We start from the raw sequence: 115,343 nt of genomic DNA, 5'->3' as shown, positions 1-115,343 counted from the left end.
CCGTTTTCTGATTGCCACTGCGCAGACGTGATATGTTCATTGCTGTTGGCTGGCCAACCGCGATCATGCCTGCACAGGCTTTTGTTCACGATCTGCCTGGAAGTGGAAACACAGGATGCTTCACGCGCCTTATCTGAATAAGTAACCGTCAAGCGGTAACCGTCGCTGCAATAAAGAGGATCGTAGTGCGGACGCGAACTTTGAAACCCGACGCCGCTACAGGTGGGAAACGACTTGCCTCTGGCCAGCCAACGCCATAGTTTTTGCACCGGCGGGCGACATTCTCCATATTGCATCGGCCCACCGGGATTGGATAAGCACAGGATAACCTGGCAGCCCCAGTCGTCAGCATGAGCATTTTGACCAAAACTGAGATATGATGAAACGAACCCGAAACTTGCCACTGCACTGCGAAAGAGAAAGCTGTTCATGCCTCCCATCCTCCGATTTATTGTTGGGCACGTTATCGGAAGTCGGTGTGCCTCAACGTCTTACTATGCAAATAATAGATAGTTAAAAGAATGGCAAGCAATTTAAGTGAACGATGGCAAAATCAGGCGCTCGCCCTTTTTGGCCTACGGGAAATCCTGGAAAAACCAATCGAGGATGAGACGCCGCAATCACGCATCAAGCAGATCGGGATGCTGAACGTGCTCTACATGATGCATCAGGCTCATGAGCCGCTAACGCTCGCATCCGTGATCAAAATCACGGGAATGACACGCGGCGGGGTAATTGAAACCATGGACCTGCTCGTTCAGCGCGGCATTCTCACGGAGACTTTGGGGAAAAACTCGATGGGACGCGGAACGGCGCGGCAGTTTGAATTCTCGCGGCACGTATTTGATCAGATCCGATCCACAGGCGAATAGCATTTAACTTATAAGATTTTCATAAGTTTATCGAAATCTCTAATCGCCTGGCAAGCATGAGTTCTCTCCTCACCGGAATTATTCCGGTGAGCTATTGGCCTGTCACATTCAACAGACTTGCATGATAACAGCCGAAAAAAGCGCTCCCGGCTTTTCATCCAGCCTAACAATCGTTAGGACTGGTCGCGTGTAAACATCACCGATAACGCGACTGGAGATGTCTGCATATCCCCGGCGGTCTGTGAAGAGCGTCGGGGATTACCTGCCAAGCAGTTCTTCGTGAGCAGCGGCCTGTTCGACGAACAGCTCACGCAGTTTTCGATAAAAGAGGACAACCGTATTTGCCTGCAAATCTAGCAAATCGGCCGCTGAACGAGCGGTCATTTCTAAAACGAAAAATTCCAGCAGTCGCAACTGGATTTTTAGGCTGAGTTTACAACGTTATAACCCCATAAAACCACCGTAGATAAGTTGCCTTATCTACGGCTGCCCCTATTTTTATTGCCTTACCCAAGTATTCCACTGTTGTAGTAAAGATGCCGAATTGTTATTTATCCAATCCGCATCTGGTATTACAATGTTTTCCTCAAGATCACTGGCGCTGGGCATCGTTTGCCGAACTTCATCAGACATTAGAGCAATCGCATCAGTACTTGGCGGTGTGCAGGATAGCTTTTCACAAGCCTGTGCTTGCGCTTGTGCCGAATTCAGCCAAAATTCGATCAGCTTTTCCGCGTTTTTACGATTGGGAGCTCCTTTCACAAGGGCTATGCGATCACCGACTAAAAAGGAGGCTTTGTAAGACCAACTGATCGGCAACCCTTCGTTTTTCATAGCTTTTGCCCGAGTAAGCCAAATCTGGCCCAGTGCATAATCTTCATTTCTAAAACCTTGCACACTTTGATCCCCCGTCTTCCACCAGAGCGTTACATCAGATCGTATTTCGTCGAGTTTACGAAAGGCTCGATCAACGTCCAGAGGGAAAAGCTCATCTTTTGTGACACCATCTGCAAGCAAAGCTGCTGCTAACACGCGCCAGGGATCGTCGAAGTTCGGAAAAGAACGTCCACCTGGAAATTTTTCAACATCCCACATATCTGCCCAAGTTTGTGGTTGCGGCCCCTCAGTTAATCGATATGCCAGAAGCGTTGCAGTTGACTGAAGTAAAGCGCCTCCTCTTTCACAAGCGTTCTCAACGAGACCAGCTTTGCCCTTGAATTGCTCGCAAAAGCCGGACAAGTCTTCAGTGGATGCTTGATGGGCTTCAGAAGCTGCTTGTATTTCGCCGTCAAGGTAAAGATCCCAAGATACATTACCCGTTTTTACCATAGCAGAAGCTTTGGCCCGCATTTCGGCATTAGTGGCAACCACTGTCACGACTTCAATCCCAGTTTCTTTCGTGAATGGATCGAACCAAGCCTCTTTTAATGCCTTATCATAAGCCCCACCTGTGGAAGCGATTACCACACGCTCGGTGGCGGCCGCATTGTCAGTTGCTATTCCAACAGCCAAGCCAATGATTACACCTCCGCACGCTGCGGACAAATATCTATCAATCATCATTGTAAGTATTCCCCTATGACAGAAAGTCTATTTTGAACGAATGCTGTGCGTCATAAAATGAGCAATGCTCATAAGAACGAGTGCGATCACAATCATGAACGTAGAGGCTGCAGCAATCACGGGCGTCAGGTTAAAATCAATGTCTTCAAACATCTTTCGTCCGATAGATTTTCCACCGGTCTCTGAAATGAAGAAAGCAACTGTCGCTTCATCAAAAGAAGCAAGAAAGGCGAACACCCCGCCAGATGCGATACCAGGCATAATATTTGGCAGAACAATTCTGAAAAATGTTTGAAAGCGATTGGCACCACAATTAAGCGCCGCAAGTTCAAGCTCTGGATCAAAGCGCTGCAACGAGGCCATAACTGTAATTAACACATAGGGAACAGCGAGGACCGTGTGAGCAATGAGGAACCCCGTGAAACTGCCAGTCAGTTGCAAAGGCGCAAACACCAGAAACAAAGCAACTCCCAACACAACATGAGGTACAATCAACGGACCTATCGAAAGCGCTTGGATGCCATTTTTCCACGGCAAATTACCTCTCACAATAGCAAGCGCTGCCATTGTCCCGATGATTGTCGCAGTGATCGTTGTCATAAGGGCAATGCGAAAGCTAAACCAGGTGGCAGACATCCAATCTGGGTCAGTAAAATAGGCGTAGTACCATCGTAACGTGAATCCGTCAGGAGGAAATTTAATGTAATCCGTCTGACTAAGAGACATTGGGACAACCAATATCGTCGGAAGGATCAGAAAAAATAGGATGGCCGCAATTACACATCCTCCTAAAACTTTCGCGAACAACACCAAAGCCCGGCTATATGCGGTACTTATCGAGCTTTTACCGATGACATGAAGAGAGCGAATGGAGGGTTGATCAATGGACATTGCTAAACCCCTTTTGAAAGGACAATGCTTTTCGGAGTAGGGCTATGAAGACCAATGTCATGACCAGAAGGACGGTTGAGAGTGCGGCTGCAAAAGGCCAGTCGACAACCACGGTCGTTTGCTGTCCGATTAACGTTGGCATCAACATCGAGCCCGGGCCACCGACAAGAGCAGGCGTGATATAGAACCCCAAGGCCAACACGAAACAGATCGTTGCTCCGGCGAACACGCCCGGAAGGCTGAGCGGAAAAGTAATTCGCAGAAATGTTACCACCGCACCTGCCCCAAGGTTCCTTGCTGCTCGGATATAGTCTTTAGGCAAGGTGCGAAGGACCGAGAAAATCGGCAGGATGACGAAGGGAAGCAAGACATGCGTCATAGCAAGGATTACTGCGCCTTGCGTATAGAGCATCTTAACCGGCTGCTCAGTCACTCCCGTTGTTTCAAGTAAAGAGTTGACCAAACCGTTACGTTGTAAAAGAACAATCCAGGCATACGAACGGATTAATATTGACGTCCACAAAGGTATAAAAACGCAAGCTGTTACCACAAATGCCCATCGTTTGTTCAGACGCGCCATGGCAAATGCAATAGGATATCCGAGCAGAACCCCTGCAACAGTTACGATCAACGCAACTGTAACCGTTGAGAATAAAACACTCAGATATAATGGTTCCGCAAAGATGCGCCCGTAGGTGGCAAGGAAACCTTCCGAAAAGCTCAATCTTATCAAACTGACTATTGGATATATGAATCCTACAGCTAGACAAACGATCAACGGCAGTGTTAGGAGCCAGGAAGAGGCACCTGAATAAGTTCGCGCTGAGGGCGATGTCAGCCAAGAGCCTTCGTTAAACAACGCTTCTTCTTGCAAATTAGATTGTACACCCGTCATGCTGCGTCCCTTTCGCGAGATGCGAACGCATGGACAGACTGGTTATTGAGTCGCAGTGAAACGCGGTCGCCGCGCTTGAACGCTGAAGCCGTATTGGCAGCACTTTGAACGCGTATTTGCGCGTCAGGACAATCATTAAGCTTCACGACGTATGTGTTCGTCGATCCCATGAAAATATCAGCTTCAATCTCTCCCTGGATCGCTGACGATGCCGCATTACCGCCTTGTTCCAACGAAACATGCTCGGGTCGAAATGCCAGAGTAAGCTTCCTATCGATGTCTTGATTTGAAAGAGAAGTATTGAGGCTGGTGATGGGGAGGTCGATTACCGTATGCTCTCCGATGCGGAGGACAGCCACGCCCACTTTTTCTCCGATCTTAACCGCAGGCAAGAAATTCATTGTACCAATGAAATCTGCGACAAAGCTGCTGACAGGATTTCGATAAAGTCCCTCTGGGGTATCTATTTGCTCCAGCTGACCATTTTGCATAACCGCTACACGATCAGACATTGTAAGTGCCTCTTCCTGATCATGCGTCACATAAATGACCGTTGCTCCCAGCCGCTCCTGAATACGTTTGATTTCAAGCTGCATGTTTTCCCGCAACTTCTTATCAAGCGCTCCCAGTGGCTCGTCCATCAAAATGACAGGCGGATTGAAAACAAGGGCGCGCGCCACCGCAACACGCTGTTGTTGACCACCAGACAACTGGCTGGGCAATCTCTCGCCAAAGTCACTCAGTTCCACCAAATCTAGCATCTCGCAGACCCGGCGCTCTCTTTCCAAGCGAGACATTTTAGTACGCATTTCCAAAGGAAATGAAACATTCTGGCGAACGGTTAAATGCGGAAATAGTGCGTATTTCTGAAACACCATGCCGATTTGCCGCTTATTGGGCGGAAGATGCGTCACTCTCTCGCCACCTATCAATATTTGCCCGGCACTCGGCATCTCAAATCCGGCAATCATGTTGAGCAATGAAGTCTTGCCCGAGCCGGAAGGTCCGACTATCGAGAGAAACTCTCCTTTTGATACTTCAAGGTCGAGACCTTGAACCGCCCATGCGGACCCATATTGTTTCTGAATTCCTGTGAGGCTCATTTGCTGGCCAATCAAGCTTGTGCCCTCCTCTGTTAGCACAGATACCAACGTTCTTATCGACCAAAATCGTGTGGCGTTTTATTCGCGACAAAGACGGTCGTTCATGCCGGCGTGACAGAAAGGCGGCACACTGGTAAAACTGTTTGATGTGACAAATGCTTTGTGAAAACTTCACAATAAGTTTTTGTTGCATCAAAATTGGCGGCTGTCAACACGCATGGATCAAAAATGACGTCAAACGAGATGGACGCGGGAGAAGGCGAAAAGCACATCCCAAACCTGGGCGATGCCGCCTATAAAGAAATGAAAGAACGGCTTATCCGCGGCGTATACCGACCCGGCTATAAAATGACTGTACGGGCTGTAGCCGAAGATCTGGATGTCAGCTCAACACCGGCACGCGATGCACTCAATCGACTGATCTCTGACGGGGCGCTGGTCTATGCTGGCCCGAAAACCGTGATTGTACCTATTCTAACCAACAATGATCTTAGAGAAATCACAGTCATCCGGATCGCGCTGGAGGGGTTGGCCGCAGAACTGGGTGCTCCAATTGCCACTCCCACCCTGATCCGCAATCTTATTGAAATACAGACACTTATAAACAATGCTCTTGAGGTAAACGATTATAGCGCTGCTCTTTGGCATAACAAGGAATTTCACTTTCTCGTCTATCGCCTGGCAGGCATGCCCCATCTTATTTCAATGATTGAGGGCCTGTGGCTTCGTATCGGACCATCGCTTTACAATCTTTATCCGGAGTTCGCAGAAGAAAAATCCGGCGTCCGAAATCATGAGATGGCGCTTGAAGCGTTAAATGATCGGGATGGCGCTGCGTTACGGGCGGCTTTTGAAAGCGATATTCGTGATGGTTATCGCCGTCTGCGTCGAGCGGCGGGTGAAATGGAAGCAAACCAAATACAATAATTTGTTGCATGGGCCTTGACTGCGGTTATTTTTGTTGCAACAAAATAGTGAAGCTGAGATAAATGTCCACGCTTCACACGCAGAAGAAAGCCGAACTCATGCAATTGCACACAACTCATGCGAATGGGTGTGAACCCGTTCGCGCGCGGTCTCGTCAACTATTTTCGCGCGCGCAAAACTTATTGCCAGCTGGCGTTAGCCGCTCCACGATTGAACGCGACCCTATCCCAGCATACGCGCTCAATGGGCGCGGCGCGTACCTAACTGACGCCGACGGCAATAAATATCTCGATCTAAACAACAACTTCACCACATTAATACACGGGCACTGCTTTGAACCTGTAACAGAGGCAGTCGCTCAGATTCTCCGATCCGGGACTTGTTTTGCCAATCCCACCGAACATGAACTGAATTTGGCGGAATTGTTGATTGACAGAATACCTGCTGTCGAGCGTATCCGGTTCGTTAACAGTGGCACCGAAGCCGTGATGTTTGCGATTAAAGCAGCGCGGGCATTCACCGGAAAGCCCGCTATTGCACGGTTTGAAGGTTCGTATCACGGTGCATATGATTGGGCGGAGGCTGGTCAATCGGGCACGGTCTCAGCGGATGGGACACTTCTCGCCAAACCTGCCTATTCCGGGTGTCCGACAAGTGTCTGCGAAAATATCGTCCTTCTGGAATTCAACAATATTCAATATCTGGAACGATCGCTCAATGCACACGCACATAAGTTGAGCGCGATACTGATCGATCCGATGCCAAGTCGTGCCGGCCTACTTAAGCCCGACTCCTCGTTCATCGAGGCACTGAATGTATACGCCAAGAAACATGGCATTCTGGTTATTGCAGACGAGGTACTTAACCTCCGCCAGGCCTATGACGGCGCTTCAGCACGATATGGACTGACGCCAGATCTCATCACGACTGGTAAAATCATAGGTGGCGGGTTCCCTATTGGCGCAATTGGGGGCCGGGTTGACGTTATGTCCGTATTCGATGATACGCGCAAAGCATCGCTCGTGGCTCAAGGCGGCACATTTTCTGCAAACCCCGTCTCCATGATTGCAGGCAAAATCGCAATGGAAGCGATGACCAGACAGCAATTTTCTTACCTGGATCGACTTGGTGAGCAACTCTGTGGCCACCTGCGCCAATGCGTTGAGAAATGGGATGCCCCTTTTTCGATAACAAATGCAGCATCACTTCTTCGAATTCACCCCAAGTCAACAGCTCCCTCCTCCTACAAAGATGCAATCATGGACGTCCGGGAAGCCGCTTTAATGAAAGCCATGTCGCGTTTTTTCTTCCAGCATGGAATTATTTTGCCGTTCGGAGCAGCAGCCTGTCTCTCAACACCCATGACCGATGACGACATCGGTAAAATCGCAAGCGTTTTCGACGATTTCCTTAAAACTCAAAGCCGTAAGAACTGAGGAGCTAACTTATGAAATCCGCTATACTGAGCGAAACCGTCGCCGAACGCATTGCGCGCGCTTTGATGCGCCACGGTGTCGAGAAAATATTTGCACAGAGCTTGCCATCTGCCGTTATTCTTGCCGCAGAAGCGATCGGAATTGAACAAGTTGCATACCGCCAGGAAAATATGGGCGGGGCTATGGCGGATGGATATGCGCGCATTTCAGGGAAAGTCGGGGTGGTTGCCGCTCAAAACGGCCCTGCAGCGACACTTCTCGTTCCTCCCTTTGCCGAAGCGCTGAAGGCGAGCATTCCGCTCGTGGCTTTGGTTCAGGACGTAGAACGAGATCAAACGGATCGGAACGCTTTCCAGGACTTCGACCAGATTGCTTTGTTTCAGTCGTGCACCAAATGGGTTCGACGACTAAGTGTTGCAGAACGTGTTGACGACTATTTGGACGCAGCCTTCACCGCAGCAACGTCGGGACGTCCTGGGCCAGTCGCTTTACTTTTGCCGGCCGATCTTTTGCGTTCACAAGCGCCAAGTATGCCAAATGCTCGATCATTCAATCTTGGCAATTGGCCACTAGATCGCACGCAACCCGAATATGAAGCGCTTGAATTGGCGGCACATCTGATCGCAACTGCTGCAAATCCGGTTGTGGTTGCTGGCGGCGGCGTGCACTGTGGCGATGGATCACAGGCGCTTGCGCGGCTCCAAGAAACAGCGTCTCTCCCTGTGTTCACAACGAATATGGGAAAGGGGGCCGTAGATGAGCATCATCCTCTCTCCGCAGGCGTTCTTGGCTCTCTCACCGGCCCTCGTTCACTGGGGCGCTACAGTCAACATTTAATGGATGATGCCGATCTTGTTCTTTTGGTCGGAACACGCACCAATCAGAATGGTACGAACAACTGGAAGCAACTTCCCCAGAATGCCAAGGTGATACATATCGATATTGATCCTGGCGAAATTGGCCGTAATTACGAATCTCTACGCCTTGTTGGTGACGCACGCGCAACTCTTGATGCGTTAAATACTGCACTGAACGCGCAAAACCTCACGTTGCGACGTACGAAGCGTCCAGACGTCGAAAAGCGCATCGCTACATTCTGGCAAGACTTTGAAGACGCGCGTGGAGTCTATGCAGAATCGGATCACTCCCCTATTCGACCGGAACGGGTGATGTCTGAACTCCAACCCCTTCTCGAAAAGACAGAGGCAATTGTTGTGGCCGACGCAAGCTATTCCTCTATGTGGGTACTCGGTCAATTGCGCTCTCAACATGTTGGGCAACGATTTATCACGCCACGCGGGTTGGCGGGTCTTGGATGGGGTTTCCCCCTGGCGTTAGGCGCAAAGGCAGCAGCACCGTGCACACCAATCGTCGCCGTTGTTGGCGATGGTGGTTTTGCGCATAGCTGGGCCGAACTCGAAACAATGATCCGTATGAAGCTTCCAGTCACCGTTATCGTCCTCAATAACGGTATTCTCGGCTTTCAACGTGACGCAGAGACTGTGAAATTTGGTTCTTATACATCGGCCTGCCACTTCAAATCTGTTGACCATGCTGCCATTGCCATCGCCTGTGGCTGCGCTGCCGTACGTATTAGCGATCCAGCTGAACTTCCCGTCGCCCTCAAAAGGGGCATTGAAGGCGGTGAGCCATTACTGATCGAGGTCATAACTGAACCTGAGGCTCATCCTCCTTTGTCGCTGTTTGCAGCGATGGACGACGCAGCATAATGCTTTCGCTCAACTCCAAGACTGCCGTCGTGAGCGGCGGCAGTTCGGGCATCGGATTTGCGAGTGTTCTACATCTTCTCGAGCTGGGGCATCGCGTAGCCTTCTTTGGACAAAGCTCTGAACATGTTGAAGCCGCATGTGAACAAATCTCTCAACGACATTCAGCCAAATTCTTCCTGGGTCGTACGGTCGACATGCTTGAAGAAGGGTCAATCCGACGTTTCTTTGATGAGGCGGTATGCTCTCTAGGAAACCCAGAGATACTTGTTTGTTCGGCAGGAATTTCGCCAAAAGGTCCGCAAGGTGCGGCCTTACCTTTAACCGAGCTCACTCTGCATGAATGGGATAGTGTCATCGCAGTGAACCTCACCGGAGCTATGCTCTGCTGTCAATTGACCCTCCCCTACATGCAGCAAGCTTGTTTCGGGCGTATAATTTTTATCGGATCAGTGGCTGGACGAACGATACCGATCATTGCTGGCGGCGCTTACGCTGCCTCAAAAGCTGGCCTCTCGGGCTTGGCTAGATCACTTATAGGCCAATATTCTCGTTTCGGAGTAACAATAAATGTTGTCGCCCCTGGCCGGATAGTAACCCAGATGGCTGGAGATATAGACAGTCCGCGCAATCAAGCCGCTCTCACACGTATTCCGGTTGGGCGCCTTGGAACTGTAAGCGATGTTGCCAACGCGGTCGGCTTTCTTGTTTCAGAACAATCCGGTTTTATCAATGGAGCAATTCTTGACGTGAATGGGGGAGAATTCGCGCCTGTTTAGGAGGAAACTGCATGAATTTGCGTGCCGCAGTTTATACCAATGATGCTCAACTCTACCTCTTGCTGCGCCACATACTGGGGCAAGAAGGCGTAATTGCACGCCTCACAACACAAAGCGGCGATCTGATTAAGCTCTGCCAAAGTGGGACAATTAAACTCATAATCATCGATAGTTCGTTGCCTTTATCCAATACGGCCCAGCTATGCCGGTCATGCAAAGACGTAACAGATGATATCGCCATTGTGTTGCTGTCCAGTGGCATTGAAGAAAACTCAACGCACTTCGAGGCACCCCAGATCGTAGACTTGAATATCGCTTCGCCCTTTGATCCGATTTCAATAATACAGCTGATACACAACATCCGCAGTGACATGCCGCTCAGTGTTGAGATGCCAACTGAACATAAATTGATGACATACGCAGATGTAGAGCTAGATGTTACAAGAATCAAAGTCAGAAGAAATGGCCACGATGTTTCATTGACTTCTCTGCAGTTCAGACTGCTTCAGTTTTTGATGATGCAACCTACCGTCATCCACACACGAGATGAACTGATTTCTGCAGGCTGGCCAAGCGAGTGTGAGGTGGAACCAAGAACGGTCGACATTCATATTGGACATTTACGTCGCTCACTCTCCTCTCACGGGCCAGATATCATCCGGACTGTGAGAGGTCGTGGTTATGCAATTGACATTGATGCCAACCATAATGGCTAATGCAGATAAGTATCTGTTTGCATTTCGTTGAATAAATCGGACCAGAACTGATATTCTGCCTGCTGGCACTCACACCAAGCTGCCAAAGCACAATATGCGACAGCAGTTACTGCATCCTGTCCATAAATCGCGACCGCATGCTGCCGCATTTTCAGCCTGGTTTCACCACCATAATCTTCACCGAATTTCAGCGAGTTATGGCGCAAATTTGAGACGACGTGTTGAGACAAGCGGAACCTCCTCCGCCCGGCACTCTACCTAAAATTTTTCGCCGGACGTTAAGGCCTCAAATGAGTCACGCAACTCTTGTTAAGAATCAAAAACGCGTGGCGCCCCTGGCAAATTTTCTAATGTTTCAACCTACCGATAAACTATCCCAACTTATGAAAATCGGCAATAGAAAGGATTTAATTTATTCGTATGTGGCAGTCTAAAAAGCTTATACCAAAACGGCATTATTTGCTTATGGAAATAATTAACTTTAGTGCCGCTCAAATATATCATTCAAAACGCATACATCTATTGAAAATTTTTCTCCGCCTCTATTATTACCCACCAGCCGTCGATGCACATAGCGCCTATGCGAATTAATGCAGCAGCTGCGAAGGCGAAATAACTAATCAACACAACCACAGAAATTCACTATAAAAGTGCATAATGTAACCACATGTGGTCACCAATTCACAAGGAAGGAGTGATCTCATGAGAAGTATGAATATCAGAGAAGAAAAAGCAGGGTTTTCTGCACTGGTGGATGCGGCCGAACATGGCGAGAACATAACTATCACTAAATACGGGAAACCTGCAGCAGTCATTATCCCACTTGATTTGGCAGCAAATATCGTTCCTCAAAAGCCAAATTTCGCAGAATTCCTGATGTCTGTTCCAACCGATTTCGACATTAATCACAATTAAATACCTGGACGTGAATTCGAGTTCTAGCATATGCAAAATAAGAAATAACGGGCTACCTTCTCGACGCGTCGATCATCTCAGCCTTCGCTCCAGATCGCCCTGCTCTTTCCTCAGAAATCGCAGATTTTTTCTTACAGAATACTGACAAGCTTTTTCTATCCGCTGTTACGGTGCAAGAGATCCAGAAAGGCGCCGTGAAACTTCGACTGGACAGCGGCAACAAAAGCAAAAAAGCGACCGCTTTGTCTAATTGGCTTGATAGCTTAATTGAAAAATTCGCTGACAAGATTTTGCCTGTAGATGCGGCCGTTGCTCGTGTTGCTGGCGTTGTCGAAGCCACTGCTACCGCTAAAGGAAGGAATCCCGGTTTTGCTGATGTCCTTATTGCATCTACCGCGAAAGCGTATGAGCTCGTTTTGCTAACGGCGAATATGAAGCATTTTGAGCCCTTGATATCGAACTGGGAAATCCGTTCGAATAATTATTCGGCGTTTAAGTGTGCATTTTATCTCACTCGCAGATATGCGAGATAAGAACGGTTGAAAATAAAAACGGAAAGATATCAATCAGCTGGAATTCTTATTAGAGTCGGGAGGCAAGGCGTATGAATACACCCAACAAAGTTGCGAATTAAAATGCTGGCTCCTGTTTCAACTTGAGGAGATGTAGCTGACAAATGGCCTCAATCTCGTCGATCAACTCTTGGGTGCGTCCAGATAGCCAATCCAAGGCTTCTTCACCAATTTCAAAATGCTTGGAATAACGCGCTTTGACATAGGCTTCATTCACCACGTTAAACCATGCGGAGTAACGCTGTTGATCACGGGGCCAAATATTCGCGAGACTAGGGGCCTGGCTCTCAGCTATGCTTCGCAGGAATTTCACATTATGTGACGCCGGCGTGTAGTTGGTCAACGTAAGGAGCAATCCCGAATAGGCTTGCTCGATCGATTGATGAAGCAAAAATGCTGCTTCTTTGAAGTCCCCTTCTGCAATATAGAACTTAGCTCCTTTAGAAAACTTCTGCGCATGTGGCACTCGATCTTCAAAATAGCCTTTTGCAATTTGATACGCTTCTCGGTCTGATATCGGTTGGGGCTCAGTTAGTGGCTCGTCGTCAAGTTCATAGAGAACTATGCCGTCACGCCTGATATCGACAAAGAAATACTGCCCCTGCTTAAGCGCGTTATTAACTTCCCGGCGTGAGTGAACGATGAACTTAACCGGCGTTTTCAGCTCAGGTGCGTGGATTAACCGGTCATCAGCCTTATTCCAGTAGGTTGCAAATTCCGTCAGCCGTCGATCATTGACAATGATCAAAAGATCATAATCAGATTGATATCCCTTGGATGTGTGCGGCTCATCAACCCAGTCGCCGCGCGCGTATGATCCGAAGAGAATAATTTTTAAAATACGTCCACGTTTCTTGAAGTCGGCCGAGCCAAGCTTTAACGCATCATCAAGCTCTTCCAACAGGATCTGAACTATCCGGCGAAGTTCATTCTGTTTGCCGAGCGGTAAATGATCGATGCTGGATTTCATAAGAGACGCGTAATTTTTCAAAGACATAAGCAAATCATAACCCCTATCACAGCTCCGATCTACATGTTTGGCTGATCGGCCATAACAAAATATTTGTTGCACCATTTTTCGTGAATAATTTCAGCATGATCCAGAATACTCTTATAAATTTATCCCTATAAAAAAGCCATTTTACAAAAGTTTTATATTGATTGAAAGCTTTTGTTGCGACAAAATTGCCAGCTAGAACCAAAATTTCTCGGAGAGTCGCAATGAACCCTACGGTGTTGTTCTGGTCACGCAATCCAGATCATTTTTTATGGTTTGACCATATCCTCGGACAAGAAGGCTTTAAAAGCAAACTCGTAGACGCCCAAAGCTTGTTGCCAACAATTAAAGAAACACACACGTTAAGTATCTTGTTCGATGCTGAAGAACAATCGACCGAGGTTTGCGATCTTTGTGAGGTGATTAAGAACGATAAAGCAAACGCTTATCTTCCCCTGATCGCCATGATCCCAGCGGGCAATGACGATAGCTGCCTTAACCTGCTAAAAGCTGGAATTGACGAATGTTTCGTACGTCCGCTATCGCCTGCACGTATTCTTAGCTACCTGCACACTCTTATCGACAACAAATGGCATATGGGCCAATCGCCAGAGGCTCAGTCTGAATACCGTGAATTCCGAGAAATAGCACTTGAAACAACCAGGCGGGAAGTCAAGTATCAGGATAAAACAGTGCAACTAGGTTCCATCGAGTTTAAACTCCTGTCACGCCTCCTAGACGTACCAGGCCGTGTTTTCTCTCGCAACGAACTTATTGGAGCCGCATGGCCGCCTAACCAATTCGTTCAATCACGAACTGTCGATGTTCATATGGGACGTTTGCGCCGGTTGCTTACAAAGCTCATCAATAAGTCGATCATCCGAACGGTTCGATCAGCGGGCTATGCAATCGAATGGGACTAGCTGGCCGCATTTTTTGCAAATGAGCCCGAATGCAAAACAACGTTACGTTATCTTCTCAAAAATTTCCACCCTGCTTCGTTGAATAACAAAGCCTTCCATCTTTAACTCGGCCATTGTTTTTTGTGGGAGTTGAAGATGGTTGAAGGAATATCTACGCCTAACCGGAGCAGTTCTGATCAAAAATTCCGCAACACGGCTTCATTGATTTCTTCGGCAGGTCCGAGTTTCGAGACTGCACATTTTGAAGGTATCATGGCTCTCTATGTTCAGCCTCACAGCGGCCGAACCGTCAAACTACCAAAGGACGAAACCACCATTGTTGATTTCGTTCGATGCTCTTACCTTGGTCTCGATAACCATCCCATGATAGTGGAAGGTGCGCTGCGTGGTATTAAAGATGCACAAACGCTGCATTGGTCATGTGCAAGAACCCGATTGAACTTCAGTGCGCTTGGCACGCTCGAAGACATGCTTTCGTGTTTGTTTCATGCAAGAGTCATTACATATACCACTGTTCTTGCTGCCAATATGAGTGCCCTGCCGTTACTGGCTTCGGGGCACCTCACAGACGGGATAAAACCTGTCGTCGTTTTTGATCGTCTCGCTCATGCAACATTGGCCTACCACAAAGCGACTGTTGCTGCAGAAACCCGCGTGGAAACAATTGCTCATAATGACATTCATCACCTGGAACAGATTTGTAAAGACAACCCGTGCGTTGCCTATGTTTGTGACGGAGTTTATTCGATGGGCGGCAATGCACCCATTCAAGAACTGTTACGATTACAGCAACAATACGGTCTGTTTCTTTACATTGATGATGCTCATGGCATTTCTCTTTTCGGCAAAAGTGGAGAAGGCTTCTCCAAATCCCAGATTCCTGATCTGGGTCCGCGTACCATCATAGCTGCTTCACTTGGCAAGGGATTTGGCGCATCAGGTGGCATGCTAATGCTTGGAACTGCCCTCCAAGAAGTCTTGTTCCGTCGGTTTGCAATCGCGCATGCCTTTTCCGCGTCGCTCAACACCGCATCAATAGGTGCCGCGATCGCTGCTGCTGAACTCCATCAGACACCGGAGTTAAGTGATCGCCAGAATATTCTCCAAAAGCGGATAGCATTTTTCGACCTTATGATGGACACACCTGAAGCCGACAGAATTAAGCTGCCCATTCGTACGATAGTATTGGGTGACGAGATAGCGGCTATCGCTGCTGCCCGTCAGCTTCTTCTGAAGGGATTCTACGCATCAGCAATTTTCTTTCCAACCGTTGCACGTGGACGGGCCGGCTTACGGGTATGCATGACAGCCTCCCATACAGAACAACAAATCCGTGGGCTTTGCGAAGCGATTGTCGCTGTCAGAGATAGCTTCCTTTAGCAAGCCCCTGATCTCCGTGCTGGTACCAGCAAATAGCACGCCCAACGTGTGGCTTACAAGAAACGGCTGATTTAGGGACTACCCACGTTATGCAGAGTTACAAATATGAATTCCATGCATTTATTCAACTAGTTGATCCTTACGAGGCAAGCAAAAAATTCTGCTCGTCTTACAGCGAACATATCATAGCCATAAATCGAGGAGTGCATAAAAAACGGCTCGAATTTGGCGACGGTCGCGCCACTCTCCGTTCCGCCGCAAATGGTTTACATCTTCATGTGGAAGCGCTTGATCTCACTACGTTACTTGGAATCAAATGCCTTCTACAAATAGGTCTGAAAATTAATTAAGATCAGTCACAACACTGCTTTAAATAGATCACGGCATCTCAGCGATTTGGATGATAAAGAAGAATTGAACCATCAGGGATTTCGCTCACATTCTTAGCTCGACTTGTTACACAATTATTATCGATTTCGCAGATGGTATTGAACGGATCGGTTATTAATTCACGGCAGACACTAGTCCTGGTTCATTCATCTGATCAGATTAAACGATGAATGACCAGAACGATTGAACTCGATAATCATACAGGCAATGTGCTTCTCATCGACGACTTAAATGGCTTGAACCTTTTCGTTTCGGTTTCACAGCCCCACCTCCCCTCATCTGCTCGTCCTTCTTTGGCGCACAACTATCGACAGGTCATCCGGAAGTGCGAAGAACGACAAAATCTGCCGGCATTTGCCCATACAGGATTGCTGGCATGCCTGCTTCATCGCCGTTAGTTCGGGAGAAGCGCTCAACAAGCTTCTTTGCGCTGACCTCTATCGCGCCGCGCAAGCCTGCGTGACCGATGCTGGAGATGCCCGTCCAAACCGATGGTTATCATACTCTCATACGCGGGTTTTCACCGCCTGACCATATTCGATGCGGGCTCGCCTCGCTCTAAGAACGGATATCTATCCCAACGTGTGTCCATGGTTTTCAACACAGATCCTGCCGTCAAAAATAAGGCCATTGCCATCATAGATGGTCAGGCCATGAGCCCGACTATCCGTACGATTTATGGTGCCGAGCAGAGCGCAGAACAAGCTAAAACTACCATACCAGATAACCAGTCAGAAAATCTATCCGGGATAAGTAACCGTGGAACCACTTCGTTCGCATGATGCACTTTTGATTGATACGCCACTACAGCAACTCGGCTTTTCCAGAAACTGAGTCATATGGCTCCGCCTCGTCGCGGATCATTCGTTAAGTATTCCACCGCTGCCGCCGAACAGAGCCAGTGTGTTATGTAGTTTATTGGTGACTTCCGGTTCACCTAGTTGCAACATTAGCTCGGAGTCAAACGGCTCAACCATTAGGCGCCCGCGCTTATGCAGCGCTTCACCCTCAGCTGTGAGAGCTGCTACCCGAACGCGTCGGTTTTCTTCATCCACAGTCGTATGGACTAGGGATCGCACAATCAAGGGACGGAGGTTTGCCGTTACTGTTGCCTGATCCTTTCCAATACTGTGGGCTATTGCGGTTAGGCGGATACTCTTTTCTTGCGCGATGACGCCCAGCACAATCATCTGCTGGCTGGTCAATTCTGGCGGACGCAAAACTTCATCAAGCCGTCGCGAGATTATGCGATTGATCCGTTGCACGGCGATGCAGAGTCTGTAGTACGACAAGGCGCTTGTATCCTGCTGCATGTTCTTCCTTGCTACGTTTGGTGATGTGAGCTTGTCGTTTTCTCAACAACAGCTCCTCTGTTGCTCGAAAGTCGGCGCTTAATGCGGCTTAAGCCCGGCAAACGCGCCTGATGAGTGGGTAATGCGGATCCTCTGTGGCGGCGTTATCCGGAACCACAACGCGTACAGCGCAGGAAGGAAGAGCAAGATCATCACCGTCCCCGCTGCCGTGCCGCCAATCAATGTGTATGCCATCGATCCCCAGAACACCGAATGAGTTAAAGGGATGAACGCCAGGATTGCAGCAAGTGCCGTCAGGATGACAGGTCGCGTCCGCTGCACGGTTGCTTCAATCACAGCGTGATAGTCGTCAAGTCCGGCCGCCTGGTTCTCTTTGATCTGTTCCGTAAGGATCAACGTGTTTCGCATCAGAATACCCGCCAGCCCGATCAAACCAAGGATCGCGTTGAAACCGAAAGGCTGATTGAACAGCAACAAGGTTGGCACCACACCGGCAAGACCAAGCGGCGCTGTCAGCATAACCATCGTCATCGTCGACAGGCTACGAACCTGAAGGATGATGACGATCAGCATGGCTGCTATCATCAGCGGGAAGACTTTAACAAGAGCAACATTGGCTTTGAGGGATTCCTCAATATTGCCGCCCATTTCGATACGATAGCCGACAGGAAGCGATGCGATCAGTGGCTGCAGTGCCTTCATGACCTGTTGCGACACTTCAGGGGGCTGCGTCGCCTCGTTGATATCCGACCGGACCGTGATAACCGGAGTGCGATCGCGACGTTTGAGGAGCGGTTCCTCGAAACGAATCTCGGAATGACCAATCTGATCAAGCGGAACCTGACGTCCGTTCCTGCTCATCAGCGAAAAGTCGGCGATGCGTGATGGATTAAGGCGGCTCTCGCCAGAACTTCGTGCAATGACCGGCACATTGCGGATATTGTCGCGCACCTGAGTAATGGGAATACCACTGAGCAGCATTTGCATTTGCTGCGCCGCCTCCGAAGGTGAAAGCCCGATAAGATTCAAACGCTCCTGATTGGGGATGAAGCGCAGCACGGGCGTGCGGTTGCCCCAATCACGATTGGCCTGACGGACATCGGGCACATTTTTCATGATCGCCAGAGCTTGCTCGGAAATCTTGTAAAGTTCATTCTCGTCAGGCCCCATGACACGGAATTCGACCGGGAACGGTGTATAGGGTCCGAAGACGAGCTGGGTCACACGCACGGAGGCTTCAGGAACGAGGCCGTCGGATATGGCAGTTCTAAGGCGATGCTTCAGTTCTTCACGTGCACGAGCATCAGGTGTCAGCACGACAACCTTGGCAAAGGCAGGGTCGGGCAATTCGGGTGCCATTGCAAAGAAAAACCGGGGCGCGCCCTGCCCAATATAGCTGGTAACAATATTTGCTTCCGGCTGGGTTTGTAGCCATTGTTCGACTTTCGTGACTGCCGCAGTTGTGGTCTCAATGCTGGTGCCTTCCGGCATCCTAACTTCGACGAGCACTTCCGGCCGGTCCGACGTGGGGAAAAACTGCTGCTTCACACCGCCCATCCCAATGACCGAAACAGCCATCATCACGCCGACAACAGCACACGTTGCAAACTTATGGCCAACCGAAAACTCGATAAGGCTGCGCAAACGACGGTAGTTCGGCGTATCATAGATGGTGTGATGTCCGCCCTCAACAGGCTTGATGTCAGGCAGCATCTTCACACCGAGATAGGGCGTGAAGGTGACAGCCACGATCCACGATACGATAAGCGCAAAACCCACCACCCAGAAGATGTTACCGGCATATTCGCCAGCCGTCGATTTTGCGAAGCCAACAGGCATTAGCCCGATAATTGTGACAAGTGTGCCCGACAGCATCGGTGCTGCTGTATGGCTCCAGGCATAGGCGGCCGCCTTTATGCGATCCATGCCCTCTTCCATCTTCACGACCATCACCTCAATAGCGATGATCGCATCGTCGACGAGAAGACCGAGCGCAAGGATCAACGCTCCAAGCGTGATGCGATCGAAGAACCGTCCGGTTTCCAGCATGATGAGGAAGACGACGGCCAATGTCAGGGGGACGGCAAGCGCGATAACAATGCCAACGCGCCAGCCGAGTGCGACAAGACTCACGAACAACACGACGCCAAGAGCCATGGCGAATTTGAGCATGAACTCGCCAACGGCCTCATCGATGTTGACGGCCTGATCGCTGACTTTTGTTAATGTCATGCCAAGCGGCAATGTCTGCGCGATCGCGGCGGCGCGTTCCTCAAGCGCCTTGCCAAGCTCAAGGCCATTCCAGCCCTGCTGCATGACGACGCCCAGCATCACAACCGGTTCACCATTGTGCCGGATGATGTAAGTGGCCGGGTCCTCATAGCCACGCCGTATATCCGCCAGATCGGAAAGTTTCAGCGTCCGTCCACCTGCCACGATCGGCGTGTCGGCAATCGCTTGTTCGCTGTTGTAGGCACCGTCAAAACGGAGGAACACCTGAGGGCCGCGCGTATCAATTGAACCTGCTGGCGTGACTGTATTTTGTCTTTGCAAAGCTACGGCGATATCCTGCGCCGAGATACCCATCGTTGCGAGCTTGGCAAAAGAAAATTCTACGAAAATCTGCTCAGGGCGCTCGCCGAGAATGTTGATCTTTTTAACACCCGCAACATGCAGCAGATCCTGGCGCAGAACCTCTGCTTGCCGCACGAGGTCGCGCATCGGCATACCCTTCGCCTTCAATGCATAAAGAGCAAAGCTAACATCGGAATACTCATCATTGACAAAGGGGCCCATGACGCCCGCAGGCAGATTGCGGGCTTCATCGCCAAGCTTCTTGCGTGCTTGATAAAATTCCTCTTCGACCGCTGACGCCGGCGTATTGTCCTTAAGCGTAACAGTGAGGAATGCGTAACCTGGCCGCGTCGTTGTTTCGACGCGGTCATACCAGGTGAGTTCCTGCATTCGCTTCTCAAGCGGCTCAGCAACAAGATCCTGCATTTCGCGCGCGGTGGCGCCCGGCCAGACAGACGTCACTGTCAGAGTTTTGATGGTGAATGAGGGGTCTTCGGCGCGTCCGAGCTGGAGGAAAGCATAGACCCCCGCCGCGGCCAAAAGAACAATGAAGAACAGCGTGACTGCGCGTTCACGCACCGCGATGGCGGAAAGATTGAGGCCCATCAGTTTGCAACCTTGTGCTCTGTGTCAGTGCGGACAGACGTGCCTTCTGCCAGCAGATGCGCACCAAGTGCAACAACCTGTTGACCAATCCGAATTCCAGTGACAGTGGCCGTTTCCTCACCAATACGCTGTACATTGACGGGGGCGAAGCTCACAGTGGAGTTGACCTCATTGATTACCCATACACCAGTTCTGCTGCCATCATCCAAGATCGCGCCCACAGGCAAGGCCACGTGCGCGCTCTTGTCAGCATCTCGAACTTTGATTGTCACGGTAGAACCAAGCGGCGCAGATGCAGCCGCAGCTTGAAGAACATAGCGTGCCTCGTAAGTGCGGGTTTGCGGATCAGCCGCGTCAGATATCTGCCTTAATGTGGCATTTCCAATAAGGTTGTCGCTGCCATAAACGCTGGCATCTGCCTCCGACCCTATCTCAGGGCGCATGGTTTCCGGCAACCACACAACGGCTTCGCGTGGTCCTGCCTCAGCAAGCTGCACAACAGTTTGGCCCGCTGATACGACCTGACCGGGTTCACCAAGCGCATCGACGACTGTTCCGTCGGCATCGGCAATCAGGACAGCATAGGTCGCTTCATTTTCTGCAACCTTGGCGTCGGCTTCGGCCGCAGCAAGCTGTGCAACAGCAGTATCAAGAGTGGTTTTCGCCTGTTCGTATCGCTGCGGCGTCGCCGCCAATCCATTCCTGACCAGTGCAGCATAACGCTTTTCATCCGCTTGTGCCTGCACTAGCACAGAACGTGCTGCATATACCGCGTTGCGTTTCGCTGTGAGCGCGAGTTGAAGGTTCGTTTCATCGATACGCATCAAGGGCTGATTTTTTTTAACCTGCTGCCCCGTGTCGACCATCCGTTCGACAATTTTTCCAGGAACCCGAAAGCCTAGATTACTCTGTACCCTTGATGCGACCGTGCCGGTGAACGCCCGTTCTGCGACATCCGTTTTTGTGATCTTAGCAACTCTCACCAGTGGCGTCGCGGTCCTTGGATCAGCCGCTGCGGCTTCCCGCTTTGGTACTTCCATAATTACAAAAACGGCCGCCGCGGTGGCGGTAACCACCGTCAGACCCGCAATGGCCCAAACTTGTTTGCGTTTCATTTGAATTCTCTCTTGACCGGCGATGCATAAGATTTAGATTGCGATCTAACTCTATTTTTATTATAGATGTCAAATGAAATCTATCAGGAGGTCCACATGAGAGTGAGCCGGGCACAGGCTGAAGAAAATCGCGAGACGGTCATCAACGTCGCAAGCCGTCTTTTTCGTGAAAACGGTTTCGACGGGATCGGTCTTAAGGACCTAATGAAGGGGGCGGGCCTCACCCAGGGAGGCTTCTACAAGCAATTCGCGTCAAAGGATGACCTCATAGCACTCGCGTCACGGCGCGCGCTTGAAAGCGCAACAAGACGATGGTCAGATGCCGCCGCAGACAGTTCCGATCCCTTGGAAGCCATCTTGGCCTTCTATCTTTCTCCGGATCACCGGAGAGAAAAGGCAGAAGGCTGTCCTTTGGTAGCACTGGGATCGGATGCGGCACGGCTAAGTGCTGAAGTGCGGCGTCCGTTTGAGGATGGTATCAATGCTCATTTTGAAGTGCTCGATGAATTGACGGACAATACCAAGGGGACTGCTCCCAGCAGCAAGGCTATGGCCATACTCTCGCTCATGGTGGGCGCGGTCACTTTATCCCGCATTATGGAGGACAAGACCTTGTCGCAGAGCATCCTAGACGCTGCAACTGATGAAGTCAGACGTATTGCGCACAGCGATAATGTTGCTTGAGCAGTTTTGCCGGTCGCAGTGCCTACATCAAGCTAACTATTTAAGCGAAGACAGGTGAAAAACATGCGTCGTGTTGTTGTCACAGGTATGGGAGCGGTCAGCCCCCTCGGAACGAATGTCGACATATCATGGTCACGACTGCTTGCGGGCCAAAGTGGTATTCGACGACTAGGTGACGATATCGTAGGGGATCTACCTGCGAAAGTGGGCGGTGTGGTCCCATCTATCGACGAAGACCCAATAGGAGGCTTCGATCCGAATAACATCTTAGCGCCAAAGGATCAGCGCAAGGTCGATCGATTCATCATTTTCGCACTGGCGGCTGCTGAAGAAGCTCTCGCTCAGGCAAACTGGCGGCCGACTTCAAATGAAGAAAGGCTTCGAACCGCAACTATCATCGCGTCTGGTATTGGTGGCTTTCCCGCAATTACCGAAGCGGTCCGCACTGTTGATCAACGCGGCGCCCGCCGTCTCTCACCCTTCACAATACCATCATTCCTCGTCAATCTCGCCGCAGGACAGGTCTCAATCCGCCACGGATTCAAAGGCCCGCTCGGTGCGCCGGTTACCGCATGCGCTGCCGGCGTTCAGGCCATCGGCGACGCTACACGGCTCATCCGGGCAAACGAAGCAGACATTGCGGTGTGCGGTGGAACTGAAGCCTGCATGAACAATGTGAGCCTGGGCGGCTTTGCTGCGGCGAGGTCGCTTTCGACCCGCTTTAACGAAACGCCGGACCAAGCATCGCGGCCCTTCGACGCCTCGCGTGACGGTTTCGTCATGGGAGAAGGAGCGGGCATACTGGTCATTGAATCGCTCAGCCATGCGCTTGCGCGCGGCGCCACGCCGCTTGCCGAAATCGTCGGATATGGCACGACAGCCGATGCGCATCATATCACCTCCGGCCCAGAGGACGGCAACGGCGCGCGCCGAGCCATGGAAATTGCCATCGCGCAAGCCGGAGTTTCTGCGCGTGAGATTGGTCATCTGAACGCTCATGCGACGTCCACGCCGGTCGGGGATTTAGGAGAGATTAGGGCCATCAAGAGTGTGTTTGGCTCCGAGCGTTCAGTTGCTGTCAGCGGCACTAAGTCGGCGACGGGACACTTGCTGGGTGCTGCAGGCGGACTGGAAGCCATCTTCACGATTTTGGCGCTTCAGAAACAGATCGCACCACCGACCTTGAACCTTAACGACCCCGATCATGAAGCCGACGGCATCGATTTTGTTGCGATGAATACGCGATCGCTGAACACTGAATTCGCCATATCAAACGGCTTTGGTTTTGGCGGCATCAATGCAAGCGCAATTTTTCGACGGTGGAACTAATAGGCTGTTGAGCACCGCGCGTCCGCACGATCTCACCCACTAATGAGACTCGACAAAGCGGTATAACCGAAGGTTGGAAGCTGGAAATGCCCTATTATGCGAAGGCGGTTTTATTTCAGCAATCAGCTCTTGGCTTAGATAGTGGGTGAGCTAAGGTCAGCGCTGTTAAATAAAGGGCAGCACTATCATCGGTGGGGAGACGCAAAGGGCACGGGCTGACAGCCTAAGATGAGGCGGCTTATAGAAAGTTGAAATGCCATTCGAATAGCCTGAATGAAAGGATAAAGCGGTTGTCGACCGATGTGATTGCCAGTCAGAAAATGCAACAGCATCGTTGATTCAGAGGTTGCTCGCCTGGAAAAGCTATATCGACGCCCCGTGTTTAAATGAACCGTGCGGCCACCATAGTCTTGTCCCATGATATGTTAGCTAACGTTATTTTCTTTTGAGACTAATACGACCGTAAATCCATTCCGGTCTCTCAACAGACGTCGAGCTATGGAGATCCGCCAATACACAATCTCTTACCTCTTGCGGCATGTGTGCAGCCCGTGGATGTTGTCCCTGTCGGCTTATGTGTATAAGGAGCTGTTCACAGAGCGCCATTGTCTCTCCATCTGCATTGAGCAATCTCATGAACACATGCATACATTTGTGATCAGCATCCAGAACAGTTAGTTCCACACTCAACGCTTCACCGACATGGCACTCTTTCAAGTACCCGATGCGGCTATCGAGTGTGTAAAGCGTGGCATTGTTCGCCTCGCGATAGGTGGCGGTGATCCCGATCCGCCCCATATACGCTGTTGCAGCGTCGGAGAAGACAATGCCATAGGCATAATCCCCCATGTGGCCATTATAGTCGATCCAGCTTGGTGAGACAGTTGTGTGATAGATAGACAAAGCCCCGCCCATTCTCATTTCCTCCGGTTAAACCATGCATAGAACTCGCCTACGATGCCTTTACGGAAGAGCAGAACGCAGGCCATGAAGATGACGCCGGTGACAATTGTCACGGGGAAGTCTGAGGTTGCAAGGTAGTTCTGCAGAGCCACCACAAAGGCTGCACCGACGATCGGGCCGATCAGTGTCCCGATGCCGCCGAGCAGAGTCATGAGGATCACTTCGCCCGACATCTGCCAGCCCACATCGGTCAGCGTCGCAAACTGGAAGACGAGCGCCTTCATACCGCCTGCAAGACCCGCAAGCGCTGCCGACATCACAAAAGCTGCGAGCTTGTAGTGATTGACGGAATAGCCCAATGATACTGCACGGCTTTCATTTTCACGCACGGATTTGAGGATCATGCCGAAGGGCGAGTTGATGATGCGCCAGATCGCAAAGACCCCGACTACAAACACTGCCAGCACAAAATAATACATATTCATCGGCTGGTTGAGATCGATGATGCCGAAGAGATAGCCGCGCGGCACGCCCTGCAATCCGTCCTCGCCATGGGTGAAGGCTGCTTGCAGGCAGAAGAAGAAGAACATCTGTGCCAGCGCCAGAGTGATCATCGTTGAATAAATGCCCTGACGACGAATGGCGAGATAGCCGATCACAAGACCGAGTGCTGCGGCGGTTAACATGCCAAGCAGGATGCCAATCTCAGGCGTCACGCCCCATACCTTGACGGCATGGGCCGTCACATAGGCCGCACCGCCAAAGAAGGCTGCATGGCCAAACGACAGAATGCCGGTATAGCCGAGCAGCAGGTTGAAGGCCGATGCAAACAGCGCAAAGCACAGCATCTTCATCAGGAAAATCGGGTAGACCATGAAGGGCGCTGCGATTAATCCGATAACGGCGATGACCAGGATGACAGCAGAAAGGCTGTTGAGAGCAGGTGCCTTAGCTTCGTGCGGCACTGTCGTTGCTTTAAGAGCGGTATCAGCCATATCAGGCCTCCTTCCCGAACAGTCCGGCGGGTCGCACCAGAAGGACGATAGCCATGATAACGAAGATGACGATGCTGGAAGCTTCCGGGTAGAAGACCTTGGTCAGACCTTCGGCCAGCCCCAGCACATAGCCGGTGATGATGGCGCCTAAGATTGACCCCATGCCGCCGACGACCACCACGGCAAAGACCACGATGATGATGTTGGACCCCATCAACGGGCTGACCTGATAGATGGGAGCTGCCAGAATGCCGGCAAAACCTGCAAGAGCTGCGCCCAGAGCATAGGTGAAGGTGAGGAGCAGCGGCACATTGATGCCGAAGGCTTTCACAAGGGTCGGGTTTTCAGTGGCAGCACGCAAGTAAGCGCCAAGCTTGGTCTTTTCGATCAGCAACCATGTGCCGATGCAGACGATGAGTGAGGCGACGACCACCCAGGCGCGATAGTTGGGCAGGAACATGAAACCGAGATTGCTGCCACCTGCAAGCGATGGCGGGACGGCATAAGGCTGACCGGCAGCGCCATAATAATAGCGGAACGTGCCTTCGATCACGAGTGCTAAGCCAAAGGTGAAGAGCAGGCCATAGAGCGGGTCGAGATTATAGAGCCTCGAAAGCGCTACGCGTTCGATGATCGCGCCGCCGAGGCCCACGATCAGCGGAGCGAGAATAAGGGCTGGCCAATAGCCGATGCCGAGCGTGCTCAACAACAGATAGCCGACAAAAGCGCCGAGCATATATTGTGCACCATGGGCAAAGTTGATGATGCGCAGAAGGCCGAAGATAATGGCAAGGCCAAGGCTCAACATGGCATAGAAAGAACCGTTGATCAGGCCGACGAGCAATTGCCCGAGAAGCGCCTGCAAAGGGATGCCGAAAATCATTGTCATTGTTTCAGACCCCCAATGCTTCATTCAGCTCTGCCATGCGGGCAGGCAGTTCAGTTGTTGGGAAGTTTTCCGTTACCACGCCATGATCCATCAGATAGAAGCGATCAGCGATCTTGGCGGCAAAGCGGAAATTCTGTTCGACAAGAAGCACGGTCATGCCGCGTTTTTTCAGCTCTACCAGCACATCACCGATACGCTGGATGACAACGGGCGCTAGGCCCTCCGTTGGCTCATCAAGCAACAGAACTTTAACGCCAGTACGCAAGATCCGCGCAATCGCCAGCATCTGCTGTTCGCCGCCCGACAGCTTGGTGCCGGGACTGTTGCGGCGCTCGTAGAGATTGGGGAAGAGTTCGTAAATCTCATCGAGCGACATTGCCCCGCCACCTTTGGCAACAACCGGTGGAAGCAGCAGATTTTCATGCACATTGAGCGTCGCGAAGATACCGCGCTCTTCTGGCACAAAGCCAAGCCCTGTCCGGGCAATGCGATGTAGCGGCACGCGCAAAAGGTCTTTACCATCAAGCGTGATCGTACCCGTTCGCTTGCGAATGATACCCATAATGGCGCGCAGAGTTGTGGTCTTGCCGACGCCATTGCGGCCAATCAGCGTGATTGTCTCGCCGGGCCAGATGTCGAGGTCGACGCCGTGCAGGGCATGGCTTTCGCCATACCAGGCATTGAGCCCGCGCACGGATAGCAAGGGTTGGCCTCTATTCATGTTCGGTTCCCATATAAGCGGTGCGCACGCGCTCGTCTTTGGAGACGATGGCATAATTGCCCGACGCGAGAATCTCGCCGCGTTGCAGCACCGTGACGTGATGGGCGATATCGGCCACCACTTTGAGATTGTGTTCGACCATCAGCACCGCACGATCCCTGGCCACATCGGTGATGAGGGCTGCAATGATGTGCACGTCTTCGTGCCCCATACCGGCCATCGGCTCATCAAGCAGCAGCACTTTTGGGTCGAGTGCCAGTGTGGTGGCAATTTCGAGCGCACGCTTGCGGCCATAAGACAGATCAGCCGCCAGAGCATGACGGGCATCAGCCAGACCGACGCGCTCCAGAAGCTCAATCGCTTTTGCGTCAAGCTGATCGAGTGCGGACAACGAACGCCAGAACTGCGTTGCAAGACCGCTGGGGCGTTGCAGGGCGACTTTCACATTTTCCAGCACCGTCAGATGGGGGAAGGTGGCCGAAATCTGAAATGAGCGCACCAGCCCCATGCGTGCAACCTTGGCCGGATCAGTTTTGGTGATGTTCTCACCAAGCAGTGTGATCTCGCCGCTTGTCGGCTGGAGAAATTTTGTAAGCAGGTTGAAGACGGTCGTCTTGCCTGCGCCATTGGGGCCAATCAGCGCATGAACCCGCGCATGATCCACATCAAGATCGACATTCTTTACTGCATGAAAGCCGCCAAATGATTTGCCGAGCCCACGTGCCGACAGAACCGTCTGCGTGCTTGTTTGCGCCACATCTGGCCCTGCTTCACGCAGGGCCGTAACGGTTTGAGTGTTATTCGCCATTAAATTACACCCTTACTGCGTGACCAGAGGGCAGCCGCCTTTATCAAGCGGACGGAACGCTTCATCGCCTGGAATCGTTTTGAGGACCTTGTAATAGTCCCATGGACCTGTGGACTCTTCGGGTGTCTTGACCTGCACCAGATACATGTCATGCACCATGCGACCATCTGCACGCAGTTTTGCATTGCGGGCGAAAAAATCATTGATGTCCATGTCGCGCATCTGATCGAGAACAGCTTTACCGCCCGTTGACTTCGCAGCCTCTGAAGCTTTGAGGAAGTTCATAACGGAAGAATAGACACCGGCATGAACCATGGTCGGCATCTTACCGCCCATACGCTCGCCAAAGCGCTTTGACCATTCGCGGGTCTGGTCATCATAATCCCAGTAAAATCCGGTCGTCAGTGTAAGCCCCTGAGCCGTTTCCAGACCGACACTGTGAATATCAGAAAGGAACAACAGCATACCCGCAATACGCTGGCCGCTTTGCGTAATGCCGTATTCATTGGCCTGCTTCAGTGCAGTCATTGTGTCGCCAGATGAGTTTGCGAGCGCAATTACGTCGGCACCCGATGCCTGTGCCTGCAACAGAAATGAAGAGAAATCGGTCGTTTCGCGCGGATGGCGTACAGAGCCTACAACTTCCCCGCCGCTTGCTTTGACAGCCTCAGCTGTGTCACGCTCAAGAGCATGGCCGAATGTGTAATCAACGGTAATAAAATACCATTTTTTTCCGCCCTCCTGCGTAACAGCCCGACCAGTACCATTTGCCAGTGCATAGGTGTCCCATGTCCACTGCGCGGTGGTTGGCGAACAGGCCTCACCCGTCAGGTCAGATGACCCGGCGGTGGAAGCAAGAAAGGCAATATCCTTGTCACGGGTGATTTCCTGCACGGCCATCGCCACGGAAGACGTCGGCACATCGATTATGGCCTTGACGTTCTGCTCATCAATCCAGCGACGAGCAAGCGTCGAACCAATATCTGGCTTATTCTGGTGATCGCCGACGATCACTTCAATCGTCTCACCATTCAGCTTACCGCCAAAATCTTCGACCGCCATTTTCGCGGCGACTACTGAACCCTCTCCTGCGAGATCAAAATTCATGCCCGACATATCTGTCAGAACGCCAAGCCGCACCGGCTCAGAAAACGCCGGACTTGCACTGATCATTGCCGCCAGAGCAGCTGTCGCTATGAATGCTTTCATTTGAGTGTCTCCTCCACACTTTTATCGATCAGCTTGCCTCGCTGACCGTCTCCCCAATTATTTTTGCCAACAAAAACTGATCCGCTTCATAGCCACTCGCCCAATTGGTGCGATATCTGGAATCGATTGCCTGCTTGGACATACGCAACGCCAATGGCGGGCACTCAAGGATCGTTGCAGCCAAAGTTTTCGCCGCAGACAATGCGGCTCCATCCGGTGCCATCTCATCGCACAAACCAAGGGACAACGCGTTTTCACCCGGAACGCGCTCGCCGGTAAACAGCAGTCGTTTGGTTTTTGAAGGCCCAACAAGTCCGCTCAGCAGTGGCAGGCCACCCCAACCCAGCGTCATGCCAAGACGCACTTCTGGGAACTGAAAAAAAGCACTTTCCGCCATAATACGAAAATCAGCAGCAAGCGCCAGAATGCCGCCACCGCCAACTGCCGGACCTTCCACCGCGGCAATAGTCACCTGTGGCAGACTGCGCCATCGCTCGCACATGCGCCCACCCTGAGCCATCGCATTATGACGGGTGACGACATCCGCCTCGCGACGCCAGAGCAAATCATCCTTCAGATCCACACCTCCGGAAAAACGCGACTGCGTTCCGCTGAGGATAACGACCTGAACCCCAACATCCGCTGAAAGTTCGTCTGCGGCCGCAATCAGCGCATTGATAGCTTCATCATTCAGCGCATTGGCCTTCGCCCCGCGATCATAAATAACGACAGCGAGGGGGCCTTCGCGCTGGATGTCCACAATGGCCATTTCCATCCTCCCAGATGTTTTCGCTTTGACATACTACCGAGTATGTTGCATATTCCAAATGGGTTTGCAACTGCCCTCTTTTGAAGGTCTAGTTGCTGCCGGGGTAGGAGGAATTCAGAATATGACGCCAGACCAGCGCGCGCTTAACCGTAACCATTCCGTATTACGGTATCTTCTCGATCAATATGCAGCGGAGCGTCCCACGGCACCCTTCGTGCATTTTTGGCCATCCACAGAATGGAACTACAAGACGACCCGAGACCGCGTTCGCCAGCGTGCGGCTACACTGCAATCCCATGGCGTGAGACGCGGCGATCATGTCCTTTGCTTTATGGGCAACGGCCCGGACCTGCTCACGACCTGGTTTGCTATCAACTATATTGGTGCAGTCTATGTGCCAATTAATACCGCCGCCCTCGGACGCCCGCTGGAACATATTCTGGACGACGCGGACGCGCCGCTCATGGTCGCACATGTCGACCTCGTGGAACGTTTGCGAGACATCGCTCCGGGCAAGCTGCGTAAAGTTCTGGTGGTCGAGGGCACAGTTGACTGCGCAGTCGCTGGCGTTGAAACCCTGCCTCTGATCGATGTTGAAACCGTCAGCGAGACCGAACTTGTTCTCGACACGCCGATTGAGCCGTGGGACACGCTCGCGATCATGTACACTTCTGGTACGACTGGCAATGCCAAGGGCGTCGTGACCTCTTATGTGCAGCTTTATACGATGGGTCCAGACGCCTTCGATTGCGTCGACGAAACGGATCGTTGCATGATCTGCGGGCCGATCTTCCATTGCGGCTCCACGCTCTATGTCTATGCGATGTTGGCACGCGGACTGTCGATTGGCATGATGCGCGAATTCAAAACGCAGCATTTCTGGCAAGCGGTGCAGGAAACGAACTCGACCTACTGCCTGTTGCTCGGCGTCATGGCGAGTTTCCTTCTGAAACAACCCGTTTCACCGGATGATCGCAACCACCCGCTGCGCCGCGCCTTCATTACCCCGTTCGGTGAGGATGGTCCGTTGTTCGCCGAAAGATTTGGTGTGGAGGCCTGGACCATCTACAACATGACCGAAATCGCCAGCCCGCTTGTTGCGGGACCCGGCATCACGCAAAAGGGAATCGCCGGAAAGCCGCGCCCTTGGTATCAGTTGCGTGTCGTTGACGAAAACGACATCGAAGTGCCGGATGGCATGGCAGGCGAACTGATCATTCGCTCTGACCGCCCCTGGGCTTTGATGAAAGGCTATTACAACAATCCGAAAGCCACCGCGGAAACCATGCGCAATGGCTGGTTTCACACCGGAGACAGTTTTCGCAAGGATGAAAACGGCGTTTATTTCTTCGTTGATCGTCTGAAAGACGTCATTCGGCGGCGCGGCGAAAATATCTCGTCCTTCGCCTTGGAAGCCGAAGTGCTTTTCCACGACACCGTCAAAGAATGCGCAGCTATCGCAGTACCAAGTGAATTGAGCGAGGATGAAGTCCTGATCGCCGTGACGCCCGTGGAAGGACAGGAAATTGTTGCCGAGGAACTACTGGATTTTCTCGCAGGTCGTCTGCCCCGCTTTATGGTGCCGCGCTATGTGCGGATTTTGGGATCTCTTCCAAAGACGTCCAGCGGTAAAATCCAGAAACATATTTTGCGCAGTGAAGGGGTTACCGGAAACACGATCGATCGCGAGCTGAAGGTGAAGCGCGCAAGTTGATTTGTAGAAGCTCGACACCGATAAATCGAAAGAACTGAACACATGGAAAATTTCGTTTTCAATACAACGCCATCCATCGTGCTACAGACCGGTGGTCTGGCGAAGATCGCCGATATTGCCGGGCACCTGTTGGGCAAGCGCGTTGTGATTGTGACCGACAAGGGATTGCGCAAGCTCGGACTTCTGGCCCCTGCAATAAATACGCTGGAACAAGCAGACATTGCCGTTTCGATCTTTGACGACGTGCAGGTTGACCCGCCAGAGGGCAATGTTCTCGCGCTGAAAGATCACATCCTGGCGCATGAAGCGACAGGTGTCCTCGCCATTGGCGGCGGCTCCTCGATGGATGTTGCAAAGGTTGCAGCCCTGATCGCAAAGAGCGGCGAAGCGCTCAACGACATTTACGGCGTCAACATTGCGCGTGGCCCGCGCCTGCCGCTCGTTCTGGTGCCGACAACAGCGGGAACAGGGTCGGAAGTCACACCGATATCGATTATCACCACGGGAGCATCGGAAAAGAAGGGCGTCGTTTCTCCGCTTCTGCTGCCGGACATGGCAGTGCTTGATGCGGATTTGACCGTAGGTCTGCCAGCAGCGGTAACCGCCGCGACCGGCATCGATGCGATGGTGCACGCCATTGAGGCCTATGCGTCAGCGTCTGCCAACAACAATCCCCTGTCGCGCTCATTGGCGCGCAACGCCCTGCAACTGCTCGGCTCCAATATCCGCACTGCAGTCTTTGAAGGCCAGAACCGTGATGCACGGGCTGCCATGCTGCTTGGCTCATTGCTTGCCGGTCAGGCTTTTGCCAATTCTCCGGTGGCTGCGGTTCATGCGCTCGCCTACCCGATTGGCGGGCATTTCCATGTGCCGCACGGCTTGTCCAATGCACTCGTGCTCACGCATGTGCTGCGCTTCAACCTGCCGGAAGCAAGCCATATCTACGCGGAAATCGCAGCGGATGTTTTCCCCGAACTTGCCGGCATATCGGCAGAAAAACGCGCTGAAGCCTTTGTCGAAAAACTGGCAGATCTCAGCCGCGAGCTTGGCGTGCCACAAACATTACGCGAGGTGAATATTGCGGAAGGCGATCTGCCTCTCCTTGCGCGCGACGCCATGAAACAGACCCGCCTTCTGGTCAACAATCCTCGCAAGGTAACCGAGGCGGATGCTCTGGCGATTTACAGCGCCGCATATTGATATCACCGCTGTTGGTGTCATAAAAAAGGCCGGTTAAACCGGCCTTTTTCGTGTCTATCAGCAAATCTCGAACAAGCCTGCCGCGCCCATGCCGCCGCCAACGCACATAGTCACCACCACATAACGTCCATTGCGCCGCTTGCCTTCGATGAGGGCGTGCCCGGTCATTCGCGCGCCCGACATTCCATAGGGATGGCCTATCGAAATAGCACCGCCATTGACATTGAGCTTGTCATTATCGATGCCGAGCTTGTCGCGGCAATAAAGCACCTGCGCTGCGAAGGCCTCATTCAACTCCCACAGATCGATATCATCGACCGTCAAGCCATGCTGTTTGAGCAGTTTTGGCACGGCATAAACCGGACCAATGCCCATCTCGTCAGGCTCACAACCGGCAACCGCCATCCCGCGATAAATACCGAGCGGAGAAAGGCCCCGCTTTTCCGCTTCCTTCGCTTCCATCAGCACGGAAGCGGAAGCCCCGTCCGACAACTGTGAGGCGTTACCAGCGGTAATAAAGCTACCCCGAGCTACAGTCTGGCCACCAGCAAAAACAGGCTTCAATCCGCGCAAGCCATCCAGTGTAGTTTCGGGACGATTGCCTTCATCCATGGCCAGCTCGACGCTTTTCGAAGATATCTCGCCTGTGACCTTGTCCTTGATCAGCATAGTGGATTGAAGCGGTACAATCTCGGCGTTCAACCGGCCCGCTGCCTGAGCGGCTGCCGTGCGCTGCTGCGATTGAAGCCCATATTCGTCCTGCGCCTCACGCGAGACGCCATAACGCGCCGAAACGATCTCGGCCGTCTCAATCATGCTCATATAGGTGGCGGGCAGATGCTCGTTTAGCCAGGGATCGCGCCAGCGATAGACATTCATATGATCGTTCTGCACCAGCGATATCTGCTCCACGCCACCGCCAATGGCAATCGTCATACCATCGCCGGTGATCTGTTTGGCGGCTGTTGCGATAGCCATCAGCCCCGATGCGCATTGACGATCCATCGACTGGCCCGGAACTGAAACTGGAAGGCCAGCCCGCAACAAGGACGTGCGGGCGATATTCATGTGGGTCGTGCCTTGCTGAAGCGCAGCACCGAGGACGACGTCCTCTACTTCCGCGCCATCGATGCCAGCCCGCTTGACCGCAGCGGCAATCGCGTGGCCCGCCAGCGCTGGCGCAGTCGTGTCGTTGAAGGCTCCGCGATAGGCTTTGCCAATCGGCGTGCGCGCAGTTGATACGATTACAGCTTCTCTCATCAGAGCTCCTCCACTGGCGCTGGAACGTAAAGCCTTTCGGCTAGTTCTCTCAGTTCCGGAGTAAGCGGAACAGGCCGTCGCGTGTCTCGGTCTACATAGACATGCACATATTCACTTATTGCAGCGGTCAGCTCTTCGCCATCCTTGAAGATACCAAACCCCCACAGCAGACTGGTATTGCCGACATGCTCGACACGAACCCCAACGACGACATTGTCAGGGTAGGAAATCTCGGAAAAATAATTCGTTGAATTGCGTGCAACGATACCAATGGGGGTGGAACCATTCAACTCCAGAGCGCCAGACGCAATAAGCGACCGGTTCAATGCTGCATCGCAATATTGCATATAGACGACATTGTTGACGTGGCCATAAATGTCCATATCGCTCCAGCGCGTCTGCATCTCGTAGAACTCCCGATAGGCTGACCGTGGTTCAGCCTTCGGGCGGGCTTTGGAGGCCGTCATTCGATAACCTCATTAGCGCGCGACGTTGCGATGATGCGATCCACATGCGCCAACCCGGCGTCGGTCTCGATGAAATTGCACATGTCATCGATCTTTGTGAAAGCAGCGGCAACGGCTTCAGGTGTTCGCTCGCCCTTCGGCAGATAAACGCCTTCGCTTTCCACAATCGCCATGCGAGCAACCGTACCTGCACCGGTCAAAAGAACAGTACGGCTTGGCGCTTGCTCGCTTACGAGGAAGAGTGCAGCAGGAACGACGTTTTCGGGTGCGAGGCGCACCAGCATTTCCTCGTCCAGAACATCACCGGTCATGCGTGTTGCCGCCGTCGGCGCTATCGCATTAACGTGAATGTCGTATTTGTCGCCCTCAAAATGCAGCACATTCATCAGGCCGACGAGTCCCGCCTTGGCGGCACCGTAGTTGGATTGACCGAAATTGCCGTAAACGCCCGACGTGGAAGTTGTCATCAAGATGCGGCCATAGTTCTGGCCTTTCATGACGTCCCACACAGCACGACTGGCATTGGCCGAGCCAATGAGATGGACGTCGACCACAGCGCGAAAATCGGCCATTTCCATCTTGGCGAAGCTCTTATCGCGCAAGATACCAGCATTGTTGATGAGAATATCGATGCGGCCGAATTCTTCAAATGTGCGCTTGGCCAGCGCCTGCATGTCGTCGAATTTCGTGACGTTACCCGCATCGGCGATAGCCACGCCGCCCTTGGCGCGAATTTCTGCGACCACCTTTTCCGCTGCTTCAGACGCGCCGCCTGCTCCATCCCGGCTGCCGCCGAAATCATTGACGACAACCTTCGCGCCGCGTGCTGCCAGTTCAAGCGCATAAGCGCGTCCAAGTCCCCCGCCTGCGCCTGTTACGATTGCAACGCGATTTTCAAAAGAAATGGTCATAATATGATCCTCAACCTACGGTCAGAATAAGCCAGTCAGCGGCGAGCGCAGGCTTGGTTTCGTCTTTGATTTCAATAGTCGCGGCAAGGGTCTGGAGCTGGCCGTTTCCCTTCGCCTGCACCGATTTCGAACGGAACGCACCGCGGATGGAAGAACCCACCTTCACCGGCGCGAGAAAACGGACCTTGTCGAAACCATAATTGATTTCGACCGCACCTGCGCCAGTTACCGGCAATACTTCGCGGCTGAGTTTGGTCAGCAAGCCAAGGACAAGAAAGCCATGTGCTATAGTACTGCCGAAGATACTTTCGCTTGCTGCTCGCGCCGGGTCCGTGTGAATGAACTGATGATCATCGATGACATCGGCGAACCGATCCACCAACTGTTGATCGATCTTAATCCAATCCGAATACAGCGCCTGGCTCTCCGTGCCAGCATGAGGTACATACGCAGCAGAATTAGGGTTTATTTCCAAAATTATATCCTCCAAGCGCCGAAAAATGGACAGCGGCCGCACTAATCAACAACATACTCAGTAGTATGCACTTGAACATGTCTTTGTCTAGTGGCATTCTACCATCGAAATTTGCTAGGATCGGTTGCCGCTTATCTATGCATAAATCGGAGTAGCAGATGGTTGAGAGCCGCCGAAATAACCGAACGGACAGTACTGGGAATGTCGTAATACTGGAAACAGCCGCTCAGTGCTTCATGGAGCAAGGCTTCTCCACAACAAGCATTGATGATGTGGCGCGCAGGATGGGTTCTACGAAAGGGCGCATTTATCACTACTACTCATCGAAGACGGATTTGTTCTTCGACGTGCATCGAGAAGGTATGGATCGACTGTTCAAGGCTGTCGAACCGGTCATGACCATGAACGGCTCAGGCCTGCACCGACTTGAAGAAATGCTCATGGCGCATGCGCTCGCCATGATGACCAACGTCGCTTTCGAAGCCGTGGTGGTACAGGGCGTCCATATGCACAAGCTGGCGGCAACCACGCCAGATCAGCGCCGCACACTCAACGACCTTATTTCCATCCGACGCCGGTTCGAAGATTTGTTTAAGCAGATTATTCGTGACGGGATCGATGACGGCAGCATTCGGGAGGTTGATGTGTCGATAGCTGCCAAAGCCGTACTCGGCGCAATCAACTGGTTGTCCATCTGGTATCAACCGAGAAGCGCTGAAACTGAGAGCGACAAAATTGCTTTAGCCAAAGAGATCGTGAATATCCAAATAAATGGACTTCGTCGATCCAACTAAGTATTGCGACAACGAAACAAGCAGGCCCCCCAAGCTTGATAAGTCAGAGCAGGCGCAGCGCTTTCAGTTCCGTAGATGAGCACGTGGGTAATCTTGATCGTAACAAGTGCGGATCGATCCATCTGAGTGCCAGTCAAGATTGTTGGTTCCGACCCAAAACCGGCGAACCACAGTGCCAAATGGGTAGAAAAAAATGAATTGCAAAAAATGAGCTTCGAGGTGACCTTGTCGAAGGAATGATGCACTTGAGGTAGCTTCTCCCATGCCAGCGTTTCGTTTCAACCCACGGCCAGATCGCCAATCTCTTTCTTCTCCATCGCAAAAATCTCACTGCCGCCGACCACCGTCAACTCCGCTCCCAAGCCGCCGCGATATGGCGTGATATCGCATTGTCCGGCACCGCCTGAAAATTCCGCCTAAGCGCACTCAATATGTCGAAGATCCGTTTAGACGACGCCACCCGCGGCGCGTCTAAATCTGATTGAACACACCTTCTGATAGTTTAACGGGAGACCTATAAGTTTCTGCTGCCAGCGAAGAAAACGACTCAAGAAGAATTTCCGCAGTTTGGTTTAGATGCTCCCGCATTCGTTGTTCGGCAACCAGTGTATCGCGAGCAATGATAGCCTTTGCGAGTTGTCGATGCTCTGAAAGGCCGTTTCCACGGCTCGGCTTTAATGGTGCGGAAAGCCGCCGATAACGCTCAGTTCGCTCATATAGCTGTGCTCTAATCTCAAGCATAACGGCATTGTCACACCCGCAGACAAGTGCGTGATGAAACCTTGCATGGGCTGACGCCCACTCTTCCGATAATGTGCTGTTGTCATCACGTTTGAATTCGGGCGTGCGCTCGAGAGCGTGCAAACAGGCGAGGATATTTGCTTCCCATTGTATGTTCCCTTCAACAATAGCACTTCTGATGCAAAAAGTTTCGATCTCAACACGGGACCTCGTCAGATCCAGCAACTCTTTGCTTGTGACAGGAGCTGCCCGAAATCCACGCTGAGGCTCAGAGATAACCCAGCCATCTGACGTCAGCTTGCTTAGAGCCTCCCGGACCGCACCAAGGCGAACATCAAGGAGTTCGACGTAATCGCTGATCTTGACGCGCGCACCAGGATATATGACCGCCCTTATCACATCGCTCCGGATTCGATCGTAAACGATCTGCGATTGGATCTTACCCTGAGGCTTCATTCGCAGGCTCTCTTCTCAAAAGTATGAACTGTTCGGAAGCAATGTCCCGTTCAGCAGATAGTTACCAAGATAACGCGCTTTATAGAACCTCGGATTGTGAGAAATGAGCGTCCGAATGTTGCGCCAATGCCGATCAAGTTGCGAACGAGCCGTTGCAGCAGTCGCGCCACCGACATCCAGCAATGCGGAGCTCGTCTGCTGCGCCACCGCGTCGATCACCACCTTTGACTGAAGAGCGGCCAGCGATGCCTGCATTGCGACGGCCTCGTCGATATCCACGCCACCACCTGAGTTCCAGGCACGATCGAGCACACGCGCCGCTTCCTTGACTGCTGCCGTCGCGACAAATGCGTTTGCGGCAAGCTCTCCGAAACTCTGCTGCACACCTGGATCGTCGCGCGGCAGGTCGGCCAGGCCGTGATAGTAGTTTCTCTTTCGCTGCCGCACGAAATCCGCCGTATCCTCTACCGCTGCCTGAAGAATACCAGCGACGACAGTCGTCAGCCAGAGCTGGTTGAAAGCGCTGCCATATGGCCGGGTCCGGATGGCTCTCGCAGCGCGATTCACTTCCCGGGGTTGGATGAACACGTCGGTATAGCGCGTCGTGCCGGATCCGCTCAGGCGCTGGCCGATGCCGTCCCAGTCATCGAGATGGCTGATGCCTTCCCGATCTGCCGGAATAGTCACGCTAACGGCTTGTCCTTCGTCGTCGGCGACAGAAACCACCAACCAGTCTGCAAACAAATTGCCGGTGCTATAGGCCTTGTCACCATTGAGAAGATATCCGCCCGGTACCGCCTTCAGCGAGGTCTTGAACGATGCTGTGCCCGCTGGCTGATCGCTGTTCTCATGGAACGAACCGCTGAACAGATTGCCGGACAGTACCAGTTCGAACCATTCCGCATTTCCGTCGATGAGATCCGGCTTGATGATTCCTTCGACCCAGCCGAAATGGTTGCGAAAGGCGTGTGCTACATTCGAATCGGCACGCGCAAGTTCATGCACGAGTTCGAAAAGTTCAGCGATCGAAATACCCCCGCCGCCACGGTTCTTCGGAAGACGAGCCGCTCCGAAACCGATTGCGGCAAGGGCCTTGAAAACAGGCTTCGGGTCGATCCGCTCAGCATCCCGTCTGGCGGATTGCGCCCTCAGATCAGCGACTATCGCTGCAAACTCGGGCGAAGCAGCATCGAAGACCGGCACGTGGGTCTTCGGTTTCACTGCCAAAAGCATTTCATTCATGCCGGCTCTCCAAGGATACCACTATTCCAGCCTTCTGCATCGGGAACGCCGAGTGCGATGAGACCGTTGACGATCACCGCCGTCTCCTCGGCGCCAAGTGTAAGGCGCGGCGCCCGCGGCCTGCCTGCCGGCAAGCCAAAGGCCGACAACGCAGCCTTGATCGGGATCACGGTGCCATAAGGGTGCAGCAATGCCTGCACGGCGACGATCGTCCTGAAAGCTTGCTTCACTTTGGCGAAATCGCCGGCCTGGCAGGCCGCAAAAAGGTGTCGATGCGTGTGAGGAAGCAGGTTGAGCAGCGGACCGTAAGTGCCGGTGGCGCCAAGCGCCAAAACCGAAAGAAGAGGGCCGGCGGTCGGCACTAGCACCGGCAGGTTGCCAGCCACATCCCGGTAAGCAATAAAAACGGATGGATCCGCAGTGCCGATCTCGATGGAGACAATATGTGGATTTTCTGCGATCAGCGCTTTTACTAAACCTGTGGAAGGCGTCGAGCGCAGCCCTTCTTTGCCGACAGCCAGCGTGACCGACACGTCAAGCGCCGAAAGCGTCTCGCGAAGGAAGCCCTCGGCCTCTGCGGCGGTCGGCATATGGCCATGCCCCAGATCCGGCACTGTCAATCGCACCGCGTCGAGGCCAAAATCGGCCACGCTCCGAACTGCCTGAATAAGCTCGCCGCTCGTGCGCGGCTCGAAAGCTGCATATCGCAGCGGTATTTCTGCGCCGAGCGCGTCCCGCGCGATCGCAAACACCTGCCGCCTCTCATCCGAGGAAAGCCCGTTCGCCTCTCCCGAGCCGCTGCCCGCAAGATAGGGAATGCAGCCTGCACCGGCGAGACGACGCAAATGGCCATGCAAGCCCTCTTCATCGATCCACCCACTTGCATCGAAAGGGGTGATGGATACCGCATAGAGTGGGAAACTGGATGATGTCATATCGACTGTCCCGCAACCGAAGCCAGGGGGCGGTTGACTTCCCTGGACCTGAACAAAGGCATGACATTCTCCCCGAACCAATAGCTTTCCTCGATTTTCGGATAGCCGGACAGGATGAAGTGGTCGATGCCGACGGACTGGTATTCCCGAATGCGTTCCGCGATCTGGGCATGGCTGCCGACAAGGGCCGTTGATCCGCCGCCACCACGCAGCAAACCCGTCCCCGCCCAGATATTCGGATGAAGCTGAAGCGAGCGCACATCGAAACGGCCGCTTTCCATCGCGTCGATATCGATCTTGAGATTCTTCTTGGCGTCGATGATGCGTTGCTGGCCGACGGCCTGAGATTTCTCGATACGACCCTGCTGCTTGCGGACGAAATCGAAGTCCATGTTGTAAAGCAACCGCTCTGCTTCGCGCCAGGCCGCATCTTCCGTATCGCGGGTTACGACGTGGATGCGGATGCCGAACTCGATCTCGCGACCCGCCGCACGGGCGCGCTCGCGCATCGCTCCGATCCGCTCACCCGCCATGGCAGGTGGTTCGCCGAACATCAGTTGCACGTCGACATGGCGAGCGGCGACGGCCTGCGCGGCGTGGGAGGCTCCGCCAAAGAATATCTTCGGTCTATGTTCGAGCGGCGTATCGTTTCCACCGTTCTCGAACTTGTAGAACGCGCCGTCGTAGGACTTACCTTTGCCGTCCCAACACAGTTTCAAAACCTGGAGAAACTCGTTGGTTCGCGCATAACGGCTGTCTTTGTCTAGGAAGTCGCCATAGGCACGCTGATCAGTGTCATTGCCGCCGGTGACAATATTGATCGCCAGCCGGTTGTTCGACAATTTCTGAAAGCTTGCTGCCATCTGCGCTGCAAGCGTCGGAAGCAAGTTGCCTGGCCGAAACGCGATCAGGAATTTTATGCGGTCGGTCAATGTTGTCAGCGCCGCCGTCACCAGCCAGGCATCCTCGCACTGATGACCGGTCGGCGCCAGGAGCGACTCGAACCCGTTTCGTTCAGCAGCACGCGCAACATCGGCGAGATAACCTATGTCCGGCGCGCGGTAATTGCTTCCCGACGGCATGACATCGCGGCTGTCGTAGGTCGTGGGCAGAAACCAGTGAAAATGGGGTTCAGACATTCCCGTATCCTTAGAATATGATGGGCATATGCAGTCCCGAACCGGCTGAAGCGTTTCCAGTAGCCGGTTCGCGAATTCTCAAAAAAGGAGAGATTATTTGGCCGCGGCGGTTTCACCCGCCTTGATCACGTCCGTGTAACGGGCGTCAACGAGCGGCGCATAATCGACTTCCCGCGAAAGAAACCCAGCCTTGTAGAGCCTGTCGATCAGCTCCGCCTCCACCTTTACAGCCTCGCCATCCGCAGAGAGCGGAAGGACGACGGTCGCGGCGCCTGCGGCAGCCTTCTTGGCCTGCTCGGGGTTCAGTTGCTGAGCCTTCACATAGGTCTGCGCAATGGCGTCCAGGTGATTGCGACGCCACAAAGAATAGGCAGTCGCACGCTTCAGGAAGTCCCGGATCGCAGCCCCCTTCTTGGCATCCTCGATCGACTTGGTACGTGCCGTGATCGACGTATAGCCAGGGAAGCCAACCTCATCTGCGGAGGCAAGCCATTTCACGGTACCCTTGTCGAGCGCCTCCTGGATCTGCCCCCATTGTACAGTTGCGACATCGACCGCACCGGAAATGACGGAGGCCGGGATAGAATCGGCCGGAATGCGGGTGATTTCAACATCCTTCGCGGTCAGCCCAACCTTCTGCAGGCCGAGAAGCGCGGTCGCAGCACTGTTCCCGCCTTCCTGATAAGCGAAGGTGTGGCCTTTGACCTCCTTGAGATCCTTGATCCCCGTCTTGGCATTGGCGACAATCACATGCGAGGGATAGGCGGCGTTGTCGAGCGGCTTCAACAGGGCGATGTGTTTCAATGGCGCGTTGGTACTCGTCCAGGGCACCTTGTCGAGCGCCGAGGCATTAGGTAGCGAGACATCGCTCAATCCCCAGCTGAGGTCGATCGCACCGGCGCCGAGCGCCTGCATCGTGCCACCCGCGCCGTTCAGGCGTACCCATTCGATCTTGTAAGGTGTGTTCTTGAAATCGTTGGTCAGATCTATCTGAAGGAACTGGACCTCCTGGAAGATGCCGACATTGAGCGTAACACCCGAGAGGTCCGGCTCCTGAGCCGAGGCGAACGAAGGCGCGGCACAGAATGCGGCGCCGGCAACCAGCAATGTTGCAAAATGGCGTCCGATCGAGACAAGCCGGTGCGAGAAATCAGGTTTCATGGTTTTTCCCTGTCAGCTAAATCAGAAAGATTGGTGGAGCGAAATGCGTTGACGCCCAGTTCCGCGAAAAGGCTCTGCCGTATCCCGGCGATGTCGGCCGAGAGCGGATTGCGGTTGCTTGGTAACTTGATATCGATCGAAAAACGGCCGTCCTTGAGTACGACGACCCTGTCGGCAAGACGCAGTGCCTCATCGACATCATGGGTCACGAGAAACACGCCCGGCCTGTGACGAACGAACAGGTCCCGAACGAGATCCTGCATCTTCAGGCGTGTGAGAGCATCAAGGGCGGCGAAGGGTTCGTCGAGCAGCAGCAGACGCGGTTCACGGATGAGGGCACGCGCCAAAGCCACGCGCTGTGCCTCACCTCCCGACAGCGTACCAGGCCAGGCCTCCGCATGGCTCTGAAGGCCGACTTCACGCAATGCGTCCAATGCGCGGGAATACGCCGTACGCGTCCTTGCCACACCGAGCAGCGTATTGCGCCAGACCCGCTGCGAGGGAACGAGCCGCGGCTCCTGAAAAACCACCGAACGCGGTTCGGCGACCCAGGCTTCGCCGTCATCGAACTGATCGAGACCAAGCAGAATGCGCAGAATTGTCGTCTTGCCGGAACCCGACTTTCCGAGAAGCGCCACGAGTTCTCCACGCCTGATCGTCAGGGAAATATCCTTCAGTACCGGTTTTTCACCAAAGGACTTCCACCCCCCGCGGATATCGACGGAAATGTCGTTCGCGGGAGCCGAGGTGACGGCTGTTTCCATTGCGGGCATGCTCACTCTGCGGCCCTTCCGACGATTGTCTTGTGCCAGGGCAGAGCGATCCTCTGGATAGTGCGGATCGTCACATCGACGAAGAGGCCGAAAAAGGCGTAAAGAACGATGATGGCGAGAACGATATCGGTGCGAAGCGCCGCCCGTGGATTGAGCGCCAGATAACCGATGCCAGATCGGGCATTGATCTGTTCGGCGGCAACGAGCGCCAAAAGCGACGACCCCATGGCCCACCGTATGCCGATCAAGATCGTCGGCATTGCCAACGGCAACACGATCTGGGTGGCGATCGCTATGCGGTTCAGACCGAAGACCCGCGCGGCCTCGACGACTTTTGCATCGATATTGCGAACGCCTGCGAAGGTATTCATGTAGACCGGGAACGTGCAAGCCACCGCGATCAACGTGATCTTCGGCTGCTCACCAACCCCGAACCAGACGATGAAGAGCGGTATGAGTGCCAGAAACGGCACCATGCGCAACATTTGCATCAACGCGTCGAATGCCTTTTCGCCGACATTCGAGAGGCCTGCCACAAGACCGAGAGCCAGGCCGGCGGAAGCACCGATCAGGAAACCGGAGGCCGAGCGTTGCGCTGACGCGATCAGGCTTTCCTGCAGGACCCCTGATTCCGTCAGCTCCCAAAGCGCGCGGACAACGGCGACGGGTGAATCCAGGATATCGCGATCGATCAACCCCGCCCCGACGGCGATCTGCCAGACGAGCAATAGAAGTATTGGAGAAAGGAGCCGGGTCGCATTGCCGCCGCCTATCAGAAATGTGCGGCCAACAGTTGCTTTCCGGCGGAGCGGCAAGCGCGTCATTCCGATATGGACCGACGGCTCAACGTTTTCAGCATGAGCCTCGATATCAAGCCTGACGGGGGCATCCGTCTCTCTTTCAAGCAATGCTTGCATGTGCCGCCTCTTGAGTGTGAGCATCGATGTGCGGAGAAAGGCTGAGGTTTTTAGCGCCTAGCCACCGCAGAAATAGTCTATAAAAAATATATATTTTGAAGGGAAATACGCGATGCTAACGTTTTATAATCGCGTGAATGAAGGAAAATTCTTACCAACATTGATCGCCAACCAGCAATGAATTGAGACCGATGCTCATATTCCCGGCACCAGCCCTTCAGCGCATTCTTGCTTGGATAGCCCAACTGGCGAATAGTGGCCTTCGCACGCTTGCCCAGCTTTATATACAGCGCAACTGCTCGCATCCGGTCTTCGTAGGAAGACATGAACTACCTCCTTGATAGTCCAAGTTTTCGTCCGCACCCCCAAGATAAAAATCCGCCGAAATCATCGGCGGATTTATCACTGATTTTAGTTTCTTGCTGCAACGACCACAACTTCAATCAACCGCTTCGGATCGCCAAGATCAGCCACTCCTATGGTAGCGCGGGAGGGTAGATCATCCCCGTCGAGCCATTCAAGCCAGGCTTCGTTCATTTCTTCCTTTTTTGCCATGTCACTCAGATAGATGCGAGCAGAAACAAGCTGCGTTTTATCGGAACCACACTCCGCCAGGACCCCGTCCAGCTTGGCGCATATCTGTTGTGTCTGTTCTTTCATACCGAGCGAAATGTCGGTTGCCGCATGACCGCCCACAAAGATCAAGCCGTTATGTTCAACTGCCGCATGCATGATGCGATGCTTCCGGTAACGAGTTACCATGACTATACCTCTCTTTTAGGTTCATTTATTGGATAGTGAGGATGTTACGCTGGCGCATAAACTCCAAAATCAATGCCAAGTGGTGCATCAGTCAGAAAATCCGCCAGCAACTTGCCCGCAAACGGTCCGATGGTGAGACCTGCGGCACCAAGTCCATTTCCCAGGGTCAGTCCGGCAATACCCGGAACGCGGCCCAGAATGGGCTTCGCGTTTCCGGATGCCGGACGGAAGCCGATCCGCGTCTCGATATGCGTTGCGTTAGCAAGTCCGGGCGCCACCGCGAGCCCGGCATTAAGCACTTCCGCTTCACCACCTGCCGTCACACGGTAGTCAAAACCAGCATTGTCCTCACGCGTTGCGCCAATAACCACGCGGGAATCGTCGAAAGCCAGCAAATAATGGCTCCCCATCGGCAGAAGCACCGGCCAGTTCGAAGTCTGAACACCTGGCAGACGGAGGTGAATGATCTGCCCTTTCTGAGGCTCGACTGGATGGCTAAGGCCAAGCGAGGCTAGAATCTGTGGCGCCCATGCCCCTGCCGTCACAACGATTTCATCGGCCTCACGCAAAGTGCCGTCGCTAGCAATACAGACCGGCTTTCCTTCCCTCAATGAAAGCGTAACGCGGTCCTGACCAACTTTAGCGCCAAGAGAGACGGCAGCGCGCAACATGGCTGCCGCCAACAACCGGGCATCCACACGCGCAGCACCAGGAATGAATATTGCTTCCATCCCCTGCCGCAAGGGTGGAAATTTCGCGCGGGCTGCTGCTGAGCTTAAATGCTCGACCACACCCGCTTCAGGAACATTTGCAACACGATGAGCAATGCGTTGAGCTGCAGCGTCATATTCCTGCCTGTCTTCCGCAACGACCAGTGCGCCAACCTTCCCGTAGCCCAGGTCAGTTTCGCCAAAGGATTTAAGCGCGTCCACCAATGTTGCATAATAGGCAGCACCGGCGGCATACATGTCGTAAAAAGGGCCGTCCTCGAGCTTGGTTGCCCATGGGCACACGATGCCTGCCCCTGCAAGCGTGGCTTTACCTTCATGCTTGGCATCAACAATTTCAACGTTGATACCCTTCCGGGCGAGATGGTAGGCAGTGCTGGCACCTAGTATACCTGCACCGATAATCAGAACTTTCATATTCGCTCCCGTGCAAATGCGCAATTTCAAGCGATTCCCGACAGAACTGTCCGGGAGCCGCCAAAATTTAAATCTAATCAACCGTCACGCCGGAAAACCGGCTCGTACCGAAGATGGCGGGCTCAAAGCCCTTCACATTCTTACTGACCGTTGTCAGCGTATCGGCTCCGCCGAGAATTACCGCAGGCGCTTCCTCATGGAAACGTTTCTGCGCCTTCTCGTAAAGTTCGATGCGTTTCTCCTTGTCGCTAACACGTCCGGCTTCATTCATTAGGCTGATAAATTCCTTGTCACACCAAGCACCCACATTGGATGGGCTTGGCTTGCCTTCGGAATCGCAGATGAAATAATTATTGGGAATCTGGCTTGGGTCCGGGAAGTCATAGATGCCGCCAAACATTGCAACCGGGGCTTCGCCTGCCCGGGCGCGCTGAACATACTCTCCCCATTCATAGGTCACGATTTCAGCCTTAACGCCAATCTTTGCCCAGTCTGCTTGGATCATTTCTGCGGCGCGACGGCCATTTGGCATGTAGGGTCGGTAAACAGGAACAGCCCATACCTGCGTCGAAAATCCATCTGAATAGCCTGCTTCCTTCAGAAGTTCCCTAGCCTTTTCTGGATTATATTCGTGTGGCGGCAAGTCCTTGGCGTGCCCCCACAAGACAGGAGGGATGAGCGCTCCTGTAGCTACACCCATGCCGCTATAGACTGCATCGACAAGCGCTGGCACGTTGATCGCTTCAGCGAGAGCTGTTCGCACGCGCTTATCCTGAAATTTTTCATCGCGAAAATTGAAATCAATGAACCCGGTCGACGCCACCGGGGTTTGTTTGAGATCAAGTGTGTCACTTTTCTCGATCATCTCGCGATCAGCGAGATTGGGGTAGAGTGCTATCTGACATTCACCCGCCAAAGCACGCTGCAGCCGAACTGATGCATCCGTACTGATTGCCATGTTAAGCGCATCGACCATTGGCGTGCGGCTCTTGTCACCGATAGCTGCACCCCATGTCTCTTTGAACGGTATAAGCCGTACGATAGCATCCTGCTGATAGGCTTGCAGGGCAAAAGGGCCGGTCCCAACGGGCTCCATATCAAACGCTTGAGGCGTTCCGGCTTTTAACAAAGTATCCGCGTATTCCGCTGAAGTGATAGCCAGTGATTGGTGCGCCATAATTCCGATGAAAGGGGCCAGCGGCTCCTTCAACGTAAAAGTGACGGTGTCATCATCAATCTTTTTCACCGATTGCAGAATATCGGCAAGCTTGGTGTTGAACGTGACATAGTTGCCGCCATTTATCTTCGCATAAGGATTGTCCGCCTTCATCATCCGATCAAATGTGAAGACCACATCATCAGCGTTGAAATCCCGGCTAGGCGTAAATCCGGCATTGGATTGCCACTTCACTCCTTTGCGAAGTTTAAATGTATAGGACCGTCCGTCATCCGAAACTGCCCAGCTTTCGGCCAGCGACGGCTCAATATCGGAGCTGGTCGCCTTCACGGATACCAGATTGTCGTAAATATTACCGAGAACATTGGACGTGGTGCCGTTGCTGCTCAGTTGTGGATTGAATATCTCTGGCGAACCTTCGACGCAGACCGACAAGATGCCAGCATGGGCTGTTGTCGAAAGCGTCAAAGCCACAAGGGCCGAACCCAGTGTGGCGGCCAAGGCCGAACTACGGATCAATGTCATGCTCATTCCCCTTTTTGGAACAAATCGCGTCAGCGATCAGTCCGTCTTGTTTTCAAGGAGAAAAGCGAGCCGGGACATAATTGTCAAATATCAAATTATCCTATCATTATAACCAAAACTCATATTGTCGATTCCTGATGAGAGTATCTATATGAACATCCGCCAGCTGGAAGCATTCCACAACACAATCGAAACCGGATCGGTGACACACGCTGCGGAACGTATGCGAATATCGCAGCCAGCCGTCAGCAAGCTGCTACGCAGTTTCTCTGATGCATGCGGCTTCCAGCTGTTTGTCCGAACAAACGGACGTCTTACACCGACACTTGAAGCACGTATGCTTGCCACTGAGGTCGCCAAGATGTTTTCAGGCACGGCGCGTGTTGCGCGACTGGCCGATGCTGTGCGCAATCAGGAGTGGGGTGAGATAACCCTTGTCGCTCCGCCTGCCTTGACCACCCGGTTTCTGGCCCAATCCCTGGCACCTTTGCTTGCCGATCAGCCCGATATCCATTTTACCATGCGCAGTCTGCCCTCCCCGCGCATTATCGATCTTGTCGCGGCACAGCAAGTCGATATCGGTCTGAGTGTACTGCCCTTCGAAAACCCCAATGTTGAAGCGGAGCGCCTCATACGTTTTGAAATGATTTGTATATTGCCTGCGGGTCATCCCCTGGCAGACAAAGCCGTGGTCGATCTTGAAGACTTGAGCAGCGACCCTTTCATCTCTCTGGCTCGCGACGACTGTTCCCTGATGACGATTGACCGCGCTTTCCAGATCAAAGGCGTTCAAAAGAAAAACCGCATCGAAGTCCCGCTTTCCGAAACTGCCTGCTGTTTTGTAGCCAGTGGTGTGGGTGTTTCAATCGTCCCCTCGTTTGTCGGTTTGGATTTCGCCCCCGATATGTTGATTAGACGACGTATCGTTCCAGAAACAACGATTGATCTCTGGCTTCTTACGCCCAAAAATCACCCAAGATCTCTGGCTGCAAGCAAACTCATCGACTTTCTTCGTCAGGTCATCGCACCGTTCGACGTGCGTCAATAATCGGATGTTGTGGCAGCTATTTCCACGTTATTGAGGCACAGCTCGGCTAGACGAACCAATCGGGCTCAAAACTGTTGTGATACTGCGCATGGCACGTTCAAAGGACGGGTTCACTTTGGTTCATAAAAAAGCGACAGTGCAACGGCAATTATGAGAATCTCTGGCACTGTAACTTTAACTCTAGGGCAAGGTTCAGCAGGTAACTGGGGCAACTTGATCGGTGTCTCTCCGATTTAGAGTTGAAGTCCAGTAGATGCGCCTGGGTGGTCAGCCCGTTGCACTGCAGCAGTGAGGCGGCAAGCAAGTTGTTTGCAGATTGCAGCCGAATTGAGTTGAATGATTATTCCATCTAGTATGCCACGCCTTAAAGGCTTTCGCTTCGCTCGTGAAATTATCGCATATGCGGTTTGGGCTTATCATTGATTTGCCTTGAGCACTGCAGATGTCGAAGATCTGCTCGCCGAACGTGGTGTCGTTGTCAGTCGAAAAACAAGCAGGCTTTGGGCCAACCGTTTCGGACGGCATTTTACAAATTGTGTCCGCCGGGATCGACCTGCTCCTTGTGACAAGTGGCAAGTCGTTGACGTCGGCATCTCAATCCGCGGGACAAAGCATTGGCTTTGGCGCGCGATTGATACGCATGGCAACGTGCTCGACATTCTGGTTCAGCCGCGTCGAAATGCTAAGGCAGCAAAGGGAGCTGGAACAAGAGCATTGCGAAATCGTACGCAGCCCTTATCAACCAAAGACAGTGAATTCCTTGCAGACTAGCATCTTTCGTGCGATTCTTGGTTGTGCCCGAAAGAGATGGCATGAATGCTCTGTGAGCGGCCACAACACCCGCTTCCTTCTGCGCCTGTGTGAACTTAGGGGCTCGTGGCGCAAATCCTAAACGCAGATCAAGAAGGTGCTTATATTCCCGGCACCAGCGCTTCAGCGCATTCTTGCTTGGGTAGCCCAACTGGCAAATAGCCGCTTTCGCGCGCTTGCCCAGCTTGATGTAAAGCGCAACAGCTCGCATCCGGTCTTCGTAGGAATACATGAACTACCTCCTTGATAGTCCAAGTTTTCGTCCGCATCCCCTTGCTAGATTTTAGTTGACTGGTTTCAATTCAATTCTGTTGCGGATGGCTTCGCTTCTCGCGTGAGCGATCTCCCCGCGCACTATATCTTCGTTCCATCCCATCACACCTGCCAAGACAGACGCAATCTCTTGAATGACGGCGTCCGTTAATCGACCGGCAAGGGCGATATCGGTACGCCGAAACAAAATATCTGTAAGTCGGCTCACCTGTTCGAAAGCCGCAATCCATCGCAGCTCCTCGATACTGTAAAAAGGACAACTCCTTACGACGGTCTCTGGTGCCTGCAAAATCGATATATAGTCGAGGGCTCTGGTCCCATATCGTTCAAGAAGAATATCTGCACGGTCTCGGGATAGTTCGTGCTTTTCCGACAAGGCATCTAACAGATGGCTGCGATCAATCTCTGTCAAAGGGTAATTTGCACCACCACCGATAGAGAGATTGGCGGTACTACGAATTCTCACCCTATCAAGGTGCGACAGAATAAGATTCGCTGCTTCTTCCGCAAATCCGCGAAATGTCGTCCATTTCCCCCCGATCAGCGAAAGGACCTGTAGCCGAGTTCCTGGAATTGCATTGATTGCGATTGAATGATCCCGACTAATATTTCCCGGATCAGTTTGATTGCTTGCTGGCAAAGGACGTACACCACAATAAGCCATCCTGACCTGATCAGGACTGATTGGGATGGTTGGAAAGACCTCCTGTGTCGCCCCAATCATATAGTTGAGTTCCTCTTCGCTGCATACAGCGCCATCAATATCCATTTCAGGAATATCGGTCGATCCGACAATGACATTTCCCAGGAAAGGGTACACAAGATTGACTCGCCCATCGGCAGACCCAAAATAGACCATTCGCCCCTGCAAGGCATCATAAAGCGCCTGGTTCTCAATGATGAGATGCGAACCTTTGTTTCCGCTCATAAGTGTGGTGGTGATGCCGAGAGACAGGTTAACGTTATCGATCCATGCACCACCTGCATTTACGATAACCGCGGTTTGGACAGTCTTTTCGCCAGTGGCGAGTTTACTTCTGAAAGTGATCCCTTCCGAACCAGATCCAACAACCTGGACATAATTCAAAACCTTGCTTTTCGGATTAGCTTTAAGGCCGTCGATCAGAAGTTCGACCCCCAGTCGTTCAGCATGCGTGACCCTAGCCTCATAATATATGCCAATTGCTTTAATTCGGTTCGTGATCTTAGGGAATTTCGACACGGCAGCTTTCTTTGAAAGCATTACATGTTTGGGCAGGGACTGAAATTTTTCTCCAAAAAAATCATAAAGACGCAACCCAATCGAAATAATAATTGATCCTCTGTCCACTAAACGCGATTTCATCCCAAAAAATCGTTTGATTGACGACACGATCCCGCCGAACCGCGAATAAATCGGCAATATCGTCTCCAGCGGTTTCACGTAGTGGGGGGCATTCCTGAGGAGAAGGTTCCGCTCTTGAGCGGATTGCCTAACCAGACGAAACTCTCCAGTTTCGAGGTATTTGATCCCACCATGGATAAGGCGCGATGGCGCAGCACTCGCACCTGAACAGAAATCATTTTTATCAATGAGCAGGCAGTCCACATCCTGCTCGCAAAGATCCCGAAAGAGACCGCATCCATTTATACCGCCACCTATTATGACGACTGAATAGCTGCCCCCAATCGACGACAGCCGTTCATCAACGGCGTTGTCCGCATAAACCGGCGTTTGCTTATTCATGGGCAACGACAACTTTGATCGCGCTACCATTTTCAGCAGTTTTCAGCGCCTCATCAATTTGGTCCAATCCAAACCGATGCGTAAGGAGAGAATCCAGCTCAATGTGACCTTGAGCGATCATGTTCAAAGAGCGCTCAAACTGGAGACGGGTCAGGCCAAATGATCCCGTGACCTGTATTTCGCCATAATGGATGGCGTTGACATCGAGCGTTGCTGTTTCCGAAGCAGAAAAACCGGCGAAAAGGCTTACAAAACCGCGTTTGCGCACGAGTTGCAGAGCGTCATTTGCAAGCTTCGGCACTCCAATAGCCACGATGACTTTGTCCGCGCCCTGCCCTTTGGTTTCATGCTTCACCCTCTCAGGCAAATCTTCTGACGTCGGGTCTACAGCATAATCTGCACCTGCGGAGAGCGCAGCAACACGACGAGCAGGATTGGGCTCACTTACCATTATCCGATATGCCCCAGCGTAACGGGCAAGTTTGATATGCATCAACCCAATAGGCCCGGCTCCCAGGATCACTATAAAATCACCGACACTGACCTCTATTTTCTCCTGCCCGTTCATTACGCAAGAAAATGGCTCAACGAGAGAAGCCTTCTCCCAGCTAATATTTTGCGGGAGACGAAATACATTTTCGCTTTCAACGGCACGCGCCGGAATACGGATATATTCTGCGAATGCTCCGTCAATTTCGTACCCGATCGCAATGAGATTACTGCAGATATTCTCAAATCCGCGTTTACAATTGGCACAATGCCCGCATGGAATTGCGGGACAAACGCCGACGGCTTCGCCGCACATAAAAGTGGTATTGCCGCCTGTATCTACAATTTCACCGGCAAACTCGTGCCCGAGAATCGACGGGTAACGGATACCTGTGGTTTTTTTACCCCGGAATATGCGCACATCCGTCCCGCAGACAGTTGCTGCTTTGACCTTTACCAGTAGGTCGCCACGAGCCAATTCCGGTTCTGGTACGATTTCGCACGCGATTTCGTTTGGTGCTCGTAATAATGCAGCTTTCATACGAGAGCGCCTCCCCTATTTGAACATTTATCTTTTAAGTTATATTTTTATTCGTTTTGCAAGCTCTTTTTGAAACTGCTTTAGACGTGCTTTTTGGTGCTATCCCGACTTCAAGTCGCTTTAAAGCACAATATCTTATGAACAATCGTAATTTGTGATGTTGACATGTTCATTTTGTGGTGCACAATGAATGTTCACACAGGATGAATGTGCGCAGACGCTATCTGGGAGGATTTATGCGCTACGATTATGCTTCCGTGGGCTTTTATACGTTTGATTGCCTTGGTTATCCTATCGACCGGCTGCCCTCGGGAGGCGGTGTTTCATTTGTCGAAGAAATAACGCTCGCAGTTTCAGGTACTGCGGGAAGCTGCGCAATCGACGCCGCAAAACTGGGTCTGAAAACGCTTGCAGTGGGTGCAGTTGGTCCCGATCACATGGGGAAATGGGTTATCCAGCAACTGGAGAGCCACGGCGTCGACACCAGCACAATGCAAGTTTTAGAGCATTCCCGCACTTCTACGACAATTGTGACAACTCGCTCAGACGGCGCACGTCCGGCGATGCACATGAAAGGAGCTACGGCCGATTTCATCATCGACGATGCGATGCTCGATCAGGTTATCGACTCACGCGTCGTTCATCTGGGCGGCACTGGTCTCATGAACAACATGGACGGCCCGAGGAGCGTCGCGTTGCTTAAACAAGCAAAAGCACGCGGCTGCATCACAACCCACGATTTACTGGCTGGTACGCCCGAGTTCCTTCCACTTGTCGAACCACTAATGCCTTACGTCGATTATTTTATCCCCTCCATTGAGGAGGCCGAAGGACTGTCTGGCTTACGTGACATTGAAGACATTGCACACTTCTTTCTGGATAAAGGAGTCGGATGCTGCGTGCTCACGCTTGGTGGTGTCGGTGCATATTATCATCACTCCGACGGAACGAAGTTTCTAATCCCCGCCTTTGAAGTCGACGTCATATGCACATGCGGTTGCGGAGATGCTTTCGATGCGGGCTTTGCAACCGCACTGCTCAAGGGCTTCGATCCGGAAACTGCGGTGCGCTTTGCGCAATCTGCCGCAGCTCTGGTGGCAACCGGTCTTGGCTCACAGGCAGGAATACGATCATTCGAAGGCACTTGGGACTTCATGAATAACACCCCTATACGCGCAGAACGCAAAGCCGTGGCACGCTGGGCAGTGTGATCACACCTGATAAACAACATGCCCGAATATCAATGACAAATTAGGGAGCTGAGGAAGCAACCATGTCTTTCCTTAACATGACGATACTGACGTCACTTGTATTAACAGGTCTGGCGAGCACCGCCCTGGCCCAGAACCAGGCGGATCTGATCAAGCCTATCGACAAGGAGTTGACTTTCATCTTCATACCGAAGGTGATCCACCCTTGGTACGATGTGGTCGCGGATGGCTCAAAATTTGCGGCTGAAGAACTCGCAAAACAAGGCATCAGAGTAAATGTGATCTGGGATCAGCCGCCACAAGCGGATGTAACAGATCAAAATCAGCGCATAGAAACCAATATAGGTCGTCGCCCAGACGGCATCGCTGTGGCATGCCTCGATCAGGCTACAAACACGCAGATGTTAAACGAAGCAAAAAGTGCTGGCGTCAATGTCATTACATTTAATTCCTTTTGCGATGACCAGTTTCCGTTCGTCGGTCCAAAAGACAGTGAACAAGACGGCCACGATCTCGGTGAGTTTCTGGCAAAGCACCTGAACGGAAAAGGGAAAGTAGGCATCTTGGCGGGAAGCCTAACTGCCACCGACCACGTCCAGCGCATCAAAGGCTTCAAGAAAGCACTCGAACAGTATCCGGACATGCAAATCGTGTTCGAACAGCCAGATAATGACATTCTGGAAGAAGCAGTTTCGCTAACTGAAAATGCACTTCAGGCCCATCCGGATCTCGCCGCGGTCTTTGGCTCCAATGCGTCCAATCCCATTGGCGCAGCGCGTGCCATCAAGAATGCTGGCAAACAGGGCAAAGTCGCGATCGTGGGTATGGATGACCTGCCTGAAGCCGTGGATGCTGTTTGCGATGGAACGATAACCGCGCTCAAGGCACAGCGTCAGTGGGATATGGGTTACTGGTCAGTTCGCTATCTTGTGGCAATGAATCAGAACCACACATATCCGATGGCACATGACACAGGTTCACGCTTCATCACGAGAGACGATTGCAAGTAGTGAGGCCGATTGCGGGCGCGCATGCACGCGTCCGCGCCTTACATGGGGATGTTCATTATGTCTGACTACGTATTCGAAGCGCGTAATCTCTCCAAGAACTACGGCGTTGTTCAAGCTTTGCAAAACGTTTCGATCGGGATCAAACAGAGCGAAATACACGCAATTATCGGTGAGAATGGTGCTGGTAAAAGCACTTTGATGAACATCTTTTCAGGCAAGGTAAAACCAAGTTCAGGAACAATCTGGCGCAACAATCAGAAAGTATCCTTCCTCGCTCCAAGCCAGGCTCAGTCTGTTGGGATAACGATAGCTCCACAAGAAATCAATCTTGTGCCTAATCTGAGCGTTGCAGAAAATATTATGCTTGGAATGCATAGCAAACGACCATCTGGTGTAGGCATTGACTGGTCTAAAACCCGGCGGCTCGCCAGTTACCATCTTCATTCAGTCGACGACGACATAGACCCGGACATGAAGGTCTCTGATATCAGCAAAGCCCATCAGCAACTGGTACAGATTGCCCGTGCTGCTGCCACCTCGGCAGAAATCCTGATCCTGGATGAACCTACGGCAGCGCTCACCTGGCGCGAGACAGAGAAATTATTCAAGTATGTAAAAGCCTTTCGCAGGCAAGGTGGATCAATATTTTATATCTCTCATCGTCTTGACGAAATTCTTGAGCTCTCAGACCGGATATCCGGTTTGAGAGATGGCGGCTACGTTGGAGAACTGGATCCCGCAACAGCAACAAAAGACGATATGGTGCGCATGATGGCGGGGAGAGCGGTAGCAAATTTTGTCCACCCAGTCCGCAGATCGCCGCCTGAAACCACAACGGCTTTGGAAGTAGAAGGCCTATCTCGAGCCGGCGAGTTCACAAATGTCAGCTTCAAGCTGCATCAAGGTGAGATATTGGGCGTTTCCGGTCTGATCGGATCAGGTCGAACTGAGCTGGCAAAATGCATATTTGGCCTGACGCGGCCAGACTCTGGCGATATCCGCGTATTTGGACAGGATACAAAAAACGCCACTCCCTTAACCATGATCCGCAGTGGCCTGGTGTATCTGCCGGAAGAGCGTAAACAGGAAGGCATCTTCCCGCTTCTGAGCATTGCTGAAAACATGGCTTTGCCGTCAATCGACCGCTTCCGCAGTCTGGCAACCATCAGCAATGGCGCCCTGATGGAAGAGGTCGATGCGTTTATAGCTCGCCTTCGTATCAAGATCGGTTCCCCAAAAGATCTCATCACCAGCCTATCTGGTGGAAATCAGCAGAAAGTCATTATTGGCCGATGGCTGATGAAGAACGCCAAAATTCTCATAATGGATGAACCGACACGCGGAATAGATGTGAACGCCAAGTTCGAAATACAGGCTGAACTGCGCCGATTTACAGAGCGGGAAGGCCTGTCGATCATATTCATCTCGTCTGAACTGGAAGAGGTAATGACTGTTTCCGACCGAATAATGGTGATGCACGAAGGCAAAGTCAAAGGAACGCCTCGCGCAGACGAAGTTTCGCAGGAATCGTTGCTCCAACTCGCAATGAGCTAAGGACTATGTGATGACGCACGATACAATCTCGGACGGTATTCGTTCCAAAACCACCACAACACTGATTACGCGCTTCTGGCAATGGGAAGCTAGTGGTGTTCTGGTTGCCTTAATTGTCCTGATGGGTGTCCTTGCTTTTATGACGGATAATTTTCTGACAACCTACAACATGTCGGTAGTGGCGCGTCAGGCAGCGTTCGTCGGTCTGGTCGCACTTGGTCAGACGCTTGTTCTGCTCGTTGGTGGCATTGATCTGTCAGTAGGTGCTGCAGCCGGCCTTTCAGCTATTATTGGTTCCCTTCTACTCACAACTCTGGGTATCCACCCTTACGCAATTATACCTTTGACTATGCTGTTCGGTCTGGGGCTTGGGTTGATCAACGGTTTTTTTGTTGCCTTCCTTCGGCTTAATCCCTTCATTGTAACGCTGGCAACCTGGGAAATTTTTGCCGGTCTCACACTGGTAATCACAAAAGGCTATCCGATACGCCCATTAGGCGAGACGTTTCAGTTGTTTGGCAAGGGTGAGATCCTTTCGGTCCCTATTCCTGTGATCATCTTTATAGTAGCTGGCATAGCCCTTGTTTGGATGCTCACGCAGACAAAATTTGGACGCAACATCTATGCCGTCGGCGGCAACCGTGAAGCGGCTATACTGGTAGGCATTAAGACAAGATTTGTTGAATTCCTCGTCTTTGGTATGGCCGGCATGTTCGCGGCTCTTGCGGGAATTTTATTTGCAAGCCGGATGGACGCCGGACAGCCTTCCGTCGGTGAAGGCTGGCTAATGGGAGCGATAACCGCCGCCATTTTAGGGGGGACCAGCCTACGCGGTGGTCAGGGCTCAATTGTCGGCACAATCCTTGGAGCGCTATTGCTCACTGTTCTGGCTAACGGCACAGTTCTCCTCAACGTTTCCGGTTTCTGGCAAAGAGTGATTGTTGGCGGCGTTGTACTCGTGGCCATTATGGTCGATCTGTTTCGACGCCGAGGGTAGATAGTCAGACAAAGTCTCCATCTAGCAGCCGATCATGAATTGTTTGCGTTCTCATGTCCAGTCAGGCATTAAAACGAAACAAATGATCGCAAGCAGAGGTCCAAACGAGTGAGTGACTTTCAGGATGACCTGCGTGTTCGCGCGGCCTGGCTTTATTATAAAGAGGGGATGACCCAGGATCAGGTGGCTCAGGAGTTGGGGCTGAACCGTACGAGAGTTTTGAGGATGCTGGCGACAGCTCGTCAGGATGGCATTGTTCAAATTCGTGTAACCGCGAAACAAAGTCGGTGTATCGAACTTGAGCGAGCCATTGAAGAGCGTCACGGCCTTGAAAGAGCCATCGTTATCCCCTCGCCCCAGCAAAGTGAACAAACTTCGGAAGTCATTGGTGCCATTTTGGGCGAATACATTGCCGACCGCCTTGATCGAAATATTACGATCGGTCTTGGTTGGGGCAAAACGCTCAGCTCTACTTTGGACTCCATTCCACAACAGGATTCTGTAGGGGTATCTGTCGTATCCCTTTTGGGTGGGCTGACTAAGGTGAGCGCGTTTAATCCATCTGAATTTGCCTGGCGGCTTGGTGATCGCCTTTCAGCTGAATGTCTTTTGATGGCTGCACCGGTTTTCGCACCTGATGCGCAAACAAGGGATGCTTTGATGACACATCCTGGAATAAAGGAAGTCTTCAGGCGTTCTGAACAACTGGACCTCGCAATCATCAGCGTCGGAGACTTGTCACCCTCTTCTACATTTGTAAAATATGGGCTTCTCGAGAAAGACGAAATTGCATCATTAGAGCGTGCTGGTGCAATCGGTGACGTTCTTTGTCGCTTTATTGATGCCGATGGCGAAATTGTGGAGCATCAGGTCAACGATCGGGTCATCGCTGTCCATCCCGAAACTCTTCGATCAGCACGCAAAGTGGTACTCGCATCCGGTGGATGGCAAAAGATTTCAGTATTTAAAGCAGCAATGAAACTTCTCAATCCGAATATAATCGTCACCGACGAATTGGTTGCGGAACGTCTTTTGGATGAAAATTAAGGAGGCGGTTTCCCGACGCTCAAACGTCTGACTTGGGATCAAGAAAACGCCCGCTGCTCGCTAACCGACCTGATACGCCACTTTCATGTCTGAACGTTCTTAGCTATTTACCGCAGCTGATCGTGCGATTTGTATTTCCGATTGCGGCAACATGTTAAGAAAGATAGAGGTAGACCAGCAACAACGATACATGAGGAAACGATGGCTACCGGAACTGTGAAATTCTTCAACAACGAAAAAGGCTTCGGCTTCATTACCCCTGAAAATGGTGGGCCCGATGTGTTTGTTCATATCTCAGCTGTGACTTTTGGCGGCGCGCTTCAGGACGGGCAAAAAGTCAGCTACGATATCGGACAAGACCGCAAAACCGGAAAGTCCAAGGCAGAAAACGTCAGCGAAATTTAGGCTGCAGAGGGTAATTGATCTCAGCTCTCGGTCCAGAAAAATCTTCGTCCTATGTGGCTTCTGACCACTTCCCACTCATGTGGTGCGGAAACTACCGTTGAGTTTTCATTGTCAGCTGCCGAGCCCAAATCGATAACCATCTTGAGGGGGTGTGACTCGACGACCCGCCATTGAATAAAGCTAAAGCATGGAAACTCCTCAATATGGGACGTCGGCTTAGCATAGACGGAACGACCGCAATGGGGCCGGGAGCGGACCGTCACCTTACCGTTAAGCATAAGTGAAAACCCGCCATTCGGCGACCGATCCAACTGCATGTGTTCTATCTTGTAAGTCTTGCTACCTTAAAGCTCATGATCAGGCAGCCATGACGTGACGCTGATCGGTGGGCAATTCTGTAGTTGTTGCTGATCATGAGAACTCGGCTTCAAATTTCGCATGACGTACATTTTTTAACCCATTAAGGTAGTACCGAAAAGAAGAAGTGAGTGAAACCCGCAACGTGCCAAACGTTACTTTCCATTATACTGAACGTGTCACACGAGTGGAAGTCGCCGCGTCACTGCTGACGGGTAACCGTCTTGGCATATGCCTGTTGCAGTTGCCGCCGTCTGTCGCTGCAGTCAATGGCGATCACTCCCGGCCGCTGGCGATCGGCACATTGCGCGATCTGCTGGTGGGGGGGCCTGATCATGCTGTGCCAGCGTTGCAGCGCATGATCCCAGGTGCGGATCCAGTATTGGTCGTCGCGCCCGAATATGCATTTGGCTCGACGGATTGGACTGAGATCGACGCACTGGTTCGTGCGGCGACCCGCCCGATCATCCTTTTGGCCGGTTTTGGCGCGACAATAGGTCAGTCGGTACTTGACTGGCAGGTATTAGGTGTGGGTGAAGCCACGCAACGGCACCTTGGCTGGCGCCAAGCTGACGGCGCGATCAGCGATATCCAGCGGGTCAATGGCGGATGGTGTTGGCTTCATACGCCAGGCGAAACCACGCACTGCATTGCATATCTCAAGAATGTGCTGGAGCAGTCGGTCGAAGCGGTGAACCTGCCCGATCTTCAGGAAGGCCGTGCCATTATCCATCTTGCATTCGCCGACAGCGATATATTTCCGCTGATCTGTGCTGATCTGCTGCAACCGGCGGCACAGAATGCGGGTTCGCCGCAAGCGCGGATCCAGCAGGCGCTCGGCACGACTGCCGCTGATCGACCCGCATTGGTGGTTGGATCGCTGCTACAGTGGGGATACAACGTCAACTGGGTGGCCGCAGTGAACTCACTGCTCAACACAGTTCTCGCCGGACGGCCAGGGGCCGTCGCCTTGTGCAACATCGCTGCGGATGCGCCGAAGGCCGATGAAGCTTATGACAAGTGGCGCAGTTTGAGCGGCCTTTACGTTCCTTTCGATGCACTACCCAAGGGCCAATGCAATCTGCCGGCAGTGCGTGCTCTTAACGACATGGGTATCACAGGGGGGGTGGTCCGAGTCACAGAACCCTGCGTAACCAGTGGATACGTTACGTGGGGACCGTTCACTCCAGTCAAGGGCAAGTTCGCATGGCGCGGCAATATGAGCTGCCCGATCGGCAATGCCGGGCTCGCCGCACTTACTGTTCCAGCACGGTCGCATGAGGCGGGTGAATTTGCGCGTTTCCTGCGCCGCTATCCTCCTGTTGCCACAGCAGCGCCGCGCCTTCAGCTTGGGCTTAACCTTGTTGTCGAGCAGCTCCATGCAGGGGCAGAGCCCACGCCGGCGGCGCTGCTCCACGCAACGTTAAATGGAGTTGATCCCGGACGGCCGCAGGATCCTGACGGGCTCCATGTTGCGGAGACGAGCGCCGCTCTCAAAACGGGCATCCACGCCGTGGCCACGCTGAAATCGATCGACGGAATCTCTTGGCAGGCGAACCCCAAGCTGACGGGTCAACTTCGACTAGCGAATGAGAAACATCTGCTGGTATGGCGGTCGCCCCACAAGTCGCGGCTAGCGATGCGGCGTGACCTTGCCGCGTGGCGCATGCTCCCCGGTGGCGAACATCCGGATCTAATTGTGCTGGGCGCTGGACCTAATGGAGACTTGGATGGGGGCGAAATCCCGCAGGACCGTCGCGACGATATCAGCACCGCACCTTCGTCGGGCACCGAGCTGGCCGTAGGTGGATCGCTAGCCTCACGACAAGACGACTTTACTACGGCGCAAAGCCTTCGGAGAGTCGCCGGCCTCAGTCTCGCTAACGTCGCAGATGTATATGCTGATTTCGAAGAGGACGCCGATACCGAGCGCGTCGCGACGTTACTCGGGCAAATAAATGCATGCTTTGCCAAGGATGTTACAGAATGACGGAAATACAGCATGCCGACGGTAGTCTCAACCTCGCGGTGGCGCAGCTCGACGAGCTTTGCGCGAAGGTAGGTCTGCAGCAGGCTGGATTGCCTGTCGCAGCGGGCGAGTACGCGGTCCCTGCAGGTACAACATTATGGACCTCTCGCTATGCCCGACTTGTCCTTTGGCCGTGTGGTTCGAGCGATGCTACGGGGGTTACTGCAGCCGCCCGTGAAGGCCAAGGCTGGTTCGACGAGATACTCGTACGCGGCGAGGCGCAGTCGCGTGGGCCGATCGACGGGTATCTTGTGCTTGCTTTACCGTCCGCACCGACAGCAGATGCCAGCGAGGACGCTCGGCGCCTCGAACTATCTTCGCAGGTTTGCCGCAAGCACCTTATATGGCCGGCGGGCGAAGCTGATATTGAAGAGAACGCGGGCACGTGGCTGCGAGTGGCTGACGTGACTGTCGTGGGCTTACCCGACACGATGCCGTCGGGTGGCGGTGAGCTGGTGTGGCCCAAGATTGACAGTGAAGCCCAGGCGGTGTGGGACGACCTCGCCGCGCTAGGTATGTCGGCCACACTGCTTCAGGACGAAACGCTATGACCCGCGGCGTCCGCCTTTCGTCGCTCACTGTGGGTGCATTCCGAGGAATCGGCAAAGTGCTTGAGTTCGATCTGCGCGCACCATTGACGCTGGTGTTCGCACCCAACGGGACTGGTAAGACGACGATGTGTGAAGCGGCAGAGTGGCTGCTGACGGGTCAGGTCGACCGGTTGAGGGACAAGAGGGATTTCGACGCCGAGGTGTTGCGCTCAAAGTTCGCGGGGCCGGAGCACAAGCCGCGCGTCGCAGCCAATCTCCGGGTCGGCGGAAAAGCCTATCGACTTTCGCGCAACGCTGTGGGCAGCCAATCCCCGGCCGCGTTCGACATAGATGGAACTGAGGTGCCGCAGCGGCCAAACGATCTGCTTGCGCTGCTGGCGCCGGCCGCCGCTGCCAATGAGGCACACCACCTGACCGCAATCAACTTACGCCAGCGATGGCTAAAGGGCACCCGGTTTTTGAGCGCGGAGGCGCTGGCGGCTCTGGTCGACACGGACGACGAGACCATCGAGCGGCGCACACAGGTGTTTGCTGACCTATTGGGGATTCGGCACTTGCTCGATGCCGAACGGCAGTTCGGGAAGTATGCGACGGACCTTTCATCGCGGTTGCGCGCCCGCGTTCAGCTAATCCAGCAACGTTCGGCTGAGGCGGATGCGATTGAGAAGGAACTCGACCGCAATGCGTCGCCGACCACGACGGCGGCGTCAGCGATCGGTGAGGCCGCACAAGCTGAGATTCTGCTCGTACCGTCTTCAACAGATATTCCCCCTTCCGATGCACCGTTCCCCGACCGGCTGGAGGCGCTCACAGCTCTGCAACGACGCGGCTGGCATGAGAACGAGCGCCGCCGCATCGCCCTGGGCGCGGTCGATGTTCGCCGCAGCAGCCGCGTCGCGCTGGAGCAAGCAGTTGCCGCAGCACGAGCAACAGAACTGAAGCTCGATGCCGAGCTTGCCGAGATGGGCAAAAACGGCCAGGCAGCTGCCGCCAAGGTCGCCGCGATTGAATCCGAACGCCAGAGTGTCACCGCGGCGAGCCGGGCGCTCGCGGCTGCCGGTGATCGCCTAGCGCGGCGGAGTGCCGCGATGCTTTCGATCATACACCACGCGTTGATGTTTGATCATGTCCCCGTGACGCTTGGCGGTCTGCGCGCCGGTTTGCCCGAGACAGGGTGGACCACCAATGCGCGTGCCGAGCGCCGCGCAGTGTTGACTGAACTTTCTGGCGGATTAGAACAGGCTAAACGAGAAGCCGAACGGCTACGGCTGCTCGACGTCGAGCGTGAGGCTGCCAGCGTCGCCACCGTCTCCGAGGCGGCGCTAGCTAGTTTTCGGGCCGAGGCGGCCGATGCGGAACGCCGCGCGGCAGCTGCGAACCGACAGCGCGACGCCGCGGCTGCGCCCCTATCCAGGCTCCAATCGGCGGCACGCGAAGTGCTCGCACATGACCATGGCCATCAGGCAAGCAGTTGTCCGGTATGCGCGCACGACTGGTTGACAGCCGACGCGTTGCGCGCTGCGATCTCAGCGGCACTTGCGACTATCCCCGAGCTTGCAAGTCAGGCCGAAGCGGTTGCGCAGGCCGCTACAGAATCGGCCCGAATAGCGTCCGAGAAGATAAAGAACGCGCACACTGCAAATGCGAGGCTCGCCGCGCTGGACCGCGAGCGGGCAACGCTTGCGGATGCTGCGAAACGCCATGCATTTTCGCTGCAGAATGCTGGACTGCCGGCGTCGGTTTCTGCCAGCGAGTTGGGTCTGCAGCGCGTTCGCCTCGACATTGCCGACGCGCTTGCCGCCCTTGACGAAGAGATTGCGCTCCTTCGCACCATGCTCCCTACGGACGCGGCGCAGTTGGTTCTGGACCAAGCACCGCTATCCGACCTAGTCGAACGCGTCTCCGCTCAGGTTGGCGCACGCGATCATGTATTGCAGCTTCAATTGGCGGGATTGGCCCGCACCAGCGAGGATGCCGCAATGCGGCGGGATCGGTTGCGCGCGGAATATGCGGGAATCCAGCAGAGCTTGCGCGACTGTCGCGAGCAGCTAGCGGCGAAGGGAAGCGAGCTGGCCGAAATCCAGGCCCTGTGGGACGTCGCCGCACCGGAACAGCCGTGGAGCGAGGCGGCATTTTTACAGCTCAAGACAAAGTTGGCGGATGAGCAGGACAAGCTGACCCGGGCCGACGCGCATATCCAAGGTGCACGGGCGGCCTGGACAACTGAAGCGCGCCGTTTGCAGTTGGACGAGCTTCGCGCCGCCATTAAACCGGCGCAGGACCAGCTTGTGCGGATGACCGCGCGTATTGCCGCCGCAACGCGGGCGCAGGCATTGTTCCAGGATACTTATACAACAATCAGCAAGCGGCAGGTCCAGGATCTTGCCAAGGTCGTGAACCCGCTGTTCGCTCGCATGCACGCCAACCGGGTATATGACCGCATCAATCTCGGCGAGGAGAGCGAGTTCCTTCATTGGTTGGCACATGCCGGCGACGCGCAATTGGACCCGGGCAAGGACTTCAGCCAAGGGCAGCGACAGGACCTGGCTCTCGCACTTTTTCTGGCGCGAGCGCGAAGTCTCGGCGGAACATTTTTCCTAGACGAGCCGGTGGCGCACCTTGATGATCTTAACCGGGTCGGCCTGCTCGATATTCTTCGCACCACGGTGATTGAAGAAAGCCAGTCGGTCAACATGGTGATCACCACTTCCAGCCGAGCCTTGGCGCGTCATCTTATCGAGAAATTCGCGAACATCGGCTTGGTCGAAACGCCGGAAGGGCAAGTGCGCCCACTTCGTGTCATCGAACTTGATGGAAACAGCCGGAGCGGGGTTCAGCTAAGCAATATATATCCCCTCGTTTAGTTACCATCGAATGAACGAGTGGCGGCTTTCGAGATTAGCGTTGACGCATCTAGATGGCCAAGATGAGGGGCGTTAAGTGAACAGCCAAATTTTGCAAGAATACGTCCCTGAATAGCTTCTCTGTCTGTCAACCAGATTATGGGGCTGAAGATACGAGCTCGCCCTCTTGCATCTACAGAAATATTGAAGTGATATTATGATTTAATCTGAGAAACGTGGGGTCGCATGTCTGTTCTAGATATTCCTCTTCGAAAAGCACTGCAATTATTTTATGCGCCACCTCCGTTACGGCGTTCTATTTTAAAAGAGGATATCCGTCTTGACCGCAAGAAAGAGGCAGGCGGCAACCGAAGCCAAGGTGGAGATTTCCATGGGGCTTTCTGGTCAGATGTGAAGAAGCATATCTCGGACAACGGTGATCTTGCACAACTAACCGATGCCCGCATAGAGTCGAACAAACGGCTCAAGCGACTATACCCGTTGCTGAAAGACGGCGTTCTGGAACTTCTCAGCGCAAAATTGCGTTGGTCAAATGAACTGGTTGAGATCATCCCCCAAAGCGTGCACGGCAACCTACGAATCGAAGAGTCAGGTGGCACAATCCGAATACGGGACGCCCTGCACGCAATGGTGAGAAGCGAATACACCCGTGTCGTATATGCCTACTTTAGCGAAGAACCCGCCCTCTCTGAAGAGGGCGGACGATTGGGGCTGTGGGTGATGCAACATGCGCTGACAAACCTCGATCCAGATGACATGCGCATCATTGACCCACTTCGAAAGACCTTCTTTTCCCCACGAGCCACACCGTTGCTGGGCGATGAAGAGACAGTGTTTCGTGAAAGATACAGATCATTGATTGGTGAATGGGAGCATTTGAAACGCGAGTGAGACAGGTCTCAGTCTATCGAGGCTACCGAGCATTTTTCAGCACATCGAGAAATGCGACGGCCTGACATTGGGATCTGCCCTCGTTTTATGCCCGCTTTTCTAATGCAACCTGTCCTGCCGACCTGTCCGAAAAAAGACGCATATCCCCTTATTCTAAGATGCACGGCCCCGCTCGATGCGGGGCCGCTTTTGTTAAATATCTGTATGCTCTGCCAATTCCAGCGCGTCCTCAATGTCCACACCGAGATACCTAACCGTGTTCTCGATCTTAGTGTGTCCAAACAAGATTTGGATTGCTCGAAGATTGCCCGTCGCCTTGTAGATTATCGCGGCCTTTGTGCGCCGAAGCGAGTGAGTGCCGTAGTCTTCGCGTCGCAGCCCGATTGCGGTGAGCCACTCATCGACCATCCTGGCATACTGACGAGTGCTCAGATGATCGCTGTGATCGACTCGACTGGGACAAGCATAGTCATCCACCGTTACTCCTCTCCGTTCGAGCCAAGCAAGCAAACTCGCCCTGACGTCAGGTGTGATCTCGAATTCCACGGGGCGGCCAGTTTTTTGCTGGATGATCATGGAACGTGTTCGGATTTCCTGTCCCATGACGAGGGTTCCGATCTTGATCTTGACCAGATCGCAGCCTCGTAGCTTGCTGTCGATCGCGAGATCGAACAAGGCTCGGTCTCTCATGCGCCCCACGCTATCGAGGAAGAAGCGAATCGCCCAAATCTGGCACTGTTTCAGCGGCTTCTTCACGCCAACCTTTCGGCCAGCGTTCCAGGCTGGCCTATCCAGTGCGGCAGGATCATATTGTGCAGTACCCATTTGACTTCTCCTTTGGCCACTATTGACCTTCAGGAGAACGCATCAGCACGAGAATTTGCGGGACCGTGAGCGGAAGGGCGGCAATCGGGGCCACCGGTGGGATAGCGACAACCTGACCAAGGCCCGCCATTGCCTGGTTCAAGACTGATTGATCCAGAAGAAGAACACTGCAGCGAAGGCGATTGCTTTTAGACATGAAGGTGTGAGCAATAACAGCAGAAGCTTACTCATGGCGGTACCTTCTGCAAAGTGTTCTGACCCTAGTCTTTTCTTGGGTGGCGGCTCCCTCGATAAGCCCTATCTTCCTGTTGGCGATCAGCAGTGGTGAATGTGTCCACCTTGAGCCTGCGGCCACTTGCAATCCCTGACAGCGACTTCGAAATTTCATCGAGGCGCCGAGCGACGTCATCTATCCCATAGACACGCCAGTTACCGAAGCCTGCAACACTCTCAATCTTGAGCGTATTCTCAAAGGTGAAGGCACGGCGATCAAGGCTTTCGTACTTTATGGCAGCCTTGAACACCGCGGGTTCACCTTCGCGAAACAGCTCAGGACCTTGTCCGAGGTCAAACCGCAGAACTTCGTGGGGCATGAGAAAACTCAAGTCGCCCAGCATTCTGATGTCGCCAAAGTCGAACTTAGACGGCCAGTCTGTCACCCTATCGACAGAAGCCGAAACGCCGGTTGCCGCAGTTGAAGACAAATTGGCGATGCAAAGCTGGACGATGTTGCTGTGGACGTCGTGAACACGTAGATAGGCGACTACCCTTGGTTCTGCTGCTATCAGCCTGGTTTGCTGCGCTTCCTTTAGAAGTGCACGAGCGGTCCATGCGTACCAACCGGTCACCAAAAGCAGCGCAACAGTCGCCAAGCCGGTAATTGCGCCGGTGTTTGTATTCAAAAACTGCATGACTGCCGCGATCTGCGTCATCCTCTAACCCTTTTTGGCCACGCCTCGCTCTAGACTTGAATGAATTGCGCAATAGCGTGTCTGTTCGATGTTATCGAAAGTCAGACAACGACAATATCTTAAAAAATCAACTTGATGGGGAAGGGAGCCTCACCTAATCTTTTGGACAAATCCTACTTAAGTAGGAATCAGTTCGGGGGGGCTTCTTGAAAATACTTGCATACAATCCAGGCCACGATGGTGCCATCGCCTATATCAGAGACGCGAAACTCGTATTTTCGATCGAGGCGGAAAAAGACTCACATTACCGAAATTCCAGTCTCTCAGTCCCGCACATCCTTGATGCCCTTGGCCAGATCGGGGAAATGCCAGACGTCATCTGCCGGGGCGGTTGGTGGCCAAGCGATCACCACGAATACCTTTTTGGTTCCCTACATAACTCAGGATACCGGGGTGTTGAACGAGAACTGTCTATCGTCCAACGCGGACGTTTTTTTCAGGGACGGACACACTACTTTTCCTCCACGCATGAACGCTCACATGTGCTTTGTGCTCTGGGCATGTCCGGTTTTGTGCCTGAGAACACTGTTTACGTGTTGGTCTGGGAAGGTGGGATCGGCGCATTCTATGAGGTTGATCCCGATTTCAACGTGACCCTCGTAGGGGAGGTGATGGATCAGCCAGGCAATCGGTATGGCCTGCTCTATGGCTTGGCGGATCCAACCTTCTCCAAGGATGAGCCATATCCGCGGTTATCAGATGCAGGGAAGCTGATGGCCCTCGCCTCTTTTTCGACAAGAGATGAGCCATCCGACGCCGAGCGCAAACTTTTGAGCTTCCTGCTCGACGGCCCGTCACGGAAGCTTAGCGACTATGATGGCTTGGAAAATGCCCCACATCTAAACGTCGGTCTGAGTGATCCCGAGTTTCGAAATTTCGCAGGAATTTACAGCGACGCGATCTTCGATAGGTTTTATCGCTTTGCCGTTGAAAAGATGAAGAGTGGACGACCGCTGATTATCGCCGGAGGCTGCGGCCTCAATTGCGACTGGAATTCACAATGGCAAAAAACTGGGTTCTTCTCAAACGTCTTCGTTACTCCTGTAGCGAACGACTCGGGTTCTGCTATCGGGACCGCGATCGACGCTCAGCTTCACTTCACGGGTAGTCCTACAATCGAGTGGACTGTCTATTCTGGTCTGCCTTTCGATCACCGGGGGCAGATTGATAAAAGTCAGTACGACATCAGAGATTTTGACAGTTCGGAGATCGCCAGCCTGTTGGCAAACGACCTAATTTTGGCATGGGCAAACGGGAATTATGAGATTGGCCCGCGGGCATTGGGCAACCGATCAATCCTCGCTGCCCCATTCAAGGAGCGCACGAGAGTTCGGTTGAATGAAATCAAGAACCGCGAGCAATACCGTCCGATTGCGCCGTTGTGCTTGCAGGAGGATGCCCACAGATGGTTCGGCTGCGATCACCACAGCCCGCACATGCTATTCACCTACCGCGCAACAACGGATGCACTTGCTGCCGTGACACACGTCAACGGCACTGCCCGCCTCCAAACCGTGACGCGCAGCAGCAACAGCGCGATCTACGATCTTTTGACCGCGTTTAAGGCAAGCACCGGGTACGGAGTCCTATGTAACACGTCGCTGAACTTCCACGGCAAAGGATTTATAAATAACCTATCCGATCTCGATACTTACGTTACCCATCATAATCTTGACGGTTTCGTTCTCGAGGGGAAGACCTATCTGCTGAAGGCCTCAACCACCTACCAAGCGTTTCTCCGATCAGCCGCAAACGCGGCCCGGGACCAATAATGCATGATACCTTATGACGCCCAGTTCCAGAGGGAGAGATGAGCTTGTTTGAAGTTTACTCGATTGGTTTTGAAGAGGACCATCGGCTCAGGTCCATCCTGGTGAGGGAAGTAATGCTGAGACAGCTTGGGGAAGCCACATCAAGGACTTTGCCATCCGTCACCGTGATTGCCAAAAACCTAGTCCGATACTGGGATGACCATACTGAAATCCCTCAGGATGTTAAGGTGTGCCTCGACAGTTGGAGCCCGTTGTTAGACGAAGGCTTCTCGCTTCTCTTGTTCGATAAGCAATCTGCGCTCGACTATATCGCGGATAAGTTCACCAACAAGGAGGTGGAAGCTTTCGCTCGATGCCGACATCCAGCGATGCAGAGCGACTTTTTTCGAATGTGTTACTTGCTCATCGAAGGTGGGCTTTACGTAGATGCCGACGACATCCTCCTCGGTGACGGCTGGAAGCGCATTTTCGGCAACGGACGGCTGAAGCTACAGCCGCTTTGCTACGATACATTGACATCCAGGATGGTACCTGTACTGGATTTCCTGACAGCGGGACGCTCGTCAGATCAGCAAATCTTTTATGTAAATAATGACCCGATCGCCGCACCCGCTGGGCATCCAATACTCGCGAAAGCCTTGGCAAGATCAACCGCGCGACTTCTAGGGGACGACCATCTTCCTCAAATTCAAGAAACCACAGGCCCCGGAAACATCACCGCAGTGTTGGCCTCACATGCCTGCGAGTTGATTGCAAAAGGGAAAGAAATTGATTTCGACCTTCTTTTCGACTGGGACAGCATTGCTGAAATGAGATGGGATCTCTCCTATCGGTCAGACGCCCGCAATTGGCGCAACGTCGATGGTTCAGGCTTCTGAGGTAGATGATATGAACCTTCATGATGCCTCGGGCGCAATCGGTGGATTGGCTTTTCGAATATTCCGTGCTCTGGCAACAGCCATTCCAGGCCGCCGCATTTCCGCCTTCGGAAACAAAGCTGACCAGATTGCGGGTATATACGTCATCAACCTGGACCGGCAGCCAAACCGCTGGCGCCGTGTCATGCGTGAACTTGCTCGTTTCCGTGCTGCTGACGGTCGTGTGCTCACCGACCTAGTAATACGTCTCGCTGCCGTCGACGCCAGGGATGGGCGCGCGGTGGCTGCGACAGCGGATGTCGATCCGAACTATCGCATCGCAGATCAGCTCTTCGTGCAACCCGACGCTAGGCTGGCCGCCACCTTTGACGTCGACGAGCCTGTACGCATGACACGGCAGGAAATTGCCGTTGCCCGTTCTCACATTGAGGTGTGGAAGCGCATAGCTGAGGGAGACCAACAATACGCAATGGTTCTTGAGGACGACGTCTGGTTTCGCCTAGGTGCATCCGCTGCAATCAGCAATGGCTGGCGTGCTGCTATTGATCGATGTGTTACAAAGGGTGGGCCGACTTTACTATACCTGTCTTATTCCGATGCAGGAAATTCTGCGCAGCGGGAGGAGGTTGATGAACACCTTTTCAGGCCAGTACGCGGACTTTGGTTCCTATCGGGGTACGTTCTGTCGCGAGAAGGAGCTGCGGCACTTCTACGGACCATGCCGGTCGTTGGCCCCGTAGACATGTGGATCAACTATCGCTTCGAGGAGCTCGGTGCCCTCGCTCTAAATTCGCCGGCAATCCTGCAAAGGCAAGAGGGCTCCGACAATTCTTATTCGATGCTGCCTTTTCTCGCGCGTGCCGGCATCGTGGATGCTACAGCAGCCACAGTGTTTCGTGGCCGCAACGGAAATAGCCCTGTCCTTGTATGGGTAGCGGACGGTGAATGCGAGTCACTGGCTATGGCGTTATCAATGCTGGGCTTGCGTGTTCGCGTGATCGATCCAAACGACGGCGCCATCGACGCCAGCGAGCTTTCAGACCAATTGGCTTCGTTTGATGCTCTGATCAACGCACGATTGACCAGAGCCGCGCTTGCGGCTTTGTTTCAGCGAGGTAGGTGCAGTTTTATAATAGAGGAACTTGCTGCGCAGTCGCATGATATTGACGCGGCCGCTTTGCCTGCAGCCCGCACTTTGGTGCTTGCAGCCAAAGCGACATGGGAAACACTGTGCTCCTTTCTTCAAATCGCCGTTCCCGCAGAGGACTTTCCGATGGGGGCACCAACCAGCTTCCGGATGTTTAGAGCTGGGCGGCCCGAGACATCATCTTCGCAAGTGTTGCCACCTGTAGGGCGACCGGGCCTGATGGATGACTCACCTTGGGTTCTTCCCCCACGACCTGATTGGCCGAGGGCGCCGGAGCGAACTCTAGTTAAAACTAACCTTACACCTTCTGCTGATGCTGACTTGGAGGCTGCGTCGCCTTGGTTCGTAAGCGTCGCTGAGACCTTCCCCGGCAATTTGGCATCGTTCGTTCATGAAGCAGTCAGCTACGGCAGCACAGGTTCGGTCATTCGATTTAAAGGGGATGCAAGTGGCAGCCGGCCATATCGTTCTGGCGCGCTTGCATCGACACGTCACTTCGGCCACGGACGATTCGAGGCTGAGATAAAAGCTGCCGCTGGTACAGGTCTCATCACTGGCTTTTTCCTGCATCGCAGTGGTCCGCGGCAGGAAATCGATATCGAGTTGCTCGGTGGAGATCCTAGGCGAATGCTCGTGAATGTTTACTTCAACCCAGGGGAGGAAGGGTCTTCTTTCAGCTTTGGGTATCGCGGCACTCCCTGCTATGTCGATCTTGGGTTTGATAGCACACTCGATTTCCATCTCTATTCGATCGACTGGAGGCCAGATCGGATAACTTGGTCGGTGGATGGTATGGTGGTTCACGAACGCGCAAGTTGGGATCCCACGCCAATCCCTCATCTCCCTATGCGTCTGCATGCAAATCTATGGGCGCCCAAGTCTAAAGAGCTTGCGGGAGACGTGATCAAAAGCGCCTTGCCGGCACAAGCAGCATTTAGAAACGTCTCGATATCGGTTGCAGACCACGCTGGATTTTACGCCCCTGTTCATCGGCCTAGCATGAACGAGGAGGTTGCTTGCGAGGTAGCAAAAGGCATTTCTTAATCGCCGATACCGACGAACGCCGACCTCTGCAATGATTTATCCTCAGCCGCGTTTGACTACCGCGCCAATCGCTGAAGTACGACCCCGAGTAATTCCCGTCCTAGCCGTTCAGATGCGTCAGCAGGTTCGAGTGCATCGAGGCCTGCAAAAGTCTGACATCGCTAAAAATAGTATATGGATGTCGCGGCCTGAAAATGCGCCGGTAAGTGTCTGCTATTGGTATTCGGTACCGACTGTTCGAATGACCGGAATGAGGGCGCAAAGCGGTCCGACCGTTCAAAGGCGTGCCCGTTTTCCAGACGCAGCAAGGGCAAGCCCGGCCAGAACGAGGGCGACGCCCACCGCGAACAAAAGCCCGAGTCTATCACCAAACAGAAAGGCGCTGGCACTGATGCCGAACACTGGTTGCAGATATTGTACGCTTGCGGCGATGCGCGCGGGGATCGTCTTCAGCAAATAGAGCCACAGGATCAGGCCAATCACGGTGACCACGACGCCGAGGTAGATGATAACTGCCAGGAGCTCATTTGTGATATTGAACGGTTGCCCGGACATTTCCCAGCCAGCAAGCGGCAATACAGTCATAAGCCCGACCAGCATGTTCCAGGCCGCGACAGGCATCAGACCATACTTCTGTGTCAGTTCAGCGCTCCAGATATAGTAGATCGCAATACCGGCCGCGGAGATCAGGATCAGAACAACGCCGGAGATAGTGGTTCTCGACATGTCGTCGACACCCGGCCCGCTGCCGATTGCGACAAGGGCAATTCCAACGAAGGCGGCAAGCAGACCGCACCATTGCAGTGGCGTGACCGCCTGCTTGAAGCGAATAGCCGCCAAAATGACGATGAACAGCGGAATGGTTGCCGAGAGGATGGTCGCAACTGAGGCCGACGTGCCTTGTCCACCGAAGGACTGTGCAACGTTGCCGAGCGTGATGCCCATGACGCCGAGACCGATAATGGGAAGAACTGCTGTTGCAGGAACCCGAAGTTCGCGTCGAGCCAGGAACATCATGAGCGGCACAGCCACCATGAAGCGGAGCGCCGTCAAGGTCATGGGCGGGACACTGCCAAGTCCAAGCTTGGTGATCGGGATCGAAAGTCCCCACATCAGCGCCAACAGGAGCATGGCTGCAAGGTTCTTCATCGATAGGGAGCCAATCGAGGTGAGCGGTTGCGGCGTGACGGTGAGGTCAAATGAGTTCTGAGACACTTCCTGGAGCCTCGCGGATTGGCATTGGCTTGCGACTGTGTCATATGTAGTTGGAGATTATCCCCAGAGACAAACCATTTGTTCTCACAGAATGTGTGAGAAAAGTTCACGCATATGTCTACCGACCGTCTTCCCCCGCTTCAAACACTCCAGGCCTTCGAGGCAACAGGTCGACGGCTGAGCATGACGCTGGCAGCGCAGGAGCTCCACCTGACCCACGGCGCCGTGAGCCGTCAGATCAAGGCATTGGAGGATTATCTGGGCGTGCCACTGTTTCGCCGCCTGACCCGCAGGATCGAATTGACTGATGCGGGTCAGGCCTTTTTCAGCACCGTGACGCGGCTCTTGTCGGAACTGGCGCGTGAGGCGGAGGAGTTACGGCGACGAAGCGACACATCGCGGCTTATCGTGAATTGTAGCGTTTCCTTTGCCAGCAAGTGGTTGACGCAGCGCCTTCACCGCCTGATCGCATCCTCACCGGACCTTGATATCCATCTGGAAGTGACCGATGCACCCGTCGATTTCGTGACAAGTCACGTCGATGTAGCGTTGCGCTATGGAGATGGGGATTACGCATTCGCCGCATCTGAGCGGATCATGAACGAAACGGTCTCGCCGGTGTGTTCCCCCGATTATCGCGACAAGATGGGCGGGCTCGCTCTCATGGAAGAACTGACCAGATGTCAGCTCATCCACGAAATCGGCATGAACACGACATGGGAGAGCTGGTTTGCAATGATGGGACTGCCGTACCCTGGCGGGCGCGGCCCGGGATATAGCCATGGCAGCATGTCCATCGATGCGGCCGTCCGGGGAATGGGTGTTGCGCTCGGTCGTAGTGTACTTGTCGCGGAGGACCTTGCTGCCGGTCGCTTGATATCACTCTTCCCGGAAGCAAAGCTTGAAGTCGCATGGGGCTACGACCTGATTTACAGGATCGGCAATCAGGACCATCCCAAGGTGCGTGCGTTCCGACACTGGATTTTACGGGAAGTACGTGAGTTCACGCGGGGCATGGAACGGTAAAGCATCCGCTTTTTTCCGCCTGACGCAGCATGACCGTTTTCAACCCAGCAGCCACTGATCGAATTTATGCTGACGGATAATTCGATGACGGCGGCGTCGCGAGGGTGATCAGATTACCGTCGGGGTCACGCACCTGTGCCAGCGTTGAGTAATCACCCGGGATGTCCTCACTCAGGACGATACCCACGCCCCGCAACCTTTCCCTTTCGGCAGCAACATCGTCGACAATCAGAAAAATTGCTCCTCGCCTGGCGATTTCATCATCCGTCGAAATTCCTACTCCGGCCTGATTGAACAACTCCCACTGAACAAGTGTGCCCATTGGTCTGTTATCCGGTCCGCGCCCGAACAGTTTCGTATACCAGGTTTCGGCAGCTGCAAGGTCCGCGGTCAGCAAAAACGTGTAAATCTTGTGCTGTGACATTCGTCTTCTCCGCAAATGAAAATGTCATTTGAATTAGCCAGCCTAACATAAAGCGATACCGTGACCGAACGCCCCGCTTGTTCGGCCCAAGTTCAGCAGCAGGCAATGTGGCTAAGCAGCCGAGGATGGACGCAGTAAATCACGTCACAAAGGGCATGATATCGATGCCATCGCCTGGAAACACCGTGATATGCGGATGATCTTGAAACAGCTTGGCCGCAGCGTCCGCAGTTTTAGCTTCCACCACCAGATAGCCGCAAAACGGATTTTTGGCTTCCGCTATGCCCTGCTTCGTTACACGCGTTGTTTTCCCCACCATGCCGCCGCGATCAAGGATGATTGCACCATTGCGCTCTTCCCATGCCATCCATTGGGCTATTCCCTTGGCATCGACCGCGTCCTGTTCTGCTTTTGACAGGCGTCGAAAGGCTGCGAGGTCTTCCGGATTGATCGTATAAACAGCCAGGAATCTGGGCATTGGCGTTCCTCCCTTGGCAATGCACGTTGTCACATTAGCTTTGCTGCGCGGAAATTGACACCGCGTCGACCCTGGCCAGGCGATGGGCGTACCGGGTGGCATTGCATTGGGCGGTCTCCCGATCGAATGACAAGCCAACGATGACGGTAGGGTTTCCCGGTTCCGGCAAAGGCCGCTCGAGTTCCAGCCAAGGAGCCTACTGCCCCACGCGTCGCCGATAATTCCCCTCCCCTGGCCGGTCTTGCCGTGACGGTGCGATTATCTGTTCATAAACTGACGCCGTCAATTCGCGCACCGCGCGGCGTGGTAATCTTTTCGGAGATCATTCCACGCGCCAACATGAGAATTCAAACCGACGGGCACACGCCACCACATTCCTGGTTCAACAGGGCGTTTATGTCTGGTCTGACCGAAATTTCAAGCAGCATAGGTAACCGGGGCAAATCTGGTGGCACTGCCTGATCAGCTTTAGGCTTCTGGTGCTATTATTCAGATTAGGAGTCAAGAACAGTGATGCTTCAACCCCGACAGTTCCTGGTGGTTGCGGCTTCAGATTTCCAGTCAGAAACTGGGCATCGGCTAACTAAAATAGATCCGCTTATCTCACAACAATGAGGACGGACGATGAGCTACGTCCCGCTAACCATTTGATTTTAAACATGTGGAAGCCAAGTAGAAACGTCCGCTGCAGCGCAAAGTAGAATTGTCACTTGCGTGTTTATCGGCAGGTGCTGATCAGCCCTGATCTGAGCGGCTGATCAACGTGCAAGATCAGATCAGGGCGGGTGTGACGCCTCTTCGATTTTAACGTTGAAACCATGTGACCGGCGCATCACTGCGCAGCTTGCTGCTGCAATAGTGCCTTTTCACGCCGCGCAATGACATCAGGATCGTTTATGTAATCCGTGCGTTTTCCAGGCTTCCGACCGGTCGGTTTATAGCCATGTTTCTCGCTGTTGGTCTTTACCGGCGGCACGGGCTTCTGGTCCTGCCTTTCCTTGATATAGGTGAGAACCTCACCAAGCCGTTTGTTATCTACAATGGTTGCCTGCGTCATGCGTTGGTCTTTGTCGAACACACTATGGGACAATGAATGTCCCTTCCATCTGATATCGAGGCGACCGTCGGCATAGGTGCTGTGCAACAAATAATGGGCGGTAACGCCCTTGAATAGGATCGCCGCAGCATCGTCGACGCTTAGGAGATCGGGCAGGCGGACGAGACGCTCAACCGGATAAAGTCGTCCGCTGGCGTAGCCGCCGATCGGTTCGAGAATATAGACGACGCGATCTCCGACCGCGACATTGACGACGTCCGGTCCAATAGCGGCCACACGGCCGGCCGCTTCTAGACCCAGACCGCTTGGCAGTGCGATGGGAACGGAACCGTTGCGTTGGGTCACGTCGAGGTAGTTGACGCCGATGGCCTCCTGTTCGATCCATACCTCCCCCTGACCGGGTTGCGCCTCGGCGACGGACTCGACACCTTGAAAACATCCGCGCCACCGGTCTGCGTTAAGCGGATTGCGATACCCATTGTGACTCCTTAGCAATGATGGGACGGAACTGTCCTGAGTGCGGTGATCGCCTGGCCTGAAAAAATGAGTTCAGGTGGACGCCTCGGCCGTCTCTGACATCGTCACCCAGTTTTGCACGCTGGGACGCTCCTGCATCCTTTCGTGCCAAGCCTGAAGAGCCTCGTACTCTGCAGGAACAGGCAGTTCCACGAGCTTCGCAAAGATCAAGCCGCCGATGACCGTGATGTCGGCCATTGAGAAGGCTTCACCGGCGACGAACGGCTGCTTTTTCAGAACGCCATCGAAGTAGTGCATGCCTCTTATGGCTTTATCGCGCTGACGAAACCCCCACTCGGCGTTCTGATAGACCTCGACGTCGGGCCCGAGCCCTGGTGTGGCGTGGTGAAAATAGACACTGATGGCGTCGAGCAGCTCCAACTCGGCGCGCTTGCTCATCATGTGGATCACGCCCTTCTCGCGCGGCGTCCTGCCGGTGAGCGTCGGAGCGCCATCAAGCGCGTCGAGGTATTCGGTAATGGCTGTGCATTCGGCAATGAACGTTCCGTCTTCCAGTTCCAGGACCGGCAGCGTGCCTGAGTAGTTCTTGGCGAGAAATTCGGGCTTCTTATGTTCGCCTTTCCAGAGATCGACCGACTCGAACCAAACTTGCGATTGCAGGTTTTTCTCGGCCAAGGCGATACGGACGCGGGCCGGATAAGGGCCAGTATGCCAATCGTAAATCTTCATCATGCTTTCCCTTTTCTACCTGCCACATGGTAGACAAAATTAGAACTTTAAATTTCCTCGGTCAAGACCTATCTGTCACTTGGTAGGTTTGTAAAAACGGTGAGGTAGAGAAATGAGTTCAAGCTCTCGGGAGGCCATCCTTGCGGCCGCCAGACGGACAGCACAGGCGCATGGCTACAACGGCTTAAATTTCCGCGAGCTCGCGGACGAAGTGGGCATCAAAGCCGCAAGCATCCACTACCACTTCCCAAGCAAGGCGGACCTCGGCACTGCGGTGGCGAAGCGCTATTGGGAGGACTCAGCAGCCGTTCTGGAGGCACTATTGGCCGGATCCACGGACCCGATCTGTTGGCTGCGCGAATACCCAAATACTTTTCGTAAGGCTTTGGAGAATGAGAATCGCATCTGCCTTTGCAGTTTCATGGCTGCCGAATATGACGACCTGCCGGAAACGGTGAAAAAAGAGGTCCTGGCCTTTACCGATGTCAACGTGGCTTGGCTGAGCAGGGTTCTATCCGCCGCGACAGCAATGAGTTCGGAGGAAAGCGAAGCGCGGTCTCGCGCCATATTCGCGGCCGTCGCCGGTGCGCAGCTTATGGCCAGAAGCCGTTCGGATATCGCGGTGTTTGATGCGTTGATCGATAGTTACCGCGCGGCTGGCCTACTGCCGGCTTAGGATCGCGACGTATTTACGAGCCGAGGCACGGGGTATATGGAACGTGCGCCGGAAGCTTTGAAGCCCATTGTTGTCAGAGAGCCTCCCCGACCGCTCGGTCGACGGCACGCTACCGCGCGACAAGTCGAGGATTATTGATCCGGCACCTCGATATTTCTACGCCGCATATTTGCAGCGGGGATCGTTGAAGAAGGCTTTGACCCTGTCGGGATTGGCGGCGAGCTTGATCATGTGGCTTTCCGTTGCAGCCTTGAGTTTGGCTTTGGTCCTTACGGAGACAGTCGAGCCGATGGCGTGTTTGAGATCCGCATTGAGGCGCTCATCGGGGTTCAATTCCGGCGAATAGCTCGGCAGATAGAAGATTTCGATCTGGTCCTTGTGCGTCTCAAGTCATGCTTTCAGCAACTTCGAGTGATGCGCCCGTAGATTGTCGAGGATGAGAAAGATCTTGCGATCCGCATCTTTGATGAGTACTTCAAGGAACTCGATCAGCCGGTCTGCACCAAAATTTTCTTCAATAATCATCCAGCGGGCTTTGCCCTGATCGGCATCCGTCGTCGGTGTGATAATGAACCTTGCTATCTGTTTCGCTATGCATGTCCTGTTTCAGGAAGTCGGCAGACATCAGTTGGGTTTGATCAATATCTGGATACCAGTTTGGCAGAGGCTGAATATGCCAGCGCTTGCATTGACTATTGCGAACCTCATCACGGCACTCGTACTTAGGACGAAAATGATCCCGCTGCTCTTGCTTAGTTCATCAGTCGGTATGTGCTGGTATCTCCTTGAGGCAACAAAAGCAGTAGGTAACTAGTCCTTTTGCCAGATTGGTGTTTTTTCATGCATCCAGCAAAATTGCAGAATGGCAAATATAGAACAGCAACAACAATTTTGGGACGATTGGAACGCTCGCACCCGCGAGCGTGAGCGTCCGGAAATATCGAACCGCCAAGCAGAAGTCGTGTTGGGTTGGCTTCGTGAACTCAAGCGAAAAGACCTGAATATATTGGAAGTGGGCTGCGGGTCGGGTTGGTTCTGCAACGAACTATCGCCTTTTGGCAAAGTTCACGGCACAGACCTTTCGGTCAACGTTCTTCAAAGATCCCAAAAGAAATGGCCCCATGTACAGTTTACAGCAGGAGACTTTTTCAATCTCCCATTTGAAAAAAATTCTTTCGACCTCGTCGTAACCTTGGAAGTCCTCGCCCATGTAGAAAATCAGCAACTATTCTTATGCAGAATATCCGAGCTTCTGAAAGAAGACGGTTTGCTATTTCTGGCGACCCAGAACCGCCACGTACTGGAAAACTATTGCAACCTCCCCCCACCAGGAAAAGGACAGGTCAGACGGTGGGTTGACCGTCATGAACTCAAGAAACTAGTCGAAGAAAAATTTTCAATTTGCGAACTCCGATCCGTTACGCCGATTGCTCATAAAGGTTTCCGCCGTGTACTAACGTCCAAAAAACTGAACACAGCAATTCGACCTTTAGTGGGACATTCACTGCGAAATTATCTCGAGAAGAATGACTGCGGATGGACCCTGATGGTTAGCGCAAGAAAAAATCGCTATTTGGCAGCAACTCTATCGTCTTCCGTTTAAGATTGCACAACCAGATTTGCCCTGTTGGCCATATGGTAGCTTCGATTTGAGGCTGAAATTTCCGGTAAAATTTCACAAACAGCTAAGGCCGATGCAGAAAGTATTGGTGTAAGCTGAAGCCTGATTATCTTGACGCTAACGGCTGGCTGGGCGAGCATCGCACTGGTTGGACTGCAGCTTCGATAGTGCCAGGCAGACACGCAGGTTATCGAGTGGATTTTTTCCGTTAACGACTGCGATTGCAGTCTTAAACGGAAAACGACAACTGCCATCGAATCTGTCCCGCTTACTCTATAATGTAACCAGGGCACATTGGTTGTAAGGCCTCTGATTTCGATTGGGAGTCAGGAATCGTGATGCTGGGATTGGAAAGTTTGCCGGCCAGAAACGGCTTTCCCAGCGATCGGGCGTGTTATTTCATAATCAGAACTGCCCTGAAATCGTTGACATTTGTTCCGGTAGGACCGGGCATGAACAGATCATCGATTGCGTCAAATGCCGTCCATGCATCATTGGCATTAAGCCGGGTCGCACCATCTTCGCCAGCCTTTTGCAGCCGTGAAACCGTTGTGCCGTCGGCAAAAGCTCCGGCATTATCTTCCGAACCGTCAATGCCATCGGTATCTGCTGCCAGCGCATGAATATTCGCATAGCCATCAATATCAAGCGCAAAGGACAGCAGAAACTCGCTGTTGCGGCCACCCTTACCGCCTTTGGCACGGATGGTCACGGTGGTTTCACCACCGGAAAGCAGCACAATCGGTTTTTTGAACGGGCGATCACGATCCGCCACTTCACGCGCGATTGCTGCATGAACATGCGCGACTTCGCGCGCCTCACCCTCCATTGAATCAGACAAGATCACCGCCTCGACGCCATGGCGCTCGGCTTCCTTGACTGCGGCCTCCAGTGAGACGGCTGCTGACGCAATCACCCGCACTTCATTATCGGCAAAGATCGTGTCGTCAGGCTTCGGCGCATGAGCCTTCTCGCTTTTGATATGCGCAAGCACTGCATCCGGCAGTTCAAGCTTATAGCGGTCGATGATTTTGAGCGCTTCATCGCGAGATGTTGCATCAGGCACAGTGGGGCCGGATGCGACAAAGGCAGGATTGTCACCGGGAATATCCGAAACCACCAGCGAGAAGACTTTGGCCGGATGTGCGTGCGCTGCCAGCCTCCCGCCCTTAATGGTCGAAAGATGTTTTCGCACGGCATTCATAGCCGAAATCGGCGCACCGGATGCCAGCAGCGCTTTGTTGACCGCAATCTCGTCGTCCAGTGTCAGGCCTTCGGGCGGCGATGGCAACAAGGCAGACCCTCCACCAGAGACAAGCGCCACCACGAGGTCGTCTTGCGTCAGGTTGGACACCGCATCGAACAGTCGTTTTGAGGCTGCAAGCCCGGCATCATCAGGCACCGGGTGCGATGCCTCTATGATCTCGATGGTTTTGCAAGGCGCACCATAGCCATAGCGCGTGACGACAATACCTTCGATTGGTGCGTCCTCACCCTCATGCCGCTCGGCCCATGCCCGCTCGAAAGCCGCCGCCATCTGCGCCGAGCCCTTACCCGCACCGATCACAATCGTCCGGCCCTTGGGCTTGGCAGGCAGATTGGCGCGGATCACCAGTTCAGGATCAGCAGCAGCAACCGCTGCATCGAACAAGGACTCCAGAAAGACACGCGGCTCTAATTTTGGCGTCATACTGTTTAGAAGACTCCCTATGAGACCACCAAAATATTGCTTGTATTCGGAGAATTGTGGTGGCGCCTTATACTGCGCGCCACACCGTAGCGTGATGCTATTTTGCAATACCGGATATCGACTTCAAAATGGAAGCTCCAAGTGTGTATTTTGGATCTACCATATTACCAAGCCGGACACGTCCTGCCTGTGTTAAAAGCATATAGGCATCTATTTCATCGAAACCGAAATCGGCCGCCATCCAGCGGATTAACTCCCTGTAAGCCTGCCGAGCCGCGTCTTCCATCGGGCGGGAAGAACCAACCGTCATATAGAATTTTTCATTCTCCAGACGCGGCGTACGAATAGTCCAGTTCTTGATCAAATCAACCTGAATGGTCGTCACTGTTGGATGTTCAACGGCCACACCGCAAAGTTCGCCATCACCTTGTGCGGCATGGCAATCACCAAGAAACAGATAGGCACCCTTGGTTTGCACGGGGAGGTAAATGACTGCGCCCGGTGCAACATCAGGCAAATCCATATTGCCACCATAATAATCCGGGACGAGAGCACTGATAGCTTCGATTTCCGGTGCAGTGCCAATTGTACCGATGAAAGGTTCATATGGCAGTGTGATACGATCGTTCCACTTGACGCCTTTTTCAGCATCGATGTGCAACTTCTTGACCACTTCCGGCAATGTTGGATTCAGCATCGCAGTATCTGCTGTCGGCACGAGACCGCCAAATTCGGGCATGATGACAGTGGTGCCCGACGGTTGCTCACCGCGCGGACGGATTTCTTTAATATATACCGCCAGAGTGTCGCCTTTCTCGGCACCCTCGACATAGATTGGTCCATTCTGTGGGTTCAGAAATGGAAAATTCAAAATCTCTGAAGGCTTGTCAGTTTCCTTCCGGATTTTTCCTTCAAATGCGTCGTGCGTCTCGGCAGAAATGACCGCGCCTGGCTCTACATGCAGAACAGGCTCAACATAGGAACCATAGACATACTGATATTTGCCCTGCACTTCCTCACTGATGTGATGGCTTTTTCCAGCGATACCTTTTGCAACGCCTTTGCGGACCATGATCGATTCATCAAACCAGGACATAGAAGTCTCCTTTAATAATTTTGGAATGGTGCGAGTTTCCGAGCTGCTCCCTGCCCGGAACAAACGAATATTGGGGTAGTCAAACAGAGAAATGCGAGACTGGCATCGTCACACCGCCAGATATCTGCGCACCGTGTCGCGATCTTCCAACATCTCGGCTGTGAGAGTTGCAACGATACGTCCCTTGTCCATGACGTAGCAGCGCTGGGCCATGGCGCGGATCATATCGATATTCTGCTCAACGAGAATGATAGACACTCCAGTTTTCTGGTTGAGTTCGACTGATAGCTTGGCGATGTCCATCACGATGTTTGGCTGAATTCCTTCCGACGGCTCGTCGAGAAGAATAAGAGATGGGCGTCCTATCAAAACACGACCAATTGCCAATTGTTGCTGCTGTCCGCCCGACATTGTGCCGGCACGTTGATGCCGTCTTTCTGCGAGAATTGGAAACCGGGCATAGATATCGTCGTAAAGCTCTTTACTGGCACCCGGTGTAATGGATTCACCAACAGCCAGATTTTCTTCAACCGTCATCCGGGGGAATACATCCCGACCCTGCGGAACATAGCCGATACCATGGCGTGCCCGCTTATGCGGAGGCAAATGCGTAAGCTCCTGCTCATTGAAACTTATGGATCCCCTGTCAGCTGGCAAAAGCCCGATAAGCGATTTCATAAGTGTCGACTTACCAACGCCGTTCCGACCGATGACGGCTACGATTTCGCCCTTGTACACATCGATATCGACGCCCTGCAGCACGGGCTTGCCACCATATCCAGCCCACAAACCGCGTGTTTGAAGTAGAATTTCCTTATGCATCGGCCTGCCCCAGATAAATTGCGGCGACCCGGTCATCCTTGACGATTTCCTCGATCGAGCCTTGCGCAAAGATTTTACCAAAATGCAGAACTGTAACCTGTTGTGCGATTTGCCGAACGAATGCCATGTCATGCTCAACGGCCAGCACGGTCACTCCCTGCGCATTCAATTGTTGAACCATTTCACCGGTGGCAAATGTTTCGTCCGGGGTCATGCCTGCCGTGGGCTCATCGAGCAGCAGCAGTTCCGGTTCAAGACTGATCGCCATACCGATCTCCAACCACTGCTTCTGGCCATGGCTGAGATTACCGGCAAGTTTTGTGGTGGAATCCTCAAGCTTCAGGAAACTTAAAAGACGTTCGATTTCGCGTTTGAGTTCTGAACCGCGATGCTTTCGTTGAACGGCTATTTCGAGGTTCTGGTAAACACTCAGCTCCTTGAATATCCCCGGCACCTGGAACTTCACACTGATACCGCGGTCGATCCGATCAAACGATTTCAGTCGCGTAATTGTCTCGCCTTTATAAAGAACATCTCCTTCGCTCGGCAGATATTCGCCGAGAATGAGTCGGAAAAGGGTACTTTTCCCCGCTCCATTGGGGCCAATCAAACAATGAATCTCCCCCTTCCTGAGTTGAAGGTTGACATCATTGGTTACATGCAGACCACCAAAGCGCTTATGCAGGTTGCGTGTTTCAAGAATATTCATGACGCTGACCTCTTCTGTTTGAAGAACAGAACACGCCCGACCAGATTAGCCAGCCCCAGCACAATACCTTGCGGCGCAAGGAGCACTGTGAACACAAGCAGAGCACCCATGACAATCAGTGCGTATTGAGCGCCATAAATTGTAAGTGCCTGAAATCCTGCGAGCACCAGAATTGTTCCAATCAGCGTCGCTGTGATGTCGCTGCGCCCACCAACTGCAACCCAGACAATCGGAAGTGCGGCGGCCGTAATGCTCATGCTTGATGGCGTAATATATTGACCCCACGCCGTATAAAGAACGCCCGAAAGACCAGCCAGCATTGAACCTATGATAAAGCCCCCCCACTGATAGAGGCGAACATCATAGCCCAGCATTTCAGCTCTTTGTGGGTTTTCGCGAATGGCAACGAGAACATTGCCAAATGGCGAGTTCAACAGAATCCGCAACCCCAGATAGACGATCAAGACGAGGCCAAGAACGACATAATAGAGTCCAATATCGGGATATAGAGCAATATCGCCACCAAACCACGGAATAGTAATTGGCGGCATACCGCTCATGCCGTTGAAACCGTTAAGGCGGGCTTTTCCGATCGCCCATTCCGGGCCTGCGGTCTGCGCCATGAAGCGTTCCAGAACCAGCGTTACCGAAAGGGTGACGATGCCCAGAAACACACCCGTTATCCGCCCATAGAACAGAAAATAGCCAATGACCGCAGCAAACAGACCAGCAAGAAGAATTGCCAGCACCAGCGCCACGAGGGTAAATCCGAAAGCATCACCGATATTGATCGTCAGAACGCCATAAGCGTAACCCGCAACGCCGAAGAATGCTGTTTGGCCAAACGACAAGGCACCACCATAGCCCCAGATGAGACTGAGCCCCATGGCCATGAATGTCCAGATCAGGAAATAGACGTTGTTTCCAATTGTGTATCCGTCAGAAAACATTGGATAAATGATCGCGAGCAGGACAACGGCTAAGAAGCCACTCCAGAAAACGGGGCCTTTCCCCTTGGTTTGCGGGCCTTCAAGATGCCCGAATAGCTTGAGTGCCATTAACCTTTTCCTTTGATGAAAAGCCCTGAAAGGCCATTTGGCAGCACACGAATAACGATGATTACAGCTACGAGCAGCCCAATCTGTCCGAACAACTGGCCATACATGGACGTAAGACTTGCCTTGACGACCGCGAGAATGGCCGCGGCCGGTGCCGTACCCAGAAAGACATCAGCGCCACCGACAACAACGGTTACGAATGACTCCACGATGAAGCTTGAGCCCATTGTCGGCACCAGGGTCATGGTGGGGGCATAAAGCCCGCCGGCGAGCCCTGCCAGACCAGCGCCCAGACCGAACGTGAGCGCATAAATATAGTTCGTGTTCACACCAAGCGTTTTGGCCATGTCGGGGACCTGAATAGTCGCGCGGGCAAGGATGCCGAAGCGGGTCTTGTTAAAGACAAGGTAGAGACCTGCGAGGATCGCCAGAGCAGCCAGCATCAGGACCATGCGGTAAATTGAGAAGGACAGAGCACCCAGAGTGAATGAGCCCAATGGCGTACCAATACCCTGCATCGTTGACCCCAGAAGAATGAGCGTTCCCTGTGTCGCAATCAGACTGATGCCCCATGTCGCCACGATCGTATCAAGCGGGCGTCCGTAGAGATGGCGAATTACAAGCCGCTCAAGCAGCATACCGATGAGACTGGCCACTAAAGCACCCGTGATTATCGCCAATGGCAATGGCAACCCGGCCTTTGTGGTCATTACGGTCACATAGGCACCGCACATGATGAACTCTCCATGCGCGAGATTGATGACCCCCATCATGCCGAAAATAATTGCCAGTCCGCACGCCGAGAGAACGAGAAACGCGAAAGCATCGCCAAACTGATAAAAGGCAGCGAAAAGAGAACCCAATAGCTCCATCATAATAATCCTTAATCGGGAGACATCTGGTCTACCGGCACGCACCAGGTGCGTGCCGGATCAGACCCTTACTGCTTCGAAGGTGGATTAGATGGTGTGTACTGTTCGCCCGCATTGCTTTTCGTCAGGTCGCAACCTGCCTCACCCAGCCAGTAAGGCTTCACATCGTTCCAGACTTTTGGGAAAGAAACGCTGTGGTCATCGCCCACTTTGGCCAGATAGATGGTGTGCGACATATGCTGGCTCTTGGGATCAAGGCAGGTTTTTCCAGACGGGCCATCAAAGCAAACATCACCTTCGGCGATTATCTTGCGCAAATCATCCCGCTTGGTTGAACCACCGGCACGCTCAACCATCTGCTTATAGAGGTTGACTGCAATATAGGAGTTGGCCGCTTCCTGATTGATATAAGGTTCATTCGGAAACTTGGCGTGAAAGCGTTCGATGAAGTCCTTGCTCGCAGGCGTATCAACTTCCTCGATATAGTTTGTCGTCACATGCATATTGGCAAGGCTAGGCGGCGTAAAACGCTTGTGCTCATAACCCTGTCCGACATTAACCGATGAAGCCATAGGCAATTTCAGATTGGCAGATGCAGCCTGTTCATAATAGGAGGCCTGCGCGGTTCCAACCAGCAAAGTCACAACCACATCGGGCTTAGCCGTCTGGATATTCTGAATGGTCTGCGAGAATTGCGACACACCGAGCGGGATGAATTCCTCACCCACCATCTCGCCACCATTCTCCTTGACGATATTGCGTACCCATTCAGCGGAAATCTGGCCGAAATTGTAATCTGCGGCGATGGTGTAAACCTTCTTGCCATAGGTTTCCATCATCCATGGAATGAGGGTCGAGAACTGCTGTTCCGGCACAGCACCCGTAATCACCATATTGGCATCACAGACACCGCCTTCATACTGATTGTTATAAAAGGCGAAGCCGTCAAACTGGCGCACGATCGGCCGGTAGGCCTCGCGGGAAGCCGATGAAAAGCCAGCGAAAATCACATCAACCTTATCGCGTTGCAGCGCGCGTCGTGTAAATTCCTGAAAGCGCGTATTGTCCGACTGGGTGTCATAGATGACCAGCTCAATCGGGCGCCCTGCAATACCACCTTTGGCATTGATTTCTTCGGTCGCGAGCTGAATTGCATGGACCTTGCCGATAACAGGCACGACAAATTCGCCAGATTGATCTTCCAGAACACCAATCTTAATCGGCTCCTGAGCAAGTGCTGCACCAGAAAAAAGCGCAAGTGTTCCCGTTACCGCAAAAGCTGCGGTTTTCTTGACAATAGACATTTTTTATTCTCCTCGGAGGTTAGTTCGCGATCGTTGACCTTTGAGTGGTTTCTGTTTCGCGGTCGTCCACCTTCACCAGTTCGCTGATGAAGTATTCTGCGTATGTTTCAACATTCATTCGCGATTTCATGCTTTCCTTGCGAAGAAGGTTGTAGGCCTCGTCATCACAGACATTGTGACGACGCATAATCTCGACAATTGCCTTGATCAGACTACGGCGCTGCTGGCGGCGCATTTCATGGAGAGCAATTGTGGTCTCCATCTGCTGTCGCTGCTGGTAAGAGTTGATGCCAAGAACAATTGCGGAATAGACGATTGATCCATAAACGGGTTTGCGCAGAAAGGCCGTCGCACCTGACTGCACAAGCCCTTTCAAGCGACTTGGAGCTTCGACACCAACCAGGCCGATAATCGGAACACATGCCAACCCGCTGACCGGACTGACAGGAAGCGAAAGTGGGTTATCGAGATCGCCATCCACAAACAACACGTCACGACCGGCATTGAGATCAGATTCCAACAGTTCTGCACTGTCCGCTTTGAGCGGTACATAGGACGCACTCAGACCCAGTTTTGGGAGGGTCGAATCTAAAGCGCCAATTGCTCTGAAATCACGCGAAACAATGATCCCACGGCGGTTTTTGAAATTCTGTATGAAGCGGCTGCTCATTGTACAACCCTCAAATTAGCCTGACCAATTGAGGTTATAGCAAGGCTATCTGCGGATACGAGATAGGGGTCGGGTCGCACAGGCCCTGGCGCCTCGATCAGCACTTCAAATTCCGCATCCCGGGTCGATAGTCCAATCCGCGGCGTCAGATAGGCATGATATGTTTCGGGGTCTATTGTGACCAGTCCCTGCGGTGCCTGTAACTGCATTCCGGCAACAGCGTTTCTAACCAGTATGGGATCGATGGAATTAGCCGCAGCAATAGCCTTTCCGAGCATGATGGTGGCGATATAGGCGGCTTCACCTTCTGCGGCAGGAGGCGGCCCGTCAGGAAAAGCCTGATTATATTCAGTCACAAAACAACAGTTTTCAGGATTGGTAAGGGTCGAGAAATAGACGGACGAGCTGATATGTCCATTTCTGCACTCGGGCATTATTTCGGTAAGATCGGGTTCAGAAAGATTGCAACTCGCTATTGGGAAGCGTTCAGTCTGATTGATACCGCGTGCCTCACATGCCTGTCGAAACTGCTCGAAAAAGGCGTATGAAGAGTCGCCGATCAAAGCATTGAATATGAAATCCGGCCGCTCTTCAAAGATGGTTTCGATGATCTTCCGAAAGTCCGTCTCGCCAACACCGAGATAACGCTCAGCCAGAACACGCCCCTTGCGCACATGGATATATTCACGCAGGACACGGATGCTTTCCCAACCCCAAATATAGTTGGAGCCAACACAAAAGGCTTTGCGACCATATCGGGTTAGGAGGTAGTCCATCAATGGTGACATATGATGGTTCGGCGAGGCACCCGTATAGATTACGTTTGGAGAGCTTTCAAAGCCTTCATAGTGGGATGGATGCCATAGCTGCGCATCATACTTTTCAAAAAGTGGAATAACTTCCTTGCGGCTGGATGACGTATAGCACCCCACGACATGACGATAACCGGCGTCGATCATCTTTTTGGTCGCGACCGAGTATTCTTCCAGATCACCACCGGGGTTGTAATGCACCGGCTCCAGAGTAACTCTCAGATCATTGTCGGCATTTATCTGCGCACATGCCAGCAAGGTTCCGTTCAAGATCGCACGTCCAACTGCTGCATAAGCGCCAGTTGTTGAAATCAATATGCCGATCTTGCAGGTCAGCTCACCCATTCCACCTCACAAACGACAAAAATCCCGCCAACACGATGTGTTGCGGGCTTCATTGCCACCAAGTTCCCTTAGATTATTTTTCTACGCGTATACGTGCAACGTTGCCCCCGCGTTTCGAGCATCCAACAGGCTTTTACACATTCTGTCAAGCTTTTCGTTCGTGCTGGGCAATCGTCTCCTGAGACGTCCACTACATCGGCACGCGAAACGGCTGCGATCATGTCAGAAAAGCGACCGGCGAGTCAGGTCGTCAGATTGCCAATCAAGAAACGCACCTGTCGCTGGAACGTAGACCGCTAGCCTTGAAGGGATCTGAGCCGTCTGTTCAAGCTTATTGTCGATGTTCCAATTGCCGATCGGAGAGTCTGGGATTCTAACCACCCGAATGGAGCCGCTAGCCGATCATCTGGTTCCTGCGACAGATTTAATAATCATTGGGCTTAAAAGTTACTGTTTATGCTGAATAGTTTTGACGACCAAAGCTGTCCGTGCGAAAAATAGCGGCTAAATTCACCGGAGCAAAAATACACCAGCTAGATTGTTCATGATCAACGGATGGCTGTTATGAATCGGGAAATAGTCTGGACGCTATTTTTGCTGATAATCTTGGTTGTCAGTGCGGCAGCAGGTGCATTTTTACGGACTCGACTTCCCGCTCCACATCGTAGCAGTGAATCCGTGGACTTTCTGCGGATCGTGACCGCACTTCTGGTAACCTTCGTTGCATTGGTCCTGAGCCTGCTACTGGCTTCGGAGCTGACTTCCTATAACACATCCTCTCATGACCGTAATCATTATGCCGCAAATCTCACGCAATTGGACGGCTGCATGAGGGATTTCGGCCCTGAACTGTCGGAACAACGACAACAACTGCACGGTTACACAGCCGCAGTCATCGCCAGCACCTGGCCCGAGGAACCACGTCCAACAGAAGTGAACTATCCCGACACATCGCAGTTTCCGCTCGTCGGGGAGGCTCCTGTGCTCACTGGTGTAATGAACGGGATCGGCATTGCGTTGGCAGCTTTGCAACCACAGGATCCGCTACATCAAGCCCTAGCCACGCGATGCAAGGATATTTTTGCCAATGTCACTGCAGCGCGCTGGACCGTTATCGAAGATACCCAAGGCTCGCTCTCAGAACCATTTGCTGGCGTATTGATGTTCTGGCTAACGATGATGTTTCTGAGTTTCGGCTTGCAGGCGCCTCGAAACTCCCTATCCTTCTGCATCGTCGCAATCGCTATAGCTTCGGTAATAAGCGTGGTGTTCGTTATTCTGGACCTTGATCTACCCTACGGTGGAATTTTTGGAATCTCGAGCCACTCGATGCGTCTCGCACTTGCCGATATGTTGCGTTGAACAGCGCAGCGTCAAACACATGGTGAGTTTCTCTTCCAAATCGGTGTCTCGACCGTTTTCAATTGGAAAGAGCCGCACGACGCCAGCCCCATGGCCAGCCTCTTCTTCGTCCGTCTGACTTTGCGGAAGTTCGACCACCAGTAACTGGCCTCGTGTTTTGAATGATCTCCGATCCAACAAATTGACTTTCAGTCGAGATTCAGCGCTTCCGCCTCTTCTTGCTATGCTGTTCAACCGCTCAACGAAGCCCCGAGAAATCGGTCGGGGCGAGGAAGCTATTCTCGACGCGAACGACGATTGGCTTTTCAGCCTCTGTGGCGTTACGCGCAGCAATCCACTCGAGGTCGGCCTGGAAAGCATTCCAGACGCGCTCGCGATGCGCCATGTCATCCCATTTCAAAAGGTAGGTAAGCGCATGGTTGCTCTCACCCACCAGTGTGGTCCAGAATCCTATTTGTTCGATGCCGTACTTGTCGAAAAAAGACAGCGTTGTTGAACGGAAGCGCTCAAGCAAGGCGGGAAGCCTCGTGGGTGCACAATGATAGACGCGAAGCTCTACGATCATTTCATTTTCTCCAGCTTTTTCGCCAATACATGTCGAATGGCAGAACCAGTAATACAATTTTGATTAATCCCGGCCTGCCATCCCAATCTGAGCATTTCACGAGGCGACGACTTCATCCACATCGAGCTTGACTGCAATGTCGGCCGATAGCGAGGTATAGGCAGGATAACGATGCATGACTTCGGGGTCATGACCCGGGACGATGTGGCTGCGATCGCCCACAAGCCTGAAGAGCTGGTCATAGCCCATGACGGTGTCGGCCACGCTGTGGCAGGTCGGGAAGACCTTACCGGTATACATGTGCTCGTAGAGATGGCGATCGCCGGCGCAGAAGGAAAGCTTGCCGGCATAGACGCGCCTGACCATGCCGCAGACATCTTCAGCCTCACAGTGGTGCCCTATAGTCTGGTGACACATGCCTAGTATTGAACGTGCAAGATGCCGTGCGATTTTCCTTGGTCGTCACGCCAGAATTCCCGATCTGCGTGTAGGATGCGAATGTTGAGAACACCCTTCAAGCACGGGCTATCGCTTGTAATCCCAAAGCGACTTATTGCTTGAAGAAACGGCGATGGCACCCTGTTTCATTGCGGTAGCAACATCGACCTCATTGCAAATAAAACCAGAAGCCACGATAGGTGGTAGGCGGCGCTTGTCCTCCGCAGACAGGTAACCCAGCATTGGCGACGGCATGATCTGCACCAGATTAGGTGCGCTCTGCGATATTGCCTTCAGGCTGCGGGGCCATGTGGAACGATCGGTCACAAAGACCTTCTGCATGGTCAGGAGGCCGCATTGCGCGGCCTTCTGAATTGTCGGAACGCGGGTCGACAGCAGAACCGAAATGCCTATCTCGGCAAGGAACTCAATAGCTCCCTTATCCTGCGACAGTCCTTCGCAACTGTCGATGTTCAGAACGATCAGCTTGTTGCTTTTCTTCAACGCATTCAGCACTTCAGCCACGTGGCGCAGGGCAATGTTGGCAACGATGCCGACTTCCGCATTGCTGTCCAGAAATGCCTGAAGATTGTCCACGCCGTAGAGCGTGGCCATGGCTGGCGCCCGCAAAAGCCGCTCACCGATCGTTCTGTCCAACGTCATTCCATTATTTTCCGTCTCTTGGCATGTCGAGCGAAAGTCCGAGCTTGCCGGGGTTAAGCAGATTGTCTGGATCGAGCGCCTTCTTCACTGTTTCCAGTAGCGGAAATGCCGATCCCAGAGCGTCCTTCATGTAAGGCGCACGGAGCAGTCCGACACCATGATGGTGGCTCAAGGCTGCACCATACTTGATTAGAACAGCATTGGCAGCATCCCATGCAGCACGATACCATTCTGCGCGCTTTTCCACGTCCACATCACCACGTAGCGAGAAATAAAGGCAGGCGCCGTCGACATAGGCATGCGACTGGTGCGCCGATCCAGCCAGTGTACCCGGCACGGCATTGATGGCGGCCACGACTTCATCGTAGATCGCAGGCAGGTCACGCCAGCATCCGGTCATTTCCAGCGTATCGGCGACAAAGCCCGGGCTGCGTTTGAAGCCCTCGGCGCTCTTGCCGGTCAGGTAACGTGTATCGAGCCACTTCTCGAAGATCGCATCACCATCAAGCTTGTCACCGAGTTCGGCGCATACCTTCTCGCTGATCGCCATCACGGCATCGACCATTTCCTGCGCGCCTTCGTCGGCGATCAACAGCACGTTGCTTTCCGGCAAGCCGAACTGCACACCGCTTTCAAGCTCGTCGTAAAGACGAAGTGCTGCCGGATTGGCACCGCCCTGCATGATCCGACGGCAGGCTTCCAGACCAATGGCAAAGCTCTTGAACCCGTAGGCGATAGCGCGGGCGTAGTCCGGCAGGCGATGTAGTTTGAAGCGCGCCTTCACGATGATGCCGAGCGTACCTTCCGAACCGATAAAGATTTGCTGTAGATCTGGACCTATTGCTGCGCGAGCGTAGTTTCCAACCGTCACCAGCGAACCATCGGCCAGCACGACTTCCATGCCGTAGACCATGTCCTCGATCTTGCCGTAGCGCGTGGAAAGCTGACCCGCACCGCGGCAGGCGATCCAGCCACCCACGGTGCTGATGCCGTACGAAGACGGCCAATGCCCCATCGTCATGCCGAAATCGCGCTGGATCATTTCCTCAAAAATATCGCCGAACATGCCAGCTTCAACTTCAACGATCTGGCTGTCCGCGTCGAAGCTGACGAAACGGTTGAGATTGCAGACATCGAGCACGATGCCGCCACGCAGCGGCAGGGCCGCACCGGTCACGTTGGAACGTCCCGCAGAGACCGTGACAGGGACCTTGGCTTCATGCGCGAGCCGCATGACTGCCTGAACCTGTTCCACCGTCGAAACGCGAACAAACACGCCGTCAACTGTTGCTGGCTTTCCGCCGGTTTCAGCGACCATCGTGCGCGCCCACCAGTCGCGTGTGTTCACGACGAAATCTTCGCGTGCGGTCAGAACTTCATCTGCAACGCCCCGCAGCTTCTCAACGAGAGCTGCGTCCACCGAAACGGCGTTCTGAGCCAGATCGGCTTTTGTGCCGATTTCATTAATACTGCCAGCATAGTGCGGCTGTGTCGGAGCACCGACGACATAATTTCCGCGATTATAACCGCGCTTGATGGCTTCCTTGCTGATCATGTTCAGTTCGCTCCTATGAGAATGGATTTTTCTTTTTCGGTCGCAGCCACATAGGCTGCGACCTGACGGTCGATTTCAGTTTGGGGGAGATCAAGCTCCTCACCCAGCAAAGCTCCCACCTTTGCGGCGGCACGGGCGGAAGCATCACGCGCCATCAGGCGGGCACGCATACGGCGCGACAGCACATCATCAATTGTCCGGGCAAGTTCGTGCCGCGCGGCATAGACGACTTCACCGGCGGTGTAAGGCAGTCCGTCAATCAGCGGTTCGGCGAGTTCGGGACGAGCGGTCATCAGATCACTGACAAAGCGCGATTCAGTGCCGTAACGTTCACCCAGATGCGCCTCCATGCCGCCGGAGGCAACGATTGCCTGCGCGTCATATCCGGCTGCACCCAGCAGAAATGCCTTCTTCGTGGTGCAGCGGCGGCGATCACCGAGAACTTTTGCAGCAGCATCCACTGTCTGTTCGGCCATATGGCGCGAAGTCGTCAGCTTGCCGCCCACAATCGTGACGAGGCCGTCAGGTGCAACATGCACGGAATGATCGCGTTTGACATCCATGGTACTGCCGCCTGACGAAGCGGCTACCAGTGGGCGGCACCCGGCAATGCTGCCGACGACATCGTCCGGCGTCAGGTCGATATTGAGCGCGCTGCAGGCGCCCTCGATCAGAAAATCAAGCTCGCGACGTGTGCAATGCACGTCATCGAGATCGCCCTGATAATCCTCGTCGGTCGTGCCAAGATAGGAAACGTTGCCCCAGCGCGTGATGGTCGCGCGCCGGCTGCGCCCTGGTACAGGCACCGTCACCGTGCAGTCGTTGCGGATTTTCAACCATGGGATTGCCACGTGAACGCCTTTGGCCGGGCGCACATGCAACGGTTTTTCGCCATCCTTGCCGAGCCCCATCCAGTCCCGCAGCCATACGCCCGTCGCCATGATGACGGTCTTGGCACGTACCCGGATTTCCTTGCCTTCGACGGTATGAACGATAGCGCCATCGACCCGACCCGAACTACGGGTAATCTCGGCTACCTTCGAGTGATTGAGGACCGTCGCCCCATGAAAGCCGGCAGAACGGGCCAATGCCAGCGTCAGGCGAGCATCGTCGACGCGAGCGTCGAAATACATGAGGCCGCCGCGCAGATACTCGTCCTTGAAGGTCGGGCAGTGGGCCAGCACTTCGGCAGCGGTCAGCTTCTGGTGCAGAATACCTTCGCGCCAGCCGCCAGCCAGATCATATGTCCAGAGCAGTCCTTCAAACGCCTTGGCGAAGCGCGCATCGAACACACCATCCCGCTCCAGAATTGGAAACAGGAAAGGCAGGCGCTGTACCAGATGGCCAGCATTGCGGCGCAGGCGCTGGCGCTCCAGCAGCGAATGGCGCACCAACCCAAGATTGCCTTGTTCGATATAACGCAAACCGCCATGCACCATCTTCGACGATTTTGATGACGTACCGGATGCAAAATCATCCTTCTCGACCAGCGCAACACGAAAGCCGCGCAAACTGGCATCGAAGGCGCAGTAAGCACCGGTTACGCCGCCACCGACAATCAGAATATCGTAGGTTTCGGTAGCAAGACGGTCTTCCTGTTCCGACCGGATCAGCCGCAGCGGCTCGGTGCGGATCATCCGGGCGCGATCCTTGTCCGCACGCCGGGAGCGCAGATTCAGCATTTCAACTCCTGTTTAATGATAATGACCGGATCGAACGCGTGCGACTTCCTCATCCGTGAGGGAGTGCCATCGCGCTCTACGGTCCTGTCTTTCCGCTTCGCTGGTCTTGGGGATGAAAAGACTGCCTTCGGGCAGTGTGGCACGCGCTTCCGCAAGGTCGCTCCAGAGCAACCCGTCGCTGCCTGCCAGAAACGCGGTGCCCCGCAGGCTCGCGCGATCCTGATCTGCCATGCGCCGCACAGGAACCCCGCTGAGATCAGCCTGCAGCTGAAGCAGTGTATTGCTGGACGAAAGCCCCCCGCCTGCCACCACTTCCCGAACCGAAACGCCCGCCACTTCAGAGCTCGCCTCCGCACAGGAAACGACCGAATGCGCAATGCCTTCAAGAATGGCATGGGCAAGATGCGCCCGGCTATGCGCCATCGAAAGACCGGTCAGCGATGCGCGGCCATCGGGAACAATATTCGGCTGACGCATTCCCGTGAGGGTCGGCATGAAGAACAGGCCATCCGACGACGACACGGTGGCAGCCAGTTCACTGATCTCTTTTGCATTCTCGAACCAGCGCATTTCACTGCAGAGCCAGTTGAGCGCGGATCCTGTTGTGGCGGCATAGGTCTCAACTGCGAAATGCGAGAGGTTCTCGCTCCGCCAGGCCGTCATGGTGAAGGTTGCTTCATAGAGGCCAGGATTTTTCGGAGTCTGCTTTCCGATCACAAGATCGACAAAGCTGCCCGTACCATGCACACACATGGCTTGTCCCGCATCGTGACAGCCAAGACCGACAAGACCGCCGAGCTGGTCGCCGCAAGACGCCTTGATCGGCACACGGATACCCAGAATATCCTGCCGCGTATAACCGAAATCGTCCGCGTCCTGTTTCAGTTCGGGCAAAAGTTCCAGCGGAAAATCCTGCGCCTCCACCCAATCGGTGAAATAGCGATGCTCACCGAGAATATAGGCCCCCGCAGAGGTAGCATTCGTCGGCGTCGTGACGGCTTTGCGTTCGTCAGACAGGTTCCACAGCAGCCAGCTGTCGACCGTGCCAAAGGCAAGTCTTTTCGCTTTCCACGCCTCGCGTACAGCAGGCGTTTCCTGCATATGGCGCGCCGCCCACAGATAGATCGCCCGTCCGCCAACCGGACGCCCGGCAAGTGACACGAGTTTCGCGTCCCATATGGCACCGAGTGGCTTCAGTTCTTCGGCATAGCGCGAATCCTGCCAGACCATGGCTGGAACCAGCGCCCGGCCGGTTTCCGTATCCCACAGAACACCGGTTGCGCGTTGCGTGGCAATTGCCATTGCGGCGATCTCCACGCCCGCGTCTCGTGCTGCGGCAATCGTCTTGCCACACACTTCGATGGTCCTTTGCAAAAGAACATCGGCGTCCTGTTCCACCACGTTATGACGCGGCGAAGATACGGTAAGCGTCGTGTAATTGATGGCGGAGACCGAACCGTCGGCCGCGACAAGCGCGGCCCTGGTTCCGGACGTTCCTTCATCAATGGCCAGAATGGCCTGTCTGCGTCCGTTCACATTATCCTCCGTTATTACCTGTCGCCTTCGAACTGCGGCGCATTCGGCTCGTCATCCGGGCTGATCTTGGTGCGTGTGGGATCCCACTGAATGATCGAGCAGATGATGCAGGCAATCAGTGGAACGACCGACAGGATCAGGAATGTCGTGCCGAGACCGTAGGTCTCCCGGAAGATTGGAAACACCAGCAAGCCGAGCGCCGCGCCCATGGCGCCGAGCGCACCGATGACACCGTTGGCGCCTGCACGCAGTTCGCTTCGGAACGAGAGTGACGACAGGCTCTTGCCGTTCGCACCGGGACCGCCGGAATGGAACAGGATGAACAGCGACGGCACGATCACCGCGAGCCAGGTCGGCATAGTGTCATGGAACAGACCCATGATCAGCAGCATGACAAAGACTGCACCGAAGCCGATGGCGGAAGCCTTGCGCAAGCCAAGTACGCGTCCGATAACGGGTGAAGAGAAGCCGCCGATAATGCCAAACACGTTGAACACCAGCGTGCCCAGCATGGCGTAGAGGAAGTCCTTGCCGAACAGCGCCGCACTGATGAGCGGCAAGTACCAGCCCACAGCAAAATACTGGATCGACTGTCCGATCTGGACGGTTGCGGCAAGAATGGTGCGCGGTAAATAAATGCCACGGAAAATCAGCGCAACATTGGCGATGCCGCGACGGGCCTGATTGAGAACCGGCAAACGGTCTTCAGGCATGGCGGCAACAAAATCGCGGTGATAAATGCGGGTCATCGCACGGGCAGCATCCTCCAGCTGCTCCTTGCGGGCAAGCCAGATCGGGCTTTCAACCATGAATACCGCCTGAAGAACCATGATGGCGAAGGCGAACACGCCCGTTGCGGCAACAGAATAGCGCCAGATCGAGTCACCCACGTCCCAGCTGTAGAACAGCATGGCCAGAAGCACGTTTGTACAAACGGCGGTGTACCAGATGCCCTGCCAGGTATTGAGGCGGCTGCGCAGGCGCGCCGGTGTGAATTCGGCAAGCACGGCCATTGCAATGGCGAAATCGATACCGTAGGCAGCGCCCACGAAGAAACGCCCCATGAGAATGACTTCGTAGGAATGGGCCGTCATCACCAGCACCGCTCCGATAAGCGCCAGAAGCTTTGCGAAGATCAGCGGGCGCATACGGCCCCAGCGGTCGGCGATCCAACCACCGATTGGATTGAACGCAATCGACACCCACGAAGCGAAGGATGTCATCAGCGCAACCTGCGCTGCATCCAACCCCAGGTCGCGGGTCATTGGCCCAAGCCCCGCGCTCAGCGCCGAATTGGCGAAGGCATCCAAAAACAGGCCACCGAGCGCCAGCCACCAAATAATACCGGCGCGGCCTCGAATACCATCATTCGCATCAATGTAGGAAATAATATCCGGCACGCCCCTTAGGGCAATTTTGCTTCCGTGCATTCCCGCGTCCTCCCAACGTCGCTAAGACATCTGCAAGAGGACTTATCCGGATTCCAGACATAATAAGACCAACCTTGCAGATGGTCTTAAATCTTCAGTCTGCATTTACGCTTATAGCCAATTTTTAAGAGGAGTCAATGCGCCAGTTTTATCACTGAACAACGATGGCTGGATAGCTGCATCCAGAGCTTGCCTCAACTTTACACTGTGCTGACACGCCACGGATGCAAGTCGCTTTTTCACGGAATGAAAGCATTCAGCCTCGCACCGTCATCCTTATTCAATATTACCAGTCAAGAATTTTACCTTTCGGTTGGACCCACGCAATTCTATCCACCCTCCCCAAAAAGCGGTCGAATAGAATTCGAGCCTTGATCGCTGCACTTTTAGCACATTTGCAATGAATTCAATCATTTTTGATTAAAAAATAATCAACATCAATATTGATTAAGAAATAGACATAAAACTATTGCCAACGCAAGAGCTCTGCGGCATCAATGCGACATGAACCAGGCTGACCTAACCATTCTCATTATCGACGAGAACGCCATTCGCTCCTCGATTATCGAGGAAGGATTGCGCGAGGCCGGGCATGGCAAAGTCGTGGTGATCAATGAAATGCTCGGCATAGCGCGAATGATTGAAACGCTTAATCCGGATGTGATTGTCATCGACATCGAAAACCCCAATCGTGACATGATGGAGCACCTGTTCCAGCTAACGCGTACAATCAGCCGTCCAATCGCCATGTTTGTTGACCGATCCGACACCGCTTCTATTGAAGCAGCAGTTGAGGCAGGCGTCTCCGCCTATATCGTGGACGGACTGAAGAAGGAGCGGGTAAAGCCCATCCTTGATATGGCGGTCAGTCGCTTCAATGCCTTCAGTCGTCTGCAGCGCGAACTGGCGGATGCCAAATCGGCACTGGAGGAAAGGAAAGTCGTTGAGCGCGCCAAGGGCATTCTCATGAAGATGCGGGGTCTTTCTGAGGAAGACGCTTTTTCCCTACTGCGGCAGACTGCCATGAACGAGAAAAAGAAAATGTCGGATATTGCCCAAAGCATCGTGACCGCAGCCGGACTACTGATGAAATGACGGTGGGTTTGAACCCTGGGGAAACCATTCCGGGAGTATGGGCAGATGAGCATGTCAAACAGATTTGCTGAAGCGGGTAGCAGCCTTACCAAGCCCGCCAGCATTGCGGGCAAAGAAATCAAGACATTGCGCGCCGGCTTTATTCCTCTTGTCGACGCGGCCGTGCTGATCGCGGCCGCCGAATTTGGCTTCGCAAGAGTTGAAGGCCTGAGCCTCGACCTCGTCAAGGATGTCTCCTGGGCCAACGTCCGCGATCGACTGGCTTTTCGACAGTTCGATATCGCGCATATGCTGTCGCCGATGCCCGTAGCCTCCATGTTGGGACTCGGATCCAACCCATCGCCAACGATAACGCCGTTTTCTCTTGGAAAGGGCGGCAATGCGATCACTCTTTCTGCGCGGATTTACGAAAGAATGCACGTAACCGCCGGTCTGGCAGAAACGGCAACCGCGCTGGAAAATGCCAGGGCGCTCGCTTCCGTAATACGTGACATGCAATCGCGCGGCGAACCTTTATTGAAACTCGCCATCACCTACCCTTTTTCGTCACACAACTATGAATTTCGCTACTGGCTGGCAGCGGGCGGCATCGACCCCGACAATGATGTAAAGCTTGTCATTGTACCCCCACCGCTAACGTCGGACGCATTGGCGACCGGCGCAATCGATGGTTTTTGCGTCGGCGCACCCTGGAACATGGTAGCCTCAGAACGCGGCACCGGGCGGATTGTTGCCGCCAAGCAGGACATCTGGCCGTCTGCACCCGAAAAGGTCATTGGCATGCGTCCGGAATGGGCCGAAACTCATCCCGAAACCGTATCTCGCCTCATTGTTGCTCTCGACAAGGCGGCACGCTGGTGCGATGGCACTGAAAATCACGACGCGCTGGCCGAGGTTCTCGCGGACAATCGTTATCTTGGCGTATCGAAGCAGATCGTCCGCAACGTGCTCGCAGGAACGTTTAATCTCGACAAACAAGGCAATCACCGCGTTATCGAACATTACTTCGCCTTCCATGCCGGTTTTGCCAATTGCCCCCGCCCCAATGATGCGATGTGGATCTATAGCCAAATGGTACGTTGGGGGCAGATAGAGGCATCGCAATCGGCGCAGCAAAAAGCGGCTCAATCCTACCGACCAGATCTCTATTGTACGGCCCTTGGCATTTCGCATCCGCCCTTCGAAGGGAACGCCGTTGAAGGCATCAGTGCCAGAGATCGCTTCATGGATGGCCGGACCTTCGACCCGTCGGACATAGAGACTTACGTGCAAGGATTTGATGTGCGTCGCGAGACCTCTACGGGCCCGAGCGCGTTGGAAGATTGAGCTGCCAATGCCCAATTTGATTGCACCCAGACGGCACAACCCGACAAAAGCGCCTAAAATACAGCCACACTTTGGGAGCGCGAATAAGCTTCTGGCTATTTTTTCATTCTTTTTAATTTTGTATTTTCAATCACTTGCAAATTTTCTGGAATTCTGGCACGCTTCTTGCTTGTAAATATTATGCACCGGTCAACGGCGACTGATGCAACAAGCGAGCCAGATATCGCTCCTGTCACGACACCGACGTCGCAAGGAATTGCAGCCCGAACCTTTCGTTCGAGGATGCTATCTCCAGGCGGCGTTTTTTTGTGCCCAGTTTCAAGCGAACCTAATTCAAGCCAGCATAGGGGAAGCCAGCCGATGACACCGCATAACAAAGCAGAAACCAGAACCGGCATCACCCGGCGCAGCATTTTGAAGACCAGTGCCACCGCAGCTCTTTTCACCGCAATTCGCTCGACATTTCCCGGCGGTGCCTTTGCAGCCAACAGCGGACCCGAAGTCAGCGGCGCCAAGCTCGGCTTCATCGCGCTAACCGATGCCGCGCCGTTGATTGTTGCCAGGGAAAAAGGCCTGTTTGAAAAGCACGGCCTGCCGGATGTCGAAGTCGCCAAGCAGGCGTCCTGGGGTGCAACACGTGACAATCTCGTGCTGGGGGGCGCGTCTAATGGCATCGATGGCGCGCACATCCTTTCGCCGCTTCCCTATCTCATCCATACCGGAAAGGTAACGCAGAACAACCAGCCTGTGCCAATGGCCCTTCTGGCACGACTGAATTACGACAGTCAGGCTATTTCGGTTGCCAAGGAATATGTCGATACTGGCGTCCAGCTGGATTCATCCAGGTTGAAGGCCGCCTTCGAAGAGAAGAAAGCAGACGGCAAAGAAATTAAAGCTGCGATGACTTTCCCCGGTGGCACGCACGATCTGTGGATCCGCTACTGGCTCGCTGCTGGCGGCATTGATCCCGACAAGGACGTTTCCACCATCGTTGTCCCACCACCGCAAATGGTCGCCAATATGAAGATCGGGAATATGGACCTGTTCTGCGTCGGCGAACCGTGGAACGAACAGCTCGTCAACCAGGGGGTCGGCTTCACGGCAGCGACGACGGGTGAAATCTGGAAACATCATCCGGAAAAGGCGCTCGGCATGCGTGCCGACTGGATTGAGAAAAATCCGAATGCCGCAAAAGCCCTACTCATGGCTGTAATGGAAGCCCAGCAATGGTGCGATAGCATGGACAACAAGGCAGAAATGGCAGAGATACTTGGCAAGCGCCAATGGTTCAATGTGCCTCCAAAGGACGTGCTGGGCCGGCTCAAGGGCGACATTAATTACGGCAATGGCCGTGTCGTACAGGGCACCGATCTGCAAATGAAATTCTGGACGAACGGTGCGTCCTATCCCTTCAAAAGCCACGACACCTGGTTCATCGCCGAAAATATCCGCTGGGGCAAATTTACGCCTGACACAGACATCAAAGCGCTGGTCGATCAGGTCAATCGGGAAGACATCTGGCGCGAGGCTGCAAAGGATCTCGGTGTCGCGGCAGCAGATATTCCAGCGTCGACGTCACGCGGTGAGGAAACCTTCTTCGACGGCAAGGTCTTCGATCCCGAAAATCCTTCGGCCTATCTCGACAGTCTCGCGATCAAGGTTGCGTCCTGAGCCAACCTGGGACGCGCAACCAGCGCGTCACCCTCCCCTTCGAACAGGAGCGTTGCATGTCCGCCGTACTGAAAGATCAAACCATCGTTACACAGCTAACGCCAAAGGCGACAAAGCCTGCCGGGAATGTCGCCCGGCTTGCCAACCAGCCCAAATCGGGCCTCGATATAAGTGCGCTGGCGCGCGGTACCGTGGGTAACATCGCACCGCCTTTAGTGGTGCTGGCCGTACTGCTGGGTATCTGGCAACTCCTTTGTGCTACCCCTGACGCGTCTTTGCCTGCGCCGTTCAAAGTCTGGGAGGATAGTTATGATCTGATCGCCTATCCCTTCTTCAATTATGGATCACAGGATATCGGGCTTGGCTGGCGTGTGCTCGTCTCGCTGGAACGTGTCGCCTACGGCTTTGGCCTCGCGGCTATTGCCGGTGTCGTGATTGGCGCGGTCATCGGCCAGTCAGTGTGGGCGATGCGTGGCCTTGATCCGATTTTTCAGGTACTGCGTACTGTGCCACCGCTGGCTTGGTTGCCCCTATCGCTTGCCGCCTTCCAGAATGCCAATCCGTCAGCGATTTTCGTTATCTTCATCACTTCAATCTGGCCGATCATCATCAACACCGCGGTCGGCGTACGTAATATTCCGCAGGATTATCGCAACGTCGCCAAAGTGCTACGCCTCAACCAGTTTGAGTTCTTCTTCAAGATTATGTTGCCATCGACAGCACCCTATATCTTTACCGGCCTCCGGATCGGCGTTGGCCTTTCCTGGCTTGCCATCGTAGCTGCCGAAATGCTGACCGGCGGTGTCGGTATCGGGTTCTTCATCTGGGACGCGTGGAACTCCTCACGTCTGTCCGACATCATCGTCGCGCTCGCCTATATTGGCCTTGTCGGCTTCGCGCTCGACAAGCTTGTGGCAGCCGTCGGTCGACTTGTCACCCGCAGTGCTTCCCTAAGCTGAGGAGAAGAGATATGAACGCCTATCTCAAGCTCGACCATATCGACAAATATTTCGACCGCTCGGAAGTCCTCAAAGACATCAATCTTTCGATCTCCAAGGGCGAGTTCGTTTCCATCATCGGTCACTCCGGCTGCGGAAAATCCACACTTTTGAACCTGATTGCCGGGCTGACGCCAGTCTCGTCCGGTGCGGTCCTGCTCGAAAACAAGGAAGTCAACGCCCCGGGACCTGAACGGGCTGTGGTGTTTCAGAACCATTCGCTGCTACCCTGGCTGTCGGTTTACGAGAACGTCAATCTTGCGGTGACGAAGGTTTTCCGGTCCAGCAAAACCAGAGCTGAACGACATGATTGGGTCATGACCAATCTCGACCTCGTCCAGATGGCGCATGCAAAAGACAAGCGCCCGTCGGAAATTTCCGGCGGCATGAAGCAGCGCGTTGGCATCGCGCGTGCATTGGCTATGGAACCGAAAATACTGCTGCTCGACGAGCCTTTTGGCGCACTGGATGCGCTGACCCGCGCCCATCTTCAGGATGCGATCATGGAAATCCACACCCGGCTTGGCAACACGATGGTGATGATCACCCATGATGTGGATGAAGCGGTCCTGCTCTCCGACCGTATCGTGATGATGACCAATGGTCCGGCGGCGAAGATAGGCGAGGTGCTGGATGTCGCTATCACACGCCCGCGCAACCGCATCGAGCTGGCCTCTGACCGCACCTATCTGAAATGCCGCGAGGCTGTTTTGAAGTTCCTCTACGAGCGCCATCGCTTCGTGGAAGCTGCGGAGTAATCCTATGACTGAGAAACTCGTTATCATCGGCAATGGCATGGCGCCGGGCCGCATGCTGGAGCATTTGCTCGAGCAGGCACCGGACCAGTATGACGTTACCATTTTCAACGCCGAGCCGCGTGTCAACTACGACCGCATCATGCTCTCGCCGGTTCTGTCCGGTGAGAAAACCTATGAGCAAATCGTCATCCATGGCGATGGCTGGTACATCAAGCACGGCATCACACTCTATAAGGGCCACAAGGTCGTCGCCATCGACCGCGACGCCAAGACCGTGACATCGGATCATGGTGTTACGGAAAGCTATGACAAGCTGGTAATTGCCACTGGTTCAGTGCCTTTCATCATTCCTGTGCCAGGCAAAGACCTGCCCGGTGTCATCAGCTATCGCGATCTGGACGATGTTGATGCAATGCTGGTCGCCGCGCAATTACGTGAAAAAGCCATCGTCATTGGCGGCGGGTTGCTCGGGCTGGAAGCGGCAGCAGGCCTCGCCCAGCGCGGCATGGATGTAACGGTGCTGCATGTCATGCCGACGCTCATGGAACGCCAGCTTGACCCTGCGGCCGGCTATCTGTTGCAGCGTGCAGTCGAGCAGCGCGGCATCAAAGTCATCTGCAAGGCTAACACCAAGGCCGTTATCGGCAAAGGCAAGGTCGAAGGCGTCGAGCTTGACGACGGCACCGTCATCCCAGCCACACTTGTTGTGATGGCGGTTGGTATTCGCCCCAATGTCGGCCTGGCGAGAGAGGCCGGTCTGGACGTCAATCGCGGCGTCGTCGTGGATGCGGGGATGCGGACATCCGATGCCAATATTCTGTCGCTGGGCGAATGTGCGGAAGTGGGTGGCATGGTCTACGGTCTTGTTGCTCCGCTTTACGAAATGGCACGTGTGGCAGCCTCACATCTAGCAGGCGACAACACATCGTCCTTTACCCATTCCGACACCCCGACCAAGCTGAAGGTCACCGGCATCGATCTCTTCTCGTTGGGCGATTTCGCCGATGGTCCGGACCGCGAAGAGATCGTGCTGCGCGATGCAATGGCAGGCATCTACAAGCGGCTCGTGATCAAGGAAAACCGGATCATCGGTACGGTTCTCTATGGTGAAACGACTGACGGCGCCTGGTTCAACGACTTGAAGAAGAAGGCAACCGACATTTCGGAGATGCGCGATACGCTGATCTTCGGACAGGCCTATCAGGGAGGAACCCCACTGGACCCTATGGTGGCCGTTGCAGCCTTGCCGGATGATACGGAAATCTGCGGCTGCAACGGCATCTGTAAGGGTAAAATCGTCTCAACAATGGACGAAAAGGGCCTGACCTCGCTCGATGAGGTGCGGGCTCACACAAAGGCGTCCGCGTCCTGCGGTTCATGCACGGGGCTGGTCGAGCAACTCATGGCGCTGACGCTTGGCGACAGCTACAATCCCAGATCGGTGCAGCCCATGTGCGGCTGCACCGATCTGGGTCATGACGATGTACGCAGGCTCATCAAGGCAAAAAAGCTCAAGACCATTCCCGCCGTCATGCAGGAGCTGGAATGGAAAACATCATGCGGCTGCGCCAAATGCCGTCCGGCGCTTAACTATTACCTCGTCTGCGACTGGCCAGACGAATATGCCGACGACTACCAGTCGCGTTTCATCAATGAGCGCGTACACGCCAATATCCAGAAAGACGGCACCTATTCCGTTGTGCCTCGAATGTGGGGCGGCGTGACGAATTCCAGCGAACTGCGTGCCATCGCCGATGTAGTGGACAAGTTTGCTATTCCGATGGTCAAGGTTACAGGCGGACAACGCATTGATCTTCTGGGAATAGCAAAAGAACAGTTACCAGCGGTCTGGTCTGATCTTGGCAAGGCGGGCTTCATCTCCGGTCAGGCCTACGCGAAGGGATTGCGCACGGTGAAAACCTGCGTTGGCTCGGACTGGTGCCGGTTCGGAACGCAGGATTCTACCGGTCTTGGTATTCGCATCGAGAAATTCATGTGGGGTTCCTGGACCCCTGCCAAGTTGAAGATGGCTGTCTCCGGCTGTCCACGCAATTGCGCAGAAGCGACCTGCAAGGATATCGGCATCATTTGCGTGGATTCCGGTTTCGAAATCCACTTCGCCGGTGCCGCCGGCCTCGACATTAAGGGCACGGAAGTTCTTGGGCTGGTCAAGACCGAAGACGAGGCGCTGGAGCATATTGTGGCGCTGACGCAGATGTATCGCGAACAGGCCCGTTATCTGGAACGGATTTATAAATGGGCCAAGCGCATCGGTCTCGATGAAATCCGCCGCCAGGTCATGGAAGATACGGACAAGCGCCAGATCTATTACGACCGCTTCGTCTTTTCACAGAAGTTCGCACAGGTCGATCCGTGGTCCGAACGCGTTTCCGGCAAGGACAAACACGAATTCAGCCCCATGGCTGTGTTAAACGCGGAGGCTGCGGAATGAACGAGATGGTCAGGAACTGGATTGCTATCGGAACGCTCGACGACATTCCGCGTCAGGGTTCGCGCTGTGTGAAAAACGGATCGACAACGATTGCCGTCTTTCGCACTTTCGATGACCGCCTGTTCGCAATCGAGGATCGTTGCCCGCACAAGAACGGCCCGCTCAGTCAGGGCATTGTTCATGATGGTTGCGTGACCTGCCCGCTGCATAACTGGGTCATCAATCTTGCGACCGGCAAGGCGCAGGGCGCCGACGAGGGTGTGACGCGGACGTTTCCCGTCAAGCAGGAAGGCGACACCGTTTATCTCGCGCTGGCCTTCTGACGAACCGACACTGGTGAAATCAACCCAAAAGAGGAGATGACATGCTGAGCAAAAGTGACGTCACCGATCTCATCTATGAGAAAAAACGCCTCGCCGGTCTGACCTGGGCCTCAATTGCCGAAGGCATTGGTATGAGCGAAGTATTCGTCACCTCGGCCTGTCTTGGCATGAATGCCCTGCCACGCGACAAGGCGGACAAGCTGGCGATCAATCTCGGCTTACCACAGGAAGCAGGTGTAGTGCTGGCGGAATATCCGACCAAGGAATGGGACCGCGCCGTTCCAACAGATCCTTGCATCTATCGCCTTTACGAGATCGTTGGGGTCTACGGCCCGACGCTAAAGGAGCTTATTCAGGAAAAGAGCGGCAACGGCATCATGAGTGCCATCGATTTCGAGATGAGCGTAGACAAGGTAGCGAACCCGAAGGGTGAACGCATCGAAATCCGCATGAGCGGCAAGTTCCTCTCCTACAACAGCTGGTAAGACAGGCACGCGCCAGGCTTGCGGTTTCGATATGAGGTCCGAAATGGCGACGATCACCGAAACAAAGACCACCTGCCCCTATTGTGGCGTCGGCTGCGGCGTAATCGCCAAGGTGGATGAAGCCGGCGCAATATCAGTTAGAGGCGACCCTGATCACCCGGCGAATTTCGGACGATTGTGCTCGAAAGGTTCGGCTCTTGCAGAGACCATCGATCTCGATGGTCGGCTACTCTTTCCTGAAATAGACGGCCAGCGTGCGGACTGGGACCGGGCGCTCGATCTTGTGGCCCGGAAATTTTCGGAAACGATAGCTGAACATGGGGCAGATTCTGTAGCCTTCTACGTGTCGGGCCAACTTCTGACCGAAGATTATTACGTCGCAAACAAGCTGATGAAGGGCTTTATCGGGTCAGCAAACATAGACACGAATTCGCGCCTTTGCATGTCCTCATCCGTGGCAGGGCATCGCCGCGCTTTCGGTGCCGATACGGTGCCCGGCACCTATGAGGATATCGAACTTGCTGATCTGGTAGTACTGACCGGCTCTAATCTCGCCTGGTGCCATCCAGTGCTTTATCAAAGGCTTGCCGCAGCAAAGGCGACGCGACCCCAGATGAAGATTGTCGTCATCGATCCACGTCGAACGATGACCTGTGATATTGCCGATCTGCATCTGGCAATCCGTCCGGATGGCGATGTGGCGCTTTTCATGGGGCTTTTCGCCCATCTGGTGAAGAGTCCTGCACTCAATATGAACTATGTGGATGCGTATACATCCGGTCTGGGGGTAGCCGTCGAAGCAGCCACAGCGATTGATAGGGAAATGCTGGTGGACAGCACAGGCCTGTCTTCAGCCCAACTTGGAGAATTCTTCCAGCTGTTTGAGACCACCGAAAATACGGTTACCTGCTATAGTCAGGGCGTCAATCAGTCGTCCTCGGGAACTGACAAGGTCAATGCCATCATCAATTGTCATCTGGCGACCGGCAGGATCGGGCGCCCTGGAATGGGACCCTTCTCACTAACCGGACAGCCTAATGCCATGGGCGGTCGTGAAGTGGGTGGCCTTGCGAATATGCTCGCAGCCCATATGGCTATCGAGAATGCCGACGACCGCGATCGCGTACAGCGTTTCTGGTCCTCGCCCACCATTGCCACAAAGCCCGGACTGAAAGCCGTCGACATGTTCCGTGCGGTGGCGGACAGACGCATCAAAGCACTGTGGATAATGGCCACCAATCCGGTTGTATCCATGCCGGATGCTAATGCAGTTCAAGCGGCGATAGCGGCCTGTCCTTTTGTTGTTGTCTCTGACATCGTTAAGGACACCGACACAACGCGCCACGCCCATGTGCTGTTGCCATCGCTTGGCTGGGGCGAGAAAGACGGCACCGTTACCAATTCCGAACGACGCATCTCCCGGCAACGGGCATTTCTGGCAGCTCCGGGCAAGGCCAAGCCGGACTGGTGGCAGCTTGCCGAAGTGGCGCGTCGCATGAACTATAAAAAGCAGTTTGCCTATAACAATCCAACTGCCATTTTCATCGAACACGCCGCTCTATCGGCCTTTGAGAACAATGGCAGCCGCGATTTCGATATTGGCGCAGTCCAAAACAGTACTCCATCACAATATGACGCCATGACGCCTTTCCAGTGGCCACAGGCCTCACGAAGTATTGGCTCATCAGCGCGCTTCTTTGCAAAGGGAGGCTATTTTCATTCCGACCGGCGCGCGCGCTTTGTCGTCACGGCACTCCCGGATACTGATCGTACAAGCAGCACGTTCCCGTTCACACTCAATACGGGCCGCATCCGCGATCAGTGGCATACCATGACGCGAACTGGCAAAAGTGCACGGCTTTCAGCCCATATTGCCGAACCATTTGCCGAGCTTCATCCGCGCGACGCCACAAAACTTGGCATCACCGGCGCCGGGCTGGTGGAAATCGAAAGCCCACATGGGAAAGCTATCGTGCGCGCACTTGCGACTGAGCGTCAGGCGCGAGGTAGTGTCTTTGGCCCGATGCACTGGAACGATCAGTCTTCTGCCTGCGCCCGTATAGATGCTCTGGTCGCCCCCGTAGTCGATCCGGTCTCAGGTCAGCCTGCCTCTAAAAATGTGGCCGTCACTTTAAGGCCCTTCCACGCTGTCTGCTACGGTTTTGCCGTTTCGCTTGCAAAGCCGTCAGGTGTCGATTGCGATTACTGGGCACTGGCGCGTGCAGAGGGAGGCTGGCGGTTAGAGCTGGCTTCTCTTAAGGCAATTCACGATTGGGCGGAGTGGTGCCATGCGCATTTCAGTATTCCAGCAGAGATTGACCCCATCGGTTATATGGATAACGCAACCGGCGAGACGCGGCTCGCTTTCTTTAACGGCTCGCGGTTGCATGCAGCGCTGTTCATCGCGCCACAACCGGTTGCCGTCGCTCGCAACTGGGCCATCCAGCAATTGACTGTCGCCCATGACGATTTGCGCAAGCGTGTCGCAATCGTTGCAGGCCGCCCCAGTATGGACAAGCCGGATCCCGGCGCAACAGTTTGCTCGTGCTTCGATGTAGGCATCAATCAGATTGCCGCTGCCATTCACTCCGGTTGCCATAGTGTCGAGGCCATCGGCAAGCAACTCAACGCCGGGACCAATTGCGGCTCGTGCCGCGCTGAAATCAGGGAGATCATCAATGGGCGTCTCGCAGCTGCAGCAGAGTAAAGCCTTTAACCGCATCGAGCCCCTGGCAAAACTTCCGGTGTTTTGGGCGCTGGAGGGAAGGCGCTGCATTATCTCTGGCGGTTCCGATGCCGCCGCATGGAAAGCAGAATTGCTGGCCGCCTGCGGGGCGCGTGTCGAGGTCTATGCCGATGCGCCCGACGACATGATGCGCGCATTGGCTGTCCGTCCGGTGGTCCATACGCAAGCGCGCATATCGCTGATTTTGAGGCCATTGCAAGATGCCGATTTGCCAGGTGCAGCTATGGCAATTGCCGATTGCCACGACGAAGGCGAAGCCGCTGCCTTCCTTGCTGCCTGCAACCGAGCCAGCGTTCCCGTCAATGTCATCGACAAACCGCAATATTGCCAATTTCAGTTCGGGTCGATCGTCAATCGCTCGCCGGTTATCGTGGCTATCTCGACGGATGGCGGAGCACCTGTTCTGGCGCAAGCCATCCGCCGTAAGATCGAAGCGCTTTTGCCAGCTTCGCTGAAAGACTGGGCACTGCTTGCCCAAAACCTGCGCACCCGTATCGGTTCCATGCTGACGACGGCAACGGCGCGTCGCCATTTTTGGGATACATTTGCTGACAAAGCCTTCTCGGGACCGTGTACGAGAAACTCGGAAACCGATCTTCTCACTGTTGCTTCGCAGAAGGTATCAGATACAGGGAGTGTGAAAGTCTTTACCGTCGATCCGGTAGATCCCGAACTGATGACACTCAAAACCATTCGTGCACTGCAAGCCGCAGACATAATCTATTTCGGCAAGGACATCGTTCCGGCAATATTGGAATTCGGACGACGCGAAGCCAGGCGCTATCGAATAGAAGATCTTTCCGGTCAGATATCCAAGCTAAATCAATGCCATATTGTTTATCTGATATCGAACAAGAACACTTCGGATAATCCATTTCGATAACAATAACAATAATTTGCAAACCAAGGAACAATTCAACTTTCTCATATGATGTGCTCGCCAAATTGGAGATAGGCCATCAATGCCCCTCCAGACAAAGCAATCAGTATCGCGGGAAAGATCACCTGCCTGATTAATATGGAGAGCAGCCAGCCCGCTATTAAAACGAATCCGCTATAGAACAAACCAAAGTCTGAAACAGACAGCGCCATTGCTGCAATGCAAATCGGGCTGGCAAACATCACCAGCAGAAGATCCGCGTTTTCATAACGAGGCGGCAAAAAGAAGATCGAGGCGAACATGTGCCAGGTCAAACCAAACGAGATACTGAGTAAAATAGGCAGAAGGACCGGATATGACACGAAAGACACCCTAATTTGTTTACGTTAAAACAAGCAGGTTTCGTGCCAGATTAAAGACACTAGATTTAGTCATGCAGATTTGCCGAGGCCCACACGTCACACAAGAACCAAGACCTCATAATCCTCAAATTCTAACGACTGGAAGGGGTCCAGAAGCAGACCGTCCGCTCCAGCCGAAAGACGATAGAAGCGGCCATCACTGGCTGTCAGTACAACGGCCTGATTGCCAGTCAAGAACCTGCCCCGCACTTATGACTGGCGCACATTGCAAGTTCGATCAGATGAGCCTTTATCGAAGAGGATTATTCTCCATATACAATCAGCAAATCCTTTGCATCGATCTGTTCGCCTGGGCGCACAAGCACTTCGGCAATCGAGCCGTCGCGTTCAGCACGCAGAGCAGTTTCCATCTTCATGGCTTCGATAGAAAGCGGCACATAACCCACCTTCACATTCTGGCCCTGCGAGACAGCAACCGTTGGTATAATGTTGGCTGCTACCGCCCTTGCGGGAATTATTTGACGCTTACCTAGGCGACTAGCGAATCCAATCTTTCAACAATCGAAATTGCCGAGTAGTGACTAAACCTAATCTGATCATTGATCAGCAACGTCCCTTAACCTGCAAGGAAGGCAACTCATGCGAGGTTTTGAGAGCGCGGCGGCGGATTGAAGCCGGCGCCTACTAAGTGAACTCTTAGGGTTCATTGCCGCAACGCGCATTTATGTTGATAGCGAGATCGCAGACGTCGCTCACTATCTGCCCCCCAAAATATTGATTCACTCGATGCAGCATCATGCCGATCGTTGCTGATCCCCCGGCACAGGTCCAGATGTTCTCATTAGCTCGATAGATTCCGGGATCCACAGCAACATTTATAAATTGCTGAACAAAACCCTCCACGTGATTCCAATGTACCGCGCAGGTTTTGCCATCAAGCATATCCAACTGCACCCAAAGCCTCCAATTGCAACTTCTTTATTACTGCATGAAAGCAACCATGGCTTTGAAAGCTTAATGTCACAACCGACAGCAACATTGTTGCTACAGATACAGACCATCCCAGGGCACAGCTCGTTGAAGAGATATCGTTGTTCGTCGGCCATTGAACTGGTTGATGTAACTGGCACACCGCAACTCGATCTCACTGGGACACCGGTTTCCGATGCAATACGCCAACGATGATCCGCGTAACCAAGCACCTGATTTGCCAGTCGTAACGTCTCAACGGCAAGAGAAAAATCAAATAAGGAAAAAGTCGGAGCCAGATAGAAAACGATCATCACCGGCTGTTGCGCGTCTGGCGCCATGATACCGCCTTTGGATGCGACTGAAATCTGTTAAAGTACCAGCTGTTTTGATGGAAACACCGGAAATTTTTCCCGATTTGTGTACCAATTTTTTCCGAACTCTATCCATAGTTCACACCGCTATACCCCCGCTTTTACACGGTCGATAGGGTGCGAGCAGCAGGCGAGAATGTAGCCATCGTCTATGTCATCATCGGTGATGCCGCCGTTGTGCACCATATGGACGTGTCCTCCGAGCTTCTGGATCTAGCAGGTCCCACAGATTCCCATGGTGCAGCCGGAGGGGAACATCAAACCCGCTGCGCGGGCAGCAACAAGAATGCTGTCCGCTTCCGAGCAAGTCGTCGTAACGCCGGACAGTGCAAAGCAGATTTCGGCACTGTTTTCCTGTTCGGGCGTTACATCTTCGGGCACCAGTTCGGTTTCCGACAATGGTGCGTGGAAGCTTTCCTGATGATAGCAATCCATATCATAGCCAAGCCCGATCAACGCTTCGCGCACCGCTTGCATGAAGGGCTCCGGGCCGCAACAGAACGCTTCCCGCTCCAGGTAATCCTGGGCCATCAAGCCCAGCATCAATTGGTTGAAGAAACCGTTGTAGCCGGTCCATGGACTATAGCGATCACTGTCCTCTACGATCCATTGGAGATCTATCCCGTTGACGCGTGAGGCCATATGCTCCAGTCGCTCGCGGAAAATAATATCTGATGAGCGGCGCGCGCAATTGACGAACACCACGGCCATGTCGCGGCCTGAATCGTAGGATAGGTGGGCATAGCCATCATTGGCGTGATACCCGATCCCATCGATATGAAGAGATATTTGTCGGCTGGGTGATGCGCGATGGAGAACTTTCCGCCAGGGCCAATGACCCGCAGCCGCATGCCTGGCCGCATGTGGTCGAACATCCAGCGAGTACCAACGGAATCCGGCTGCGCCTTAACTGTCATGGTCAGCGACGTCGGTCGGGACGGCGATGACGAGATTGTATAGGTACGATAAACCGGTCCACCGGGAACAGGCAGCTCCCATGTCAGGAACTGCCCAGGATCGAAACTAAACAGCGCTCCAGACGGCTACTGGAAGCAGAAAGTCATAACATTAGGCGCTTCAGGCAGGCAGGAAACGCATTCAAGCTCCTCCGCATCCCTCCAGAATGCAAGCTTCGGCCTCTTCACCACATACATGAACTCACTCCGCAGCCATCTGAAACCGTGTCAGCGAACGCTCGAGCCATTGCGCATACCAGTCCACGAACTGGACCACGCCGCTTTCCTGATTGGGCGAATATGGTCCCGGCGTATAAGCCGGGGAGAATATCCCGCGTTGATTGGTCTCAACCACCTCCCGGTCCTCATCATTGGTGGCGACCCACACTTCCGTCAACCGCTTGAGATCGTAATCGACGCCCTCAACGGCATCCTTGTGGACAAGCCATGTGGTCGTCACTTCTGTTTCCGTTGGGCTAATTGGCGTGACGCGGAAAGTCAGTGAATGATCCGGCAGGAAATGGTTCCATGTCGTAGGATAATGAAACATGAGAAGCGAACCCGCATCCGGTATGGCAACGCGACCAAGCGGTTTGGTGACGCCTGCCCTGCCGTCCATTGTGTAACTGACGGCCTTGTCCTGCAGCGGAATGCGCGTAACACGGTATTGTCCATCATCCGACAGGCGGAACTGTGCGGGTGCCCCGACTGCCTCGCAACGATCGAAATGCGCCTGAAGGCTAGGCGACACCGAGCCGTCCGGCGAGACGCCAGCCACTTCAGGATCCAGCGGGAAGGACCGGCAGAGCGCAGGATGATTACTGCTGCAATGATAGCATTCGCGATTGTTTTCCCAGACCAGCTTCCAGTTGCCGTTCTCCACAATGGTGGAGCTATACGCAACCTTGGCATTCTCAAGGTCGTGTACTTCAAGATAGGGGCGCGCCATTTCCGCAAAAGGTTCGAAGGAGGGTGGTGTCGTGGACAGGCAGATGTAGATCAACCCGACAAAATTACGCAGCTGCACTGATTTCAGGCCATGAGTAGACGGGTCGAAGTCGGGTCCCATATCATTGGCCCACAGAAGCTTGCCATCGAGTTCATAGGTCCATTGGTGATAGGGGCACACAAGTTTCGCGACCTGACCTTCGCGTGCCTTGCAGATGATGGAACCCCTATGACGGCAGGAATTGTGGAAGGCGCGGATTTCATTATCGCGTCCCTTGACGATAATCACATCATAAGCACCAACGCGCATGGTCACATAACTGCCGGGTTTCGCCAATTGGCAAGCCGGAATCGCATAGAGCCATTCCTTGTAGAAAATCTGCTCCAGATCCATCTGATAGATGTCAGGCGATGTATAGAATGGTTGCTCCAGAGCATGGCCAGGCTTTCGAC

105 protein-coding genes and 8 pseudogenes (2 of these 113 cut by a window edge) are annotated in these 115,343 nt (G+C 53.6%); 46 read left to right on the top strand and 67 right to left on the bottom strand.

Going from position 1 to position 115,343, the window contains the following annotated elements; translation table 11 throughout:
* Window positions 1-431, bottom strand: partial view of a hypothetical protein gene (locus tag ACSME1_RS22250; RefSeq protein ID WP_105708235.1) — the 5' portion only. It extends 109 nt beyond the left edge of the window; 431 of the gene's 540 nt are visible here — the first part of the coding sequence; its start codon is at window positions 429-431; its stop codon lies off the left edge, out of view.
* A 90-nt stretch (window positions 432-521) separates the two neighbouring features.
* On the opposite strand from ACSME1_RS22250, the gene ACSME1_RS22245 reads away from it, so the two are divergent.
* Window positions 522-872 (top strand): transcriptional regulator, encoded by a 351-nt coding sequence (locus tag ACSME1_RS22245; protein ID WP_105708237.1) that lies wholly within the window; start codon window positions 522-524, stop codon window positions 870-872.
* Between the two features lie 309 nt (window positions 873-1,181).
* Here ACSME1_RS22245 and ACSME1_RS22240 read toward each other — a convergent pair.
* The 5 genes and pseudogenes from ACSME1_RS22240 to ACSME1_RS22220 all read right to left on the bottom strand — a co-directional run.
* Window positions 1,182-1,292 (bottom strand): annotated as a pseudogene (locus ACSME1_RS22240) (IS1595 family transposase); the annotation flags it as partial.
* Between the two features lie 78 nt (window positions 1,293-1,370).
* Complete coding sequence (locus ACSME1_RS22235) at window positions 1,371-2,435, bottom strand: ABC transporter substrate-binding protein (protein ID WP_105708238.1); 1,065 nt, start codon at window positions 2,433-2,435, stop codon at window positions 1,371-1,373.
* Window positions 2,436-2,462: 27 nt separating this feature from the next.
* The gene (locus ACSME1_RS22230) at window positions 2,463-3,326 is read right to left on the bottom strand and encodes an ABC transporter permease (protein ID WP_105708241.1); all 864 of its coding nucleotides are present in this window, start codon (window positions 3,324-3,326) and stop codon (window positions 2,463-2,465) included.
* Window positions 3,316-4,221 (bottom strand): ABC transporter permease, encoded by a 906-nt coding sequence (locus ACSME1_RS22225; protein WP_105708243.1) that lies wholly within the window; start codon window positions 4,219-4,221, stop codon window positions 3,316-3,318. Before ACSME1_RS22225 ends, ACSME1_RS22230 begins: the two co-directional genes overlap by 11 nt.
* Window positions 4,218-5,339 carry an ABC transporter ATP-binding protein gene (locus tag ACSME1_RS22220; RefSeq protein ID WP_105708244.1) on the bottom strand — a complete coding sequence of 374 codons (1,122 nt, stop codon included), beginning with the start codon at window positions 5,337-5,339 and terminating at the stop codon, window positions 4,218-4,220. The genes ACSME1_RS22225 and ACSME1_RS22220 overlap by 4 nt, the downstream gene beginning before the upstream one ends.
* A 213-nt stretch (window positions 5,340-5,552) precedes the next feature.
* On the opposite strand from ACSME1_RS22220, the gene ACSME1_RS22215 reads away from it, so the two are divergent.
* The 5 genes from ACSME1_RS22215 to ACSME1_RS22195 all read left to right on the top strand — a co-directional run bounded on the left by ACSME1_RS22215 (window position 5,553) and on the right by ACSME1_RS22195 (window position 10,909).
* The gene (locus ACSME1_RS22215; RefSeq protein ID WP_105708279.1) at window positions 5,553-6,251 is read left to right on the top strand and encodes a GntR family transcriptional regulator; all 699 of its coding nucleotides are present in this window, start codon (window positions 5,553-5,555) and stop codon (window positions 6,249-6,251) included.
* A gap of 98 nt (window positions 6,252-6,349) precedes the next feature.
* A complete protein-coding gene (locus tag ACSME1_RS22210) occupies window positions 6,350-7,687 on the top strand; it encodes an aspartate aminotransferase family protein (protein ID WP_105708281.1) in 1,338 nt (445 codons plus the stop codon).
* An 11-nt stretch (window positions 7,688-7,698) separates the two neighbouring features.
* A complete protein-coding gene (locus ACSME1_RS22205; RefSeq protein WP_105708245.1) occupies window positions 7,699-9,417 on the top strand; it encodes an acetolactate synthase catalytic subunit in 1,719 nt (572 codons plus the stop codon).
* Window positions 9,417-10,193 (top strand): SDR family oxidoreductase, encoded by a 777-nt coding sequence (locus tag ACSME1_RS22200; protein WP_105708246.1) that lies wholly within the window; start codon window positions 9,417-9,419, stop codon window positions 10,191-10,193. The genes ACSME1_RS22205 and ACSME1_RS22200 overlap by 1 nt, the downstream gene beginning before the upstream one ends.
* Window positions 10,194-10,204: 11 nt before the next feature.
* Window positions 10,205-10,909 (top strand): winged helix-turn-helix transcriptional regulator, encoded by a 705-nt coding sequence (locus tag ACSME1_RS22195; protein WP_105708248.1) that lies wholly within the window; start codon window positions 10,205-10,207, stop codon window positions 10,907-10,909.
* Here the strand turns inward: ACSME1_RS22195 and ACSME1_RS22190 are convergent.
* Window positions 10,906-11,139 (bottom strand): hypothetical protein, encoded by a 234-nt coding sequence (locus ACSME1_RS22190; RefSeq protein WP_146113593.1) that lies wholly within the window; start codon window positions 11,137-11,139, stop codon window positions 10,906-10,908. The two genes, ACSME1_RS22195 and ACSME1_RS22190, sit on opposite strands and share 4 nt — an antisense overlap.
* Before the next feature lie 472 nt (window positions 11,140-11,611).
* Here ACSME1_RS22190 and ACSME1_RS22185 point away from each other — a divergent pair, with 472 nt between their 5' ends.
* On the top strand, window positions 11,612-11,824 hold the full coding sequence (locus tag ACSME1_RS22185; protein ID WP_105708251.1) for a type II toxin-antitoxin system Phd/YefM family antitoxin: 213 nt from the start codon (window positions 11,612-11,614) through the stop codon (window positions 11,822-11,824).
* A 44-nt stretch (window positions 11,825-11,868) separates the two neighbouring features.
* Window positions 11,869-12,357, top strand: coding sequence for a PIN domain-containing protein (locus ACSME1_RS22180; RefSeq protein WP_105708253.1), 489 nt, complete (start codon window positions 11,869-11,871; stop codon window positions 12,355-12,357).
* Between the two features lie 97 nt (window positions 12,358-12,454).
* On the opposite strand, the gene ACSME1_RS22175 is transcribed toward ACSME1_RS22180, so the two are convergent.
* Complete coding sequence (locus ACSME1_RS22175) at window positions 12,455-13,366, bottom strand: nucleotidyltransferase and HEPN domain-containing protein (RefSeq protein WP_105708255.1); 912 nt, start codon at window positions 13,364-13,366, stop codon at window positions 12,455-12,457.
* 251 nt (window positions 13,367-13,617) lie between these two features.
* Between ACSME1_RS22175 and ACSME1_RS22170 the strand changes: the two genes are divergently transcribed.
* Together ACSME1_RS22170 and ACSME1_RS22165 are read left to right on the top strand one after the other, a co-directional pair.
* The gene (locus tag ACSME1_RS22170) at window positions 13,618-14,316 is read left to right on the top strand and encodes a winged helix-turn-helix transcriptional regulator (protein WP_105708256.1); all 699 of its coding nucleotides are present in this window, start codon (window positions 13,618-13,620) and stop codon (window positions 14,314-14,316) included.
* 135 nt (window positions 14,317-14,451) lie between these two features.
* Window positions 14,452-15,696 carry an aminotransferase class I/II-fold pyridoxal phosphate-dependent enzyme gene (locus tag ACSME1_RS22165; protein WP_105708258.1) on the top strand — a complete coding sequence of 415 codons (1,245 nt, stop codon included), beginning with the start codon at window positions 14,452-14,454 and terminating at the stop codon, window positions 15,694-15,696.
* A 1,250-nt stretch (window positions 15,697-16,946) separates the two neighbouring features.
* On the opposite strand, the gene ACSME1_RS22160 is transcribed toward ACSME1_RS22165, so the two are convergent.
* The 3 genes from ACSME1_RS22160 to ACSME1_RS22150 form a co-directional block, all read right to left on the bottom strand.
* Window positions 16,947-17,399 (bottom strand): MarR family winged helix-turn-helix transcriptional regulator, encoded by a 453-nt coding sequence (locus ACSME1_RS22160; protein WP_105708260.1) that lies wholly within the window; start codon window positions 17,397-17,399, stop codon window positions 16,947-16,949.
* Window positions 17,400-17,477: 78 nt separating this feature from the next.
* Window positions 17,478-20,579 carry an efflux RND transporter permease subunit gene (locus ACSME1_RS22155; protein ID WP_435655510.1) on the bottom strand — a complete coding sequence of 1,034 codons (3,102 nt, stop codon included), beginning with the start codon at window positions 20,577-20,579 and terminating at the stop codon, window positions 17,478-17,480.
* Window positions 20,579-21,694 (bottom strand): efflux RND transporter periplasmic adaptor subunit, encoded by a 1,116-nt coding sequence (locus tag ACSME1_RS22150; protein WP_105708264.1) that lies wholly within the window; start codon window positions 21,692-21,694, stop codon window positions 20,579-20,581. The genes ACSME1_RS22155 and ACSME1_RS22150 overlap by 1 nt, the downstream gene beginning before the upstream one ends.
* Window positions 21,695-21,790: 96 nt before the next feature.
* Here ACSME1_RS22150 and ACSME1_RS22145 point away from each other — a divergent pair, with 96 nt between their 5' ends.
* Both ACSME1_RS22145 and fabF read left to right on the top strand, forming a co-directional pair.
* The gene (locus tag ACSME1_RS22145; RefSeq protein ID WP_105708265.1) at window positions 21,791-22,378 is read left to right on the top strand and encodes a TetR/AcrR family transcriptional regulator; all 588 of its coding nucleotides are present in this window, start codon (window positions 21,791-21,793) and stop codon (window positions 22,376-22,378) included.
* Window positions 22,379-22,441: 63 nt separating this feature from the next.
* Window positions 22,442-23,707, top strand: coding sequence for a beta-ketoacyl-ACP synthase II (gene fabF / locus ACSME1_RS22140; RefSeq protein ID WP_105708267.1), 1,266 nt, complete (start codon window positions 22,442-22,444; stop codon window positions 23,705-23,707).
* A 435-nt stretch (window positions 23,708-24,142) separates the two neighbouring features.
* On the opposite strand, the gene ACSME1_RS22135 is transcribed toward fabF, so the two are convergent.
* From ACSME1_RS22135 to ACSME1_RS22105, 7 genes are read right to left on the bottom strand one after another with little or no spacing between them, the layout of a single operon-like run.
* Window positions 24,143-24,622 carry a thioesterase family protein gene (locus ACSME1_RS22135; protein ID WP_181153699.1) on the bottom strand — a complete coding sequence of 160 codons (480 nt, stop codon included), beginning with the start codon at window positions 24,620-24,622 and terminating at the stop codon, window positions 24,143-24,145.
* A gap of 2 nt (window positions 24,623-24,624) precedes the next feature.
* Window positions 24,625-25,605, bottom strand: coding sequence for a branched-chain amino acid ABC transporter permease (locus ACSME1_RS22130; protein WP_435655509.1), 981 nt, complete (start codon window positions 25,603-25,605; stop codon window positions 24,625-24,627).
* Window position 25,606: 1 nt separating this feature from the next.
* A complete protein-coding gene (locus ACSME1_RS22125) occupies window positions 25,607-26,494 on the bottom strand; it encodes a branched-chain amino acid ABC transporter permease (protein ID WP_024899297.1) in 888 nt (295 codons plus the stop codon).
* A gap of 4 nt (window positions 26,495-26,498) precedes the next feature.
* A complete protein-coding gene (locus ACSME1_RS22120) occupies window positions 26,499-27,215 on the bottom strand; it encodes an ABC transporter ATP-binding protein (RefSeq protein WP_435655508.1) in 717 nt (238 codons plus the stop codon).
* Complete coding sequence (locus tag ACSME1_RS22115; protein ID WP_435655507.1) at window positions 27,208-28,023, bottom strand: ABC transporter ATP-binding protein; 816 nt, start codon at window positions 28,021-28,023, stop codon at window positions 27,208-27,210. The genes ACSME1_RS22120 and ACSME1_RS22115 overlap by 8 nt, the downstream gene beginning before the upstream one ends.
* A 12-nt stretch (window positions 28,024-28,035) precedes the next feature.
* Window positions 28,036-29,232, bottom strand: a complete 1,197-nt coding sequence (locus tag ACSME1_RS22110; protein WP_435655506.1) for an ABC transporter substrate-binding protein — start codon at window positions 29,230-29,232, stop codon at window positions 28,036-28,038.
* Between the two features lie 28 nt (window positions 29,233-29,260).
* A complete protein-coding gene (locus ACSME1_RS22105) occupies window positions 29,261-30,001 on the bottom strand; it encodes an enoyl-CoA hydratase/isomerase family protein (RefSeq protein WP_105707853.1) in 741 nt (246 codons plus the stop codon).
* A 121-nt stretch (window positions 30,002-30,122) separates the two neighbouring features.
* Here ACSME1_RS22105 and ACSME1_RS22100 point away from each other — a divergent pair, with 121 nt between their 5' ends.
* Together ACSME1_RS22100 and ACSME1_RS22095 are read left to right on the top strand one after the other, a co-directional pair.
* Entirely contained in the window at window positions 30,123-31,715 is a 1,593-nt protein-coding gene (locus tag ACSME1_RS22100) for an AMP-binding protein (RefSeq protein WP_105707851.1), read from the top strand.
* Window positions 31,716-31,757: 42 nt separating this feature from the next.
* Entirely contained in the window at window positions 31,758-32,915 is a 1,158-nt protein-coding gene (locus ACSME1_RS22095; RefSeq protein ID WP_105707849.1) for an iron-containing alcohol dehydrogenase, read from the top strand.
* 57 nt (window positions 32,916-32,972) lie between these two features.
* Here ACSME1_RS22095 and ACSME1_RS22090 read toward each other — a convergent pair whose 3' ends face one another.
* Genes ACSME1_RS22090 through ACSME1_RS22075 form a run of 4 tightly spaced genes read right to left on the bottom strand, consistent with a single transcriptional unit; the run spans window position 32,973 to window position 36,022 of the window.
* Complete coding sequence (locus tag ACSME1_RS22090; RefSeq protein ID WP_105707847.1) at window positions 32,973-34,175, bottom strand: acetyl-CoA C-acyltransferase; 1,203 nt, start codon at window positions 34,173-34,175, stop codon at window positions 32,973-32,975.
* The gene (locus ACSME1_RS22085; RefSeq protein ID WP_105707844.1) at window positions 34,175-34,642 is read right to left on the bottom strand and encodes an acyl-CoA thioesterase; all 468 of its coding nucleotides are present in this window, start codon (window positions 34,640-34,642) and stop codon (window positions 34,175-34,177) included. The genes ACSME1_RS22090 and ACSME1_RS22085 overlap by 1 nt, the downstream gene beginning before the upstream one ends.
* Complete coding sequence (locus ACSME1_RS22080) at window positions 34,639-35,553, bottom strand: SDR family NAD(P)-dependent oxidoreductase (protein WP_105707843.1); 915 nt, start codon at window positions 35,551-35,553, stop codon at window positions 34,639-34,641. The genes ACSME1_RS22085 and ACSME1_RS22080 overlap by 4 nt, the downstream gene beginning before the upstream one ends.
* Before the next feature lie 10 nt (window positions 35,554-35,563).
* On the bottom strand, window positions 35,564-36,022 hold the full coding sequence (locus ACSME1_RS22075; protein ID WP_105707870.1) for a MaoC family dehydratase: 459 nt from the start codon (window positions 36,020-36,022) through the stop codon (window positions 35,564-35,566).
* Between the two features lie 164 nt (window positions 36,023-36,186).
* On the opposite strand from ACSME1_RS22075, the gene ACSME1_RS22070 reads away from it, so the two are divergent.
* On the top strand, window positions 36,187-36,822 hold the full coding sequence (locus ACSME1_RS22070; protein WP_105707841.1) for a TetR/AcrR family transcriptional regulator: 636 nt from the start codon (window positions 36,187-36,189) through the stop codon (window positions 36,820-36,822).
* Window positions 36,823-37,085: 263 nt separating this feature from the next.
* Window positions 37,086-37,229, top strand: a pseudogene (locus tag ACSME1_RS22065) (IS6 family transposase); the annotation flags it as partial.
* A 64-nt stretch (window positions 37,230-37,293) separates the two neighbouring features.
* On the opposite strand, the gene ACSME1_RS22060 reads toward ACSME1_RS22065, so the two are convergent.
* The 11 genes from ACSME1_RS22060 to ACSME1_RS22010 all read right to left on the bottom strand — a co-directional run bounded on the left by ACSME1_RS22060 (window position 37,294) and on the right by ACSME1_RS22010 (window position 47,795).
* Window positions 37,294-38,019: a GntR family transcriptional regulator gene (locus tag ACSME1_RS22060; RefSeq protein ID WP_105707838.1), complete on the bottom strand. Its 726-nt coding sequence runs from the start codon at window positions 38,017-38,019 to the stop codon at window positions 37,294-37,296.
* Between the two features lie 15 nt (window positions 38,020-38,034).
* Window positions 38,035-39,261 (bottom strand): acyl-CoA dehydrogenase family protein, encoded by a 1,227-nt coding sequence (locus tag ACSME1_RS22055; RefSeq protein ID WP_105707836.1) that lies wholly within the window; start codon window positions 39,259-39,261, stop codon window positions 38,035-38,037.
* Entirely contained in the window at window positions 39,258-40,196 is a 939-nt protein-coding gene (locus ACSME1_RS22050) for a dihydrodipicolinate synthase family protein (protein WP_105707835.1), read from the bottom strand. Before ACSME1_RS22050 ends, ACSME1_RS22055 begins: the two co-directional genes overlap by 4 nt.
* Window positions 40,193-41,335, bottom strand: a complete 1,143-nt coding sequence (locus ACSME1_RS22045) for an LLM class flavin-dependent oxidoreductase (RefSeq protein WP_105707834.1) — start codon at window positions 41,333-41,335, stop codon at window positions 40,193-40,195. The genes ACSME1_RS22050 and ACSME1_RS22045 overlap by 4 nt, the downstream gene beginning before the upstream one ends.
* Before the next feature lie 93 nt (window positions 41,336-41,428).
* On the bottom strand, window positions 41,429-42,496 hold the full coding sequence (locus tag ACSME1_RS22040) for an ABC transporter substrate-binding protein (protein ID WP_105707832.1): 1,068 nt from the start codon (window positions 42,494-42,496) through the stop codon (window positions 41,429-41,431).
* Window positions 42,493-43,269, bottom strand: a complete 777-nt coding sequence (locus tag ACSME1_RS22035; protein ID WP_435655796.1) for an ABC transporter ATP-binding protein — start codon at window positions 43,267-43,269, stop codon at window positions 42,493-42,495. The genes ACSME1_RS22040 and ACSME1_RS22035 overlap by 4 nt, the downstream gene beginning before the upstream one ends.
* 2 nt (window positions 43,270-43,271) lie before the next feature.
* On the bottom strand, window positions 43,272-44,186 hold the full coding sequence (locus tag ACSME1_RS22030; RefSeq protein WP_181153678.1) for an ABC transporter permease subunit: 915 nt from the start codon (window positions 44,184-44,186) through the stop codon (window positions 43,272-43,274).
* A 77-nt stretch (window positions 44,187-44,263) separates the two neighbouring features.
* Entirely contained in the window at window positions 44,264-44,512 is a 249-nt protein-coding gene (locus ACSME1_RS22025) for a hypothetical protein (protein ID WP_105707829.1), read from the bottom strand.
* Between the two features lie 85 nt (window positions 44,513-44,597).
* Window positions 44,598-44,948: a RidA family protein gene (locus ACSME1_RS22020; RefSeq protein WP_105707828.1), complete on the bottom strand. Its 351-nt coding sequence runs from the start codon at window positions 44,946-44,948 to the stop codon at window positions 44,598-44,600.
* Window positions 44,949-44,992: 44 nt separating this feature from the next.
* Window positions 44,993-46,093 (bottom strand): NAD(P)/FAD-dependent oxidoreductase, encoded by a 1,101-nt coding sequence (locus ACSME1_RS22015; RefSeq protein ID WP_105707825.1) that lies wholly within the window; start codon window positions 46,091-46,093, stop codon window positions 44,993-44,995.
* A gap of 73 nt (window positions 46,094-46,166) precedes the next feature.
* Window positions 46,167-47,795, bottom strand: coding sequence for an ABC transporter substrate-binding protein (locus tag ACSME1_RS22010; protein ID WP_105707823.1), 1,629 nt, complete (start codon window positions 47,793-47,795; stop codon window positions 46,167-46,169).
* 151 nt (window positions 47,796-47,946) lie between these two features.
* On the opposite strand from ACSME1_RS22010, the gene ACSME1_RS22005 reads away from it, so the two are divergent.
* Together ACSME1_RS22005 and ACSME1_RS22000 are read left to right on the top strand one after the other, a co-directional pair.
* Window positions 47,947-48,843: a LysR substrate-binding domain-containing protein gene (locus tag ACSME1_RS22005; protein WP_105707821.1), complete on the top strand. Its 897-nt coding sequence runs from the start codon at window positions 47,947-47,949 to the stop codon at window positions 48,841-48,843.
* Between the two features lie 336 nt (window positions 48,844-49,179).
* Window positions 49,180-49,578 (top strand): annotated as a pseudogene (locus ACSME1_RS22000) (IS6 family transposase); the annotation flags it as partial.
* Here the strand turns inward: ACSME1_RS22000 and ACSME1_RS21995 are convergent.
* Genes ACSME1_RS21995 through ACSME1_RS21985 form a run of 3 tightly spaced genes read right to left on the bottom strand, consistent with a single transcriptional unit; the run spans window position 49,526 to window position 52,682 of the window.
* Window positions 49,526-49,885: a hypothetical protein gene (locus tag ACSME1_RS21995; protein ID WP_181153680.1), complete on the bottom strand. Its 360-nt coding sequence runs from the start codon at window positions 49,883-49,885 to the stop codon at window positions 49,526-49,528. The pseudogene ACSME1_RS22000 and the gene ACSME1_RS21995 overlap by 53 nt on opposite strands.
* A gap of 51 nt (window positions 49,886-49,936) precedes the next feature.
* A complete protein-coding gene (locus ACSME1_RS21990; RefSeq protein WP_105707819.1) occupies window positions 49,937-51,652 on the bottom strand; it encodes a glycerol-3-phosphate dehydrogenase/oxidase in 1,716 nt (571 codons plus the stop codon).
* Complete coding sequence (locus ACSME1_RS21985; protein ID WP_105707818.1) at window positions 51,645-52,682, bottom strand: zinc-dependent dehydrogenase; 1,038 nt, start codon at window positions 52,680-52,682, stop codon at window positions 51,645-51,647. The genes ACSME1_RS21990 and ACSME1_RS21985 overlap by 8 nt, the downstream gene beginning before the upstream one ends.
* Before the next feature lie 236 nt (window positions 52,683-52,918).
* Between ACSME1_RS21985 and ACSME1_RS21980 the strand changes: the two genes are divergently transcribed.
* The 10 genes from ACSME1_RS21980 (at window position 52,919) to ACSME1_RS21935 (ending at window position 65,598) form a co-directional block, all read left to right on the top strand.
* A complete protein-coding gene (locus tag ACSME1_RS21980; protein ID WP_105707816.1) occupies window positions 52,919-53,893 on the top strand; it encodes a carbohydrate kinase family protein in 975 nt (324 codons plus the stop codon).
* 62 nt (window positions 53,894-53,955) lie between these two features.
* Window positions 53,956-54,903 carry a substrate-binding domain-containing protein gene (locus ACSME1_RS21975; RefSeq protein ID WP_105707814.1) on the top strand — a complete coding sequence of 316 codons (948 nt, stop codon included), beginning with the start codon at window positions 53,956-53,958 and terminating at the stop codon, window positions 54,901-54,903.
* Window positions 54,904-54,960: 57 nt separating this feature from the next.
* Entirely contained in the window at window positions 54,961-56,457 is a 1,497-nt protein-coding gene (locus ACSME1_RS21970; RefSeq protein ID WP_105707812.1) for a sugar ABC transporter ATP-binding protein, read from the top strand.
* A gap of 10 nt (window positions 56,458-56,467) precedes the next feature.
* Window positions 56,468-57,454 (top strand): ABC transporter permease, encoded by a 987-nt coding sequence (locus tag ACSME1_RS21965; protein ID WP_105707810.1) that lies wholly within the window; start codon window positions 56,468-56,470, stop codon window positions 57,452-57,454.
* Between the two features lie 108 nt (window positions 57,455-57,562).
* On the top strand, window positions 57,563-58,501 hold the full coding sequence (locus ACSME1_RS21960) for a sugar-binding transcriptional regulator (RefSeq protein ID WP_181153677.1): 939 nt from the start codon (window positions 57,563-57,565) through the stop codon (window positions 58,499-58,501).
* A 201-nt stretch (window positions 58,502-58,702) separates the two neighbouring features.
* Entirely contained in the window at window positions 58,703-58,906 is a 204-nt protein-coding gene (locus tag ACSME1_RS21955) for a cold-shock protein (RefSeq protein ID WP_105707808.1), read from the top strand.
* A 484-nt stretch (window positions 58,907-59,390) separates the two neighbouring features.
* Window positions 59,391-61,253 carry an ABC-three component system protein gene (locus ACSME1_RS21950; protein WP_146113587.1) on the top strand — a complete coding sequence of 621 codons (1,863 nt, stop codon included), beginning with the start codon at window positions 59,391-59,393 and terminating at the stop codon, window positions 61,251-61,253.
* Window positions 61,250-61,843 (top strand): hypothetical protein, encoded by a 594-nt coding sequence (locus tag ACSME1_RS21945; RefSeq protein WP_105707804.1) that lies wholly within the window; start codon window positions 61,250-61,252, stop codon window positions 61,841-61,843. The genes ACSME1_RS21950 and ACSME1_RS21945 overlap by 4 nt, the downstream gene beginning before the upstream one ends.
* Entirely contained in the window at window positions 61,840-64,707 is a 2,868-nt protein-coding gene (locus ACSME1_RS21940; protein WP_105707802.1) for an ATP-binding protein, read from the top strand. Before ACSME1_RS21945 ends, ACSME1_RS21940 begins: the two co-directional genes overlap by 4 nt.
* A gap of 225 nt (window positions 64,708-64,932) precedes the next feature.
* Window positions 64,933-65,598 carry a hypothetical protein gene (locus tag ACSME1_RS21935; RefSeq protein ID WP_105707800.1) on the top strand — a complete coding sequence of 222 codons (666 nt, stop codon included), beginning with the start codon at window positions 64,933-64,935 and terminating at the stop codon, window positions 65,596-65,598.
* A gap of 192 nt (window positions 65,599-65,790) precedes the next feature.
* On the opposite strand, the gene ACSME1_RS21930 is transcribed toward ACSME1_RS21935, so the two are convergent.
* The 3 genes from ACSME1_RS21930 to ACSME1_RS21920 form a co-directional block, all read right to left on the bottom strand.
* Entirely contained in the window at window positions 65,791-66,423 is a 633-nt protein-coding gene (locus ACSME1_RS21930; protein WP_435655505.1) for a tyrosine-type recombinase/integrase, read from the bottom strand.
* A gap of 19 nt (window positions 66,424-66,442) precedes the next feature.
* Window positions 66,443-66,565 carry a hypothetical protein gene (locus ACSME1_RS21925; protein ID WP_435655504.1) on the bottom strand — a complete coding sequence of 41 codons (123 nt, stop codon included), beginning with the start codon at window positions 66,563-66,565 and terminating at the stop codon, window positions 66,443-66,445.
* A gap of 118 nt (window positions 66,566-66,683) precedes the next feature.
* The gene (locus ACSME1_RS21920; RefSeq protein WP_105707796.1) at window positions 66,684-67,355 is read right to left on the bottom strand and encodes a hypothetical protein; all 672 of its coding nucleotides are present in this window, start codon (window positions 67,353-67,355) and stop codon (window positions 66,684-66,686) included.
* A 185-nt stretch (window positions 67,356-67,540) separates the two neighbouring features.
* Between ACSME1_RS21920 and ACSME1_RS21915 the strand changes: the two genes are divergently transcribed.
* From ACSME1_RS21915 to ACSME1_RS21905, 3 genes are read left to right on the top strand one after another with little or no spacing between them, the layout of a single operon-like run.
* Entirely contained in the window at window positions 67,541-69,166 is a 1,626-nt protein-coding gene (locus ACSME1_RS21915; protein ID WP_105707795.1) for a carbamoyltransferase C-terminal domain-containing protein, read from the top strand.
* A gap of 38 nt (window positions 69,167-69,204) precedes the next feature.
* Window positions 69,205-70,044 carry a glycosyltransferase family 32 protein gene (locus ACSME1_RS21910; protein WP_105707793.1) on the top strand — a complete coding sequence of 280 codons (840 nt, stop codon included), beginning with the start codon at window positions 69,205-69,207 and terminating at the stop codon, window positions 70,042-70,044.
* A gap of 10 nt (window positions 70,045-70,054) precedes the next feature.
* Window positions 70,055-72,235, top strand: a complete 2,181-nt coding sequence (locus tag ACSME1_RS21905; RefSeq protein WP_105707865.1) for a family 16 glycosylhydrolase — start codon at window positions 70,055-70,057, stop codon at window positions 72,233-72,235.
* A gap of 276 nt (window positions 72,236-72,511) precedes the next feature.
* Here the strand turns inward: ACSME1_RS21905 and ACSME1_RS21900 are convergent, their stop codons facing one another.
* On the bottom strand, window positions 72,512-73,366 hold the full coding sequence (locus ACSME1_RS21900) for a DMT family transporter (RefSeq protein ID WP_435655795.1): 855 nt from the start codon (window positions 73,364-73,366) through the stop codon (window positions 72,512-72,514).
* 198 nt (window positions 73,367-73,564) lie between these two features.
* On the opposite strand from ACSME1_RS21900, the gene gcvA reads away from it, so the two are divergent.
* Entirely contained in the window at window positions 73,565-74,476 is a 912-nt protein-coding gene (gene gcvA / locus ACSME1_RS21895; protein WP_105707790.1) for a transcriptional regulator GcvA, read from the top strand.
* 64 nt (window positions 74,477-74,540) lie between these two features.
* On the opposite strand, the gene ACSME1_RS21890 is transcribed toward gcvA, so the two are convergent.
* The 5 genes and pseudogenes from ACSME1_RS21890 to ACSME1_RS21870 all read right to left on the bottom strand — a co-directional run bounded on the left by ACSME1_RS21890 (window position 74,541) and on the right by ACSME1_RS21870 (window position 77,641).
* The gene (locus ACSME1_RS21890) at window positions 74,541-74,900 is read right to left on the bottom strand and encodes a VOC family protein (protein ID WP_105707789.1); all 360 of its coding nucleotides are present in this window, start codon (window positions 74,898-74,900) and stop codon (window positions 74,541-74,543) included.
* Between the two features lie 139 nt (window positions 74,901-75,039).
* Window positions 75,040-75,378: a hypothetical protein gene (locus ACSME1_RS21885; protein ID WP_105707787.1), complete on the bottom strand. Its 339-nt coding sequence runs from the start codon at window positions 75,376-75,378 to the stop codon at window positions 75,040-75,042.
* A gap of 832 nt (window positions 75,379-76,210) precedes the next feature.
* Window positions 76,211-76,513, bottom strand: a pseudogene (locus ACSME1_RS21880) (ISNCY family transposase); the annotation flags it as partial.
* 156 nt (window positions 76,514-76,669) lie between these two features.
* Window positions 76,670-76,930 (bottom strand): annotated as a pseudogene (locus tag ACSME1_RS21875) (alcohol dehydrogenase catalytic domain-containing protein); the annotation flags it as partial.
* 54 nt (window positions 76,931-76,984) lie between these two features.
* Window positions 76,985-77,641, bottom strand: a complete 657-nt coding sequence (locus ACSME1_RS21870; protein ID WP_105707786.1) for a glutathione S-transferase — start codon at window positions 77,639-77,641, stop codon at window positions 76,985-76,987.
* A gap of 112 nt (window positions 77,642-77,753) precedes the next feature.
* On the opposite strand from ACSME1_RS21870, the gene ACSME1_RS21865 reads away from it, so the two are divergent.
* Window positions 77,754-78,317 (top strand): TetR/AcrR family transcriptional regulator, encoded by a 564-nt coding sequence (locus tag ACSME1_RS21865; protein WP_105707784.1) that lies wholly within the window; start codon window positions 77,754-77,756, stop codon window positions 78,315-78,317.
* A gap of 156 nt (window positions 78,318-78,473) precedes the next feature.
* Here the strand turns inward: ACSME1_RS21865 and ACSME1_RS21860 are convergent.
* Window positions 78,474-78,872: pseudogene (locus ACSME1_RS21860) on the bottom strand (transposase); the annotation flags it as partial.
* A gap of 307 nt (window positions 78,873-79,179) precedes the next feature.
* Here ACSME1_RS21860 and ACSME1_RS21855 point away from each other — a divergent pair.
* Window positions 79,180-79,920 (top strand): class I SAM-dependent methyltransferase, encoded by a 741-nt coding sequence (locus ACSME1_RS21855; RefSeq protein WP_105707778.1) that lies wholly within the window; start codon window positions 79,180-79,182, stop codon window positions 79,918-79,920.
* A gap of 412 nt (window positions 79,921-80,332) precedes the next feature.
* Here the strand turns inward: ACSME1_RS21855 and ACSME1_RS21850 are convergent, their stop codons facing one another.
* The 9 genes from ACSME1_RS21850 to ACSME1_RS21810 form a co-directional block, all read right to left on the bottom strand.
* Window positions 80,333-81,628, bottom strand: a complete 1,296-nt coding sequence (locus ACSME1_RS21850; protein ID WP_435655503.1) for a glycerate kinase type-2 family protein — start codon at window positions 81,626-81,628, stop codon at window positions 80,333-80,335.
* Window positions 81,629-81,725: 97 nt separating this feature from the next.
* On the bottom strand, window positions 81,726-82,724 hold the full coding sequence (locus ACSME1_RS21845) for an acetamidase/formamidase family protein (protein WP_105707774.1): 999 nt from the start codon (window positions 82,722-82,724) through the stop codon (window positions 81,726-81,728).
* Between the two features lie 108 nt (window positions 82,725-82,832).
* Entirely contained in the window at window positions 82,833-83,546 is a 714-nt protein-coding gene (gene urtE / locus ACSME1_RS21840; RefSeq protein ID WP_105707773.1) for an urea ABC transporter ATP-binding subunit UrtE, read from the bottom strand.
* The gene (locus tag ACSME1_RS21835; RefSeq protein WP_105707771.1) at window positions 83,539-84,255 is read right to left on the bottom strand and encodes an ABC transporter ATP-binding protein; all 717 of its coding nucleotides are present in this window, start codon (window positions 84,253-84,255) and stop codon (window positions 83,539-83,541) included. The genes urtE and ACSME1_RS21835 overlap by 8 nt, the downstream gene beginning before the upstream one ends.
* Complete coding sequence (locus ACSME1_RS21830) at window positions 84,252-85,313, bottom strand: ABC transporter permease subunit (RefSeq protein WP_105707769.1); 1,062 nt, start codon at window positions 85,311-85,313, stop codon at window positions 84,252-84,254. Before ACSME1_RS21830 ends, ACSME1_RS21835 begins: the two co-directional genes overlap by 4 nt.
* Window positions 85,313-86,185 carry an ABC transporter permease subunit gene (locus tag ACSME1_RS21825; protein WP_435655794.1) on the bottom strand — a complete coding sequence of 291 codons (873 nt, stop codon included), beginning with the start codon at window positions 86,183-86,185 and terminating at the stop codon, window positions 85,313-85,315. Before ACSME1_RS21825 ends, ACSME1_RS21830 begins: the two co-directional genes overlap by 1 nt.
* Before the next feature lie 68 nt (window positions 86,186-86,253).
* On the bottom strand, window positions 86,254-87,489 hold the full coding sequence (locus tag ACSME1_RS21820) for an urea ABC transporter substrate-binding protein (RefSeq protein WP_435655502.1): 1,236 nt from the start codon (window positions 87,487-87,489) through the stop codon (window positions 86,254-86,256).
* A gap of 19 nt (window positions 87,490-87,508) precedes the next feature.
* Window positions 87,509-88,159, bottom strand: a complete 651-nt coding sequence (locus ACSME1_RS21815; protein WP_435655501.1) for an ANTAR domain-containing response regulator — start codon at window positions 88,157-88,159, stop codon at window positions 87,509-87,511.
* A complete protein-coding gene (locus ACSME1_RS21810) occupies window positions 88,156-89,316 on the bottom strand; it encodes a transporter substrate-binding domain-containing protein (protein WP_435655500.1) in 1,161 nt (386 codons plus the stop codon). Before ACSME1_RS21810 ends, ACSME1_RS21815 begins: the two co-directional genes overlap by 4 nt.
* Window positions 89,317-89,994: 678 nt before the next feature.
* Between ACSME1_RS21810 and ACSME1_RS21805 the strand changes: the two genes are divergently transcribed.
* On the top strand, window positions 89,995-90,678 hold the full coding sequence (locus ACSME1_RS21805) for a hypothetical protein (protein WP_435655499.1): 684 nt from the start codon (window positions 89,995-89,997) through the stop codon (window positions 90,676-90,678).
* Window positions 90,679-90,916: 238 nt separating this feature from the next.
* On the opposite strand, the gene ACSME1_RS21800 is transcribed toward ACSME1_RS21805, so the two are convergent.
* Complete coding sequence (locus tag ACSME1_RS21800) at window positions 90,917-91,243, bottom strand: NIPSNAP family protein (RefSeq protein ID WP_435655498.1); 327 nt, start codon at window positions 91,241-91,243, stop codon at window positions 90,917-90,919.
* Between the two features lie 171 nt (window positions 91,244-91,414).
* Here ACSME1_RS21800 and ACSME1_RS21795 point away from each other — a divergent pair, with 171 nt between their 5' ends.
* Complete coding sequence (locus ACSME1_RS21795) at window positions 91,415-91,666, top strand: hypothetical protein (protein WP_435655497.1); 252 nt, start codon at window positions 91,415-91,417, stop codon at window positions 91,664-91,666.
* A gap of 102 nt (window positions 91,667-91,768) precedes the next feature.
* On the opposite strand, the gene ACSME1_RS21790 is transcribed toward ACSME1_RS21795, so the two are convergent.
* The 5 genes from ACSME1_RS21790 to ACSME1_RS21770 are packed head-to-tail and all read right to left on the bottom strand — an operon-like array spanning window position 91,769 to window position 98,547.
* On the bottom strand, window positions 91,769-92,344 hold the full coding sequence (locus tag ACSME1_RS21790; RefSeq protein ID WP_435655496.1) for a glycerol-3-phosphate responsive antiterminator: 576 nt from the start codon (window positions 92,342-92,344) through the stop codon (window positions 91,769-91,771).
* Window positions 92,345-92,348: 4 nt separating this feature from the next.
* Window positions 92,349-93,899: an FAD-binding oxidoreductase gene (locus ACSME1_RS21785; RefSeq protein ID WP_207489275.1), complete on the bottom strand. Its 1,551-nt coding sequence runs from the start codon at window positions 93,897-93,899 to the stop codon at window positions 92,349-92,351.
* A gap of 2 nt (window positions 93,900-93,901) precedes the next feature.
* Window positions 93,902-95,581, bottom strand: a complete 1,680-nt coding sequence (locus tag ACSME1_RS21780; RefSeq protein ID WP_435655495.1) for an FAD-dependent oxidoreductase — start codon at window positions 95,579-95,581, stop codon at window positions 93,902-93,904.
* A gap of 12 nt (window positions 95,582-95,593) precedes the next feature.
* Complete coding sequence (locus ACSME1_RS21775) at window positions 95,594-97,117, bottom strand: FGGY family carbohydrate kinase (protein WP_435655494.1); 1,524 nt, start codon at window positions 97,115-97,117, stop codon at window positions 95,594-95,596.
* A gap of 14 nt (window positions 97,118-97,131) precedes the next feature.
* Window positions 97,132-98,547, bottom strand: coding sequence for an MFS transporter (locus ACSME1_RS21770; RefSeq protein ID WP_207489272.1), 1,416 nt, complete (start codon window positions 98,545-98,547; stop codon window positions 97,132-97,134).
* A gap of 504 nt (window positions 98,548-99,051) precedes the next feature.
* Here ACSME1_RS21770 and ACSME1_RS21765 point away from each other — a divergent pair.
* The 10 genes from ACSME1_RS21765 to ACSME1_RS21720 all read left to right on the top strand — a co-directional run bounded on the left by ACSME1_RS21765 (window position 99,052) and on the right by ACSME1_RS21720 (window position 111,284).
* Window positions 99,052-99,642, top strand: coding sequence for an ANTAR domain-containing response regulator (locus ACSME1_RS21765; protein WP_105707747.1), 591 nt, complete (start codon window positions 99,052-99,054; stop codon window positions 99,640-99,642).
* A gap of 51 nt (window positions 99,643-99,693) precedes the next feature.
* Complete coding sequence (locus ACSME1_RS21760) at window positions 99,694-100,968, top strand: CmpA/NrtA family ABC transporter substrate-binding protein (protein WP_435655493.1); 1,275 nt, start codon at window positions 99,694-99,696, stop codon at window positions 100,966-100,968.
* 360 nt (window positions 100,969-101,328) lie between these two features.
* On the top strand, window positions 101,329-102,639 hold the full coding sequence (locus tag ACSME1_RS21755; RefSeq protein WP_207489271.1) for a CmpA/NrtA family ABC transporter substrate-binding protein: 1,311 nt from the start codon (window positions 101,329-101,331) through the stop codon (window positions 102,637-102,639).
* 56 nt (window positions 102,640-102,695) lie between these two features.
* Entirely contained in the window at window positions 102,696-103,598 is a 903-nt protein-coding gene (gene ntrB / locus ACSME1_RS21750; protein WP_435655492.1) for a nitrate ABC transporter permease, read from the top strand.
* An 11-nt stretch (window positions 103,599-103,609) separates the two neighbouring features.
* On the top strand, window positions 103,610-104,395 hold the full coding sequence (locus ACSME1_RS21745) for an ABC transporter ATP-binding protein (protein ID WP_105707742.1): 786 nt from the start codon (window positions 103,610-103,612) through the stop codon (window positions 104,393-104,395).
* 4 nt (window positions 104,396-104,399) lie between these two features.
* Window positions 104,400-106,847, top strand: coding sequence for a nitrite reductase large subunit NirB (nirB, locus tag ACSME1_RS21740; RefSeq protein ID WP_105707740.1), 2,448 nt, complete (start codon window positions 104,400-104,402; stop codon window positions 106,845-106,847).
* Window positions 106,844-107,170 (top strand): nitrite reductase small subunit NirD, encoded by a 327-nt coding sequence (gene nirD, locus ACSME1_RS21735; RefSeq protein WP_105707739.1) that lies wholly within the window; start codon window positions 106,844-106,846, stop codon window positions 107,168-107,170. Before nirB ends, nirD begins: the two co-directional genes overlap by 4 nt.
* A 41-nt stretch (window positions 107,171-107,211) precedes the next feature.
* On the top strand, window positions 107,212-107,655 hold the full coding sequence (cynS, locus tag ACSME1_RS21730) for a cyanase (RefSeq protein ID WP_105707737.1): 444 nt from the start codon (window positions 107,212-107,214) through the stop codon (window positions 107,653-107,655).
* A 43-nt stretch (window positions 107,656-107,698) separates the two neighbouring features.
* Window positions 107,699-110,362 (top strand): nitrate reductase, encoded by a 2,664-nt coding sequence (locus tag ACSME1_RS21725; protein ID WP_435655491.1) that lies wholly within the window; start codon window positions 107,699-107,701, stop codon window positions 110,360-110,362.
* Complete coding sequence (locus ACSME1_RS21720; RefSeq protein ID WP_435655490.1) at window positions 110,334-111,284, top strand: NAD(P)-dependent oxidoreductase; 951 nt, start codon at window positions 110,334-110,336, stop codon at window positions 111,282-111,284. Before ACSME1_RS21725 ends, ACSME1_RS21720 begins: the two co-directional genes overlap by 29 nt.
* Window positions 111,285-111,325: 41 nt before the next feature.
* Here ACSME1_RS21720 and ACSME1_RS21715 read toward each other — a convergent pair whose 3' ends face one another.
* The 6 genes and pseudogenes from ACSME1_RS21715 to ACSME1_RS21690 all read right to left on the bottom strand — a co-directional run.
* Window positions 111,326-111,583, bottom strand: coding sequence for a hypothetical protein (locus tag ACSME1_RS21715; protein WP_105707732.1), 258 nt, complete (start codon window positions 111,581-111,583; stop codon window positions 111,326-111,328).
* A gap of 156 nt (window positions 111,584-111,739) precedes the next feature.
* Complete coding sequence (locus ACSME1_RS21710) at window positions 111,740-111,877, bottom strand: hypothetical protein (protein ID WP_181153676.1); 138 nt, start codon at window positions 111,875-111,877, stop codon at window positions 111,740-111,742.
* A 68-nt stretch (window positions 111,878-111,945) separates the two neighbouring features.
* Window positions 111,946-112,131 (bottom strand): annotated as a pseudogene (locus ACSME1_RS21705) (biotin/lipoyl-containing protein); the annotation flags it as partial.
* Between the two features lie 208 nt (window positions 112,132-112,339).
* The gene (locus ACSME1_RS21700) at window positions 112,340-112,597 is read right to left on the bottom strand and encodes a hypothetical protein (RefSeq protein WP_435655489.1); all 258 of its coding nucleotides are present in this window, start codon (window positions 112,595-112,597) and stop codon (window positions 112,340-112,342) included.
* Window positions 112,598-113,073: 476 nt separating this feature from the next.
* Window positions 113,074-114,140 (bottom strand): annotated as a pseudogene (locus tag ACSME1_RS21695) (2Fe-2S iron-sulfur cluster-binding protein).
* 4 nt (window positions 114,141-114,144) lie between these two features.
* On the bottom strand, window positions 114,145-115,343 hold the 3' portion of the coding sequence (locus tag ACSME1_RS21690) for an aromatic ring-hydroxylating oxygenase subunit alpha (RefSeq protein ID WP_105707729.1). It continues 37 nt past the right edge of the window; only the last 1,199 of its 1,236 coding nucleotides appear in the window; the start codon falls outside the window, past its right edge — the gene reads right to left on this strand; its stop codon occupies window positions 114,145-114,147.

This window comes from Brucella pituitosa (genome assembly GCF_965577835.1).
Classification (GTDB): Bacteria; Pseudomonadota; Alphaproteobacteria; order Rhizobiales; family Rhizobiaceae; genus Brucella; species Brucella pituitosa.
Note: the sequence above shows the minus strand (reverse complement) of the source record. Positions and strands in the feature narration are given on the sequence as shown.

Bases quoted from the DNA above. Each gene is read 5' to 3' on its own strand.
- ACSME1_RS22245 (WP_105708237.1), top strand. From the start codon at position 522: ATGGCAAGCAATTTAAGTGAACGATGGCAAAATCAGGCGCTCGCCCTT.
- ACSME1_RS22235 (WP_105708238.1), bottom strand. From the start codon at position 2,435: ATGATGATTGATAGATATTTGTCCGCAGCGTGCGGAGGTGTAATCATT.
- ACSME1_RS22230 (WP_105708241.1), bottom strand. From the start codon at position 3,326: ATGTCCATTGATCAACCCTCCATTCGCTCTCTTCATGTCATCGGTAAA.
- ACSME1_RS22225 (WP_105708243.1), bottom strand. From the start codon at position 4,221: ATGACGGGTGTACAATCTAATTTGCAAGAAGAAGCGTTGTTTAACGAA.
- ACSME1_RS22215 (WP_105708279.1), top strand. From the start codon at position 5,553: ATGACGTCAAACGAGATGGACGCGGGAGAAGGCGAAAAGCACATCCCA.
- ACSME1_RS22210 (WP_105708281.1), top strand. From the start codon at position 6,350: ATGCAATTGCACACAACTCATGCGAATGGGTGTGAACCCGTTCGCGCG.
- ACSME1_RS22205 (WP_105708245.1), top strand. From the start codon at position 7,699: ATGAAATCCGCTATACTGAGCGAAACCGTCGCCGAACGCATTGCGCGC.
- ACSME1_RS22200 (WP_105708246.1), top strand. From the start codon at position 9,417: ATGCTTTCGCTCAACTCCAAGACTGCCGTCGTGAGCGGCGGCAGTTCG.
- ACSME1_RS22195 (WP_105708248.1), top strand. From the start codon at position 10,205: ATGAATTTGCGTGCCGCAGTTTATACCAATGATGCTCAACTCTACCTC.
- ACSME1_RS22185 (WP_105708251.1), top strand. From the start codon at position 11,612: ATGAGAAGTATGAATATCAGAGAAGAAAAAGCAGGGTTTTCTGCACTG.
- ACSME1_RS22175 (WP_105708255.1), bottom strand. From the start codon at position 13,366: ATGAAATCCAGCATCGATCATTTACCGCTCGGCAAACAGAATGAACTT.
- ACSME1_RS22170 (WP_105708256.1), top strand. From the start codon at position 13,618: ATGAACCCTACGGTGTTGTTCTGGTCACGCAATCCAGATCATTTTTTA.
- ACSME1_RS22165 (WP_105708258.1), top strand. From the start codon at position 14,452: ATGGTTGAAGGAATATCTACGCCTAACCGGAGCAGTTCTGATCAAAAA.
- ACSME1_RS22160 (WP_105708260.1), bottom strand. From the start codon at position 17,399: ATGCAGCAGGATACAAGCGCCTTGTCGTACTACAGACTCTGCATCGCC.
- ACSME1_RS22155 (WP_435655510.1), bottom strand. From the start codon at position 20,579: ATGGGCCTCAATCTTTCCGCCATCGCGGTGCGTGAACGCGCAGTCACG.
- ACSME1_RS22150 (WP_105708264.1), bottom strand. From the start codon at position 21,694: ATGAAACGCAAACAAGTTTGGGCCATTGCGGGTCTGACGGTGGTTACC.
- ACSME1_RS22145 (WP_105708265.1), top strand. From the start codon at position 21,791: ATGAGAGTGAGCCGGGCACAGGCTGAAGAAAATCGCGAGACGGTCATC.
- fabF (WP_105708267.1), top strand. From the start codon at position 22,442: ATGCGTCGTGTTGTTGTCACAGGTATGGGAGCGGTCAGCCCCCTCGGA.
- ACSME1_RS22135 (WP_181153699.1), bottom strand. From the start codon at position 24,622: ATGGGCGGGGCTTTGTCTATCTATCACACAACTGTCTCACCAAGCTGG.
- ACSME1_RS22130 (WP_435655509.1), bottom strand. From the start codon at position 25,605: ATGGCTGATACCGCTCTTAAAGCAACGACAGTGCCGCACGAAGCTAAG.
- ACSME1_RS22125 (WP_024899297.1), bottom strand. From the start codon at position 26,494: ATGACAATGATTTTCGGCATCCCTTTGCAGGCGCTTCTCGGGCAATTG.
- ACSME1_RS22120 (WP_435655508.1), bottom strand. From the start codon at position 27,215: ATGAATAGAGGCCAACCCTTGCTATCCGTGCGCGGGCTCAATGCCTGG.
- ACSME1_RS22115 (WP_435655507.1), bottom strand. From the start codon at position 28,023: ATGGCGAATAACACTCAAACCGTTACGGCCCTGCGTGAAGCAGGGCCA.
- ACSME1_RS22110 (WP_435655506.1), bottom strand. From the start codon at position 29,232: ATGAAAGCATTCATAGCGACAGCTGCTCTGGCGGCAATGATCAGTGCA.
- ACSME1_RS22105 (WP_105707853.1), bottom strand. From the start codon at position 30,001: ATGGCCATTGTGGACATCCAGCGCGAAGGCCCCCTCGCTGTCGTTATT.
- ACSME1_RS22100 (WP_105707851.1), top strand. From the start codon at position 30,123: ATGACGCCAGACCAGCGCGCGCTTAACCGTAACCATTCCGTATTACGG.
- ACSME1_RS22095 (WP_105707849.1), top strand. From the start codon at position 31,758: ATGGAAAATTTCGTTTTCAATACAACGCCATCCATCGTGCTACAGACC.
- ACSME1_RS22090 (WP_105707847.1), bottom strand. From the start codon at position 34,175: ATGAGAGAAGCTGTAATCGTATCAACTGCGCGCACGCCGATTGGCAAA.
- ACSME1_RS22085 (WP_105707844.1), bottom strand. From the start codon at position 34,642: ATGACGGCCTCCAAAGCCCGCCCGAAGGCTGAACCACGGTCAGCCTAT.
- ACSME1_RS22080 (WP_105707843.1), bottom strand. From the start codon at position 35,553: ATGACCATTTCTTTTGAAAATCGCGTTGCAATCGTAACAGGCGCAGGC.
- ACSME1_RS22070 (WP_105707841.1), top strand. From the start codon at position 36,187: ATGGTTGAGAGCCGCCGAAATAACCGAACGGACAGTACTGGGAATGTC.
- ACSME1_RS22060 (WP_105707838.1), bottom strand. From the start codon at position 38,019: ATGAAGCCTCAGGGTAAGATCCAATCGCAGATCGTTTACGATCGAATC.
- ACSME1_RS22055 (WP_105707836.1), bottom strand. From the start codon at position 39,261: ATGAATGAAATGCTTTTGGCAGTGAAACCGAAGACCCACGTGCCGGTC.
- ACSME1_RS22050 (WP_105707835.1), bottom strand. From the start codon at position 40,196: ATGACATCATCCAGTTTCCCACTCTATGCGGTATCCATCACCCCTTTC.
- ACSME1_RS22045 (WP_105707834.1), bottom strand. From the start codon at position 41,335: ATGTCTGAACCCCATTTTCACTGGTTTCTGCCCACGACCTACGACAGC.
- ACSME1_RS22040 (WP_105707832.1), bottom strand. From the start codon at position 42,496: ATGAAACCTGATTTCTCGCACCGGCTTGTCTCGATCGGACGCCATTTT.
- ACSME1_RS22035 (WP_435655796.1), bottom strand. From the start codon at position 43,269: ATGCCCGCAATGGAAACAGCCGTCACCTCGGCTCCCGCGAACGACATT.
- ACSME1_RS22030 (WP_181153678.1), bottom strand. From the start codon at position 44,186: ATGCAAGCATTGCTTGAAAGAGAGACGGATGCCCCCGTCAGGCTTGAT.
- ACSME1_RS22025 (WP_105707829.1), bottom strand. From the start codon at position 44,512: ATGTCTTCCTACGAAGACCGGATGCGAGCAGTTGCGCTGTATATAAAG.
- ACSME1_RS22020 (WP_105707828.1), bottom strand. From the start codon at position 44,948: ATGGTAACTCGTTACCGGAAGCATCGCATCATGCATGCGGCAGTTGAA.
- ACSME1_RS22015 (WP_105707825.1), bottom strand. From the start codon at position 46,093: ATGAAAGTTCTGATTATCGGTGCAGGTATACTAGGTGCCAGCACTGCC.
- ACSME1_RS22010 (WP_105707823.1), bottom strand. From the start codon at position 47,795: ATGACATTGATCCGTAGTTCGGCCTTGGCCGCCACACTGGGTTCGGCC.
- ACSME1_RS22005 (WP_105707821.1), top strand. From the start codon at position 47,947: ATGAACATCCGCCAGCTGGAAGCATTCCACAACACAATCGAAACCGGA.
- ACSME1_RS21995 (WP_181153680.1), bottom strand. From the start codon at position 49,885: ATGTATTCCTACGAAGACCGGATGCGAGCTGTTGCGCTTTACATCAAG.
- ACSME1_RS21990 (WP_105707819.1), bottom strand. From the start codon at position 51,652: ATGAATAAGCAAACGCCGGTTTATGCGGACAACGCCGTTGATGAACGG.
- ACSME1_RS21985 (WP_105707818.1), bottom strand. From the start codon at position 52,682: ATGAAAGCTGCATTATTACGAGCACCAAACGAAATCGCGTGCGAAATC.
- ACSME1_RS21980 (WP_105707816.1), top strand. From the start codon at position 52,919: ATGCGCTACGATTATGCTTCCGTGGGCTTTTATACGTTTGATTGCCTT.
- ACSME1_RS21975 (WP_105707814.1), top strand. From the start codon at position 53,956: ATGTCTTTCCTTAACATGACGATACTGACGTCACTTGTATTAACAGGT.
- ACSME1_RS21970 (WP_105707812.1), top strand. From the start codon at position 54,961: ATGTCTGACTACGTATTCGAAGCGCGTAATCTCTCCAAGAACTACGGC.
- ACSME1_RS21965 (WP_105707810.1), top strand. From the start codon at position 56,468: ATGACGCACGATACAATCTCGGACGGTATTCGTTCCAAAACCACCACA.
- ACSME1_RS21955 (WP_105707808.1), top strand. From the start codon at position 58,703: ATGGCTACCGGAACTGTGAAATTCTTCAACAACGAAAAAGGCTTCGGC.
- ACSME1_RS21945 (WP_105707804.1), top strand. From the start codon at position 61,250: ATGACGGAAATACAGCATGCCGACGGTAGTCTCAACCTCGCGGTGGCG.
- ACSME1_RS21940 (WP_105707802.1), top strand. From the start codon at position 61,840: ATGACCCGCGGCGTCCGCCTTTCGTCGCTCACTGTGGGTGCATTCCGA.
- ACSME1_RS21935 (WP_105707800.1), top strand. From the start codon at position 64,933: ATGTCTGTTCTAGATATTCCTCTTCGAAAAGCACTGCAATTATTTTAT.
- ACSME1_RS21930 (WP_435655505.1), bottom strand. From the start codon at position 66,423: ATGGGTACTGCACAATATGATCCTGCCGCACTGGATAGGCCAGCCTGG.
- ACSME1_RS21920 (WP_105707796.1), bottom strand. From the start codon at position 67,355: ATGACGCAGATCGCGGCAGTCATGCAGTTTTTGAATACAAACACCGGC.
- ACSME1_RS21910 (WP_105707793.1), top strand. From the start codon at position 69,205: ATGAGCTTGTTTGAAGTTTACTCGATTGGTTTTGAAGAGGACCATCGG.
- ACSME1_RS21905 (WP_105707865.1), top strand. From the start codon at position 70,055: ATGAACCTTCATGATGCCTCGGGCGCAATCGGTGGATTGGCTTTTCGA.
- ACSME1_RS21900 (WP_435655795.1), bottom strand. From the start codon at position 73,366: ATGCTCCTGTTGGCGCTGATGTGGGGACTTTCGATCCCGATCACCAAG.
- gcvA (WP_105707790.1), top strand. From the start codon at position 73,565: ATGTCTACCGACCGTCTTCCCCCGCTTCAAACACTCCAGGCCTTCGAG.
- ACSME1_RS21890 (WP_105707789.1), bottom strand. From the start codon at position 74,900: ATGTCACAGCACAAGATTTACACGTTTTTGCTGACCGCGGACCTTGCA.
- ACSME1_RS21885 (WP_105707787.1), bottom strand. From the start codon at position 75,378: ATGCCCAGATTCCTGGCTGTTTATACGATCAATCCGGAAGACCTCGCA.
- ACSME1_RS21870 (WP_105707786.1), bottom strand. From the start codon at position 77,641: ATGAAGATTTACGATTGGCATACTGGCCCTTATCCGGCCCGCGTCCGT.
- ACSME1_RS21865 (WP_105707784.1), top strand. From the start codon at position 77,754: ATGAGTTCAAGCTCTCGGGAGGCCATCCTTGCGGCCGCCAGACGGACA.
- ACSME1_RS21855 (WP_105707778.1), top strand. From the start codon at position 79,180: ATGGCAAATATAGAACAGCAACAACAATTTTGGGACGATTGGAACGCT.
- ACSME1_RS21850 (WP_435655503.1), bottom strand. From the start codon at position 81,628: ATGACGCCAAAATTAGAGCCGCGTGTCTTTCTGGAGTCCTTGTTCGAT.
- ACSME1_RS21845 (WP_105707774.1), bottom strand. From the start codon at position 82,724: ATGTCCTGGTTTGATGAATCGATCATGGTCCGCAAAGGCGTTGCAAAA.
- urtE (WP_105707773.1), bottom strand. From the start codon at position 83,546: ATGCATAAGGAAATTCTACTTCAAACACGCGGTTTGTGGGCTGGATAT.
- ACSME1_RS21835 (WP_105707771.1), bottom strand. From the start codon at position 84,255: ATGAATATTCTTGAAACACGCAACCTGCATAAGCGCTTTGGTGGTCTG.
- ACSME1_RS21830 (WP_105707769.1), bottom strand. From the start codon at position 85,313: ATGGCACTCAAGCTATTCGGGCATCTTGAAGGCCCGCAAACCAAGGGG.
- ACSME1_RS21825 (WP_435655794.1), bottom strand. From the start codon at position 86,185: ATGGAGCTATTGGGTTCTCTTTTCGCTGCCTTTTATCAGTTTGGCGAT.
- ACSME1_RS21820 (WP_435655502.1), bottom strand. From the start codon at position 87,489: ATGTCTATTGTCAAGAAAACCGCAGCTTTTGCGGTAACGGGAACACTT.
- ACSME1_RS21815 (WP_435655501.1), bottom strand. From the start codon at position 88,159: ATGAGCAGCCGCTTCATACAGAATTTCAAAAACCGCCGTGGGATCATT.
- ACSME1_RS21810 (WP_435655500.1), bottom strand. From the start codon at position 89,316: ATGGGTGAGCTGACCTGCAAGATCGGCATATTGATTTCAACAACTGGC.
- ACSME1_RS21800 (WP_435655498.1), bottom strand. From the start codon at position 91,243: ATGATCGTAGAGCTTCGCGTCTATCATTGTGCACCCACGAGGCTTCCC.
- ACSME1_RS21795 (WP_435655497.1), top strand. From the start codon at position 91,415: ATGCATGACTTCGGGGTCATGACCCGGGACGATGTGGCTGCGATCGCC.
- ACSME1_RS21790 (WP_435655496.1), bottom strand. From the start codon at position 92,344: ATGACGTTGGACAGAACGATCGGTGAGCGGCTTTTGCGGGCGCCAGCC.
- ACSME1_RS21785 (WP_207489275.1), bottom strand. From the start codon at position 93,899: ATGATCAGCAAGGAAGCCATCAAGCGCGGTTATAATCGCGGAAATTAT.
- ACSME1_RS21780 (WP_435655495.1), bottom strand. From the start codon at position 95,581: ATGCTGAATCTGCGCTCCCGGCGTGCGGACAAGGATCGCGCCCGGATG.
- ACSME1_RS21770 (WP_207489272.1), bottom strand. From the start codon at position 98,547: ATGCACGGAAGCAAAATTGCCCTAAGGGGCGTGCCGGATATTATTTCC.
- ACSME1_RS21765 (WP_105707747.1), top strand. From the start codon at position 99,052: ATGAACCAGGCTGACCTAACCATTCTCATTATCGACGAGAACGCCATT.
- ACSME1_RS21760 (WP_435655493.1), top strand. From the start codon at position 99,694: ATGTCAAACAGATTTGCTGAAGCGGGTAGCAGCCTTACCAAGCCCGCC.
- ACSME1_RS21755 (WP_207489271.1), top strand. From the start codon at position 101,329: ATGACACCGCATAACAAAGCAGAAACCAGAACCGGCATCACCCGGCGC.
- ntrB (WP_435655492.1), top strand. From the start codon at position 102,696: ATGTCCGCCGTACTGAAAGATCAAACCATCGTTACACAGCTAACGCCA.
- ACSME1_RS21745 (WP_105707742.1), top strand. From the start codon at position 103,610: ATGAACGCCTATCTCAAGCTCGACCATATCGACAAATATTTCGACCGC.
- nirB (WP_105707740.1), top strand. From the start codon at position 104,400: ATGACTGAGAAACTCGTTATCATCGGCAATGGCATGGCGCCGGGCCGC.
- nirD (WP_105707739.1), top strand. From the start codon at position 106,844: ATGAACGAGATGGTCAGGAACTGGATTGCTATCGGAACGCTCGACGAC.
- cynS (WP_105707737.1), top strand. From the start codon at position 107,212: ATGCTGAGCAAAAGTGACGTCACCGATCTCATCTATGAGAAAAAACGC.
- ACSME1_RS21725 (WP_435655491.1), top strand. From the start codon at position 107,699: ATGGCGACGATCACCGAAACAAAGACCACCTGCCCCTATTGTGGCGTC.
- ACSME1_RS21720 (WP_435655490.1), top strand. From the start codon at position 110,334: ATGGGCGTCTCGCAGCTGCAGCAGAGTAAAGCCTTTAACCGCATCGAG.
- ACSME1_RS21715 (WP_105707732.1), bottom strand. From the start codon at position 111,583: ATGTTCGCCTCGATCTTCTTTTTGCCGCCTCGTTATGAAAACGCGGAT.